At 38.7% G+C, this 115,343-nt stretch carries 97 protein-coding genes, 1 tRNA gene and 1 riboswitch (1 of these 99 running past the window's edge); of the genes, 54 read left to right on the top strand and 44 right to left on the bottom strand.

Annotated elements, in window-relative coordinates; translation table 11 throughout:
- From nadA to thiL, 3 genes are all read left to right on the top strand, one after another.
- Nucleotides 1–22, top strand: the 3' portion of a protein-coding gene (gene nadA, locus QZ738_RS08635; RefSeq protein WP_293786614.1) for a quinolinate synthase NadA. It extends 977 nt beyond the left edge of the window; the window shows 22 of its 999 coding nt (coding positions 978–999); its start codon lies off the left edge, out of view; the stop codon is at nucleotides 20–22.
- 52 nt (nucleotides 23–74) lie between these two features.
- On the top strand, nucleotides 75–1,313 hold the full coding sequence (locus QZ738_RS08630; RefSeq protein WP_293786612.1) for a dicarboxylate/amino acid:cation symporter: 1,239 nt from the start codon (nucleotides 75–77) through the stop codon (nucleotides 1,311–1,313).
- 122 nt (nucleotides 1,314–1,435) lie between these two features.
- Nucleotides 1,436–2,476, top strand: coding sequence for a thiamine-phosphate kinase (gene thiL / locus QZ738_RS08625; RefSeq protein WP_293786610.1), 1,041 nt, complete (start codon nucleotides 1,436–1,438; stop codon nucleotides 2,474–2,476).
- A gap of 201 nt (nucleotides 2,477–2,677) precedes the next feature.
- Here thiL and QZ738_RS08620 read toward each other — a convergent pair whose 3' ends face one another.
- The gene (locus QZ738_RS08620) at nucleotides 2,678–4,048 is read right to left on the bottom strand and encodes a DNA recombination protein RmuC (protein WP_293786608.1); all 1,371 of its coding nucleotides are present in this window, start codon (nucleotides 4,046–4,048) and stop codon (nucleotides 2,678–2,680) included.
- A gap of 118 nt (nucleotides 4,049–4,166) precedes the next feature.
- Between QZ738_RS08620 and purU the strand changes: the two genes are divergently transcribed.
- The 3 genes from purU (at nucleotide 4,167) to QZ738_RS08605 (ending at nucleotide 6,607) form a co-directional block, all read left to right on the top strand.
- Complete coding sequence (gene purU / locus QZ738_RS08615; RefSeq protein ID WP_293786606.1) at nucleotides 4,167–5,006, top strand: formyltetrahydrofolate deformylase; 840 nt, start codon at nucleotides 4,167–4,169, stop codon at nucleotides 5,004–5,006.
- A 156-nt stretch (nucleotides 5,007–5,162) separates the two neighbouring features.
- Nucleotides 5,163–6,173, top strand: a complete 1,011-nt coding sequence (locus QZ738_RS08610) for a DNA-binding protein (protein WP_293786604.1) — start codon at nucleotides 5,163–5,165, stop codon at nucleotides 6,171–6,173.
- Nucleotides 6,173–6,607 (top strand): type II toxin-antitoxin system death-on-curing family toxin, encoded by a 435-nt coding sequence (locus QZ738_RS08605; RefSeq protein WP_293786602.1) that lies wholly within the window; start codon nucleotides 6,173–6,175, stop codon nucleotides 6,605–6,607. Before QZ738_RS08610 ends, QZ738_RS08605 begins: the two co-directional genes overlap by 1 nt.
- A 205-nt stretch (nucleotides 6,608–6,812) precedes the next feature.
- On the opposite strand, the gene QZ738_RS08600 is transcribed toward QZ738_RS08605, so the two are convergent.
- Nucleotides 6,813–7,106 carry an FAD-dependent oxidoreductase gene (locus QZ738_RS08600; RefSeq protein ID WP_293786648.1) on the bottom strand — a complete coding sequence of 98 codons (294 nt, stop codon included), beginning with the start codon at nucleotides 7,104–7,106 and terminating at the stop codon, nucleotides 6,813–6,815.
- Between the two features lie 607 nt (nucleotides 7,107–7,713).
- Between QZ738_RS08600 and QZ738_RS08595 the strand changes: the two genes are divergently transcribed.
- Nucleotides 7,714–8,409 carry a zinc metallopeptidase gene (locus tag QZ738_RS08595; protein ID WP_293786647.1) on the top strand — a complete coding sequence of 232 codons (696 nt, stop codon included), beginning with the start codon at nucleotides 7,714–7,716 and terminating at the stop codon, nucleotides 8,407–8,409.
- Nucleotides 8,410–8,915: 506 nt separating this feature from the next.
- Here QZ738_RS08595 and apaG read toward each other — a convergent pair.
- Both apaG and dusB read right to left on the bottom strand, forming a co-directional pair.
- Nucleotides 8,916–9,302: a Co2+/Mg2+ efflux protein ApaG gene (gene apaG / locus QZ738_RS08590; RefSeq protein WP_293786600.1), complete on the bottom strand. Its 387-nt coding sequence runs from the start codon at nucleotides 9,300–9,302 to the stop codon at nucleotides 8,916–8,918.
- 34 nt (nucleotides 9,303–9,336) lie between these two features.
- The gene (gene dusB / locus QZ738_RS08585) at nucleotides 9,337–10,344 is read right to left on the bottom strand and encodes a tRNA dihydrouridine synthase DusB (protein ID WP_293786598.1); all 1,008 of its coding nucleotides are present in this window, start codon (nucleotides 10,342–10,344) and stop codon (nucleotides 9,337–9,339) included.
- Between the two features lie 43 nt (nucleotides 10,345–10,387).
- Here dusB and QZ738_RS08580 point away from each other — a divergent pair, with 43 nt between their 5' ends.
- From QZ738_RS08580 to QZ738_RS08570, 3 genes are read left to right on the top strand one after another with little or no spacing between them, the layout of a single operon-like run.
- Nucleotides 10,388–11,314 (top strand): CPBP family intramembrane glutamic endopeptidase, encoded by a 927-nt coding sequence (locus tag QZ738_RS08580; protein WP_293786596.1) that lies wholly within the window; start codon nucleotides 10,388–10,390, stop codon nucleotides 11,312–11,314.
- Nucleotides 11,295–11,501 (top strand): DUF2007 domain-containing protein, encoded by a 207-nt coding sequence (locus tag QZ738_RS08575; RefSeq protein ID WP_134204437.1) that lies wholly within the window; start codon nucleotides 11,295–11,297, stop codon nucleotides 11,499–11,501. Before QZ738_RS08580 ends, QZ738_RS08575 begins: the two co-directional genes overlap by 20 nt.
- A 43-nt stretch (nucleotides 11,502–11,544) precedes the next feature.
- Nucleotides 11,545–12,354, top strand: coding sequence for a phosphatidate cytidylyltransferase (locus tag QZ738_RS08570; protein ID WP_293786594.1), 810 nt, complete (start codon nucleotides 11,545–11,547; stop codon nucleotides 12,352–12,354).
- Nucleotides 12,355–12,405: 51 nt separating this feature from the next.
- Here the strand turns inward: QZ738_RS08570 and QZ738_RS08565 are convergent, their stop codons facing one another.
- The 3 genes from QZ738_RS08565 to metE form a co-directional block, all read right to left on the bottom strand.
- Complete coding sequence (locus QZ738_RS08565; RefSeq protein WP_293786645.1) at nucleotides 12,406–13,068, bottom strand: class I SAM-dependent methyltransferase; 663 nt, start codon at nucleotides 13,066–13,068, stop codon at nucleotides 12,406–12,408.
- A 61-nt stretch (nucleotides 13,069–13,129) separates the two neighbouring features.
- A complete protein-coding gene (locus tag QZ738_RS08560; protein ID WP_090497417.1) occupies nucleotides 13,130–13,516 on the bottom strand; it encodes an acyl-CoA thioesterase in 387 nt (128 codons plus the stop codon).
- 171 nt (nucleotides 13,517–13,687) lie between these two features.
- The gene (metE, locus tag QZ738_RS08555) at nucleotides 13,688–16,021 is read right to left on the bottom strand and encodes a 5-methyltetrahydropteroyltriglutamate--homocysteine S-methyltransferase (protein WP_293786592.1); all 2,334 of its coding nucleotides are present in this window, start codon (nucleotides 16,019–16,021) and stop codon (nucleotides 13,688–13,690) included.
- Nucleotides 16,022–16,217: 196 nt separating this feature from the next.
- A riboswitch (cobalamin riboswitch) is annotated at nucleotides 16,218–16,425 on the bottom strand.
- Between the two features lie 262 nt (nucleotides 16,426–16,687).
- On the opposite strand from metE, the gene QZ738_RS08550 reads away from it, so the two are divergent.
- Both QZ738_RS08550 and QZ738_RS08545 read left to right on the top strand, forming a co-directional pair.
- On the top strand, nucleotides 16,688–19,384 hold the full coding sequence (locus QZ738_RS08550) for a M14 metallopeptidase family protein (protein WP_293786590.1): 2,697 nt from the start codon (nucleotides 16,688–16,690) through the stop codon (nucleotides 19,382–19,384).
- A gap of 83 nt (nucleotides 19,385–19,467) precedes the next feature.
- Nucleotides 19,468–20,184 carry a DsbA family oxidoreductase gene (locus tag QZ738_RS08545; RefSeq protein ID WP_293786588.1) on the top strand — a complete coding sequence of 239 codons (717 nt, stop codon included), beginning with the start codon at nucleotides 19,468–19,470 and terminating at the stop codon, nucleotides 20,182–20,184.
- 216 nt (nucleotides 20,185–20,400) lie between these two features.
- On the opposite strand, the gene QZ738_RS08540 is transcribed toward QZ738_RS08545, so the two are convergent.
- The 3 genes from QZ738_RS08540 to mfd form a co-directional block, all read right to left on the bottom strand.
- The gene (locus QZ738_RS08540; RefSeq protein ID WP_293786586.1) at nucleotides 20,401–20,619 is read right to left on the bottom strand and encodes a DUF3820 family protein; all 219 of its coding nucleotides are present in this window, start codon (nucleotides 20,617–20,619) and stop codon (nucleotides 20,401–20,403) included.
- The gene (locus QZ738_RS08535; protein WP_293786584.1) at nucleotides 20,620–21,756 is read right to left on the bottom strand and encodes an ATP-binding protein; all 1,137 of its coding nucleotides are present in this window, start codon (nucleotides 21,754–21,756) and stop codon (nucleotides 20,620–20,622) included.
- 93 nt (nucleotides 21,757–21,849) lie between these two features.
- Nucleotides 21,850–25,188: a transcription-repair coupling factor gene (gene mfd / locus QZ738_RS08530; RefSeq protein ID WP_293786582.1), complete on the bottom strand. Its 3,339-nt coding sequence runs from the start codon at nucleotides 25,186–25,188 to the stop codon at nucleotides 21,850–21,852.
- A 229-nt stretch (nucleotides 25,189–25,417) separates the two neighbouring features.
- Between mfd and QZ738_RS08525 the strand changes: the two genes are divergently transcribed.
- The 5 genes from QZ738_RS08525 to QZ738_RS08505 all read left to right on the top strand — a co-directional run bounded on the left by QZ738_RS08525 (nucleotide 25,418) and on the right by QZ738_RS08505 (nucleotide 29,723).
- Nucleotides 25,418–25,720 (top strand): DUF2752 domain-containing protein, encoded by a 303-nt coding sequence (locus QZ738_RS08525; RefSeq protein WP_293786580.1) that lies wholly within the window; start codon nucleotides 25,418–25,420, stop codon nucleotides 25,718–25,720.
- Between the two features lie 4 nt (nucleotides 25,721–25,724).
- Complete coding sequence (locus QZ738_RS08520; RefSeq protein WP_293786578.1) at nucleotides 25,725–26,111, top strand: TM2 domain-containing protein; 387 nt, start codon at nucleotides 25,725–25,727, stop codon at nucleotides 26,109–26,111.
- Between the two features lie 112 nt (nucleotides 26,112–26,223).
- Nucleotides 26,224–27,321 carry a Nif3-like dinuclear metal center hexameric protein gene (locus QZ738_RS08515; RefSeq protein WP_293786576.1) on the top strand — a complete coding sequence of 366 codons (1,098 nt, stop codon included), beginning with the start codon at nucleotides 26,224–26,226 and terminating at the stop codon, nucleotides 27,319–27,321.
- On the top strand, nucleotides 27,321–28,064 hold the full coding sequence (locus QZ738_RS08510) for a C4-type zinc ribbon domain-containing protein (RefSeq protein ID WP_293786574.1): 744 nt from the start codon (nucleotides 27,321–27,323) through the stop codon (nucleotides 28,062–28,064). Before QZ738_RS08515 ends, QZ738_RS08510 begins: the two co-directional genes overlap by 1 nt.
- 171 nt (nucleotides 28,065–28,235) lie before the next feature.
- Nucleotides 28,236–29,723, top strand: a complete 1,488-nt coding sequence (locus tag QZ738_RS08505) for a tetratricopeptide repeat protein (RefSeq protein WP_293786572.1) — start codon at nucleotides 28,236–28,238, stop codon at nucleotides 29,721–29,723.
- On the opposite strand, the gene QZ738_RS08500 is transcribed toward QZ738_RS08505, so the two are convergent.
- The 4 genes from QZ738_RS08500 to rsfS all read right to left on the bottom strand — a co-directional run bounded on the left by QZ738_RS08500 (nucleotide 29,720) and on the right by rsfS (nucleotide 34,181).
- Nucleotides 29,720–30,796: a 3-oxoacyl-ACP synthase III family protein gene (locus QZ738_RS08500; protein ID WP_293786570.1), complete on the bottom strand. Its 1,077-nt coding sequence runs from the start codon at nucleotides 30,794–30,796 to the stop codon at nucleotides 29,720–29,722. The genes QZ738_RS08505 and QZ738_RS08500 overlap by 4 nt on opposite strands.
- A gap of 254 nt (nucleotides 30,797–31,050) precedes the next feature.
- Nucleotides 31,051–31,695, bottom strand: coding sequence for an LUD domain-containing protein (locus QZ738_RS08495; RefSeq protein ID WP_293786568.1), 645 nt, complete (start codon nucleotides 31,693–31,695; stop codon nucleotides 31,051–31,053).
- A 64-nt stretch (nucleotides 31,696–31,759) separates the two neighbouring features.
- On the bottom strand, nucleotides 31,760–33,778 hold the full coding sequence (ftsH, locus tag QZ738_RS08490) for an ATP-dependent zinc metalloprotease FtsH (RefSeq protein WP_293786567.1): 2,019 nt from the start codon (nucleotides 33,776–33,778) through the stop codon (nucleotides 31,760–31,762).
- Nucleotides 33,779–33,806: 28 nt separating this feature from the next.
- A complete protein-coding gene (gene rsfS, locus QZ738_RS08485) occupies nucleotides 33,807–34,181 on the bottom strand; it encodes a ribosome silencing factor (protein WP_293786566.1) in 375 nt (124 codons plus the stop codon).
- A gap of 44 nt (nucleotides 34,182–34,225) precedes the next feature.
- Between rsfS and QZ738_RS08480 the strand changes: the two genes are divergently transcribed.
- The 4 genes from QZ738_RS08480 (at nucleotide 34,226) to pfkA (ending at nucleotide 38,267) form a co-directional block, all read left to right on the top strand.
- A complete protein-coding gene (locus tag QZ738_RS08480) occupies nucleotides 34,226–35,002 on the top strand; it encodes a biotin--[acetyl-CoA-carboxylase] ligase (protein ID WP_293786565.1) in 777 nt (258 codons plus the stop codon).
- A 7-nt stretch (nucleotides 35,003–35,009) separates the two neighbouring features.
- Nucleotides 35,010–35,459, top strand: a complete 450-nt coding sequence (locus QZ738_RS08475; protein ID WP_293786564.1) for a protein-disulfide reductase DsbD domain-containing protein — start codon at nucleotides 35,010–35,012, stop codon at nucleotides 35,457–35,459.
- A gap of 137 nt (nucleotides 35,460–35,596) precedes the next feature.
- On the top strand, nucleotides 35,597–37,279 hold the full coding sequence (locus QZ738_RS08470) for a protein-disulfide reductase DsbD (protein WP_293786562.1): 1,683 nt from the start codon (nucleotides 35,597–35,599) through the stop codon (nucleotides 37,277–37,279).
- A 4-nt stretch (nucleotides 37,280–37,283) separates the two neighbouring features.
- Nucleotides 37,284–38,267 carry a 6-phosphofructokinase gene (gene pfkA, locus QZ738_RS08465; protein WP_293786560.1) on the top strand — a complete coding sequence of 328 codons (984 nt, stop codon included), beginning with the start codon at nucleotides 37,284–37,286 and terminating at the stop codon, nucleotides 38,265–38,267.
- An 86-nt stretch (nucleotides 38,268–38,353) separates the two neighbouring features.
- On the opposite strand, the gene QZ738_RS08460 is transcribed toward pfkA, so the two are convergent.
- Both QZ738_RS08460 and QZ738_RS08455 read right to left on the bottom strand, forming a co-directional pair.
- Nucleotides 38,354–38,677, bottom strand: coding sequence for a heavy metal-binding domain-containing protein (locus tag QZ738_RS08460; protein ID WP_090497467.1), 324 nt, complete (start codon nucleotides 38,675–38,677; stop codon nucleotides 38,354–38,356).
- 193 nt (nucleotides 38,678–38,870) lie between these two features.
- Nucleotides 38,871–39,392 (bottom strand): 5'(3')-deoxyribonucleotidase, encoded by a 522-nt coding sequence (locus QZ738_RS08455; protein ID WP_293786558.1) that lies wholly within the window; start codon nucleotides 39,390–39,392, stop codon nucleotides 38,871–38,873.
- Nucleotides 39,393–39,535: 143 nt separating this feature from the next.
- Between QZ738_RS08455 and QZ738_RS08450 the strand changes: the two genes are divergently transcribed.
- The 6 genes from QZ738_RS08450 to QZ738_RS08425 all read left to right on the top strand — a co-directional run bounded on the left by QZ738_RS08450 (nucleotide 39,536) and on the right by QZ738_RS08425 (nucleotide 43,928).
- Nucleotides 39,536–40,081 carry a 30S ribosomal protein S16 gene (locus tag QZ738_RS08450; RefSeq protein ID WP_293786556.1) on the top strand — a complete coding sequence of 182 codons (546 nt, stop codon included), beginning with the start codon at nucleotides 39,536–39,538 and terminating at the stop codon, nucleotides 40,079–40,081.
- Nucleotides 40,082–40,200: 119 nt separating this feature from the next.
- Complete coding sequence (gene rimM, locus QZ738_RS08445) at nucleotides 40,201–40,728, top strand: ribosome maturation factor RimM (RefSeq protein ID WP_293786554.1); 528 nt, start codon at nucleotides 40,201–40,203, stop codon at nucleotides 40,726–40,728.
- A gap of 208 nt (nucleotides 40,729–40,936) precedes the next feature.
- Nucleotides 40,937–41,395, top strand: a complete 459-nt coding sequence (locus QZ738_RS08440) for a hypothetical protein (RefSeq protein ID WP_293786552.1) — start codon at nucleotides 40,937–40,939, stop codon at nucleotides 41,393–41,395.
- Nucleotides 41,396–41,521: 126 nt separating this feature from the next.
- Nucleotides 41,522–42,196 carry a tRNA (guanosine(37)-N1)-methyltransferase TrmD gene (gene trmD, locus QZ738_RS08435; RefSeq protein ID WP_293786550.1) on the top strand — a complete coding sequence of 225 codons (675 nt, stop codon included), beginning with the start codon at nucleotides 41,522–41,524 and terminating at the stop codon, nucleotides 42,194–42,196.
- A 138-nt stretch (nucleotides 42,197–42,334) separates the two neighbouring features.
- Nucleotides 42,335–42,682 (top strand): 50S ribosomal protein L19, encoded by a 348-nt coding sequence (gene rplS / locus QZ738_RS08430; protein WP_057930964.1) that lies wholly within the window; start codon nucleotides 42,335–42,337, stop codon nucleotides 42,680–42,682.
- 70 nt (nucleotides 42,683–42,752) lie between these two features.
- Nucleotides 42,753–43,928 carry a mechanosensitive ion channel family protein gene (locus QZ738_RS08425; RefSeq protein ID WP_293786548.1) on the top strand — a complete coding sequence of 392 codons (1,176 nt, stop codon included), beginning with the start codon at nucleotides 42,753–42,755 and terminating at the stop codon, nucleotides 43,926–43,928.
- Between the two features lie 327 nt (nucleotides 43,929–44,255).
- On the opposite strand, the gene QZ738_RS08420 is transcribed toward QZ738_RS08425, so the two are convergent.
- The 3 genes from QZ738_RS08420 to QZ738_RS08410 form a co-directional block, all read right to left on the bottom strand.
- Entirely contained in the window at nucleotides 44,256–44,915 is a 660-nt protein-coding gene (locus QZ738_RS08420) for a phosphatidylserine decarboxylase family protein (RefSeq protein ID WP_293786546.1), read from the bottom strand.
- Nucleotides 44,916–44,970: 55 nt separating this feature from the next.
- A complete protein-coding gene (hpt, locus tag QZ738_RS08415) occupies nucleotides 44,971–45,513 on the bottom strand; it encodes a hypoxanthine phosphoribosyltransferase (protein WP_293786544.1) in 543 nt (180 codons plus the stop codon).
- Nucleotides 45,514–45,735: 222 nt separating this feature from the next.
- Nucleotides 45,736–47,901, bottom strand: a complete 2,166-nt coding sequence (locus tag QZ738_RS08410) for a transglycosylase domain-containing protein (protein WP_293786542.1) — start codon at nucleotides 47,899–47,901, stop codon at nucleotides 45,736–45,738.
- Nucleotides 47,902–48,032: 131 nt separating this feature from the next.
- Between QZ738_RS08410 and QZ738_RS08405 the strand changes: the two genes are divergently transcribed.
- The 3 genes from QZ738_RS08405 to QZ738_RS08395 are packed head-to-tail and all read left to right on the top strand — an operon-like array spanning nucleotide 48,033 to nucleotide 50,078.
- Nucleotides 48,033–49,109 carry an Mrp/NBP35 family ATP-binding protein gene (locus tag QZ738_RS08405; RefSeq protein ID WP_293786540.1) on the top strand — a complete coding sequence of 359 codons (1,077 nt, stop codon included), beginning with the start codon at nucleotides 48,033–48,035 and terminating at the stop codon, nucleotides 49,107–49,109.
- 34 nt (nucleotides 49,110–49,143) lie between these two features.
- Nucleotides 49,144–49,389 (top strand): NifU family protein, encoded by a 246-nt coding sequence (locus QZ738_RS08400; protein WP_090497495.1) that lies wholly within the window; start codon nucleotides 49,144–49,146, stop codon nucleotides 49,387–49,389.
- Between the two features lie 53 nt (nucleotides 49,390–49,442).
- On the top strand, nucleotides 49,443–50,078 hold the full coding sequence (locus tag QZ738_RS08395) for a hypothetical protein (RefSeq protein ID WP_293786536.1): 636 nt from the start codon (nucleotides 49,443–49,445) through the stop codon (nucleotides 50,076–50,078).
- Nucleotides 50,079–50,344: 266 nt separating this feature from the next.
- On the opposite strand, the gene def is transcribed toward QZ738_RS08395, so the two are convergent.
- The 4 genes from def to QZ738_RS08375 form a co-directional block, all read right to left on the bottom strand.
- A complete protein-coding gene (gene def / locus QZ738_RS08390) occupies nucleotides 50,345–50,905 on the bottom strand; it encodes a peptide deformylase (protein WP_293786534.1) in 561 nt (186 codons plus the stop codon).
- Between the two features lie 191 nt (nucleotides 50,906–51,096).
- On the bottom strand, nucleotides 51,097–52,329 hold the full coding sequence (locus tag QZ738_RS08385) for a pitrilysin family protein (protein WP_293786532.1): 1,233 nt from the start codon (nucleotides 52,327–52,329) through the stop codon (nucleotides 51,097–51,099).
- A gap of 26 nt (nucleotides 52,330–52,355) precedes the next feature.
- Nucleotides 52,356–52,808, bottom strand: a complete 453-nt coding sequence (locus QZ738_RS08380) for a hypothetical protein (protein WP_293786530.1) — start codon at nucleotides 52,806–52,808, stop codon at nucleotides 52,356–52,358.
- A 108-nt stretch (nucleotides 52,809–52,916) separates the two neighbouring features.
- The gene (locus tag QZ738_RS08375; protein ID WP_293786528.1) at nucleotides 52,917–55,067 is read right to left on the bottom strand and encodes a S9 family peptidase; all 2,151 of its coding nucleotides are present in this window, start codon (nucleotides 55,065–55,067) and stop codon (nucleotides 52,917–52,919) included.
- A 227-nt stretch (nucleotides 55,068–55,294) separates the two neighbouring features.
- Here QZ738_RS08375 and proB point away from each other — a divergent pair, with 227 nt between their 5' ends.
- Both proB and QZ738_RS08365 read left to right on the top strand, forming a co-directional pair.
- Entirely contained in the window at nucleotides 55,295–56,374 is a 1,080-nt protein-coding gene (gene proB, locus QZ738_RS08370; protein WP_293786526.1) for a glutamate 5-kinase, read from the top strand.
- A gap of 84 nt (nucleotides 56,375–56,458) precedes the next feature.
- Nucleotides 56,459–57,733: a glutamate-5-semialdehyde dehydrogenase gene (locus tag QZ738_RS08365; protein ID WP_367268574.1), complete on the top strand. Its 1,275-nt coding sequence runs from the start codon at nucleotides 56,459–56,461 to the stop codon at nucleotides 57,731–57,733.
- A 285-nt stretch (nucleotides 57,734–58,018) separates the two neighbouring features.
- On the opposite strand, the gene QZ738_RS08360 is transcribed toward QZ738_RS08365, so the two are convergent.
- Together QZ738_RS08360 and QZ738_RS08355 are read right to left on the bottom strand one after the other, a co-directional pair.
- Nucleotides 58,019–59,401 (bottom strand): MBL fold metallo-hydrolase RNA specificity domain-containing protein, encoded by a 1,383-nt coding sequence (locus tag QZ738_RS08360; protein ID WP_293786522.1) that lies wholly within the window; start codon nucleotides 59,399–59,401, stop codon nucleotides 58,019–58,021.
- 192 nt (nucleotides 59,402–59,593) lie between these two features.
- Nucleotides 59,594–59,944 (bottom strand): hypothetical protein, encoded by a 351-nt coding sequence (locus QZ738_RS08355; protein WP_293745019.1) that lies wholly within the window; start codon nucleotides 59,942–59,944, stop codon nucleotides 59,594–59,596.
- A 40-nt stretch (nucleotides 59,945–59,984) separates the two neighbouring features.
- On the opposite strand from QZ738_RS08355, the gene QZ738_RS08350 reads away from it, so the two are divergent.
- A complete protein-coding gene (locus tag QZ738_RS08350) occupies nucleotides 59,985–60,293 on the top strand; it encodes a hypothetical protein (protein WP_293786520.1) in 309 nt (102 codons plus the stop codon).
- A 53-nt stretch (nucleotides 60,294–60,346) separates the two neighbouring features.
- On the opposite strand, the gene QZ738_RS08345 is transcribed toward QZ738_RS08350, so the two are convergent.
- From QZ738_RS08345 to QZ738_RS08315, 7 genes are all read right to left on the bottom strand, one after another.
- Complete coding sequence (locus tag QZ738_RS08345) at nucleotides 60,347–61,027, bottom strand: type 1 glutamine amidotransferase domain-containing protein (RefSeq protein WP_293786518.1); 681 nt, start codon at nucleotides 61,025–61,027, stop codon at nucleotides 60,347–60,349.
- Between the two features lie 85 nt (nucleotides 61,028–61,112).
- Nucleotides 61,113–61,682, bottom strand: a complete 570-nt coding sequence (locus QZ738_RS08340) for a Crp/Fnr family transcriptional regulator (protein ID WP_293786516.1) — start codon at nucleotides 61,680–61,682, stop codon at nucleotides 61,113–61,115.
- Nucleotides 61,683–61,792: 110 nt separating this feature from the next.
- Nucleotides 61,793–62,167 carry a hypothetical protein gene (locus tag QZ738_RS08335; protein WP_293786514.1) on the bottom strand — a complete coding sequence of 125 codons (375 nt, stop codon included), beginning with the start codon at nucleotides 62,165–62,167 and terminating at the stop codon, nucleotides 61,793–61,795.
- A gap of 452 nt (nucleotides 62,168–62,619) precedes the next feature.
- Nucleotides 62,620–63,339, bottom strand: coding sequence for a hypothetical protein (locus QZ738_RS08330; RefSeq protein ID WP_293786512.1), 720 nt, complete (start codon nucleotides 63,337–63,339; stop codon nucleotides 62,620–62,622).
- Between the two features lie 127 nt (nucleotides 63,340–63,466).
- Nucleotides 63,467–65,005, bottom strand: a complete 1,539-nt coding sequence (locus QZ738_RS08325; RefSeq protein ID WP_293786510.1) for a YifB family Mg chelatase-like AAA ATPase — start codon at nucleotides 65,003–65,005, stop codon at nucleotides 63,467–63,469.
- Between the two features lie 365 nt (nucleotides 65,006–65,370).
- On the bottom strand, nucleotides 65,371–66,708 hold the full coding sequence (gene ffh / locus QZ738_RS08320) for a signal recognition particle protein (protein ID WP_293786508.1): 1,338 nt from the start codon (nucleotides 66,706–66,708) through the stop codon (nucleotides 65,371–65,373).
- A gap of 224 nt (nucleotides 66,709–66,932) precedes the next feature.
- Nucleotides 66,933–67,922, bottom strand: coding sequence for an AraC family transcriptional regulator (locus tag QZ738_RS08315; RefSeq protein WP_293786506.1), 990 nt, complete (start codon nucleotides 67,920–67,922; stop codon nucleotides 66,933–66,935).
- A gap of 96 nt (nucleotides 67,923–68,018) precedes the next feature.
- Between QZ738_RS08315 and QZ738_RS08310 the strand changes: the two genes are divergently transcribed.
- Entirely contained in the window at nucleotides 68,019–68,750 is a 732-nt protein-coding gene (locus QZ738_RS08310; RefSeq protein WP_293786504.1) for a hypothetical protein, read from the top strand.
- Between the two features lie 2 nt (nucleotides 68,751–68,752).
- Here the strand turns inward: QZ738_RS08310 and QZ738_RS08305 are convergent, their stop codons facing one another.
- The 7 genes from QZ738_RS08305 to ruvX all read right to left on the bottom strand — a co-directional run bounded on the left by QZ738_RS08305 (nucleotide 68,753) and on the right by ruvX (nucleotide 73,758).
- Nucleotides 68,753–69,778 (bottom strand): DUF3078 domain-containing protein, encoded by a 1,026-nt coding sequence (locus tag QZ738_RS08305; RefSeq protein ID WP_293786502.1) that lies wholly within the window; start codon nucleotides 69,776–69,778, stop codon nucleotides 68,753–68,755.
- A 94-nt stretch (nucleotides 69,779–69,872) separates the two neighbouring features.
- A complete protein-coding gene (locus QZ738_RS08300; protein WP_293786500.1) occupies nucleotides 69,873–70,196 on the bottom strand; it encodes a hypothetical protein in 324 nt (107 codons plus the stop codon).
- The gene (locus QZ738_RS08295; protein WP_293786498.1) at nucleotides 70,193–70,945 is read right to left on the bottom strand and encodes a hypothetical protein; all 753 of its coding nucleotides are present in this window, start codon (nucleotides 70,943–70,945) and stop codon (nucleotides 70,193–70,195) included. The genes QZ738_RS08300 and QZ738_RS08295 overlap by 4 nt, the downstream gene beginning before the upstream one ends.
- A 48-nt stretch (nucleotides 70,946–70,993) precedes the next feature.
- On the bottom strand, nucleotides 70,994–71,836 hold the full coding sequence (locus tag QZ738_RS08290; RefSeq protein WP_293786496.1) for a glucosaminidase domain-containing protein: 843 nt from the start codon (nucleotides 71,834–71,836) through the stop codon (nucleotides 70,994–70,996).
- A gap of 103 nt (nucleotides 71,837–71,939) precedes the next feature.
- Nucleotides 71,940–72,617: a glucosaminidase domain-containing protein gene (locus tag QZ738_RS08285; protein ID WP_293786494.1), complete on the bottom strand. Its 678-nt coding sequence runs from the start codon at nucleotides 72,615–72,617 to the stop codon at nucleotides 71,940–71,942.
- 78 nt (nucleotides 72,618–72,695) lie between these two features.
- Entirely contained in the window at nucleotides 72,696–73,334 is a 639-nt protein-coding gene (locus QZ738_RS08280) for an O-methyltransferase (RefSeq protein WP_293786492.1), read from the bottom strand.
- Between the two features lie 7 nt (nucleotides 73,335–73,341).
- The gene (gene ruvX, locus QZ738_RS08275) at nucleotides 73,342–73,758 is read right to left on the bottom strand and encodes a Holliday junction resolvase RuvX (protein ID WP_293786644.1); all 417 of its coding nucleotides are present in this window, start codon (nucleotides 73,756–73,758) and stop codon (nucleotides 73,342–73,344) included.
- Nucleotides 73,759–74,362: 604 nt separating this feature from the next.
- On the opposite strand from ruvX, the gene QZ738_RS08270 reads away from it, so the two are divergent.
- The 3 genes from QZ738_RS08270 to QZ738_RS08260 are packed head-to-tail and all read left to right on the top strand — an operon-like array spanning nucleotide 74,363 to nucleotide 77,493.
- Nucleotides 74,363–75,511, top strand: coding sequence for a hypothetical protein (locus QZ738_RS08270; protein WP_293786490.1), 1,149 nt, complete (start codon nucleotides 74,363–74,365; stop codon nucleotides 75,509–75,511).
- A gap of 1 nt (nucleotide 75,512) precedes the next feature.
- Complete coding sequence (gene ricT, locus QZ738_RS08265) at nucleotides 75,513–77,042, top strand: regulatory iron-sulfur-containing complex subunit RicT (protein WP_293786488.1); 1,530 nt, start codon at nucleotides 75,513–75,515, stop codon at nucleotides 77,040–77,042.
- On the top strand, nucleotides 77,011–77,493 hold the full coding sequence (locus QZ738_RS08260) for a gliding motility lipoprotein GldH (RefSeq protein WP_293786486.1): 483 nt from the start codon (nucleotides 77,011–77,013) through the stop codon (nucleotides 77,491–77,493). Before ricT ends, QZ738_RS08260 begins: the two co-directional genes overlap by 32 nt.
- 27 nt (nucleotides 77,494–77,520) lie before the next feature.
- Here QZ738_RS08260 and murF read toward each other — a convergent pair whose 3' ends face one another.
- Entirely contained in the window at nucleotides 77,521–78,822 is a 1,302-nt protein-coding gene (gene murF / locus QZ738_RS08255; RefSeq protein ID WP_293786484.1) for a UDP-N-acetylmuramoyl-tripeptide--D-alanyl-D-alanine ligase, read from the bottom strand.
- Between the two features lie 175 nt (nucleotides 78,823–78,997).
- Here murF and QZ738_RS08250 point away from each other — a divergent pair, with 175 nt between their 5' ends.
- The 12 genes from QZ738_RS08250 to QZ738_RS08195 all read left to right on the top strand — a co-directional run bounded on the left by QZ738_RS08250 (nucleotide 78,998) and on the right by QZ738_RS08195 (nucleotide 107,823).
- A complete protein-coding gene (locus tag QZ738_RS08250) occupies nucleotides 78,998–82,045 on the top strand; it encodes a SusC/RagA family TonB-linked outer membrane protein (protein ID WP_293786482.1) in 3,048 nt (1,015 codons plus the stop codon).
- 11 nt (nucleotides 82,046–82,056) lie between these two features.
- A complete protein-coding gene (locus QZ738_RS08245) occupies nucleotides 82,057–83,472 on the top strand; it encodes a SusD/RagB family nutrient-binding outer membrane lipoprotein (RefSeq protein WP_293786480.1) in 1,416 nt (471 codons plus the stop codon).
- Nucleotides 83,473–83,647: 175 nt separating this feature from the next.
- A complete protein-coding gene (locus tag QZ738_RS08240) occupies nucleotides 83,648–86,137 on the top strand; it encodes a M14 metallopeptidase family protein (protein ID WP_293786478.1) in 2,490 nt (829 codons plus the stop codon).
- A 485-nt stretch (nucleotides 86,138–86,622) separates the two neighbouring features.
- Nucleotides 86,623–89,763 carry a SusC/RagA family TonB-linked outer membrane protein gene (locus QZ738_RS08235; protein ID WP_293786476.1) on the top strand — a complete coding sequence of 1,047 codons (3,141 nt, stop codon included), beginning with the start codon at nucleotides 86,623–86,625 and terminating at the stop codon, nucleotides 89,761–89,763.
- A gap of 22 nt (nucleotides 89,764–89,785) precedes the next feature.
- The gene (locus tag QZ738_RS08230; RefSeq protein ID WP_293786474.1) at nucleotides 89,786–91,240 is read left to right on the top strand and encodes a SusD/RagB family nutrient-binding outer membrane lipoprotein; all 1,455 of its coding nucleotides are present in this window, start codon (nucleotides 89,786–89,788) and stop codon (nucleotides 91,238–91,240) included.
- 991 nt (nucleotides 91,241–92,231) lie between these two features.
- Nucleotides 92,232–95,375 (top strand): SusC/RagA family TonB-linked outer membrane protein, encoded by a 3,144-nt coding sequence (locus QZ738_RS08225; RefSeq protein WP_293786472.1) that lies wholly within the window; start codon nucleotides 92,232–92,234, stop codon nucleotides 95,373–95,375.
- 21 nt (nucleotides 95,376–95,396) lie between these two features.
- Complete coding sequence (locus QZ738_RS08220) at nucleotides 95,397–96,950, top strand: SusD/RagB family nutrient-binding outer membrane lipoprotein (protein ID WP_293786470.1); 1,554 nt, start codon at nucleotides 95,397–95,399, stop codon at nucleotides 96,948–96,950.
- A gap of 632 nt (nucleotides 96,951–97,582) precedes the next feature.
- Nucleotides 97,583–100,786 (top strand): TonB-dependent receptor, encoded by a 3,204-nt coding sequence (locus QZ738_RS08215; protein WP_293786468.1) that lies wholly within the window; start codon nucleotides 97,583–97,585, stop codon nucleotides 100,784–100,786.
- A gap of 13 nt (nucleotides 100,787–100,799) precedes the next feature.
- Nucleotides 100,800–102,317: a RagB/SusD family nutrient uptake outer membrane protein gene (locus QZ738_RS08210; RefSeq protein WP_293786466.1), complete on the top strand. Its 1,518-nt coding sequence runs from the start codon at nucleotides 100,800–100,802 to the stop codon at nucleotides 102,315–102,317.
- A gap of 422 nt (nucleotides 102,318–102,739) precedes the next feature.
- A complete protein-coding gene (locus tag QZ738_RS08205; RefSeq protein WP_293786465.1) occupies nucleotides 102,740–105,868 on the top strand; it encodes a SusC/RagA family TonB-linked outer membrane protein in 3,129 nt (1,042 codons plus the stop codon).
- Nucleotides 105,869–105,888: 20 nt separating this feature from the next.
- The gene (locus tag QZ738_RS08200) at nucleotides 105,889–107,364 is read left to right on the top strand and encodes a SusD/RagB family nutrient-binding outer membrane lipoprotein (protein WP_293786463.1); all 1,476 of its coding nucleotides are present in this window, start codon (nucleotides 105,889–105,891) and stop codon (nucleotides 107,362–107,364) included.
- A 9-nt stretch (nucleotides 107,365–107,373) separates the two neighbouring features.
- Entirely contained in the window at nucleotides 107,374–107,823 is a 450-nt protein-coding gene (locus tag QZ738_RS08195; RefSeq protein WP_293786461.1) for a hypothetical protein, read from the top strand.
- Between the two features lie 63 nt (nucleotides 107,824–107,886).
- Here QZ738_RS08195 and QZ738_RS08190 read toward each other — a convergent pair whose 3' ends face one another.
- Both QZ738_RS08190 and QZ738_RS08185 read right to left on the bottom strand, forming a co-directional pair.
- The gene (locus QZ738_RS08190) at nucleotides 107,887–108,294 is read right to left on the bottom strand and encodes a DoxX family protein (protein ID WP_293786459.1); all 408 of its coding nucleotides are present in this window, start codon (nucleotides 108,292–108,294) and stop codon (nucleotides 107,887–107,889) included.
- A 1-nt stretch (nucleotide 108,295) separates the two neighbouring features.
- Nucleotides 108,296–109,195: an LD-carboxypeptidase gene (locus QZ738_RS08185; protein WP_293786457.1), complete on the bottom strand. Its 900-nt coding sequence runs from the start codon at nucleotides 109,193–109,195 to the stop codon at nucleotides 108,296–108,298.
- Nucleotides 109,196–109,235: 40 nt separating this feature from the next.
- On the opposite strand from QZ738_RS08185, the gene metG reads away from it, so the two are divergent.
- The gene (gene metG, locus QZ738_RS08180; RefSeq protein WP_293786455.1) at nucleotides 109,236–111,344 is read left to right on the top strand and encodes a methionine--tRNA ligase; all 2,109 of its coding nucleotides are present in this window, start codon (nucleotides 109,236–109,238) and stop codon (nucleotides 111,342–111,344) included.
- An 89-nt stretch (nucleotides 111,345–111,433) separates the two neighbouring features.
- Here metG and QZ738_RS08175 read toward each other — a convergent pair whose 3' ends face one another.
- Nucleotides 111,434–112,156 carry an SDR family oxidoreductase gene (locus QZ738_RS08175; protein ID WP_293786453.1) on the bottom strand — a complete coding sequence of 241 codons (723 nt, stop codon included), beginning with the start codon at nucleotides 112,154–112,156 and terminating at the stop codon, nucleotides 111,434–111,436.
- A gap of 289 nt (nucleotides 112,157–112,445) precedes the next feature.
- On the opposite strand from QZ738_RS08175, the gene QZ738_RS08170 reads away from it, so the two are divergent.
- The 3 genes from QZ738_RS08170 to QZ738_RS08160 all read left to right on the top strand — a co-directional run bounded on the left by QZ738_RS08170 (nucleotide 112,446) and on the right by QZ738_RS08160 (nucleotide 114,028).
- Entirely contained in the window at nucleotides 112,446–112,691 is a 246-nt protein-coding gene (locus QZ738_RS08170) for a GIY-YIG nuclease family protein (RefSeq protein WP_293786451.1), read from the top strand.
- A tRNA-Arg gene (locus QZ738_RS08165) sits at nucleotides 112,682–112,753 on the top strand. The genes QZ738_RS08170 and QZ738_RS08165 overlap by 10 nt, the downstream gene beginning before the upstream one ends.
- 294 nt (nucleotides 112,754–113,047) lie before the next feature.
- Nucleotides 113,048–114,028 carry a S41 family peptidase gene (locus tag QZ738_RS08160; RefSeq protein ID WP_293786449.1) on the top strand — a complete coding sequence of 327 codons (981 nt, stop codon included), beginning with the start codon at nucleotides 113,048–113,050 and terminating at the stop codon, nucleotides 114,026–114,028.
- Between the two features lie 96 nt (nucleotides 114,029–114,124).
- Here the strand turns inward: QZ738_RS08160 and QZ738_RS08155 are convergent, their stop codons facing one another.
- Nucleotides 114,125–114,406 carry a helix-turn-helix transcriptional regulator gene (locus tag QZ738_RS08155; RefSeq protein ID WP_293786447.1) on the bottom strand — a complete coding sequence of 94 codons (282 nt, stop codon included), beginning with the start codon at nucleotides 114,404–114,406 and terminating at the stop codon, nucleotides 114,125–114,127.
- 363 nt (nucleotides 114,407–114,769) lie between these two features.
- Here QZ738_RS08155 and QZ738_RS08150 point away from each other — a divergent pair.
- On the top strand, nucleotides 114,770–115,343 hold a 574-nt coding region (locus QZ738_RS08150), incomplete at its 3' end, for a DUF2807 domain-containing protein (RefSeq protein ID WP_293786446.1).

Below are 115,343 nucleotides of genomic sequence, written 5' to 3'. Positions count from 1 at the left end.
TTCAGTAGAATTGGGATTGTAAATCTAACAAACCTATCAGATTTTAAAACCCGATAGGTTTATTGAAATTATTTATGCAAAAAAACAACATCCTAAAAAATTATTCAGGCTTACTATGGCTTTTGGCGGGTATCACTGCCGGAAGCATTGTGGGCTTAATTTTTGGGAAGAGTGTTGAAAGTATTAAACCATTAGGAGATATATTTTTAAACCTGTTGTTTACAGCGGTTATTCCATTGGTATTTTTTGCGGTTTCTTCCGCTATTGCAAATATAGATAGGACAAAAAAATTAGGAAAATTATTAACCATTATAGTTTTGGTATTCCTTTCCACCATACTTATTTCCGCGGTTTTAACCCTGATTGCTACATGGATTTTTCCTATCCATCAGCAATTGGGAAGTGCTACCTTGCCAGCTGAACCTGAATCAATGCAGTCGTTTGGCGAACAGATGACCCAACTTTTAACCGTTGGTGAGTTTTTTGAAATCGGAAGCAGAAAAAATATGCTGGCGCTAATTATTTTTTCTGTATTGGTTGGTTTTTCAACCTTGTATGCCGAAAAAGAAGGGGAAGGATTTAAAAAATTCCTTGTTTCAGGGAACGAAGTGATGAAAAAACTCATCATTTTGATTATGAAATTAGGTCCCGTTGGTTTAGGTGCTTATTTTGCTTACCAGGTTGGGGTATTCGGCCCTCAGCTTTTTGGAACCTATGCGAAAGCTCTTGGTTTGTATTATGGGGTTGGTGCGTTTTATTTTATTGTTTTTTTCACTCTTTACGCTTTTCTTGCGGGTGGATTTAAGGCGATAAAATTATTTTGGAAAAACAATATTGTACCTTCTTTAACGGCTATCGGAACCTGTAGCAGCATTGCTACCATTCCTGCTAATCTGGAAGGAACCACTAGAATGGGCGTATCGCCATATATTACCAATGTAACGATTCCTTTGGGATCAACTTTGCATAAAGATGGATCAAGCATCAGTTCCATTATAAAAATTGCCGTTGTTTTTGCCATATTTGGTAAAGATTTGGCGCATGTGGATACGATTATTTTGGCACTTGGCATTACTGTGTTAGTCAGTATTGTTGAAGGTGGGATACCAAATGGCGGTTATATAGGCGAATTATTGATGATTTCGGCTTACCAGTTGCCGCCGGAAGCCTTACCGCCAGCGATGATCATTGGCACTTTGGTCGATCCCATGGCTACTTTGTTAAATGCCACGGGTGATAATGTAGCAGCCATGTTAATTGCCAGGTTTACCGAAGGGAAAAACTGGATGAAGAAGGAGAATCTGTCATCCTGACGAAGGAAGGATCTGCTGCTATGAAGCCATTGCTTTCAGACAAAGATTCTTCGCTGCACTCAGCATGACATGACAGTTAAATTTTTAAAAATAAAATAAGGCTTTGCCTCTAAATATAACTTATGTTTGAAAATAAAGAACGTACAGATATCAGCGAATTAGGTGAATTTGGGTTAATTAAACACCTGACGACTAATTTTAAAGTTAAAAATGACTATTCGGTAAAAGGTGTGGGCGATGATGCTGCAGTGCTGGATGCCAAAGGCAAACAGACTTTAATTTCAACCGATTTGTTATTGGAAGGAATCCACTTTGATCTGGCTTATGTGCCGTTAATGCACCTGGGTTACAAAGCTGTACAAGTAAACCTGAGTGATATTTATGCCATGAACGGAAAGGCAAGTCAGATTACCGTTTCACTGGGTTTGTCGAGCAAATTTCCGTTAGAAGCGGTGGAAGAAATTTATAAAGGCATTGAACTGGCCTGTAATAAATACAATATCGATTTAATCGGGGGTGATACTTCATCAAGTAAGCAAGGTTTGGTGATCAGTATTACCAGTATTGGTTATGCTGATGCTGATAAAGTGGTGTACAGAAATGGTGCGCAGGAGCATGATTTGTTATGCGTTTCCGGCGATTTGGGCGGCGCTTATTTAGGTCTGCAGATTTTGGAAAGGGAGAAATTGATCTATCTGGAAAATCCACAGATCCAACCAGACTTAGAAGGTAAAGATTATATCATCGAACGGCAATTGAAACCGGAAGCCAGGATGGATATTGTAGCATTATTGGAAGAAATGGATATTAAACCCACTTCTATGATCGATGTTTCGGATGGCCTGGCCTCAGAGATTTTGCATCTGGCCGAACAATCAGATAAAGGAATGACCATTTACGAGGAGAAAATTCCTTTGGATCCGATGACTTATGAAACCGCACGTGAACTGGGAATTGATCCAACGGTTTGTGCACTAAGTGGTGGCGAAGATTATGAGTTGCTGTTTACCATTAGCCAGGATGATTATAAAAAACTCAAACATGACGTAGATATCACGGTAATCGGTCATGTAACGGATAAAAATTCAGGTTGTAAAATGGTTTCCAAGTCAAATAATGTACACGAGCTTAAAGCTCAGGGCTGGAATGCTTTTAAGAAATAGATTTTTATAAAAAATCGATCGTCGTCTCGACTGTAGTGTAGCGAAATGCGCGCCTATGCCTGCCCGTTCAGGTGGGTAGAGGTCTGTTTGTGCAGATTTCTCGACTCGTTGCACTTCGTTCGAAATGACGATTTTTTTAAGAGGTATCTAGCCATAAATTGCATTTTTCTATCGGTTGGTGTCTCACCAACCGAAATTAACTTATTCCATATCCAAATATTTCAAGTCAATTTGCTTGGTTGTTTTAGCACCCAATTTTTTTATCTTTTCTGAAGTGTTTGTTAAATTTCCCGCGCCGGCTGATAATTTGTTAATGGCTTTATCATAAGCATCCTGTCCATTTTTAATATGTTTTCCAATATTCTCCATATCAGCTATAAAACCTACAAACTTGTCGTACATGCTGCCACTTAAACGGGCAATTTCCATCACGTTGCGGTTTTGGCGTTCCTGTTTCCATATACTGGCTATGGTGCGCAAAGTAGCTAACAGAGTAGACGGACTTACGATTACGACTCTCCTGTCCCATGCAAAATTGAAGAGTTCGGCATCTTTTTGTATGGCGATACTAAAAGAAGATTCAATGGGTACAAATAATAAAACAAAATCAGGAGAATTGATTTTATATAAATCATGATAGTTTTTTGATGACAGTTCCTGGATGTGGTTCTTAATTGAGGCCAGGTGTTGCTTTACATAGCTTTCACGCTCTTCATCTGTATCTGCAGATACAGAACGCTCGTAAGCAACTAAACTTACCTTAGCATCAACAATGAGGTGTTTATCATCAGGCAGATCTATTACCACATCTGGCTGGTAACGGCTACCCTCAGCTGAAGTATGAGAGGCCTGGATACGATATTCCTGACCTCGAACTAAACCGGATCGCTCCAAAACCTTTTCCAAGATGATTTCTCCCCAGTTCCCCTGTTTTTTATTGTCGCCTTTTAAAGCCCTGGTTAAATTATGGGCATCTTCCTGAATAAGTTTACTTTGAATCTGTAATTCTGAAATGACCCCTTTTAGTATATTTCTTTCATCTGACTCTGCTTTGTAAACCTTTTCTACTTTATCTTCAAAAGCCTTAATATTTTCTTTCAGCGGATTGAGAATGATATCCAGGTTGGTACGGTTCTGCTCTATAAATTTAGTGGATTTTTCTTCGAGAATCTTATTGGCAATGAGTTCGAAATCTTTGTTCAACTTTTGTTGAGACTGCTCATAACTTAATTTTTGTTCTGCCAATTTTTCTTTTTCAGCCAGGTAAAATGACCTCGTACTTTCCAGCTCACGGTTGGCATCAGCAAGCCGGTCGCGCTCAGCCTGTAATTCATCAATTAAGCGTTGTTGTTCTTCTTTAAGTAAAATAGTAATGTGTTCTTTTTCAGCAGATAAATTAGAAACGCGTTCTTCGGCTTTGGCTAGACTGATTTTTAAAAGCTCATTTTCACTTTTTATACGTTCAAAATCTTCTAAAGAAATGATAGAAGGCTGAGCTTTAGGTTTCTTTAGCAATAAAATAAACAGAACGATTAAAATAACAATTAGTAAAGCAATGCCGATGTTTTCCATAATGATAAAAATTTTAGTAAAAGTGAAGATTTAAAATAGATATACCAAAAAAAATTAGTCAGTTTGAGCCAGATAAAACCGTAAAAATTAGTTATAATTGGATATTAGTATTTTAAAAATGAACGCTTTAACCGTCCTTATTTCTTGTCCCGATCAAGTTGGTTTAGTTACCCATATTACCCGCGTGCTGGCTGCACATCATTTGAATATTGTTGCCATGCGCGAGTTTGTAGATGAAGCTAATAGAGCATTTTTTACCAGGATTGCCTGTACCGGAAACGTTGAATATTCAGAAAAATTAAAGGATAAACTGTTAGAGAACTTACCAAACGCGGCAAAGGTAAATTTAATTACCAAACAGGAAAAGCAGGTTGCTGTCCTGGTCACGAAAGAGTATCATTGTTTGGCAGAAATACTGATTAAAAACCATTTTAAAACTTTAGGGGCAAATGTTCAATGTGTTATTGGTAATTATGAAAGTTTGAGGGATTTTACCGAGAAACTAGGTATTCCTTATTTTTACGTCGATCATAACAATAAAGATAAGAGTGTATTCGAGGATGAAGTAAAAAACATCATTAATCAATTCGAAGTAGATTACCTGGTATTAGCCAAGTTTATGCGCATTCTTTCAGCTGATTTTGTGAAGGATTATGCTGGTAAAATCATTAACATCCATCATTCTTTCTTACCAGCTTTTATAGGTGCTAACCCTTATCGCCAGGCTTTTGAGCGTGGGGTAAAAATTATTGGGGCTACCGCACATTTTGTTACCGATAATTTAGATGAAGGGCCTATTATTACCCAACATACCAACCATGTGGACCATAACTTTGGCGTGAAAGAAATGGTACGTGCCGGTAAGGAAATAGAGAAAAAAGTTTTATTGGAAGCATTAGAACTCATTTTTGAAGACCGGGTTTTTGTTAGCGGAAATAAAACGGTGGTGTTTAAGTAAGACAATAAAAACTATATTTGTTTAGTAATTAAATAAATGTTAATATTATTTAAAAATATTTTAACACATCATAAAACTCATTAAATCAATTACTTATGTTATGTTTACCTTATTCATAAGGGGAACATTTAAAAGTTTTCAACAATTTTTGTAAAAATGAAAGATTTAACAGTATCAGCAATTGATAGGCAAAATATTCTTAATAATCAAAATGCCATAGAAAATATAAAAAATTATTTAGGGATCATAGGTATGATGTTCGAAGGTGAATATAGATTTACACGGCAACAAGTAGCAGAATTTTATGGCATAGATAATTCAACTATAGATAGATACCTTTCACAAAATGAAAATGAATTAAAACATAATGGATATATAAATCTAAAAGGAAAAGCACTTAAAGAATTTAAAGATCAATTTAAATGGATGCTACAAGAGGGGGCGAAGGCTCCTCAATTGGCTGTTTTCAATTTTAGAGCTTTTCTCAATTTAGGGATGCTATTGACTGAAAGTGAAAAAGCTAAAGCATTAAGAAGCACAATATTAGATATAGTTATAGATACTTTAAATGATAAACTTGGTGGGTCTACTAAGTATATAAATCAGAGAGACGAAGAGTTTTTAGTTGCTATTTCTAGAGAGCCAGCTTATAGAAAAGAATTTACAACTGCATTAAGCAATTTTTTGGAAATGGGGAATTACAAATATGCTGTATATACAGATTCAATTTATAAAGTGATTTTTAAAGAGGATGCCAAAGAATATAGACAAATTTTGCAATTAGAAGAAAAGGAAAATCCTAGAGATACTATGTATTCTGAAGTATTAAAACTAATAGCTTCATTTGAGATAGGAATTGCAGATGAAATGAAAAGAACATATGAAAAACTCAATAGAAAATTAAAGCCGATAGAATTAGATGAATTAATTGTCAAGTTCTCTCAGCAAAGATTTTGGATACCGCAGATTGAAGATGCTCGAAATAAAATGGCGAGTAGAGACTATGGCCTAAGGAACATTACCCATAAAAGATTAATTCCTTATATATCTTCATTAGGTTTAAATGATTATGAACGTTTTTTAGACAATAAGAGTAAAGATTTATTAAATAGAATTATTGATAATCCAGAGTTATTGGATGTTTTTAAAAGACTTAAAGATAGATAATGTCATTCTCATACTTTGATACACATCATGCAATTTTAGTTCACGATGAAATTATTAATAATTCAGGTGGTATTTTAGGAATTTTAAATATAGGTCTTTTAGAAAGTACATTGGAACATATAAAGAATGACTTTTATTACCCAAGAATTGAAGATAAAATTACTCATCTTTTTTTCTCTATTAATAAGAACCATAGTTTTAATGATGGTAATAAAAGGGCATCAATTGCTTTATCTGCATATTTTCTTATTATTAATGATTGTGGTCTGAAAGTTCAAAAATTCATTAAGGAAATGGAAAATGTAGCTGTAGACGTAGCTGACAATAGAATAAACAAAGTTCTATTACAAGAAATTATTACCTCCATTATTTATGAAGATGATTTTAGTGAGGAAATTAAACTTAAGGTTATTTATGCAAAAGGCTTGTTATAATTTTTTTAATATAAGTTTCGCCACATCTTCTTCGATTTGCGAACCAATAGCAACTCCCATACCGTTGCACCTGGTTGCACAAAATACATTCGGACGGATTTCTTCAATAAGTGGTTCAAGTGTTTTACCAAAGGCCATAATCCCACTCCAACGATAATCAATTTCATATTTAGCGGTTGGTAAGATGACTTCTTTTAGTAGCTGCTCAAGCGTAACCTTTATCGTAATGGAAAGTGCCCTTTATCTTCAAATTTTTGATGGGTTTGGTTATCAAAACCTGACCGCGTCCGGGATTGATATCCACATCAGGATATAAATCTTTAATAAAGGCATTTGTAGTAACCATCAATCTTTTACATAAAAAATTTCCATTTTGGGTAATCAGGCGAAAACCTTTTGATTCTTCTTTAATCTGGTCTACATTGCAATTGTTAAAAATGCCTATGCCGACTTGTTGTGCATACTGAATTAAAGCATACATCATTTTACCACTATCAATCTGGGCCTCATATTGATTTCTGACTAAAACAATCTACACTATCGAAACCAAAGAGACTGATTTTTTTATTGTTTAAACAAAAAGCATTGAATCCGGCAATGTCATTAACCAAAAAGTTAAAATGTTCAATTTTGGATACACCCTGTTCGGTTGAAAAACTGTCTTCTTTTTTAAATAGTTCATATCCTCCGAGGCATTGATAATCAATGGTATTATCGCTCAGCAATTAGCGTAGTTTGAGCAGACCTTTCCACCGTTTTTCGATAAGTATTGTAAGGGAATCGCTACCGGTCATTTCCTCTTGTTCAATGAGTTCAGAAATGCTTCCAAAACAAGCAAAACCTGCATTTTTTGTACCTACGCCTGTAGGTAAAAAACCTTTTCGAGTATGACTGGCTTTAAGGAAGAAGCTGTTTTTTTAAGGTGGATAGTAGCGTTTAACCCTATTATTCCGCTGCTAATCAAAATCGCATCATAATTAAAAAAGATAATTCTTTTTCCTAGTATGAGTGTTTGGTTGGCATCGTATAAATGTACTGTTTTTTAAACTTTAAATAATATGGGAACGCTTTTTGATATAGGCTAAATGAAAAACATACAAAAGAAAATGGGAGTTTATTTAATATTAATCATCCCGGTATTATTGCTGAGCATGTTTGTACAATGGCGGTTTAGAAACAAGTTTTCCAAGTATGCCGAAATGCAATTAAGCTCTGGTTTATCGGGCAAAGAGGTAGCAGAAAGAATGCTGCATGATAATGGAATATACGATGTGAAGGTGATGAGTACCGAAGGACAATTAACAGATCATTACAATCCATCCGATAAAACCGTGAATTTGAGTACAGATGTATACTACAGCCGAAGCGTAGCGGCGGCGGCAGTAGCGGCTCATGAGTGTGGCCATGCGGTGCAACAGGCAAAATCATATCACTGGTTACAGTTAAGAAGCAGCATGGTTCCTGTGGTGAGCATATCATCTAATCTTTTGCAATGGGTTTTATTAATTGGTGTTTTGTTAATAGGTTTTACCGGAAACCCTATTGTTTTGGCGATTGGTGTAGTGGGTTTAGCACTGGTAACCATATTTAGTATCATTACCCTACCAGTAGAATTTGATGCCAGTAACCGTGCATTGGCCTGGCTAAAAAACAACAATGGAGTGATGCAAACACAGGAAGAAAATGCGCAGGCTAAAGATGCGCTTTGGTGGGCAGCCATGACTTACGTGGTTGCGGCTGTGGGTGCATTAGCCAATTTATTATATTATGCATCGATGCTTTTTGGACGAAGCAGGGATTAGAGAATATCCATTATGAAATACAACGCGGCCGGGAAAATCATCCTGGCCGTTTCTGGTTATTACCGGATCATCAGCTGATCCGATAGCTGCCCCGAATTCATATCATCTTTTCCAACAAGATAGACCCTGAAACAAATTCATGGACTTATTTAAAATATCTGTTTGGAAGGCAGTTTGATGACAGGAGGAAAATTTCGGTCCCCGTATATGCTTCTAATAATGAAAATATCGGCATCCAGCTACAATCGTCCGCTTAATATGTGTTAAATGGTATGTTGTACTATTTGGGATCAGATTAGAAGAGCTTACACGCCACGCTGTTCAACCTTTAAAATTGGCAGAAACACTGCAATTTAAACCTGATTGGCGTGAAAAGCCCGCAGCGCTGCGAGGACTTGAAACAAAAGCAGGACTAACACTTAAAATAAAAAACTGAAATTGCTTTTCTAAAAACTGAATATTGGTTTTGCGCTTCTACTACGATTAAGATGAAAAATAAGGAAAGATTAATTTAATTTATAAGGGGCTATTAATTGAAACTCAGGAATATCAACATCGAATTCTGAACCATCCATATCACGTCTCATCAAATAGGTACCTTTCATGCTACCCATATCGGTTTTGAGGTTACAACCCGAAACATATACATGTGTTTCTCCCGGTTGTATTATTGGCTGTAAACCAACCACACCCTCACCCTCTACCTCTCTTTTGCTGCTGTTCGAATCGAATATCAACCATTGGCGGCGCATCAATTGGACAGCGTAATCAGAAAGATTGGAAATTTCCACACGATAGGCAAACATATAATGTTCGTTCGCCGGATTTGAATATTCTGGCTGGTACACCGTTTCTACTGAAACCTTAACACCGTCTGTAATTGCTGTAACCATGATAATAACGAATTTAAGAAAAAACTTTCAAAAATCAAGCCAGTACACTGGTGGCGTCATAGTTGGCAAATTTTTCTGCCACTTCTTCTAAAATGCTATAAATGTTGTTGATTTCTGATTCAGCAACTAATCGCATCCGATACGGTTTAAAATCTGGCAGACCTTTGAAATAGTTGGCATAATGCCGGCGCATTTCGAAAATACCGGTTTTAGGACCTTTCCATTCCAGTGATTTATCTAAATGTGTACGGCAAACTTCAATTCTTTCGTCTATGGTTGGTCCGGCTAAGTGTTTTCCAGTTTTGAAGAAATGTTTTACTTCTCGAAAAATCCATGGATAACCAATTGCAGCACGGCCGATCATGATACCATCTACCTCGTATTCCATACGCCAATTGGCTGCTTTTTCAGGGCTATCTACATCACCATTGCCAAAAATTGGGATTTTTATGCGGGGATTACGTTTAATTTCACGGATTAAACTCCAATCTGCCTCTCCTTTGTATAATTGTGCCCTTGTTCTGCCATGAATGGTCAATGCCTGGATCCCTACATCCTGAAGTCGCTCGGCAACTTCATAAACATTTTTAGTATGATCATCCCAGCCCAGGCGGGTTTTTACGGTAACAGGCAAATGCGAAGCTTTAACAACAGCATCAGTCATTTTTACCATTTTATCGATATCCTGAAGCAAACTAGAACCTGCACCTTTGCAAACCACATTTTTTACCGGACATCCGTAATTAATATCAACCAGATCAGGGCCTGCAGCAGAAGCAATTGCTGAAGCTTCGCGCATGTGTTCGATATCACCACCAAAAATCTGGATGCCGATCGGTCTTTCATATTCGAAAATATCAAGTTTTTGCAAACTTTTTGCGGCATCGCGGATCAAGCCTTCCGAAGAAATAAATTCGGTATACATCATGTCTGCCCCGTTTTTCTTACATACGTAACGGAACGGTGGATCACTTACATCCTCCATTGGAGCCAGTAATAACGGGAACTCACCTAAATCTATATTTCCTATCTTTACAGACATTTTCTATCTTCAACGATTAATAAAACATACAAAGGTACAAATAATGAATTTTGTAACACCTAAACACGAGGAAATCAATCCTTTCTTGCAATTACTTTTACTTTTATTTTACGCAGTTGCGGGGGCCTTTGTATTCGGTATCATCGGACTCGTAATCTGTATGGCCATGTATGGAATGGGTTTAGTGAGTAATTTTGACCTACTCTTATCAGGTAATGCCAGGTATGTTTCTGGTTTTAAGGTTATACAGATCTTAAGTTCAATAGGTACATTTATTTTACCATCACTTGCCCTCGCTTTAACAGAAAGAATAAAAATAACAAGGTTTTATAACTTTAAACAACCCAAGATTTCACTGCTTTTGCTGGTGGTCGTGATTATGATCGTGAGTATGCCGTTTATGGAGTGGACAGTAATCTGGAATCAAAAAATGGCTTTGCCCAACTTTTTGAAAGGAATTGAGGCGTGGATGAAGGAAAAAGAAGAACTGGCAGCAAAAATGACCATTCAACTGATCACGGTACGCAGCAATTTCGATTTTGTGGTCAATCTGGTCATGATTGCAATTTTACCTGCCATTGGTGAAGAGTTGATGTTCAGAGGTGGTGTACAGCGTTCATTGGCACGCGCCTTTGGAAATCCGCACCTGGCGATCTGGCTTTCGGCCATCATTTTTAGTACCATCCATGTCCAATTTTATGGTTTTGTACCTAGGTTGTTACTGGGAGCCGGTTTTGGCTATCTGTATTACTTTAGTGGCAGTATCTGGTATGCTATGTTTGCGCACTTTTTGAATAATGCCTACGCGGTTTGTGCGGCTTTTTATATGCAAAAACACCATATGCCACTTGATAAAGCTGATGAACCGATCGGTTTTCCTTGGTATGGCTATTTAATTAGTGCAATAATTACCATAGCTTTGTTTAAATTTTTTAAAGATAGCGCATCAAGTGAGCGAAAATTGGGTTAAAGTATACACCACCAGCAATGCCTTTGCGGCAGAAGTGTTAAAGCAGGGGTTAACAGAAGCTGGTATCCCGGCAGTAACGATCAACAAACAACTCTCTGCATATAATATTGGCGAAATAAATGTTTTGGTGAGTAAGTTAGATTTCAATAAAGCCATAGAATACATCGTTGAGAACGAAATTGAATAGTGATCATGACCTTAAACCTTACACCTTTTACCTCTTACCTTAAATGAAAACCAGGGCAATAACCGCTTTCTTTTTTACCATCGTCATGCTTGGCTCTATCTTTTTGGGGAGTTATGCATTTACAATTTTCTATCTTATTCTGAGTGTTTTATCCTTATTCGAATTTTATAAGCTGATTAAAAATGCCGGCATCAGGCCGCATCGGAATATTGGTCTGGTGGCAGGGTTTTTAATCTTTCTAATGGCTGCAGGCTTACATTACTTGGAATATGATGTCAAGTATCTGTTGCTTTGTATCCCGCTAATTTTCTCGGTTTTTATTACCGAGTTGTATAAAAAAAACAAAATACCTTTTGCCAATATCTCCTATACATTTGTTGGCTTTGTTTATGTAACCATTCCGTTCTGTTTTTTCCACGCCCTCGGCTTTTTAAAAAACTGGAATGAATATAATTTTCATTTACCGCTGGCATTTCTGTTAATGCTCTGGGCGAATGATACCGGTGCCTATCTTTTTGGCGTAAAATACGGTAAGCGAAAATTGTTCGAACGTCATTCACCAAAGAAAAGCTGGGAAGGTTTTTTCGGAGGGATGTTCACCAGTATATTGGTCGCATTTGGTTTATCTTTTTTATTTACTGAAAGCCCGGCATGGGTTTGGGTTGGCATGGCCATATTAATTGCAAGCTTTGGTACGCTGGGCGACCTGGTAGAATCGATGCTCAAACGCAGTTTGGATACTAAAGACAGTGGAGGTTTACTACCAGGGCATGGTGGTTTATTAGATCGTTTTGATGGATTGTTACTGGCCGCTCCTGTGGTTTATGCCTATTTATATCTGATTTTGTATTAAATATTTATCTATCATCCTCGTTGCAAACGAGGACGATGACTTTCTATTGGTTTATTTAATGGAAGCAACCACAACATGAAATTTCCGTTCTACCTGTTCGCCTGTTTTGCTTTTGATCTGTTCGGTTTTACTTCGAATATTTTCAACTGTAAATCCTGAGTTTTTTAATAGTTCTTTTACCTCTTCTCCGTCGTAAAGTTTAAAACCATAGTTCGTAAAAGGAAGATTTTGCATAAAGGTTTTGTCGGCAAAACAGATTACCAAATTGCCGTTAAGTTTTAAGGTCCTTTTAATTTCGGCGAGATATTCGCCTGGATTTTTCCAAAAGTATATCGTATTGACGGTAAAAATTTTATCGAACCGATTTTCATCAAAGGGCAATGTAATTCCATCTGTTAGTTTAAAATGAACTTTTCCTTCTGGAATTAAATCCTGATTAATCTTTTCAGCCTCGGCAATAATGGTAGCGGAAATATCGGCACCAAAATAGTTGAGGTTTTCGGCTTGTGATAAGAGTTGAGCGATGTGCCCGCCGTTGCCATGGCCGATTTCTAAAACAGTTTGATTGTTTTGGAGATCTAATGCATCAATTGCAGAAGTAGTCATTCCGATGTTGCTCGCATGCATCATCTCCCCTGTTTTAATACCATGTTCGCCTTCAGGACAGCCCAATTGGCTCGTAATATTTTTTAACTCTTCTTCCGAATGCTCCATGTTCAAATCTAAAGATATAAACCTGATCTTTTTTATATCACTTTAGCAAAATTTTATAAGATTATTTGATTACCTGAACGGGCTTTTTGTTTTCATCGATGGCAACAAAAGTAAAGTCGCCATGTACGGCCAGTTCTCTTCCTTCGGCATACATCTGCTCAATATAAATTTCCACGTTAACTTTTAAGCTGGTATTACCCACGTGGTTTACCTTGCCAATAAGCTCTACAATGGTACCTGCAGGAATCGGTTTTTTAAAATCGATCCTGTCACTGCTTACCGTCACCATAATCTGGCGGCTAAAGCGGGTTGCGGTAATAAAAGCAACTTCGTCCATCAAATGCATCGCTGTGCCGCCAAAAAGCGTATCATAATGATTGGTTGTATTGGGGAAAACGGCTTTAAAGATACTGGTTTTTGAGTTTTCTATTCTTTCTGCTAAGGTCATGGGGTAAATATAGGGTGAGTAAAAATCTTTGACAACTTTCCGATCAGAAAGTTGTCAAAGTTGAGATCAGGATGAAAAAATGTCATCCTGAGCATTTCGCAATACAGTTTACTTCAGTTATTGAAGGTTAAGGGTCTTCGACAGGCTCAGACTGACAATGAGTAAATAAGACTAATTCACCTGAACATCTTCCGGAAGAACTTCTTCAGTTTTGCGCATCTCCTTCGCGGCTTCAACCATTTCTATCAGTGCTTTTTTGGTTTCTTCCCATCCCCGGGTTTTTAAGCCACAATCCGGGTTTACCCACAACTGTTTCGAAGGAATAACTGCTTTAGCTTTGTTGAGTAACTGAACCATTTCTTCACGTTTTGGAACCCTCGGAGAGTGAATATCATAAACGCCCGGCCCAATCTCATTTGGATATTTAAAATCGGCAAATGCATCTAATAATTCCATCTGCGAACGTGAGGTTTCGATGGTGATTACATCTGCGTCCATATCGGCAATGTTTTGGATGATATCGTTAAATTCCGAATAGCACATATGGGTGTGGATCTGTGTATCATCTTTCACGCCACTCGCGGAAATTTTAAAGGCTTTTACTGCCCAGTTCAGGTAGCCTTGCCAATCAGCCTTACGCAAAGGCAGACCTTCTCTAATGGCTGGCTCATCAATCTGAATGATTTTAATCCCTGCATTTTCCAGGTCGCATACCTCGTCGCGGATAGCCAGGGCAATCTGTGTACAAGTTTCTGATCGTGGCTGGTCATTTCTTACGAACGACCACTGTAAAATGGTTACCGGACCTGTCAACATGCCTTTCATATATTTCGAGGTAAGCGACTGCGCGTAGGCTGTCCACTTTACCGTCATGGGTTTCGGGCGCGAAACATCACCAAAAATAATTGGTGGTTTTACACAGCGTGATCCATAACTCTGTACCCAGCCATTTTTTGAGAAAGCAAAACCGTCTAATTGCTCACCAAAATATTCAACCATATCATTGCGTTCAAACTCACCGTGAACCAAAACATCCAGATCGATTTCTTCCTGCCATTTTACTGCTTTTTCAGTTTCTTTTGCAATGAGATCATCATATTCCTCAACAGTGAACATGCCATTTTTCAGTTTTGCCCTCCAGCTTCTTACCTCTGTGGTTTGGGGAAACGATCCGATGGTGGTAGTGGCATAAATGGGCAGATTAAGTTTCTGTTGCTTGATTTTTCTGCTCGAAAATGGGTTCAAACGTTCTGCATCCTGTTCTTTTAAGGTCAAAACCCTTTGTTTAATTGCAGGATTATGGATGATTTTAGAAACTTTACGGTTGGCAACTGCAATTTTGTTTTCTTCGAATTTTTGCAGGGTAGATGCAGGGCTTTCGTTGGTGATCAGTTTTTTTAAGGTGGCTAGTTCTGCAATTTTTTGCTTTGCATAGGCCAGCCATTGTTTAATTTCTGCCGATAAATTGTTTTCGTCGGTTTCATTATCCAGATCAACCGGCGAATGAATCAATGAACAGGATGGAGCAATCCACACTTTATCATGGCCTCTTCTTTCTAAAACCTGATTGATGATCGAAAGAGATTTCTCGAAATCATTTTTCCAGATGTTTCTTCCATCTACTAAGCCTAATGAAAGGATGGTTTCTTCCTTCAAAGAAGCTAAAACATCATTTAACTGATCTTCTGCGCGTACCAGGTCGATATGTAAAACATTTACAGGTAAGGAGGTCGTTAACGCCAGGTTATTGCCTAGTCCTTCAAAATAAGTAGCTAAAACAATTTTTAACCTTGGAAAAGCTTTCCTGATTTCTTTGTAGGCATATTCATAAGCTTTTTTATCTTTATCAGTAAGATCCAAAGTTAAAAATGGCTCATCAAACTGGACATACTTTACATCCAGCGCGTCTAAGCGAGATAAAATCTCTATATAAACCGGAAGGAGGTTTTTAATCAGGTCTATTTTTTCGAAACCGGCTTCTTTTTCCTTACCCAACAAAAGATAGGAAACCGGACCAATTAGTACAGGTTTAGTATCAATTCCTAATTGCTTTGCCTCATAAAACTCATCGATAATTTTGGTAGAGAAAAGTTTAAAAGGTTGGTTTTTGTAAAATTCGGGCACAATGTAGTGGTAATTGGTATCGAACCATTTGGTCATTTCCATTGCGACCACGTCCAGTCCTTCTTTTTGGTAGCCCCTGGCCATGGCGAAATAAAGATCAAGTTCCTCATTTCCTTTTTTCAGTATCACCTCGTTGTATCTTTTGGGTATCGCCCCAAAGGTTAAGGAATGATCGAGGACATGATCATAAAAAGAAAAATCGTTTGATGGAATCACATCAATACCGGTTTCTTTTTGAAGTTTCCAATTTTCGTGGCGAATGTTTTTGCCCACCTGCAGTACATTTTTGTACCCAGTTTTATCTGCCCAATAATTTTCGCAGATTTTCTTTAATTCCCTTTGACTACCTATTCGCGGATAGCCTAGATTTTGCGTTAGCATCTCTCTTAAAGATTAAGTAAATAAATCGTTTAAAAGCTCCCAAAGCAATATTTTATAATACTCTTTTATTAAAAATTAAAGGAAAGGTTAAAGCACAGCCTGCCCACTTATCAGCAAGAAGCTTAAAGCAAGCCTATAAAATTTTGATTTTTATGGTGTACAATCAGACCTGACCAATTACTTTATAACGCGAAAGCACCGTCAATTCAATATAGGCAGGTCTCCTGACTTATTCCCGATCCTATCGCCTTCCCATGCTGTTAAAGGCACAGTGGCATAAATGATAAGACCGTTGTCTTTTTGCTAAAAAACAGAATTTACAGTTGCGCGACAGCTCGTGATTTGCACACGATTCCCTATTAATCCCGGATGTAATTCCGGGAACCTGTATCGGTTGATGAAAAATAAAGTTAAGAACTTACATCAGCACAAATGTATGGATTAGGATTTAAAGATTAAGGTATTTTCTTAAGCAGTGGATTTCGACTGCTTTCAATTCATGGTATTTAATTTTTTTAGCCATGGATATATGCAGACAGTATGGTTTTTTGCGATGTTTAACATATTATGCTCAGAACATATTATCACTTGTAACAAATTTACAGCAAGCGGTTTATGATGCCCATTCTCTATTATATTTGGCTACCCAAACTTAAATCCTTATTTATGATCAAAAACTACTTTAAAGGGCTTTGCATTGCTTTTTTAATGGTAAACAGCTATGCATTGCCGGCGCAGGAGGTACCCACGCCAAAATCTCATTTCGGTTTTGATATCGGAGACGATTATCAGTTAGCCAATTACACCCAAACAGCAGACTATTTTAAAAAACTGGCTGCAAGTTCTAACCGGATTAAACTAGTGGATATCGGTAAAACCGAAGAAGGTAGAAGTCAATATATGCTGATTGTTTCTTCGCCGGAAAACCTGAAGAAATTAGACCGTTATAAAGAAATTTCACAACAGCTGGCCCATGCCGAAATTACTCCCGAACAGGCAAAAACATTGGCACAGGAAGGTAAAGCAGTAGTGTGGATAGATGGTGGCCTGCATGCAAATGAGGTGGTTGGTACCCATCAGCTGATCCAGACGATTTATGAATTTGCCTCCAGAAACGATCCAGAAACTTTACGTATCCTGGATCATGTAATCATCTTATTTACCCATGCCAATCCTGACGGACAGGAGTTGATCAGCAATTGGTACATGAGGAATAAAGATCCTAAGAAAAGAACAACATCAGGATTGCCTGTGCTTTACGAGAAGTATGCAGGGCATGATAATAATCGCGATTTCTTTATGCTAAATCTTAAAGAAACGCAGAATATCGGCCGTCAGCTTTTTATAGAGTGGATCCCGCAGATTATGTATAACCATCATCAGGCTGGTCCGGCGGGAACAGTTGTAGCAGGTCCACCCTATCGGGATCCTTTTAATTATGTATTCGACCCAACCATTTTAACCAGTTTGGATGCGGTAGGCGCGGCGATGCATAACAGGATGAACGTAGAAAATAAGCCCGGCTATACCCAACGTGGCGGATCTGTTTATTCTACCTGGTACAACGGAGGATTGAGGACGACCACCTATTTTCATAATATGATTGGACTGCTGACCGAAATTATCGGCAATCCTACTCCATCCGAAATTCCATTGGTTCCATCGCGTTTACTGCCGAGTGGCGATTCGCCAAACCCCATCACCCCAAGAAAATGGTATTTTAAGAACTCGATCGATTATTCCGTATCGTTAAACTATGCCGTTTTGGATTACGCAACGCGTTACCACGATGAGTTACTGTACAATATTTATCAGATGGGTAGAAATTCAATTGAAAGAGGTAAAAAAGACACGTGGTCTTTCTCTCCAAAGAAAATTGAAGCCATTAACAGTGCTGCAAAAGGCGAAAAGGGCGCAGTAATTTCTGGAGGTGATGCAGATTTTGGATCCCGACGCCAGATGAGCATAAAAGCTTTTGATACCGTGATGAAAGCTCCTGCGAACCGTGATCCACGGGGTTATATTCTTTCGGCAGATCAGCCTGATTTTAACACCGCAATTAAATTTTTAAATGCACTGATCAGAACGGGTATTTTGGTACAAAAGGCCACGGCTTCATTTACGGTTGCCGGTAAAACTTATCCTGCCGGAAGTTATGTGGTTAAAACCGATCAGGCTTTCCGTCCACATGTGTTGGATATGTTCGAGCCACAGGATCATCCAAATGATTTTAAATATGAAGGTGGTGCACCCATTCCGCCGTATGATGCCGCCGGATGGACTTTAGCTTATTTAATGGATGTAAAATTCGACCGTATTCTGGATGATTTTTCGGGGCCTTTTGAGAAAAATCCTTATGGCAACTTATTAAAACCTAAGCATAAATTGCCAAATGGATCAGGTTATGTGTTAAGTGCTGCACAAAACGATTCTTATACAGTGGTTAACGATTTATTGAAAAACAAAATTGAAGTTTACCGTTCGGTAGAAAACGGTGATTTCTATGTTTCCTCAGCAGGAAAATCAATATTGGGAAAAGCCAATGTCAAAATAAAAAGTGCAGCAGCACCTAAGAACAAGGTTAAAGTCTCACCGGCAAGAGTTGCCCTCTGGGATACTTATGGAGGCTCCATGGCATCCGGTTGGGTACGTTTTTTAATGGAACAGTACCACTATAATGCCACGGTAATTTATCCGGAGGATATTGATGCCGGCAATTTAAAATCCAAATATGATGTGATCGTTTTTGTGGGTGGAGCTATACCTTCTGTTCAGGGTGGAGGCTTTGGAAACAGATCTTTCGGACCAAGGGCAGAAGATGTTCCACAGGAATTCAGAAACCGTTTAGGCCGGATTAACATAGACAAATCTATTCCTGAATTAAAGAAATTTTTAGAAGCAGGGGGCAATATTGTAACCATTGGTAGCAGTACGAACCTGGCTTATCACTTAAATCTTCCCGTAAGAAATGCGATGGTCGAAATTATAAATGGTGAAGAAAAGAAATTGCCTGCCGAAAAATATTATATTCCCGGAAGTGTATTAAATGTTCGTATAGATACTACTTTGCCAACGAATTGGGGGATGGAAAAAGAAGCAGACATATATTTTGATAACAGCCCTGTTTTTAAACTCAGTGGCGATGCCATTGCTTCAGGTAAAATCAAACCTTTGATGTGGTTTGAAAATGCCACTCCTTTGCGTAGCGGCTGGGCCTGGGGGCAGGCTTACCTGCAAGATGGGATAACCGCTTTCGAAGCCAGGGTTGGGAAAGGTAAATTGCTTGCTTTCGGTCCCGAAATTACCTTTAGGGCACAAACGCATGGCACTTTTAAGCTGATATTTAATCAGTTATATAAATAATTTTAAAAGCTACTATCCCAAACGATAGTGGCTTTTTACTTTCGCCTTACTATAGCCAATTATAATCCGCTTAATTTTGTGTGATGAAAGTAGAAATCTGGTCGGATGTAATGTGTCCGTTTTGCTATATTGGGAAAAGACATTTTGAGCAGGCAATTGAAAAATTGCCTTTCAAAAATGAAATCGAAATAGATTGGAAGAGTTTTCAGCTCAATCCGGAGTATCATAATACCAATAATGAAACGGTGTACGATTATTTATCAAGAAGTAAGGGAATGCCCATCGAGCAGGCCAAACAAATGACCAAACAGGTGGTTGATATGGCTGCAAATGCCGGTTTGAGCATTAATTTTGATACCAACATACCAGCCAATACATTTAATGCGCATCGTCTGATCCATTTGGCAGCAAAACATAATCTTCAGGATTTAGCTGAAGAAAAACTATTTGAAGCTCATTTTGTAAATAGTAAAAATATTGGCGAAACAGCTGTTTTAGTTGATCTTGCTGTAGAAATCGGACTGGATAAGGCTGAAGCTGTGGCCGTTTTAAATAGCGATGAGTTTGCTGAGGCTGTTCGTTATGATATTTATGAAAGCCAGAATTTAGGTATCAGAGGCGTTCCTTATTTTGTAATGGACCGTAAATATGGTGTTTCAGGTGCCCAGCCTGTTCAGGCTTTTACCGATGCACTTACCCAAAGTTTTACCGAGTGGAAAGCCGCTCAGCCTAAAACTGCAATTACTTCATTAAATAAAAATAATGATGCGGTTTGTGATGAGAATGGTTGTGAGATATAGATTAATTCCCTGTAGATTGCGCTGACTGCCCCGGATTTTTTCACCGAAAATTAATAGAAAATCGTCAATTCGACTGGAGCGCAGCGCAATGGAGAAATCTTTCTATATAGATTAGCTTCGCTGAGCACTTACGTGGTTCTCGGATTCGTTGCACCCGATAACCATCGGGTTCGCTCAAAATGATGTTGTTTAGAGGTCATCTTCATTAGCGATCCGTCAACGCTGATTCTTCAACGGCGTCAATAAATACTCCAAACCATTCACCCTTATTTCGAACATCGTAGCCATTAAATCGCCCAGTTTTCCTTTCGGGAAGCCTTTATCTTTATACCAAAGTAAATAACTTTCCGGCAGGTTACAGATCAGGGATCCCTTATACTTTCCGTAAGGCATCTGCATTTTCACTAAATCGAGTAACAGGGAGGGATCAAACATCTATAATATAAAATCTAAATAATTTTCTTTGTTAATTACAGAGAAGCTGGCTTGAGGATAGTTTTTGGCAAAAAAAACCGGAATCTTCTTCTTTTGGTTTCCCCATTTAAAATCAGCAGCTAAAATTTCTCCGTTATTAACTTCAATAAGATCTATTTCCTGCTGATCATAAGTTCTCCAAAAGTAATAACTGGCATTTTGCTGTTCATACCCCATTTTTTTGATGCGTTCGCTAAAACAGTAATTTTCCCATAAAATACCCTCATCATTACGCAATGCCAGCAGTCTGAAATCATTTACAATTGCATTCCGGATACCGTTGTCGTAAAAATACCATTTGGATGATTTTGTAACCTCTTTCCGTAAATTATTACTGTAACCACCAACTTTATAGATGATAAAAACCTTTGAGAGTAGATCAAGATAACGGTCTACCGTATTTTTGCTGATACCCAAAGTACGGGAAATTTCATCAATCGAAACTTCCGATCCAACCTGGTAAGCAATCAGTTTTAATAATTCGAGGAGTTTAGCACTATTTTGAATGTTCTCATACATCAAAATATCTTTTAACAGATATGATTTAACCAACTCTGTTAAATATTGTGCTTTTTCAGCCAATGAATTCAGGTGGAATAATTCAGGATAAGACCCAAAAATTAATCTTTCTTCCAGGTTTTGGGCAGTTTGTAAAGCATTTTCCTGTTTATCCAGTTCAACCTGTGCTATGGGATAGAGGTGATAGGTTAAACTTCTTCCGGTTAAGGGCTCTCCTGTTTGGTTCGACAAGTCGAAAGTAGATGAACCGCTTGCAATAATGGTGAGGTCTTTAAAAGTATCGATCAGGAACTTCAATATTTTTCCGATTTCAGGTATCACCTGGGCTTCATCGATAATGAGCAGTTTGGCGTCACCCAAAACCCTTTTATAATTGGCCGCTGTTCGGGTTGAAAGTAATAATAGTACATCCTGATCTTCGCCGTTTAAGGAAAGATGGCTGACGTTAGCATCTTTGATAATGCTTTCTATCAACCAGGTTTTACCTACCCTCCTGGTTCCAAAAATTAAGATAACCTTATTTTTCCCAATTTTATGGAGGATAACAGGTTTTAAAGATCTGGCAATTTGGCTTTTCATGTAAGTCCAAATATAACTAAAAAACGTTAATTCAGTCAATAGACTGACTCAATTAACGTTAATTCAGTCAATAGACTGACTCAATTAACGTTTTTAGTCAATCAGTTCCAGCGTTTCAATGGCTTCTTCAACAGTTTTTACATTATCGAAAGCAATTCTGAGCGTATTCTTTACTTCTTTTAAATTGCACATCCGAGGATGGTTCTGTGCAAAAGTTAAAATTTTGGTAAAAGTGTTGGAGTCGAAATAAGCCGATTGTTTATCGCTTAGGAAATATCCGCGTAAACTGTTTTTCTTAAAACTGATTTTTTCAAAACCCAATTTCTTGCCTAACCATTGTAACCGTACCACGCTGAGCATAGTTTTCACCTGTGGTGGTACCGGCCCGAAACGGTCGGCCAGATGTTTTTCGAAAATGGCAAGTTCAGCTTCATTTTCGAGTTTAGAAAGCTCGGTGTATAAATTGTAACGCTCAGTAATGTTGGTAATGTAGGCATCCGGAATATACAATTCAAGATCGGTATCTACCTGCGTAAAGCCAACAAACGGACGGGCAGGTTCATTTTCGAACAGCCCTTTAAATTCGGCATCTTTAAGTTCCTGAATGGCTTCATCTAATATTTTGTGGTACATTTCGAAACCGATTTCGGCGATAAAACCACTTTGCTCGGCACCCAATAAATTTCCGCTTCCACGGATATCTAAATCGCGCATGGCTACATTAAAACCGCTGCCCAAATCAGAAAACTCTTCAATAGCACTTAAACGCTTCCTGGCTTCGGAAGTTAAGGTGGATAAAGGCGGTGAAAGTAAATAACAAAAGGCTTTTTTATTGCTCCGGCCTACGCGGCCACGCATTTGATGCAGATCGCTTAAACCAAACATATGTGCATGATTAATGATGATGGTATTGGCATTAGGGATATCTAGACCTGCCTCTATGATCGTCGTTGCCACCAAGACATCTTTTTCTCCGTTAATGAAATCGAGCATCACATCTTCCAGTGCATCGCCATCCAGCTGGCCGTGTGCAATTCCAATTCTTGCCTTTGGAACCAGTTTCTGGATTAGGCCACCCAATTGCATCAGATCATTTACCCGGTTATGGATAAAAAATACCTGACCTCCACGGTCTAATTCAAATTGAACAGCCTCCTGAATCAGTTTATCATTAAAAACATGTAATTCGGTACTTACCGGCTGCCGGTTTGGCGGTGGAGTACTGATAATGGATAAATCTCTGGCCCCCATCAAAGAGAAATGCAATGTTCTCGGAATTGGAGTAGCCGTTAGCGTCAGCGTATCCACATTTACCCGGATCGCTTTCAGTCTTTCTTTAGCAGTAACACCAAATTTTTGCTCTTCATCAATAATCATGATGCCGAGATCTTTAAACTTAACATCCTTACTGAGCAAACGGTGTGTCCCAATCAAAATATCCACTTTACCTGCCGCAGCCTCGGCCAGGGTATCTTTAATCTGCTTATTGGTTTTAAAACGATTAATATAATCGACCGTAACCGGGAAATCTTTTAATCGGGAAGAAAAAGTTTTAAAATGTTGTAAAGCCAAAATTGTGGTAGGCACTAAAACAGCGGCTTGTTTGCCCTCTGCTACGGCTTTAAATGCCGCACGAACGGCGATCTCCGTTTTTCCAAAGCCTACATCGCCACACACCAAACGGTCCATTGGATGTGGCGATTCCATATCCTTTTTCACGTCCTGGGTCGCTTTTAGCTGATCAGGTGTATCTTCATAAATAAAAGAAGCCTCTAATTCAGTCTGTAAATAACTATCCGGAGAAAATGCTGTTCCAGCCTGTGTTTTGCGCAAAGCATAAAGCTTGATCAAATCACGGGCGATATCTTTAACTTTTTTTTTAGTGGTTTTTTTTAGCTTGTCCCATGCATCGGTACCCAGTTTATTCATCTTGGGTACACCGCTCTCCTTGCCACTGTATTTGGCAATTCGGTTTAGCGAGTTGATGTTGACGTAAAGCAGGTCATTATCGGCATAAACCAAACGGATCATTTCCTGGGTTTTGCCATTCACCTCAACCTTTTCTAGTCCGGCATATTTACCAATCCCATGATCGATGTGGGTAACATAATCGCCGGATTTTAGTTCTCTTAAATCTTTCAGGGTAATGGCCTGACTTTTCTGATAGCCTTTCTTGAGTTTGTATTTATAGTAACGGTCGAAAATTTGGTGATCAGTATAAAATGCTGTCTGAATCTGCGGATCAACAAAACCTTCGCGCAACATGCTGTTGATAGGCGTAAATTTGGCCGTTTTATCAATATCCTCTAAAATGGCATATAAACGCTCAATCTGCTTTGGCGAATCAGTAAAAATAAAGTTAACGATTCCAGCTTTTTCATTTTCTTTAAGATTATGAATCAGTAAGTTGAAATCTTTATTAAACGATGGCTGTGGTTTAGTTTCAAACTCAAAACGATGGTCGGTTTTATAGAAAAACTGTTTACCAAATTCTACCAATGGAAAATCCTGAAGATGATCGCCCAATAATTTTTCGTCGGTAAATGCAAACTTAGGATCAATCCACTCCGGGTTTTGACTTTTATCAGCTGCCGGCAAAGCTTTCCAGAGTTCAACAGCCTTTTTAAAACCGGCTTTAACAATATCGAGGGTAAACTCTACGTCTTTAAACCAGAGTTGCGTATCCTGATCAATGTAATCGAGAATGCTGATATTGCTTTCTGTTAAAAACTTTGCCTGGACATTTGGAACAATGGTTAGCGATTTAACATCTGCAACCGATAACTGACTCTCAATTTCAAAACTTCTGATACTTTCCACCTCATCGCCAAAAAACTCAATGCGATAGGGAAGATCGGATGAGAACGAAAAGATATCTACAATCCCGCCACGGATGGAAAATTGTCCGGGTTCGTAAACAAAATCTCTCCTGTCGAAATCGTAGTCAATTAGAAATTCATTGATAAAATCAATGCCCAGTTTAGCACCCAAACTAATTTCTAAAGTGTTTTTTTCAAGTGCCGAGCGATCGATCACCTTTTCTGCAATCGCTTCAGGATAAGAAACCACAATCTTGCCATATTCCGAATTATGGTTCAGCTCGTTCAATACCTCTGCACGGGCTAAGACATTGGCAGTATCTACCTGGGTAAAATCAAAAGATTTGCGGTAAGAGGAAGGAAATAACAAAACCTGCTTATCCAATACACTTTCGAGGTCTGATTGAAAATAAGCAGCCTCTTCCCTGTCTGGCAAAACAAACAGTATGGGTTTGTGTAACAGGAAGTAAGAAGAAAGTGCAACAATAGCATCAGCCGAACCCACCAATCCCTTTAATTGTATCTTTGGGTTTTTGCTGCTGTTCAACGTTTGGGTAAATTGGGTAACCCTGTCGTCTGTTTTGTATCTGTTTATTAAATCGCGAATGTTCAAGGCACAAAAATAAGCTTATCTTTTAATATTAACCCGCAATTCGTGTAAAGGTTTTTTTAACTATTTTTGACTGGGGCTGGCTATATAAATCAGATAAATTAAAAATGATCGGTTATTGTTAGATGATATCATGCATTTGGTCGAAATATATCCCCCTTTCGTCGATTAAGGGCAAATTGATGTAACAAAGGGGGTGTTAAAACCTCTAAATTATATAAAAAGTGAAACAATGAAGTACATTAAAAGCTTTCCACTGGAACTTTTTTTCTGGGTAACAGCTTTAGTATTAATGGCGACAGCGAATAGCCATAAGCATCATTTTACACTTTGTCCTTTAGCCAACTTAGGCTTTGAGGATTGGTGTCCGGGCTGTGGTATAGGCAGGTCGATCAGTCATATTTTACATGGCGAGTTTACCGAAAGCTTTTCCGAACATTGGTTTGGGTTTCCGGCACTTTTAATCATCGTTTATAGAATTTATACATTGATACAAAATAAAAATAAGTTTAAAATTTCAACCACAAATACATAAAGCCATGGATATATTTCAATCACCTCTAATGTCGTTACCAGGTATAACACCAGAGGAATACTCATATTTACAACAAGCAACAACCGGTTTAACTGAAGAGCAATTGCGTAATTTTCTGATGGTTTACAGCAGTAAAAGAAAGAATCCATCTGACATGCTGATTTTCTGTTTAATCGGGCTGTTTGCCGTTCCAGGTTTACAGCGGTTTATTATTGGCCAGATTGGCATGGGTATTTTATACCTTTTAACTGCTGGTTTATGCTTTATCGGATCGATCATCGACGTGGTAAACCACAAAACACTTGCTTTTGAACACAACCAGAAAATGGTTTTCGAAAGTTTACAGATGATCAGAATGGGCGGTGGATTCCAACAAGCCGGAAAATTCTAGGATAAATAAATCTTAATATTAAAATCCGCATCCAATTTGAATGCGAATTTTTTCTGTTAAATAGACTGGCAGAAAAAGAAAACCCGATCAATGAAATTTCTATATTTATCGAATGAAATTAGCTGAAATTACCAATTATTTGGAAAGCATTGCGCCACTTAATTATCAGGAGGATTATGATAATGCTGGCTTAATAGTGGGCGATCCGAATATGGAGGTGCGCGCTGCTTTGGTTGCTTTAGATTGTGTAGAGAAAATTGTGGATGAAGCCATTTCTACAGGATGCAATCTGATTATTACCCACCATCCGATCGTTTTTAAAGGACTAAAAAAGCTTAACGGTAAAAATTACGTGGAACGTGTGGTATTAAAGGCTATTAAAAACAACATTGCACTTTATGCCATTCATACCAATTTAGATAGTATTCATACCGGTGTAAATGCAAGAATCTGCGAACGTTTGGGTTTAACCGGTACTAAAGTGCTTTCTCCAAAAGCAGGTCTGTTAAAAAAGCTGGTTACTTATTGCCCACAGGCCCAGGCCGAGCAGTTGAGATCAGCATTATTTTATGCCGGAGCGGGGAACATTGGCAACTATAGCGAATGTAGTTTTAATGCTGATGGTTTTGGCACTTTTAAAGGAAATGAAGATTCCGACCCTTTTGTGGGTGAGAAAGGGATCCGCCACCGAGAGGCTGAAGTTCGGATCGAAATGGTCTACCCTACACAGGCCGAGCGAAAAATTCTGATTGCTCTGTTTGAGAACCATCCCTATGAAGAGGTAGCTTACGATATCTACAAACTCGAAAACAAACATCAACTGGTAGGCTCGGGTATGATAGGCTGGCTGGAATACGATATGGATGCTTACGATTTTCTACATTTGGTAAAAGATAGCATGCAGGCTAAAGTAGTGAGGCATACAGAAGTTACCGGTAAAAGGATCAAAAAAGTTGCGGTTTGCGGGGGGGCGGGAAGCTTTTTGTTAAAAGAAGCCATTGCTGCGGGGGCTGATGCATTTATAACCGCAGATTTTAAATATCACGAGTTTTTTGATGCGGATGAAAAATTGATCATTGCCGACATCGGACACTTTGAAACTGAACAATTTACCTCAAATTTATTGCTTGAAATTATTCAGAAAAAATTTACTAACTTTGCAATCCGTTTAACGGAGCAAAATACAAACCCCATAAATTACTTGTTTTAATGGAACAAACCGTAGAACAAAAGCTAAAGGCTTTATACGAATTACAAAATATCCACACCAAAATTGATAAGATCCGTCAAGTACGTGGCGAATTACCAATGGAAGTTGCCGATCTTGAGGATGACGTTTTAGGATTAGAAACCAGAATTGCAAAAATCAAAGGAGAGCTTGATGATCTTGAAGATTCGATCGTAACACGTAAAAATACAATTAAAGATGCGCAAGCTGCCATCAAAAGATACGATTCTCAATTAAAAGAAGTTAAGAATAACCGTGAATATGATGCTTTAACCAAAGAAATTGAGATTCAAGGTTTAGATATTCAGGTTTCTGAAAAAAAGATTAAAGAACACGGTTTCGAAATCGCTTCTAAAACAGAAATCTATGAAGCTGCTAAAGCCGAGCTAGATGGCAGAAAAAAAGATTTGGAAGCTAAAAAAGCAGAACTCGACGTAATTACTGCCGAAACTGAAAAAGAGGAGCAGGATTTGCAAAAGAAAGCGGACAAAGCTGAACCTCAAATCGAAGAGCGTTTATTGGTTGCATACAAACGTTTACGCAAAAATGCCGTAAATGGTTTAGCTGTGGTAACTATTGATCGTGATTCATGTTCAGGTTGTTTTAACCAGATTCCGCCTCAACGTCAGTTAGATATCCGTCAGCGTAAAAAAATAATCGTTTGCGAACATTGCGGTCGTATTTTGGTTGATGAAGCGCTTACACACGAAGTAGCAGAAGCTTAAGCTAAATTACAAAACTATTTGGACGTCCCGATTTAATCGGGACGTTTTTGGTTTAAGCCCTGTTTTCTTGGACTTACTCAAAACAAGAGTATGATTTTGGCGTTTAATGTATATTTGTTCAAATGTGAAGCTCTTGTAGCAGCGTAGAACCAAACCGAAATAGAATCCCTGATGAATAAAAGCTTCCGTTTTTTTATAACGTCTCTCCTGCTCTTCTCTCCTTTGTTTTCACTTGCAAATTTCGACTTTAATAATAACTGCTTAAATGCTTATAAAAGCATATTCGAGCTTAAGTTGGGCAATGCGCGGGCTTATATCTCAACAGAGAAGAAACAGCACCCCAATAATTCCATTATTCCGCTTCTTGAAAATTATGTTGATTATTTTACCGTACTCACTTCAGAAAGCAAAGCTGACTTTGACCGTTTGAAAGGAAATAAATCTAAACGTTTGGACCAAATAAGCGATGACGATAAAAATTCGCCATACTATCTTTATGCCCAGGCGGAGATCAATTTACAATGGGCACTCATACGCGGACGCTTTGGAGAGTATTTTAATGCAGCTATGGAAGTTAAAAGAGCCAACAGTCTTTTGCAGGATAACCATAAAAAATTCCCAAATTTTCACCTGAACTTAAAAGGTTTGGGATTGATCAATGCTGTATTGGGAAACCTTCCCGATGGCACTTTGAAAACGGCACTTTCAACCTTCGGCATTAAGGGAAACCTGCAGAGCGGTTTGGCTGTGTTCGAAAAATTAGCGGATAACTTACCAAAATCAGCTTATGAACCTTTTTACGAAGAAGTGGTATTTTATTATGCCTATGTTTTAACAGATGTGGCCCATAGTCCGCAGGCATATGCCAAAACCATGAAGTATACCGATCGGATAGCCGATACCAGTTTGTTGAAAAGTTATTTGCAGAGTTATGTGTGCATTAAAAACGGGCATAGTGAAGAAGCCATTTCGATTTTGGCCAGGCGGCCACAGGGAGGTGTTTACCAGCCGTTCCCTTATCTTGATTATTTGGAAGGAATTGCGCATTTAAATAAACTAGATCTCAATGCCGGCACGTATTTTAGCCGGTTTTTGCAGGCCACTAAGGGCGTAAATTTTGTAAAGGATGCTTACCTTCATTTGGGTTGGATCGCGCTTCTTAAAGGAGATAAAGCAGCATATACGGCATTTGCGGGCAAAGCTGTTAACAATGGTTATACTTATATGGAAAAAGATAAGCAGGCCAAGGCAGAAGCATCGGCAGTAGTACCAAACATTGATCTCTTAAAAGCCAGGCTATTGTTTGATGGTGGTTATTTAAGCAGGGCCCTGCAAATAATTGACAACAAAAAGGCAGCAGACTATACTAACGACAAAGACAGGACTGAACTAAGCTACCGTTTAGGTAGAATTTATGATGATCTGGGGAAAGATGATCAGGCATTAACCGCCTATCAGGAAACGATTGAGAGAGGGAGAAACCTGAGATATTATTTTGCTGCAAATGCTGCAGTGCAGATGGGCAAGATTTATGAAAGAAGGAAAAACATAGCGAAAGCGAAAGAGGCTTTCAATACGGCTATTGCCATGAAAAATCATGAGTTTGAAAGCAGTATTGAAAGCCAGGCCAGGGCGGGGTTAAAGCGCTTAGCCAATTAAAAACGATGTATAAAAGCATTAATGTGCATGCCTGCCCCTACTGAGGCAAATACCGCTACATCGCCAGGATTAACATTATAGCCTTGCACTTCTCCTTTTAAGACCAGGTCTAACAAAGTTGGTACCGTGGCAACGGAACTGTTTCCTAACCACGAAATGGTCATTGGAACTAATTTTTCCGGCACGGTATCTTTACCATAAAGTTTGAACAGACGTTTCATGATCGCCGTATCCATTTTGCCATTGGCCTGATGTACGAATACGATGCTGATATCGTCAACACTTAAACCTGCTTTGTCTATGGCTTTTTTAATAACCTGTGGCACCTGAATTACCGCAAATTCATAGAGTTTACGTCCGTTCATTTTCAGGTAAAAGTTTCCACTGTTTTCATCTGGATTAGATCCTTTGCCCATGGTTAATAAATGACCATAATTCACGGCATGGGTTTCTGTTTTATGGGCAAGTATCCCTCGTTTTTCTGCGGCTTCTTCTGCTTCGAAAATTACCGCTCCGGCACCATCCGAAAAGATCATACTGTCACGGTCATGCGGATCAATAATACGGCTTAAAGTTTCTGCACCAATAACCATAACCCGCTTGGCATCTCCGCTTTTGATATAATAATCGGCCTGTATTGCGCCTTGAACCCATCCGGGGCAACCAAAAATGATATCATAGGCAACGCAGTCTGGATTTATAATTCCCAGCTGCTGTTTCACTTTAGCGGCTAATGAAGGTAATACATCGGTGCGGTTGCTTCCGGTAGGAATGTCGCCGAAGTTATGACAGAAGATAATGTAATCTAGAGTTTCTTTATCTATTCCGGCATCTTCAATCGCCTTAGCCGCAGCTTTTGCGCCGATGTGGTTATTTAGTTGGTCTGGACAAGCATATCTGCGCTCAACAATTTCGGTAATTTCTGAAAATTTACTAATGATTTCTGCATTTTCTCTATCAATACGATTACCATTTTCGAAAAACGTAGATTCTAAAAACTTCTCGCCGGAAACGATATTGTCCGGAATGTAACTACCGGTTCCTGAAATTATTGTATTGGTTACCTTGCTCATAATTATAATACCGCATACTAAAACGGTATGTAGTATAAAAATACCAATAATATTCGGTAGTCGCAAATATATTGCAATTCAGCGTAGCTTATTTTCAAGCGTAAAGTTTAATAATCCTGCTTTCTTCCATCACATTTACTTTGTAACCTATTTTTACGATGGATATCAAAAGTGTTAAAAGCGATCAATAGTTTTTGGGTAATCTGCAGAAGAACCGAACCTGCTTATAAATTTTAAAATAAAAACAGCAATAGTTAACTGAAATCGTCAATCAGGAATACAAAAAGCTCTTTAGGGCCATGAGCGCCTAAAACCAGTGTTTTTTCGATATCTGCTGTTCTGCTCGGACCTGTAATATTACTGATCATAGATGGAAGCTGGTTGCCATATTTGTTTTTCAATAACAGAAAGGCATCTTTAAGATCTAAAACCAACTGACTGGTTTTGGCGATCACGATATGGTGATGTGGGAAAATACTTAATCTCCTGCCAGCGGCACTGCTGTTGCTAACCATTACGCTTCCATTTCGGGCAATTAAGGCTTCGCATAAGGTAATACCTACTTCAGCCTGATCAAAATCCTTGTCGGTTTGGTAAAAAGGAAACTCATATTTGCTTAGAAACTGTTGTAGCTCGGGTTCCCAGCAATATATTTTCCGCCATTTAAACTTATCGGCCAGCTGCAACATATTCTCAAAAAAATCGATCCCGTCTTCGCAGAAGATAAAATTGCCGGATATAGCCGTAAGCTGTTCAGCAAATAATATTTCCAGCTCATCGGTATTTTTTTTATACAATGGACTTTCTTCTAAATTAGGATAGGGATTTTCGCGCTTTTCTAATAGAGCCTTCCTTATCTTTTTCAGTATTTGTTCTTTCGCTGTCGTATTATCCTTCATTATAAAAAAAAGCTACCCTAATGATTAGACCAGGGTAGCAAATGTAATAATAGAATTTATTTATTTAGGCCTCAACTGGCTTAATGTGTCCGGGATTTCCACTTTCACCTTGATTTTCGAATAATCTCTTACCAAAAATTAGTTCTAAATCATCTTTAAATAAAACTTCTTTTTCGATCAGGATGTCGGCTAACTGGATCAGTTTATCCTTATTTTCTTCCAATAATTGAATGGCCCTTTGGTATTGACCCTCAATTAATGCTGAAATTTCTTTATCAATCGTTAAAGCGGTGTCCTCAGAATATGGTTTTGAGAAGTTATATTCATTCTGACCAGATGAATCATAATAAGTAATATTTCCTAATTTATCATTTAAACCATAAATGGTAACCATTGCCCTGGCTTGTTTATTTACCTTCTCCAAATCGCTAAGTGCACCGGTAGAAATGGTATCGAACATTACTTTTTCAGCCGCTCTACCCCCCATTGTTGCACACATTTCGTCGAGCATTTGGTGAGGGCGAACAATTAAACGCTCTTCCGGCAGGTACCAGGCTGCCCCTAAGCTTTGTCCACGTGGCACAATGGTAACCTTAACCAAAGGCGCAGCGTGTTCCAACAACCAGCTTACAGTAGCGTGACCAGCCTCGTGAATCGCAATGGCACGTTTTTCTGCAGGTGTGATGATTTTATTTTTCTTTTCTAAACCACCTACAATTCTGTCTACAGCATCTAAGAAATCTTGCTTATCAACAGATGATTTGTTTTTACGCGCTGCAATTAATGCCGCTTCGTTACAAACGTTTGCAATATCTGCACCAGAGAATCCTGGCGTTTGTTTAGCTAAAAATTCGGTATCAAGCTCTTCTGATTTTTTAAGTGGAGCAATGTGTACTTCAAAAATCTGCTTACGTTCTATAACGTCCGGTAAATCAACGTAAATCTGTCTGTCGAACCTTCCAGCTCTTAATAATGCTTTATCTAAAACATCAGCACGGTTCGTAGCAGCAAGAATGATCACATGTGTATTGGTGCCAAAACCATCCATTTCAACCAAAAGCTGGTTTAAGGTGTTTTCACGTTCATCATTCCCACCCATTACGCCATTTTTACCACGGGCACGGCCGATAGCATCAATCTCATCAATAAAGATGATACAAGGAGATTTATCTTTTGCCTGTTTAAATAAGTCGCGCACACGGGATGCACCAACTCCAACAAACATTTCTACAAAATCAGAACCTGATAGCGAAAAGAAAGGAACCTGAGCCTCGCCAGCAACGGCTTTGGCCAATAAGGTTTTTCCTGTACCTGGCGAACCTACCAATAAAGCTCCTTTAGGTATTTTTCCACCCAGATCAGTATACTTTTTAGGGTTTTTAAGGAAATCTACAATTTCCATTACCTCTGTTTTAGCCTCTTCTAAACCTGCAACATCGTTAAAAGTGATGTTTACCTGGCTTTCTTTGTCAAACAGCGTCGCTTTAGATTTTCCTATACTGAAAATCTGGCCGCCACCGCCGGCACCACCACCCATCCTGCGCATCATAAAAATCCAGAAACCGATTAAAAGCAGTACAGGTAAAATGATGCTTAAGAACCAGCTTGCCAACGGATTGCTGCGGCTGGTTTTTTCTGCCAATATCCTTGGTTGGTTAGCTGGAAGGTCTTTTTGCGAATCGGCAAGTTGTTTATCCAGTCCATCCATTGTTCCGGCATTGAAAAATACAACAGGACTTGCGGCATTGTTTACGTTAAAAGTACTTTTGCTCTTGTATGCATCGTATAGTTTCTTTTTATCTAAACTATCTTTTTTAATATAAACTTCTACACGAACCAAATCGTCGGATTTATAAGCAACTACCTTCTGTACGTCACCTTTCAGCAACATCTGTTGTTCAAATGTTTGATAGGTTACCTCCTTACCCCCATCGCTGGTAAATAAAAACTGTGCAGCAATAATGGCTATAATAATGGCTGCATATACCCAGAAAATATTAAATTTTGATCCTTTTTGTGGTTTTTTAGGAATGTTTGGAACTCTTCTTCCCTGTCTTTCGTTATTATTTTGATTGTCGTTCATTTTTTTTTGTCAAAATGGTTCTATTAGGTTATGCGCTTTGAAAATTTGTGCTTTCTGCATCCCCCCAAAGTTCTTCAATGCCATAAAAGTGGCGCTTTTCAGTTTTAAAGATGTGCACAACCACATCGAAATAATCAAGAATGATCCAATCTGCTGATTCGAAACCTTCCTTATGTCTCGGGTCGGCCTGAGTGGCCTTACATATTTCTTTTTCTACACTATCGGCAATAGCTTTTACCTGGGTAGCAGAGTTGGCACTCGCTATAATAAAGTAATCAGCTACTGAAGTATGAATATTTCTAAGATCTAACCGCACAATATCTTCTCCTTTTTTCTCTTGTATGCCGTGAACGGCCAATTCAGAAAGGTATGTAGAAAGGGCTACTATTTTCTTTTTTACCATTAAAATGCTTTAATTTTGGAATTACAATATTATAAATTCAACACTTGCAAAATAACACTTTTTCAACACTATTTGTTGGTCAAAATTTAATCAAATTAAAAGAAGTTGATTCTACTAATAACTTTTTGAAAAATCTGGTGTCAAAATCCGAGCCATTAGCTGAAGGGACTGTAATTATGGCAGACCATCAATTTGCCGGAAGAGGGCAGCAAGAAAGTGTGTGGCAAACACAAGAAGGAAAAAATATTAGTACAAGTATATATTTGAAGCCTTCTTTTTTGCCGCTCGACAGGCAGTTTTCTTTAAATATGGCGGTTAGCTTAGCCGTTAGCGACACTTTATCTTGTTTTATACCGGAGGGGATAATGGTAAAATGGCCTAACGATATCTATTACCTTGATAAGAAGCTGGGCGGCATATTAATTGAAAATACACTGACAGGTAGTGTTTTTAAGTCATCGGTAATTGGCATCGGCTTAAATGTGAATCAATTGGAATTTTCAGAAAACATCAGTGACCGAGCCACTTCCCTCGTTCAAATTTTACAAAAAGAGGTGCCTTTAATGGATATTATGCAGAAAATATTCATGTTTATGGAAAAATACTACTTAATTTTGAGGGCAGGAAAATACAGTATTTTACAAAATGATTACCTTGCAAAGCTGTACAATTACCAGGTTAAAGCGTTATATAGGCACAACGGAGAGATTTTTGAAGGAGCAATTGAGGGAGTTGAAGATAACGGCAGGTTAAAAGTTAATACAAAAAATGGGTTAAAAATTTTTAACTTTAAAGAAATTGAATTTATACACACAAAATAAAACACAAATGAAAAAAATCACCCTGATCCTTTCAATGGTACTTTTTACCATTGCTGGTGCATTTGCTCAGATCGAAAAACCGGTAACCTGGGCATACTCTGCAAAGAAAGTTAGTAAAACCGAAGCTATAATTTATTTAAAGGCTACAATTGACGATAGATGGCACATTTATTCTCAAAATGTAAAAGACGGAGGACCTGTAAAAACCACTTTTACTTTTGCTCCATCTAAAGATTTTAGTCTTGTAGGGAAAACAATCGAGCCAAAAGCTATCGTGAAATATGAAAGTACATTTAAAATGAATGTAAGCTACTTTGAAAAATCAGTGATATTTCAGCAAAAAATTAAGCTGAACAAGGCAACAACTGTAGTTAAAGGTGTGGTAGAGTTTATGGTTTGTAATGATAAACAATGCCTTCCGCCGGAAGAAGTAGAGTTTAGTGTCCCGGTTAAATAATTGACATCAAAATATTTACAGACAGTCCCGAATTTTTGGGACTGTTTCTTTTTAAAGTAAAATCTGCCAGGTGTTGTAGTTTAAACAAAAATCGTTTCTAAATTATTCTTAATTTCACGGTTTTAAAATACACACAAATGAAAAAGGTTTTATTATTGTTATTAATGGCTGCAATGTTTATTGCATGGCCAGCCGTTAAGAGTTACGCCCAGGTAACACAAGATACCACAGCAACAGCCACTCCAGACGATATCGTTTTTACCGAGGTAGGTTCGGCACAAGATAGTGCTGCCAATAAACAGGCTAAAGTGGAAAAAGATACCCTTAAAAACGATACGCTTAAAATAGAAAAAGCTACGGTAGCTGGTAAAGTTGTTCCAAAACAATCGCTTTGGGTAACTTTTGGTTTAGGCCTCTTAGCCGGTATCGCTGCCTTTTTCCTTCCATGTATTTTTCCTATGGTTCCGCTTACTGTTGGTTTTTTTACCAAAAGGGCCGAAAGCAGGGCAAAAGGAATCAGAAGTGCCATTATTTATGGTTTATCAATTATCGTAATTTATGTAGGATTGGGTGTGATTATCACCCTGATCTGGGGCGCCAGTGCATTAAATGAAATATCAACCGATGGTTTTTTTAATATTTTTATCTTTCTGATATTGATTGTTTTCGGCATATCATTTTTAGGCGCTTTTGAAATTACCCTGCCAAGCTCGTTTGTAAATAAGCTTGATGCAAAATCGGATGCCAAAGGTTTAAGCGGAATCTTTTTTATGGCAGCAACATTAGCGGTTGTTTCCTTTTCCTGTACAGGTCCTTTAATTGGTACCTCTCTGGTGGCCATTAATACAGATCTGCTTACACCTGTTGTGGTGATGTTTGGCTTTTCGCTATCCCTGGCATTAATTTTTACCATGTTCGCTATTTTCCCAAGTTTAATGACGGGGCTGCCGAAATCAGGCGGCTGGTTAAACTCAATTAAAGTTTTTTTAGGGTTTTTAGAATTGGGTTTATCTCTGAAATTCCTTTCAACAGCGGATTTGGCCTACCACTGGGGCATATTAGACCGTGAGATATTCCTGGCAATCTGGATTGTACTCGCCTTAATTTTGGGTGTTTACTTATTAGGAAAAATTAAGTTCTCTCATGACAGCGACCTTCCTTATGTTTCGGTACCCAGGTTATTTATTGCTACAGCAACCTTCGTTTTTGCTATTTATCTTATTCCAGGCTTGTGGGGAGCCCCTTTAAAAGCCGTAAGTGCACTGGTACCTCCGCTTTCTACTCAGGATTTTGTAATCGGACAAGACAATGTCGGCGGATCTAACCAGACTGCAGCAACCAGCCACGCTAAACGTAAATATGCTGACTTCCTGCATATTCCACACAATATTGATGGTTTTTTTGATTATGAGGAGGCCTTGGCTTATGCCAAGGAAGTAAAAAAACCGTTATTTCTCGATTTCACCGGACATGGTTGCGTAAATTGCCGCGAAATGGAAGCCAGGGTTTGGTCTGATCCAAGAGTGCTTAAGAAATTAAAAGAAGATTATGTTGTGGTGTCACTTTACACAGATGATAAAACCAGTTTGCCAGAAGCAGAACAGTTTGAGTCTAAAATTTTAGGCACAAAAGTGAATACCGTTGGTAAAAAATTCAAACATTTGCAGGCGGAGAAATTTAATACCATTTCGCAACCATATTATGTACTTTTGGGTACTGATGAAAAAGAATTAGTTTCACCTCCTATCGGGGTAGAATTTGATATAGATAAATATTTGCAGTATCTGGATAATGGATTATCAGGATTTGCCAAGAAATAAACAAATGAATAAGATTAAGAATATTGGCGTTTTAACCTCTGGTGGAGATTCGCCAGGCATGAACGCTGCAATTAGAGCTGTAGTTAGAGGCTCTATTTATTATGATATCGAAGTAACGGGATTCATCCGTGGATATGAAGGGCTAATCAACAACGATTTTATTCCAATGGACCGTAAATCTGTAGCCAATATTATTCAGCGTGGCGGAACCATTTTGAAAACAGCTCGTAGTGAAGCATTTAAAACAAAAGAAGGCAGGCAAAAAGCATATGAAAATCTCAAAGCCAATGAAATTGATGCCCTGGTGGTAATCGGTGGAGATGGAACGTTTACCGGAGCCAATGTTTTTTCCAGAGAATACGATTTCCCTATTGTTGGCCTGCCCGGTACTATTGATAATGATTTGGTGGGTACCGATTTCACTATTGGATATGACTCTGCTATCAATACCGTTGTTGATGCGGTAGATAGGATCAGAGATACGGCAGAATCACATGACAGGTTATTTATTGTAGAGGTAATGGGCCGCGACTCTGGCTTAATCGCTTTAAGAAGTGGTATCGGCGTTGGCGCTGAAGCCATCATGATTCCCGAAGCGAACATGAACGCGGATGATATTTTGCACAAGCTGGAGCATAGCCGTAAAGATAAAGCGTCGAAAATTATTATTGTTGCCGAAGGCGATGATACCGGTGGCGCATTTAAGGTTGGCGAAATTTTGCAGGAAAAATATCCCCACTATGATACCAAAGTTTCGGTTTTGGGACATATTCAACGCGGGGGCAAGCCAACCTGTATGGATCGTGTGCTGGCCAGCCGCTTGGGTGTAGTTGCGGTTGAAGGTTTAATTCAGGGCGAGAGTGGCGTAATGGTGGGTCAGATTAACCGCGAAATCGTTTTCACGCCTTTTGATCACGCAATCAAACATATTAATGCAGAGAAAGTAAGTTCTAAATGGCTGAAGCTAATAGATATTCTTTCATTCTAAACAAAAGTAAATTATAAAAGAAAAGTCTTTCCCGCACCGGAAAGACTTTCTTGTTTTTTGCTTAGTTTTCGCGATAAGCAAATTTCTTAGTCTGCCAAAATCACCGCAGTGCCATTGGCACTTACCATGAGCATGCTTCCGCCACTACCTACGGTTTCGTAATCTAAGTCGACACCAACAATGGCATTTGCACCAAGCGCTGCGGCATATTGTTGCATTTCGTTAACTGCAGTATCTTTCCCCTCTCTCAAAACACGTTCGTAAGAACTTGATCTGCCTCCTACAATATCTGTTATTCCTGCAAATAAATCTTTGAAAATATTTGCGCCAATAATGGTTTCTCCGGTTACCAAACCGATATATTTGATAATTTTTCTGCCCTCAACTGTTGGCGTTGTGGTTACTAACATAGTTTTAGTTTTTTTATAATTAGAGCAAATTTTTTAAAAAATGTTACATTTTCCCAAAATGTAAAGGTTGATGATTAGAAAGCTGAGGGCCAGATCATATTATGGCCAAAGTGTACCAGGATGGGAAGTTCCATAAATGATCTTAATTATTAGACTTCCCTACTGTGATTTACAACAACTGCCTAAACACAAATTATAGCAGTAGATTTGCTATTTCTTCCCAGTTATTTACGCGTTCGTATTCTGTAACCAGCAAATTGTGGGGAGAGGTGTATAATAATGGTCTGCCACTAAAATTTATAAAATTTTTAATGCGGTCATCTATGATAATATCAACATTCACAATTTTATTTCCGCAGAACATGATGTGTTGCCAATCAATAAAAGGGAAATGTTCGGCCAGCCAATCGTATTTATCAACCAATGAGTTACGGAACTCCATTGCCGCAGAAACAATATAAACATCGTATTTCTCCTGTAAAGCCTGGATTACGCGCTGGCTATCCGGTATCACATCAAGATCTCGAAAAAAACCAGGTTCATTGATATACTCGAACCATTTTTGATTCACATCTTCCGGAACATGGTGATAGATTTCATTTCCAGCATCAATTTTCAAGTCTAAAGGAACGTTAAAATCCCGGTTATAAAGTTTTATAAATTTTCCTACGGCATCGGCGATCACCTCGTCCATATCAATTGCAATTCGTTTCATTTGTATCAGCAGATATTTAGGCGTAAATATCCTGAAAACAAAGAAATTAAACTATGTTTTTAATTTCCAGTATTTTAGTTATCTTTGCAGCCCCGCAGCATGAAGCTCCGGGAACTATGTTGAATACATAAATACAATAGAAAATGGCAACTAAAATCAGATTGCAAAGATTTGGTAAAAAAGGAAAACCTTTTTTCCACGTTGTGGTAGCAGATTCGCGCTCTCCACGTGATGGTAAATTTATTGAGCGTTTAGGTTCTTACAACCCAAATACCAATCCTGCTACCATCGAAATTAACTTCGAAAAAACTTTGGCCTGGGTTAACAGTGGTGCACAACCTACTGATACTGCTCGTGCTATCCTTTCTTACAAAGGTGTTTTATACAAAAAACACTTAGAAGGTGGTGTTAAAAAAGGCGCTTTAACCCAGGAACAGGCAGATGAAAAATTTGCTGCTTGGTTAGATGCTAAAGCAGGTAAAATTTCTGGTAAAGCAGAAGGCTTAGCTAATTCTAAAGCAGATGCGCGTAAAGCAGCGTTAGCAGCAGAAGCTAAAAAGAAAGAAGATAGAGCAGCGGCTATCGCAGCTAAAAATGCACCAGTTGCAGAGGAAGTTGTTGAAGAAGAAGCTCCGGCTGTTGAGGCTGAAGCAACTGAAGAAGCTCCTAAAGAAGAAGGCGCAGAATAGTTTTTAATTATTTTGTCTGATAAAATAGCGTTCCGATCTCCGGAACGCTATTTTTATTAATACCCCTTGCCCCTAAAGGGGGGTATTAATAAATCCCTTTCAGGGGATTTAGGGTAAGTATGAAACACGAAGAAGCATTTTATATAGGTTATGTAACCAAAACGAGGGGTTTAAAAGGAGAAGTTCAGGTATTTTTTGAATTTGATGAATACGAAGAACTTGAATTTGATGTGGTATTTGCCGATATGAATGGCAAACTGGTTCCCTATTTTGTAGCTTCTGCAAAGCTACAGTCTAATAAAACAGGCTACTTTAACTTTGATGATGCGGATCATATCGACAAAGTACAGCCACTATTAAAAAAGAAATTGTACCTGCCCCTTTCGCAAATGCCCGAACGCGAAGAAGGAGAATTTTTTTATACCGATTTCAAAGGGTATCTGGCCATAGATGAAACTTTGGGCGAACTGGGCGAAATTCTGGAAGTGAATGAATATCCACAGCAGTTTGTGGCTACGGTGATGTACAAAGAAACGGAAGTCCTGTTTCCGTTAAATGAAGATTTTATAGTAGAATACGATGAGGATGAAAAAATTCTCACCCTCAGTTTGCCTGAAGGTTTGCTGGACGTGTATCTGGAAAAATAAATTGCCCGGTATCATAAAATAATTAATGTGATGTACATCTAAATCTTTATATTGGCTGTATCTAATTAATTCTTTTATGTTTAAGAAACGATCTAAAGCTACTGCGCTACTGGTAATGGCGGCTTCATTTCGAGCCTGTGCAACAAAAATTATCCTTAGAAGCCAGCAAACCTTTAATTTAGCGCTACAGTAAAATCTTAAAACCGATATGAGGAAAGTCTTTTTTATTTCTGCTCTTTTTTTCTTCATCTGCAATTGTATTATTGCGCAGGAGAAAGCCACGTTATTATCTGATTTTGTTGGGGCATGGGAGTTTGTAAAGCCATCTGGGCAGGCTAATGCTCCAAAGCTTCCATTTTTGTCAACCCTAAAGATATTTGATGCCACGGGCAACTGCCTACAGTTAAAAATAACTGAACAAGGAACGGTGGTGTGGCAAACCGCTACAATTGAAGTAGAAAATGAAAGTTTTATAAAAGAGCGTGTTAGTTATTCTATCAGTGCGCCGTTAAACAATACGGTCTCCAGTTTGAAATTTAAGTTTTTTGATTGGCCTGACGGTAACAGGTACCTTGGCATAATGGGTGGTGCAAAACAGGTTGATGGAAAAGAAACTTACGAATGGCAGGAATTATGGCGAAAAGTAGATAAGATTAAAAAAGGATAATATTTGCCTTAATTGTTGTAAATGTAGGGCTAAATATTAGTTGGTTGATTTGCCGGGAGAAATACAAAGGTATTTGATCGAAGTCTGATTTTTAAATTTGACGGTCAAAAGCCTTACCTTTGCCAAATGCGTTTCGATATTATTACCGTGTTACCCGCTTTGTTAGAAAGCCCTTTTGCCCATTCTATTTTGCATCGTGCACAAAAAAAGGGCATTGCCGAAATTGTAGTGCATAACCTGAGAGATTATGCCACTAACAAGCAAAAAAGTGTAGATGATTACCAATACGGCGGTGGTAGTGGTATGGTAATGAGCATCGAACCTTTTGCAGCCTGTATCGAAAAACTTCAGGCAGAAAGGGAATATGATGAGGTTATATTCATGAGTCCGGATGGGGTAACGTTAAACCAGAGTATGGCCAATGAGCTATCAATTAAAAAGAACATTATTATTTTGTGTGGCCACTACAAAGGCATAGATCAGCGGATACGTGATATTTTTGTAACAAGAGAGATATCTGTAGGCGATTATGTTTTAAGTGGAGGAGAGCTACCTGCGGCCATTGTGGTAGATGCAGTGGTGCGTTTAATCCCCGGCGTTTTAAATGATGAGACTTCAGCCCTATCTGACAGTTTTCAGGGCGAGCTATTGGATGCACCGGTTTATACCCGCCCTGCAGATTGGCGTGGACATAAAGTGCCCGATGTTTTATTGAGCGGCCACGAGGCAAAGGTAAACGAATGGAGGCATGAAAAGGCTTTGGAACGGACCAAAACCCGTCGTCCTGATCTTTTGGAATAGAAGCAATTAGCGCAATCGAATGTGGAATTCATTAAGAATGTGGAAAAAATTAAAATAGGTTTTTTTTTATCGAAAATAATCCCTAATATTGCAATCCGATTTTCACGGGATGAAATATCGATTTAATAGCTTAAAATCATGGATTTAGTAAAATTTGTTGAAGAGCAGGCCATCGCGAAAAAAGATTTTCCTGCGTTCAAGTCTGGCGATACAGTGAGCGTACACTATAAAATTCGCGAAGGTAATAAAGAACGTGTTCAAATTTACCAAGGTGTTGTAATACAACGTAACAGTGCAGGTGCTAACGAAACTTTTACTGTTCGTAAAATGAGCAATGGCGTTGGTGTAGAACGTATTTTCCCTTTTAGTTCTCCAAACATCGAGAAAGTTGAAGTGAATAGCTATGGTAAAGTTCGTAGAGCGAAATTGTTCTATTTACGTGCTTTAACCGGTAAAGCTGCTCGTATCAAATCTTTGAGAAAATAATATTCTTTATTATAAGATATAGCCTTCACGATTAATTTCGTGGAGGTTTTTTTGTTTATATCTTTGTCAAATGTTAAAAGCTGCTTTTTTCGATCAGGTTTTTTGGGGCAATACCATAAAGGCTTATTTCCTTTTCGGAGGAATACTTCTTTTTGGCCTGGTTTTCAAAAATATCGTCTCTAAGCTGTTAAGCAAGTTGCTTTTTAAGCTTTTCAGGAACTTTTCTAACCAATCACATGATGATGCTTTTGTGGCCCTACTGGTAAAGCCCATTGAAGTTTTTATTCTATTATCCACACTTTACCTCTCGATCAACCAATTGAAACATCCTTTAGAGGTGACTGTATTCCATTACAGCAAGTTAATTGGTAAGGTTAAAGAATCTATACCCGTTACGATTGGCGACTGTATAGACCGAATATTTTTGTTTGGAATTATCCTTTCGTTTTTTTGGATTATACTGAGGATAATTGATTTCATTACACACGTTTTGTTATTTAAGGCATCGCTTACGGAGAATAAGGCAGACGATCAATTGGTCCCTTTTTTAAAAGAATTACTTAAAACGACTGTAATTTTTATCGGGTTTTTCACCCTGTTGGGTTTTGTTTTCGAAGTTAATGTGTTAACACTGATTACAGGATTGGGCATTGGTGGTATTGCCATTGCTTTAGCTGCAAAAGAGAGTTTAGAGAACTTAATAGGTTCATTTACCATCTTTTTGGATAAGCCCTTTGTGGTTGGCGATCTGGTAAAGGTTGACGGCGTAGAAGGCACTGTAGAAAAGGTTGGTTTTAGAAGTACCAGGATCAGAACTTCAGAAAAAACCATGGCCACCCTACCTAACAGGGGGATGATTGACGGGGTTTTGGAGAACCTTTCCTTGCGAAATTCACGTAAAGTATCATTTGTAATCGGACTTACATACGAAACGAGTTCAGATTCACTGAGAAAAATTATTTCCGAAATTCAGGATTATATCAACAGCCATGAAGGAACCAGTGATGATGGAAATGCCTCTTTTAAAAGCTTTGGCGATTCAAGCCTTAATGTAGAAGTTAACTATTTTGTAACCGTGCTTAATTATGCCGAATTCCTTAAAATCAGGCAGGAAATCAACCTCGAAATTATGGATATCGTGGTTCGGAATAAATCAGACTTTGCTTATCCGACACAACGTTTAATCAGCGACAAGCCATCGGCTTCTGGCGTTAAGGAAGAAGTAGGTAATGATGCTACCGATTAGTTCTGGTCCCATGGTTGTATTTCCATAAACCGCTGCATGGATTAAAGAAATTACCACTCGAAAGGCGTAATAGATTAGGAAAAAGTTGCTTTTTAGGAAAGCAAAGCCTGTGACAATGATTAAAGTTTGTTCCTGCTATCTACTACAAGTCCTCTCCGGATGAAAAATCAGGATCTGGGCTTTCCGTTGCTATCAGGTTTGGGTGGATTCTTTAGTGTTAAAAATCCCTTTAAGCTGCCGTGATCTGTGTCCTCATAGCACATCGTGTAATAACAAAAAAGCCGATTTAGCGTTAACTAAACCGGCTTCTTCTTAGATTATATATGCTTAACTTAAAGTCGCCAGGGTAGTGATCCCTCCTTTTACAACCTGGTTAAGTTCTACGTTAACTTTGGTGCCTAACGGAAGAAATATATCTACCCTCGATCCGAATTTGATAAAGCCGAATTGCTCGGTTTGTACCACCTGATCGCCTTCTTTAACGTACCATACAATTCTGCGGGCCAAAGCACCTGCAATTTGACGGAACAATACGGGCGTACCATTTTTATGTTCAACAACGGTGGTCGTACGCTCATTTTCGGTAGAAGATTTTGGATTCCAGGCAGCAAGGTATTTTCCCGGATGGTATTTGAAGAATTTCACTACGCCTGAAATAGGGTTACGGTTTATGTGCACATTAACAGGCGACATGAAAATCGAAACCTGTAAACGTTTATCTTTAAAATATTCACCCTCTTCGGTTTCTTCGATTACCACAACTTTACCATCTGCCGGACAGATTACCAGGTTATCTCCTGAAGAAAAACTGCGGCTCGGGTTTCGGAAAAACTGCAGTACAATAATGAATAATGCCGCCGAAAAGATATAGATGAACCAGCGCAACCAGGTAATGTCATGGTATTTATAATCAACTATGGCATTGATTACAAAGATAAACAAGATGCTTAAGGCAATAGTGGTGTAGCCTTCTTTATGTATGGTCATTGTTGTAGAAATTATTGGGCAAAGGTGCGAAAAATAAATTAATCCAATCTAAAAATTATGTGCCTGTTGCTCTGTAAATATCAGTTAGGTTTCTGCCAAGTCCATTATAATCCAGGCCATAACCTACCACAAACTCATTAGGTATTTCAAAGCCAACGTATTCTAATGCTTTAATTTCATGTTTTAAAGCACTGGGTTTGAGTAAAAGAGAAGCTACTTTAACTGAAGCTGGATTTTTTTCTTTGATCGTTTTCAAAATATGCGTTAGGGTTAAACCTGTATCAACAATATCTTCCACAATAACAATATCCCGACCTTCCAGATTGTCAGGCAAGCCGATCAGTTCTTTTACATTTCCCGAACTTGCTGTTCCCTCGTAAGAAGCTACACGCATAAAAGCAACCTCGCAAGGTACATGGATTTCTTTGATCAGATCAGCCATAAACAGGAAGCTACCATTTAGCACGCCTATAAATAAGGGGCATTTATCCTCATAATCTACATTCATTTGGATACCCAATAAACGGACCCTTTTGTTTAAGGTATCATTTTCTAAAAAAATCTCGAACTCTTTATCCTCTACTTTTATTTTGTGCATTTTAATGTTAAATAGTTTAAACGTTGGAAAGTTGTAATGCTATTATTAGTCGTTATTTTATTGTTGAGGCAGTGGATTACTTTAATCGGCATGTTAACCAGGCACGGTAAACTGCCAATTAAAAATTGATTTAGGTTTAATTGTTAAGTTAACCAAAAACTGTAAACCGCTAATTACAAACTAAGAACTGAAGACCGCCAATTTCAAACTGAAAACGGGCTACTATTGCTCCTGGTTTTTCTCCATTTCCTTCTGGCGTCTCCGTTCTTCTCTTCGCTCCTGCCTTAATTGCTTTTTGGTTTTGGTAGTATCTGTTGGCGCGGTCATCTGTTTGTTGGTTGTCGTATCTTTTTTCGAACTGCCACCGAAAAGGCGTTCGAAGAAGCTTTTATTTTTGTCGTGTACGATTACAACCGGTAATCCATCTCCATCATCGTCAAACGCAGAGGTATCAACCACGGCCGTGTCTGGAGCTAAATAACGACGTAGCCCTTCCCGGAGGCGAACATTATAAAAGCCATAACCTGAGGTATCGCCAGGGGTTAAACCTTTTCTGGCCATAATATTGCCCATAAACCTGAAATAATTGAACATGTAAGGTTTCAGGCTGCCATCGGCCATAAATTTATACATGGAGGCTTTTGGTTTAGGTACAATGCTGGCGAGAAATAGTCCTTCCCCAATGGTTAAATCTGAGGGTTGTTTTCCAAAATAGTATCTTGAAGCTTCCCCTATTCCATAAATGTTTTGTCCCAGTTCCATAATGTTGAAGTATACCTCCAACATCCGCTGTTTACTGATGAGGTGATTATGCTCGATTAGCCAAACAATCAAAATTTCTTCGGCTTTACGAGCCAGAGTTTTCTGCCGGCTTAAATACACATTTTTGACCAGCTGCATGCTGATGGTACTGCCACCGCGCTTAAATTTCTTTTCCTTAAAATTTACAGCAATGGATTTGCGGATCGATTCTTCTACAAAACCATTGTGGGTAAAAAAAGAAGGATCTTCTGCCGTTAAAACAGCATTGATAAAATTCTTTGAAATGGCCGATAAGGGTGTAAAATTCGGATTCGACGGACCAATAGTAATATCGCGCATCGGTTTGCCATATTCATAGGGCGTATAAACAAAGGTATTGTTAATTTTTTGCAGGTTGGTTTTGCCCCACTGTAAAATTTTGAAATTGACCGGTGTGAGGGTGGAGTTGAAGCGTACACTATCGGGTACCTTGGTATCCAGGTAAAAGTTAAGGCTGTATTTAACCTTGCCTTGTACTTTCAATCCTTCCAGCGATTCAAACAAGCCTTGTGGAAATGCATCCAAAACGGCCTGTGCGTCCTGTTCTTCGGCATTGAGCTTTAATTCATATATTTTATTTTTTCCTAAAGTATATTTAACAAACGGGTGGATCTCTGCATTTTTCAAATAGGCTGTAGAGGTGCTGTCCAAGGCAATATAGTTCGGGCCGACTAAGATATCAGCGTCCAGTTTTGCACTTTGTACAATAATATCATTTGATGCAATACGAGGCTGGTTGATCAACATGTTTTTAACCGACCAGGAGCCGGATATCTTATAATCATCGCCACTGTACTTGGCATTTTTTAATTCGGTTTGCAAGGTATCGAAACTAAGCCTGGCGTGTAATTTATTGTTGAGATAAGGCAATTCCAGCTTTTTCCCATCAGCATAGGCTAAAAAGTTTAACTTTTTACTCCCCGGATCAACATAACCGTTAATATGCCAGGTAGATTCGTTATTGTTCACATCAATGGTTGATTTCAGATCTCCTCCGTCAATTGTGGCAGTGGTTGCAAAACTTAGTTTGGCCGTATCATGATCATTTAGCTTAAAAACCATATTCTTCACATCCATATCATCAGGGATTTTGTATAATACCTGATTTAGAATGTTGCTGGCGATCTCTGATAAGTTTGCTTTTTGATTGGTCTGAATGCTGTCTTTTTTCTTCCGTTTTAAGATAAAATCAATATTGGTGGTCGAATCTTTTAGCACGACACTTACATATCCTTCTTTAAGTTTTATTTCCGAAAGTTTTACATTACCAAATATTAAAGGCAACAGTTTAACACTAACACTCAATTCATTAATGTTTGAAAGGGTATCACGTTCCTTAGGAACAACAGAAATATGAGTCATTTTAACGGTGCTGAACCCGGCAAAATCTGCTGATCCGATTTTAACTTCCAAATTGTAATCCTTATCGGCCTTGGCGATTGCTTTGGCCACCATCTTTTTAAGAAGCGCTTCCCTTTTGCTGTAGGCTACGGCACCAAAAGCAATACAAACAACAAAAAATACACCGAAAAACCAGGCACCGATTTTTAAATATTTTTTGGGGATCTTAATTTTTGGTATTTGCATATGGTCGTTAAAATGGTTAATTGCTTAAACGTAACAATTAAATGTTTATTTCGTGTTAAAATTACAGTTAAAAAGCCTAAATAAAAGTATTTGTGGCTATGTTTTGTTAATTTTGAATTTAAATTAATACCATGCAGATTAGCCCGCAACAAGTTTTAGATGCGCTTAAAAATGTTGAAGATCCCGATCTTAAGAAAGACCTGGTGACTTTAAACATGATTAAAGATTTACAGATAACAGATAACCAGGTCAATTTTACATTAGAGCTTACCACCCCGGCATGTCCGATGAAGGAAATGCTGAAAAATGCCTGTACCAATGCCATCAAGCATTTTGTGTCGGCCACAGCAGAGGTAATGATCAATGTAACGTCGAGGGTTACTCAGCCCAGCAATTCATCATCGTTAGATAACATCAAAAACATTATTTTGGTTTCATCTGGCAAAGGAGGAGTTGGTAAATCTACAGTAGCGAGCAATCTGGCGGTTGTATTGGCTAAAGATGGTGCTAAAGTTGGTCTTATTGATGCTGATATTTACGGTCCGTCGGTACCAACCATGTTTGATCTTGTCGATGCGAAACCGGGTGCTGAAGAGACAGCTGATGGAAAGACCAAAATTTTACCGATCGAAAAGTATGGCATTAAATTATTGTCTTTAGGTTTTTTTGCAGATCCCGGCCAACCTGTACCCTGGCGTGGGCCGATGGCATCGAATGCCGTAAAACAGTTGTTTAACGATACCAGCTGGGGAGAACTGGATTACCTGATTGTGGATCTTCCACCGGGAACGGGCGATATTCATATTACCATTACGCAAAGTTTCCCCATTTCGGGAGCGGTTGTGGTTACTACACCGCAACAGGTTGCACTGGCTGATACGCACAAAGGTTTGGCGATGTTCAGAATGCCGGGAATGAATATCCCGATTTTGGGTGTTATAGAGAACATGTCGTATTTTACGCCTGCCGAATTGCCAGACAATAAATACTATATCTTTGGAAAAGGTGGCGGTACCGAACTTGCAGCACGCTTTGATGTGCCGTTTTTGGGTGAGATTCCTATTATCCAAAGTATTGCCGAAGCTGGTGACAAAGGGAAACCCGTAGCCTTAAATCAAAACCCGCTATTGGATGTTGTATTTGGAGATATTGCCAGTAAAATTGCCCAGCAGATATCCATTAACAATGCACAAGTGGTGAATTGCTAAAAAATTACTATTTTTATAAATTAAAGTATATATAATGAATTTAACAGAAGAAGTAGAACAGGCATTGGAAACTATCAGGCCTTATTTAAAGGCTGATGGAGGTGATGTTTCTGTTGAAGAAATTACTGCCGAAGGAACAGTAAAACTTAAGCTTTTAGGTAACTGCGGTTCCTGCCCGATGAGTTTTATGACGATGAAGTCTGGTATCGAACAGGCTATTATGAAAGCTGTTCCTCAGATTACCTCCGTGGTTGCTGTTAACATGGCCGAACAAGAATAAGCTTTAACACTATTTAACAAGGAAGTTTTATTAATAAAATTACTTTTGTATTAATGAGATATTGTGTTATTCTGATTTGCCTTATTTTTTCTTTAACCGCTTCTGCACAACAAAAGCCGGCTCAGGATAAACTGATCCAATTTTCCGGGATTATTACCGATATAGACAGTTCAAACGTAATCCCTTATGTTACCATCACCAACCTTTCGGCCAGGAGCAAAAGAGTTGGTGCCGATTACAGAGGATATTTTACTTTTATTGTTAACCCTGGCGATACCATACTATTTACTGCCATAGGTTATAAAAAATTCTCAACCATAATACCTCAGAGTACACCTGATAGCAAATACACCATCATGGTTAAATTGAAAGCCAATGTGATCGATTTACCTTCGGTTCGTGTTTTCCCCTGGGCAACCACTGAAGAATTTACCCGTGAGTTTTTATCGATGAAACTGGCGGATGATGATATGGCCATTGCCAAAAAGAACCTTTCGCGTTCATCAATTGATGGTTTGATCCAAACGCTGCCGCGCGACGGACAGGAAATCGGCAGCCAGAACTACCGCTACAATTTTGACAGGATGATCAATAAGAACATGGTGCAAACCAATCCACTGCTCAATCCTTTCGCCTGGGGCAAGCTGATGCAGCAGATCTTTGATGGGGATAAGAGCAGGACGAATTAGTTTTTTAGTCCAGAGTTCTTAGTCGGAAGTCTTTAGTCTTGGGTGTATTACTCCGCACAATCGTCATACTTGATCCGATAACCATTGGATTAAACGCAATGAAATGGTCGTCATTGCGAGGAACGAAGCAATCTTTCAAGGCTAACGTCTTAAATAATTGTCGTGGCAAAAAAGATCCTGAAACAAGTTCAGGACGACGAATGCAAAGAAATTGATAAGGGAAAGCAGGGACAAAAAAGGAAAACGTTTCCATTTTCCCTCAAAATCTATCTTTTCTTGCTCTTGTTCGGAAATTTCATTTTGTAATCTGTTTTGATATTTCCTTTCGAGATGGCATCCAATTTACTTTTAAGCATGGTTTTACGCAAAACACTTACTTTATCGGTAAACAATTTGCCTTCAATATGATCGTATTCGTGCTGAATTACACGTGCGGGCATTCCATCAACATCATCGGTATGTTCTACCCAGTTTTCGTCGAAATAGGTAATTTTGACATTGGGTTTACGCATGATGTTTTCGCGGATATCGGGGATACTTAAACAGCCTTCATTAAAGCTCCAGGCTTCGCCTGTTTCTTCCAAAATTTCGGCATTGATAAATACTTTTTTATAGCCAGGATCTCCGTCTTCATCTTCACCGGTATCTACAATAAATAAGCGGATCGGCAAACCAATCTGCGGCGCAGCAAGGCCCACACCATTGGCATAATACATGGTGTCGAACATATCGCTGATTAATTTTTCTAATTCTGGATAATCTTTATCAATATCGGTGCAAACCTTTTTTAAAACCGGATCGCCGTAAGCTACTATTGGTAATTTCATTATATTGTATTTTTTTCAGATCTGGGTCTGAGCTCATTAATAGTATGCAAGTTTGTCATTCTGAATGCAATGAAGAATCTCTAACATTGCTGTTATGGCCAAACAAGTTGCTACTGTGTTTATTGTAACTGCTTATCGGGATGAGATACTTCGTGCCTCAGTATGACAGCAATTTTTTACAAAACTAACAATTATTCCGCTATTGGGCAGAAAGTAAAGATACTCAGTTGATCAATATTTAAAATCTCATGGGTAACTTCAATCATTTGCTTCGTTGTAACGGCATTTATTTTCTCAAAAACGGTCTCCAGTGAGTCTATTTTGTTGTGATCGATTAAACTTTTTGCCATTGAAATAATTAAACCGATCCTGTTCTCTTCACCCAAAGCAATCTGTCCGATAAACTTGTTTTTGGCTTTCTGGAGCTGCAGATCATTTAACGGACGATCTCTGAGCTTTTTGATTTCCTTAAAAATTAAAGACAGTGCTTTAGCTTGTTTTTCCTTATCTGTTCCGAAATAAATGGAAAAAATACCGGTATCGCTTAAAGGCGAAAAATTGGATTCGATGGTGTAGGCAATCCCGTATTTCTCCCTGATCTGCAGATTTAATACCGAACTCATTCCGTTGCCACCAAAGTAATTATTCAACAGCATTAAAGGCACTTTTTGCGATTGGTGTGTGGAATATGCCTGTGTGCCCAAAATACAATGTGCCTGCATAATGGGTTTGTAAATGGTGGTATGGCTTGGAGGATGGATAGTTGGTTTAATCCTCTCTTTTTCGGGATTATTCTCTTTTACATCGGCAAAATATCTGCTTCCTTTTTTCACGATATGATTTAAAGTATAGTTACCTAAAACGGCCACCACAATTTCATTTGTGCGATAGTTGGCCTTTCTGAAGTTGATTACATCCGCTCTGGTAAAGTGCTGAACGGATTCGGCTGTGCCCAGAATATTATTGCCTAAGGCATGACCCGCAAAAAGCATATCTTCAAAGTCGTCATTAATCGCTTCTTCCGGTTGATCAAGATAAGAGGAAATTTCATCCAGAATGACACTTTTCTCTTTGTCCATTTCCTCTTCAGGAAAAGTAGAATGGAAGAGTATGTCATTGAAAAGATCTAAGGTTCTATCTAAATAGGGATTTAAAAAAGAAGCGTGTACGCAGGTATATTCTTTTGTGGTGTAGGCGTTTAAGTCTGCCCCAACACTTTCTAAAAGATTTAAAATCTGGTTGGTGCTCCGTTTTTCGGTACGCTTAAAAATTAAATGCTCAATAAAGTGCGCTAAACCTGCTTTGCCTTCGGGTTCGTCGCGTGATCCTGTATTAACGATAATGCATGCGTGAGATATGGCCGAGGCTGCAGGTACGTGCAATAAGCGAATGCCATTTGGCAAAGTGTGAACATTGTATTCCATTGAGGGGCAAAGATAAGGCTAATTGCTTATAAAGACCCCGAATTTGGATGTTGCAATTGTAAAGTGGAAATCAATTTATTTTTTGTTGGTCGTTTCAATACCAAAAATATAAAATTGGCTGCCCCAAATATCAAAAAGAATGAATTACGTGTCATAAAGAAGCCAACAATATTGAAAAGTGCTCCGCCTTCCAGTAAAGCTGAGCTCATGATAAATGCACTCTGATACATATTGATTTTGACATCATCAGCGGCTGTTTTATCGATTTTAGCAATCAAATTTCGGTAAAACATGATACTTGCAGAGAGGGTGATTAATCCCATAACCGGAAATATAGGGTTAAAAGGCGCAGTGGTTTTAGGATCGGCATCAAAAAACATGACTTCGCGGTTCAGAAATATGGTTACCACTGCAAAAAGTAATACGCCTGAGCATAATGCAAGATGAATGGTCTGAAGTGTTTTTAGTTTGCTGTTCATTTTGGTTTTAAGATATCAAGGTTTAAAATAGATTGTCACGTTGAGCCTGCCGAAACAGCATCAGAATATTCTTCGACAAGCTCAGAATGACAAAAAATAAGGAAAAAATTATTTCGTTATCCCTTCCAAAGAGAACAAAAATGCCCAGCGCAATGCCACATCTTTCAGATAGTCAAACCGGCCCGATGCCCCACCGTGACCAAATTCCATGTTGGTTTTGAGCAACAAAACATTTTTGTCGGTTTTCGTTGCCCTTAGTTTAGCTACCCATTTTGCAGGTTCAAAATACTGCACCTGGCTATCATGTAAGCCTGTAGTAACTAACATATTCGGGTAAGCTTTTTTCTCGATATTCTCATAAGGAGAATAGCTTTTCATATAGTCGTAAGCTGCTTTTTGTTTCGGATTGCCCCATTCGTCAAATTCATTTGTGGTAAGCGGAATGCTTTCATCCAACATGGTATTAACAACATCAACAAAAGGAACATCGGCGATCAGACCGTTCCATAAATTTGGGGCCATGTTGGCTACGGCACCCATTAATAAACCACCCGCACTGCCGCCATGGCCATATAAATGGCCTTTTGAGGTATATTTTTGTTCAATCAAATACTCGCCTGCTGCAATAAAATCAGTAAAGGTATTTTTCTTTTTCATCAGTTTTCCATCTTCATACCATTGGCGGCCCATCTCCTGTCCACCCCGAATATTGGCGATGGCAAAAACAAAGCCTCGATCCAACAGGCTTAAGCGCGGTGAAGAGAAATATACATCCGAGTTTGAACCATAAGAACCATAACCATAAAGCAACAATGGCGATTCGCCATTCTTTTCGAAGCCCTTTTTATAAACCAAAGCAATTGGTACTTTGGTGCCATCTTTAGCGGTTGCAAAAACACGTTCAGTAACATAATCTTTTGGATTATAGCCCCCCAAAACCTCTTGTTGTTTCATGAGTTTCTGATCTTTTTTATTGAGATCGTAATCGTAAACCGAATTGGGTGTGGTTAATGAAGTATAGTTATAACGCAAGGTAGTGCTGTTGTACTCTGGATTTGCACCAACGCCGGCATCATACACAGGTTCCTCAAATTTGATGTAATAATCACTTTTATCTTTTTTTAGTACACGTAATTCGGTTAATCCGTTTTTACGTTCAGATAGAACAGTAAAATCTTTAAATTCTTCAACACTTTCCAGTAAAACGTCTGCACGGTGCGGAATCACTTCTTTCCAGTTTTCTTTTTCCGTTTTATCCAGTGGACATTCCATCAGGCGGAAATTTTTAGCATTCCAGTTGGTTAAGATCAAAAACTTATCGTCAACCGGCATTACATCATATAGCACATCTTTCGAGCGGGCCGCAAACACTTTAAAGGGGCTTTCAGGGTGGTCGGCATCAATCATTTTGTATTCAGCAGTTAGCGTTCCCTGTGAAGCAATGAAGATATATCTGCCATTTTTCGATTTGCCTACCCCAATATAGTTGGTATTATCTTTCTCATCGTAAACCACTGCATCGGTTTTGGCGTCTGTACCGAGTACGTGTTTTTTTATTTTTTCACTCAACAGGGTAACCGGATTTTTAGAAGTATAAAAGAACGTTTTATTATCATTGGCCCAGGCCACTCCACCTTCCGTATTGGTAATGGCATCTTTTAAAAGTTCTCCGGTTTCTAAATTTTTAATGTTAATGGTATACTGCCTGCGCGAAACCCGATCGACTCCAAAAGCTAAAAGTTTATTATCAGGACTCACACTAAATCCGGTAGCGCTGTAATAGGAATGGCCTTTTGCCAGTTGATCTACATCCAGCAAAATTTCTTCTGTAGCCGATAAACTTCCTTTTTTACGGCAATATTTAAAATATTGCTGCCCGTCTTCTGTACGCGAATAGTAATAGTAGCCATTTCTGAAAACCGGCACCGATTCATCTTTTTCTTTAATCCGGCCTTTCATTTCCTTAAACAGATCGGACTGAAACTTTTCGGTACTTTTCATCATGGTATCCAGGTAAGCGTTTTCTGCTTTCAGGTAATTCACAACTTTGGTACTGTCCGGACCTTTTTTAAAATAATCGATCATCCAATAGTAGTTATCTACCACGGTATCTCCATGTATAACTCTTTTGTGCGGAATAATTTCTGCTACCGGGGCTTTGGCATCAGGCCACTTTATTGCTTTCATTTCTTTCTTTTGAGGGTGATTACAGGCCATAATTGCACTAAGCAATATCAGGCCGGGTAAGATACGTTTCATAGCGGTTTGATTTAGGATCAATTGCAATTTAATGAAATAGTTTATTAGTTCAATAGTCATTAGTTTATTAGTGGGTAACTGGTTATTCGGTTAATCAGCCCCAAACGCTTAGCGCTAAACGCAAAACCCGATTATCATTTTCGTAAAAATCCATCAAGCCTATAGATGATCATCCGAATTAGAAAAATTGATGTTAAATTGCCACATCAAATTGCTTTAAAATAATAATGAAATTAGGGTACAAGAAGATCGTCGTTAAAGTTGGTTCGAATGTTATTACGCAGGCGAATGGTTTGCCTGATGAAGCGCGGATTAATCACCTCGTAAATCAACTGGCAGATGTTAAAAAGCAGGGCATTGAAGTAATTTTAGTGTCTTCAGGTGCGGTAGCATCAGGCAGAAGTTTAATCAAAGTATCCGAAAAACAAGATGCCGTAACTACCAGGCAACTATTGGCCGCCATTGGCCAGGTGAAACTGATCAATATCTATGCTAATTTCTTTGCCACGCACCACATACAGTGTGCGCAGGTTTTGGTTACCAAGGAAGATTTCCGCGACCGAGCCCATTACCTGAACATGAAAAACTGCCTGCAGATTTTGTTGCAGAACGATGTAATACCTGTAGTGAACGAAAATGATGTGGTATCGGTTACTGAGCTGATGTTTACCGATAACGATGAACTGGCCGGACTGATTGCCTCTATGTTAAATGCCGATGCATTAATTATTTTGTCAAATGTGAACGGCATTTATAATGGCGATCCGAAAGTTGAGGGCTCAGCTGTTATTGAGGAAATTAATGGTTCGGTTGCTAATCTGGCTTCTTTTATTCAGACAGGTAAATCGCAGTTTGGCCGGGGTGGAATGATTACCAAATCGACAATGGCACAAAAAGTGGCTAAACTAGGCATAGCGGTCCATATTGCCAATGGAACAAAAGATGAGGTGCTGACTTTGCTATTAAACAATGAGTTGGTACACACTCGATTTGTTCCGGAGAAAAGCAAATCTGGTAAGAAAAAATGGATTGCCCATTCTGAAACTGCCGCAACTGGCGTGGTGAAATTAAATGATGGAGCAAAAATGGTATTGACATCAGGCAAAGCAACCAGTTTATTGCCCATAGGAATTATTGAAATACAGACAGACTTTTTAAAAGGCGATATTATTAAGATTATCGATGAGCAGCATAATCTGATCGGATTGGGGATTGCAGAATACGGATCTGACAAGGCAAGAGAGAGAATAGGGCAAAAGAAACAGAAAGCCTTGGTGCATTACGATTATTTTTATTCAGCTATTTAGTTAGGTTAACCACAGAGCCCACAGAGGAAAAATCACAGCGTGGCACAGATTTGATAAATCTCTCTTCTTCTCTGTGAAAACTCGGTGCTTTCTGTGGTAAAAAAGAAAAAAATGGATTACAAACAATACTTCGAAGAGGCCAAACAGGCAAGTTGTACCTTAATTAGCCTGGGGAAAGAAAAAACAGATGCTGTTTTAGAGGATCTTGCAGAGGCTTTAATAGCCAATGCAGACGAAATTCTTACTGAAAACGCTAAGGATATAGCTAAAATGGCCATCGAAGACCCTAAATATGACAGGCTAAAATTAAGTGCAGCACGTATTGCTGATATTGCCAACGATCTTAGAAATGTGGCAAGCTTAAACAGCCCTTTGGGTAAAATTCTCTCTGATAAAATATTGGATAACCAGCTGCATATACAAAAAGTTAGTGTGCCACTCGGTGTAGTAGGTGTCGTTTATGAAGCCCGCCCAAATGTTACTGCTGATGTATTTTCGCTATGTTTTAAAACCGGAAATGTTGCACTGCTCAAAGGTGGTAGCGACGCTGAATTTTCTAATATAGCCATTGCAAAGGTAATACATGAGGTATTGGATAGACATCAAATCAATCGTGATGTTTTGACTTTATTGCCAGCAGAAAGGGCTGCAACTGAAGCCCTGTTAAATGCGCGGGGTTTTGTAGATGTCTTAATTCCGAGGGGAAGCCAGTCATTGATTAATTATGTTCGCGAAAACAGTAAAATCCCGGTTATTGAAACCGGAGCAGGAATAGTACATACTTATTTTGACGAAACAGGTGATTTAGAGAAAGGCAAAGCGATTATTTTTAATGCTAAAACCAGGCGGGTAAGCGTTTGTAACTCATTAGACTGTGTATTGATTAGCGAAAATAGATTGAATGATCTGCCCGCACTTTTATTTCCGCTGGCAAATGGAAATGTAGCATTATTCGCAGATGAAAAAAGCTATGAAGTATTAAAGTCTTCCTATCCAAAAAATTTATTAAGTAAAGCTAAGCCTGAACATTTCGGAACAGAATTTTTATCGTTAAAACTGGCTGTTAAAGTAGTAGCGGATTTGGATGAAGCATTGAACCACATTGCGGCTTACAGCTCTAAACATAGTGAGGCCATTATTGCTGAAGATGCTAATACTATTGCGCGGTTTTTAAATGAAGCAGATGCTGCTGCGGTATATGCCAATGCGTCTACAGGTTTTACCGATGGTGCACAGTTTGGCCTTGGTGCCGAAATCGGGATCAGCACTCAAAAACTTCATGCGCGCGGGCCAATGGGGTTAGAGGAACTAACCAGTTATAAGTGGGTAGTAAGAGGTAATGGACAAGTGAGGAAGTGATGGAAGATGTAAGAGGGATGATGATGTTTGCAATCCATAGCAATATTGTCATTCTGAGGAATAATTTTTCGCTGTGCTATCATTGATAAAATCCAATAGTGTGGTCGTCATTCTCGCACATGCGGGAATCTTAAGGCGCTTGTATATAGCGGCATTCATGAGAACTTCATCGTTCCCAATCAAGTTGGGAATGACGATTACTATAGGAATATTATCTATTAAAATTCTTGGTACTCAGATTGATTTTTATAATATAAATGATCCCCTCAGCATGACAGCGTAGTATTAAAGTTCAAACGCTTCTCCCCTCTCAGGTATCACCACGTTAAAACCATCTTCATGTAAGGCCAACGATAAACTTTGCAGGCTTTTATCTTCCCCGTGAACCAGAAACACCTTTTTGGGTTGGCCTGTTTGTTTAATTGTTTTTATTAGATCGTTATGATCCCCATGTCCACTCAATAAATCTGTTTGGCGGATAGTAGCGTAAACCATCATTTCGCGGTCTTTAATACGCACGATGGGTGCTCCACTTAATAACTTATATCCAAGCGTTCCTTTTGCGCAGTAACCAATAAAAAGAATGGTGCAATAATAGTTCTGAATGTTGTAATATAAGTGATCCTGAATTCTTCCACCTTCCAGCATGCCTGCTGAAGAAATAATGATGCAGGGATCGAAATAATTGGAAACATCTTTACTTTCTTTCATGGTTTGAACGTAGGCCAGGTGCTCAAACTCGAACTCATCACCCATCGTTTGGTAAAAATCTTTCGCCTCCTGGTTCACCAGGTTATGGTGTTTACGATAAACCTCCGTAGCCTGAATCGCCATCGGACTATCTACAAAAATCTGAATCGGCGGTAAGAGTTTTTTGGTAAATATCTGGTTTAAGGCAAATACCAGCGATTGTGTACGGCCAATACTAAATGCCGGAATAATCAATCGGCCAGGACTTTTGATACAGGCTTCGGTAATTTCCTGAACCAGGCGTTCTTCGAGTGTTTGGTCTTTAGTGTGCATTCTGCCTCCGTAGGTGGCTTCGCTTACTACATAGTCTACCTCTGGCAAAGGCTCCGGATTAACCAACACCGGGTAGTTCTCTCTACCGATATCACCTGTAAAAGCAATTTTCTTTTCTACGCCATGATCGTTGATCGTTAAAACAGCTGCTGCAGCACCCAGTAAGTGGCCAACAGGCACAAACGTTAAGCTAATATCGCCATTAATTTTAAAAGGTTTGTTAAAAGCAATGGTTACAAAACGATCGATGGTATCCATCACATGTTTATGCAGGTAAAGCGGTTTTGGTCCGCTGAAGTTGCCACGTTTAGTTCTGGGTTTTCGGCCTGCCTTTCTTAAAAAAAGTTCAACGGAATCGAATAATAATATCGAGGTAAGATCGGCAGTTGGTGGTGTACAAAGTACCTGGCCCTCAAAGCCCATTCTAACCAATGTTGGTAAATTACCAGAATGATCGATGTGGGCATGGGTTAGAATGACCAGGTTTATAATGGCCGGATCAAAGGGGAATTGTTGGTTTTCTTCCTGATAGGTTTCTTTCTCATAATCTAATCCACAATCTATCAGTATTTTATAATGCTCGATTTCGAGCAGGTGCATACTACCGGTTACCTGTTGCGCTGCTCCCCAAAACGTTAACTTCATCTTCTTATCTATCGCGTAAAATCTTTAGCCGTAAAGTAGTACAAATGATGAGATTTTTAAACAATCATGCGTAATTTTTTAATTTCATTAGCACAGAGGTTGCGGAGAAAAGCCGTAGTGCATACTAAATTAATCATAATTTCTTTACAACGTAAAATCAGGGCACTCTGCCTTTCCTGGATTTGAAATTATTTATAATTGATTAACTTCTCTGAATTTGAGGCTCTTTGATATTTCACCTTTTGCCTCTTCTGAAAAATCTCCCAAGTCATCTGCCGTGATGATTTTTTCTACAAGCAGCGCAGTTATAGTGCCTAAAAACCATGAATTTCTAAGTCCATCGTACCTTCTGGCGATGTGCTTGTCGAAATCTTTTACAGCAGTAAAAATTTTATAATAATCGTCTCTGTTGTCTTCAGGCTGTTGTGTTTTCCATTGGTCTAAAATTTCGGAGAATAGCTGCATTTCCTTTTTTAGTTCCCGTTGTAAAGCGACTTCGAATAATTTTCGGGCAACTTTGTTATCTGCTTTTGAAAAATCCATAGTTAACATTTATTAGGGTAAAGATAGTAAAGTCTGGCGTATGGCTAAGTTACCTCAACAAAAAGATTTTTATCTTTGTAAGAAAATATCCGCTATGCAAGAACCTTTTGATATAGAAATAGGGCCAATTAATTATTCCGTTTTTCCGGAAGGAAATGATTCTTATACCATTTTTAAAGAGGGAAAAGAATACATACAGATCCAAAAGGACACTTCATCTATCTGGTTAAAAATGGACTATAAAACCGAACTTCCAATTTTTGAGGAAGACGAAGAGGTTAATGCAATTGGGCAGGCCATTGAAAATTATATACCTGAACCTGAAGACGAGGAAGAAGACGGGTTATAATAAGGAATCCTCAACAGGGACGGGAAAAACCAATATCTGTTGAGGATTTAAATTTAAGCAAGAAGCTTTAATAATTCTTCTGCAACTTTTTCTGATGAGGCAGGGTTTTGGCCGGTAACCAATAAGCCATCAACTACAGCATAAGGGTTCCAGTCGGCTATCTTACTATAATTTCCACCATTTTTTATTAACATATCCTCTACCAGGAAAGGCACTACGTTTGTTAATTGTACAGCTTCTTCTTCGCTATTGGTAAACCCGGTTACATTTTTTCCTTTTACCAGGTATTCGCCATTTACCTTTACATCCTTAAGCACTCCGGGCGCATGACATACAAAAGCAACAGGTTTGCCAGCAGAATAGAATTCGGTAATGAGCTGTTGTGAAGTTTTACTTTCTGCCAAATCCCACAGCGGTCCGTGACCACCAGGATAAAAAACGGCATCATAATCATCCATCCTGATATCAGCCAATGGAGTGGTATTCTTCAATTTGTCTAAGAAGACGGTGTCTTTGTCCATTCTTTTCGTTGTTTCGGTTTGAAAAGAAGGATCCTCACTTTTAGGGTCGATTGGTGGCTGACCACCTTTTGGAGAGGCCAGTACAATATCAATGCCTTTATCGGCTAAAGCATAATATGGCGCTGCCAATTCTTCTGACCAAAAACCTGTTTTTAAACCTGTATTTCCTAATTCGTCGTGGCTTGTAAGCACGAATAAAACTTTCTTATTCATATGTTTTATGTTAAGTGTATTTCAAAGTTAAAGCTGTTGGGTTTGGTAGCAAAGGACTTCAATCACAGATTTATTGTGCGCGAAATCACGTTTTTGCGGAAAGTCTGCTTAAGGTTTCTCTTGATATGCCTAAGTATGCAGCTATTATTGTTTTAGAAACTCTCTGCATCAATTGCGGATACTGGTGAGCAAGTTGTTCAAAGCGCTCTTTTGGACTTGTGGTTAAAAGGGATAAAATTCTTTGCTGTAATGCTACATATCCTAGACTGTTTTTTACCCTGAAAAAATGTTCCATTTTATGGCTTTCGCGGCATGACAGATCCAGGTTTTCTTTGGTGATGGAGAGTAATTCGGAATTTTCCAGGCAGCTGATATTGGTAATCGATTTAACATTTCCATAAAAAGCCCTGAAATCAGAAAGCCACCAGTTTTCCATCGCAAACTGTATAATATATTCTTTACCATTGGTATCAGTAAAAGTGGCCTTTAATAAACCTTTAACAACAAAATAAATGTGATTGACAAATTCGTCTTCCTGGATGAGATACTGGTGTTTCTTAAGCGTTTTAGGTTTGAAATGTACGGCGATATGCTCAAACTCCTGATCCGTTAGGGAAATAATTTCTTCGAGGTGTGTTTTTAATTCAAAACTCATGCTATAAATTTAGCGAAATTAAGCCTGAAAGTTGTTTTTTGCGTGTAGATCGAAATAAGCAGAAAAAATTAAGGCCCGATTATAAATCGAGCCTCAAATTAAATTCGTTATTATCTGGTACAATCTGCAGTCCAGGTTTGCCCGTCTTTTGAAACCAAAATTTTAAGCGTGCTGGCATCAATACTGATACCTGTTACGCCCGAACCCACACTCACATAGCTATTATCGCCTTTCTTTTCAAATTTCACACCGGTAATATCCGGAATGTTGTTGCCAAAATAAAAACTATAAGTTTCCCCAACTTTACTTACGGTTACTTTTCCATCGCTGCTGGTAATTGTGTTTTGGCCACTGCGGTATGATACTGAACCTTTGTACGTACCTACAAAGAAATCGCGATCTGCCGGATCGGTATCTTTTTTACACGATACTATTACGGTCAATGCTATTAAAAGCATGCTGAAAATCTGAACTGTCTTTTTCATCTCTTTCACTTTTTTAATTTTAAATAGGTTATAATGTAACGGTGTGGTGACAATGACTATGCCAAAGAAAATATCTGATCTGCAGATTAGACGTATCTTTATAACTGAGTGTTCATTAAATTTGCTGGTTAAAATTCTTAATTTCAGCGACTTATTAACATATGCGGTTCCGGTGATTCAAGCTGTTTAAATGGATTTTATTTCAGCAGCATTCTTTTTTGGTTTGACCATAAACTGTTCAGTTTAAAAGAACTAGTTTTAGAAGTAAGCGCAATGGCTAATTTTTTCGAAAGAAATAGCGTTATAACCAAATGATAAAGGGCAAACATACTGCCATGCGCCTTTTACATCAGGCTGATGAAATATTCTTTTGTGCAATTGAATGACCCGAAATAAATATAAAGCATAGAAAAAATATCCTCGTCACGTTTGGCATCTTGCATAGATTTATGTTATATTTCTGCAAGTTTCTTGGAAACTTCTTCCGTCATTTCATCGAGTGTAAACAATCTGCCCCAATTAAACTTCTTCAATACTATTTTTGGTTTATTGGTTTTGTCGCTAAACATACTGCCGCCGGAGGTTTCACTTTTTTTCTTAGTAGAAAAATTAATGCTGGCAGCGGTTTGTTCTCCGGAAGATCGGCTATAATTCTCGGAATCAAAGCCAATCAGTTCCATTTTTTGATTTTGGAACCGGAATGTATAATCAACATTATTCACCCAGTAGGAGCCACAGCTGAGCCAATATTGATAACTTAAAATGAGTGTGCCGTTTTTTATGTTGATGGCGCCAGTTTCCTCTAAAGGATCAGCTAGGCAAGTGTTTTCTTCATTATTTTCAGTTGGGATGAAACTGGTGTTTTGAGCCTTTAAGCTGTAATTGCCGGATGTTTTAAAAAGAACCAAAAGCATACGGGGATTCACATTCAGTTGATCACTGCCCAAACCGTCGTTTTTGATGATATTTTTTGGATTAGTATTCTGAATCATGATCGCTTCATCAGGTAAACGATCTTTATTTAAATCACCTTTGGCCCGATAAATGATTTTCCATCCTTTTGGAACAAAAGCATTTATATTTGTTCCTGTTTTAGGGATTTGGGGATGATCGTTTTGGGCAAATAACTGAACAGATATTAATAATAACAATATGCCTATAATATTTCTCATATAAAGTAAATTGTGAATGAGCCCAATAATAAGTAGATAAATTTCATTATATATGTTATCTGCTGATTATTAAACTTAATCTTTATCAAGATAAGGAACAAGTTAAACCGCTTTTTGTGTTCAAGAATTACCCCGCCCAGCCATCCCTATCCAAACTCCTGTAATTGATTGATTCGGCTAAATGTTCAAGCTCTATATTTTCACTGTCGGCTAAATCGGCAATGGTTCTGGCCACTTTTAAAATCCTGTCGTAGGCACGTGCCGATAATCCTAACCTTTCCATTGCAGTTTTTAATAGATTAGTTCCGGCTTCGCTGATCTGGCACACTTTGCGTACCATTTTCGGACTCATTTGAGCATTACAGTGTAATTCGTCTCGATCTGCAAAACGGAGGTCCTGAATTTCTCTTGCTTTAATTACACGATCCCTGATGAGATTACTTCTTTCCGTTTCCGTAGCAGAGGCTAATTCTGTAAAATCAACAGGGGTAACTTCTACATGCAGATCGATCCGGTCTAACAGCGGTCCGGATATTTTACTCAGGTATTTTTGAACTACGCCGGGTGCGCATACACAATCTTTTTCCGGGTGATTATAAAAACCACAGGGGCATGGATTCATGGAGGCCACCAGCATAAAGCTGGCCGGATATTCTACCGAAAACCTTGCCCTTGAAATGGCCACTTTACGGTCTTCCAAGGGCTGGCGCATAACTTCTAAAACGGTTCGTTTAAATTCTGGCAGTTCATCTAAGAACAGAACGCCATTGTGGGCAAGCGATATTTCTCCGGGCTGTGGATTCATTCCGCCGCCTACCAAAGCAACATCGCTGATGGTATGGTGTGGAGAACGATAGGGACGGCTTGTCATTAATGCATCGCTTGCAGACAGTTTTCCGGCTACAGAATGAATTTTTGTGGTTTCTAAGGCCTCATTTAAGTTTAAGGGAGGCAATATGGTAGGCAGGCGCTTGGCCAGCATGGTTTTACCTGCCCCTGGCGGACCGATTAAAATAACATTATGACCACCTGCTGCTGCGATTTCCAACGCTCTTTTAATATTTTCCTGTCCTTTAACATCTGCAAAATCATGTTCGTAATTGTTGATGTTTTTTAAGAATTCTTCTCTGGTATTTACTTTAACCTGTTCCAGCACTTCGCTTTTGTTAAAGAAGGCGACCACCTGAGCCAGGTTTTCCACACCATATGCGATTAAATCGTTTACAATGGCTGCTTCGCGAACGTTTTGTTTTGGTAAGATAAATCCTTTAAAGCCATCCTGTTGTGCTTGTATGGCAATCGGTAAAGCACCCTTTATGGGCTGTATACTTCCATCCAAAGACAGTTCGCCCATTATAAAGTAGTCTTCCAGTTCTTCGGCCGGGATTTGTCCAGAAGCCGCCAGAATGCCAATAGCAATGGGCAGATCGTAAGATGAGCCTTCTTTTTTGATATCGGCAGGCGCCAGGTTTACCACTATCTTCTGTTTAGGCATGCGGAAACCTGAAACATTGATGGCACTTGCCACCCTTTGCAAACTCTCTTTTACAGCATTATCTGGCAGGCCTACCATATAGTATCTGGTACCTGCGCTAATATTCACTTCGATGGTTATGGTTAGTGCATTTACGCCATAAACAGCACTCCCGTATGTTTTTACAAGCATTGATTTTAATTAAAATAAATTCGGATGTAAATTATTCGGGATGAATATTGATTCTAATATACAGAATATTTAAAAAAAGATCAAACTTCGGTATCTGTTGGCGGATCGATTTACCAGTCTTTATTCAGTAAACCTGATTGGACGAATGCCGATTTCTTCTATCGGCAGCAGGGAAAGCAGGGCTGAAACCATCTATGAAACACCGACATTCATTTCCAAAACGTATAAAACAAAAAAATCCTGACCATTACTGATCGGGATTTGTATTATTTTAAAAGATGCTGAAACAAATCCGATCGCTATCGGATCAGCATGACGAAACTACCAGCCTTACGCCCTAAGCCCTTTACCCCAAACCTTTTAATCTATCTGCCAAATGGCATTTTAGGCATACCTTTCATCATGGCTGCTGCGGCTGCAGGGTTTGAAAACTGCTTCATCATTTTGCGCATGTCTTCAAACTGTTTAATAAGTTTGGTTACTTCCTCCACCTTACTTCCTGAACCTTTGGCGATACGTAAACGGCGACTCTGCTGAATAGCATCCGGGTTTTCTTTCTCAAAAGGCGTCATTGAATTGATGATGGCTTCGATTGATTTGAATGCATCATCCTGGATATCTACATTCTTCATCATTTTACCCACACCCGGGATCATGCCCATCAGATCTTTCATGTTACCCATTTTCTTGATCTGCTGAATCTGGTTGTAGAAATCGTTGAAATCGAATTTGTTTTTACGGATTTTCTTCTGCAATTCTGCAGCTTCTTTCTCATCGAACTGCATTTGTGCACGCTCAACAAGTGAAACCACATCACCCATCCCCAGAATACGTGAAGCCATACGATCTGGATAGAAAACATCTAATGCTTCCATCTTCTCGCCGGTACCGATAAATTTAATAGGCTTGTTTACTACTGATTTAATGGAGAGGGCCGCACCACCGCGTGTATCGCCATCCAGTTTGGTTAATACAACACCTGTAAAATCTAAACGATCGTTAAATACTTTGGCTGTATTTACCGCATCCTGACCAGTCATCGCATCCACTACGAATAAAATCTCGTGCGGTTGGGTTTTGGCTTTAACTTCAGATATTTCGTTCATTAATGATTCGTCGATCGCCAAACGACCGGCCGTATCGATAATGATGATGTTATTTCCGTTTTGTTTACCGTGTGCGATACCTTCTAAAGCAATGCCAACAGGATCGTTTGATGCACGGTTTGCATAAACAGACACCCCAACTGAAGTTCCTAAAACCTCTAATTGATCTACAGCCGCCGGGCGGTACATATCGCCGGCTACCAATAAAGGCTTTTTGCCTTTACCTTTCAAATGTAAGGCTAGTTTACCAGCAAAGGTGGTTTTACCGGCACCATTTAACCCGGCAATTAAAATAATGGTAGGGTTTGCTTTGGTATTTAACTCTGTAACTTCGCCACCCATTAAGGCAGCTAGTTCATCATTCATTATTTTGGTGAGCAATTGTCCAGGAGAAACGGCGGTAAGCACGTTTTGTCCCAAAGCTTTTTGCCTCACCTCATCGGTAAAGGCTTTTGCTGTTTTATAGTTAACATCGGCATCAAGCAATGCTTTACGGATTTCTTTCATGGTTTCTGCCACGTTGATTTCCGTAATACTGCCCTGTCCTTTTAATACCTTAAACGCTCTGTCTAGCTTGTCCTGTAAATTATCAAACATCTTTTTTTAAGCTAAAAGCCTTATGCCAAATGGCAAAAAGCTACTTGTTTTTAATAAAAGGCAAATGTATCAAATTTTGCTTGTAAATCGCTGCCCCTCAAAGCCAAAAATCTTTTTTTGAAAATGGGCCGTTTATTTTCGTAGACGCCTTCATTCAGCCATTCGTTTTAATCTTGTTTTTTAGCCTTAGCTAAAAATGGGCGGATCCAAACTGCCTGTGGATGTCACCTCGCTTTGGCAGGGCTGATACCGAACTTTTTACTGAAAGCGCTGCTGAAATGCTGCACAGAAGAATAACCCAGTTCATCAGAAATTTGCTTGATATTTTTGCTGGTATCTGTTAAAAGTTCTTTCGCCCGCATCAGTTTATAATCGCTTAGATAGCCGAAAACAGTATTTTGAAACACCTCTTTAAAGCCATGTTTCAGCTTAAATTCATTTATACCAGCGGTTTTGGCGAGTTCGGTTAAAGAGGGAGGATGGTTGGCGTTGGCCAGCAGGTGTTCACGAGCATAATAAATCCTTTCTTTATCATAAGCCGATTTGAGTATTGGTCTTTCTGTTTTTTTTGCTGCCTGCTCAAATGCCTGTGCCTGTAGTGCGAGCAGTTCCAGACATTTAGATTGAAGAAACAATAATTTTAACCCGCCGGTAAACTGGCAGTTCATCATATCATTTATACAACTGTGCATGGCCAGGCTGATGGGAAGGTTTTCTGAAGAAAGCTCTACGGAATGGTTATTCACGATTTTGTCAGCGAAGGTTCTCAATAGAGTACTACTTTCACTGGTTAAATCAATAAAACGTCCTCTTTCGAAATGTACCTCAAAAAATTTATGCGGGCCATTTGTAGGGAATTCTGCCATTCCGTCAAAATCCGGATTATAAATAATATTATGCTGATTTGCTTTAATATTAAGCCGCTTATTAGTAAGGTAATTTTCCATGATCCCCCCGCCTGTAAGCGAAAAATGTAATTCGACCAATTCAGGTTCATCGAAAGTTTTAATGCGTAAACGGCTCTGTTTTATAAACATATCGCCATAAACAATATAAATGCCCGAAAAAGCAATTTGTACTATTTCTGCGTCACCAAAAGGGAAGCTGTACCTATCGCGCCTTTCGGTAACCAAGGCAGATTGAAGTTCAGCATTATGGAACATGGTGCCAACGGTATAATGCTTATTATCGCTATCGTAAATCTTTAAGGCCATAAAATCCTTTTGGTATAAACATTAATCCTTTTGGTATAAAAAGGTGCATTTGTTAGACAACTACTTTTGGTCAAAGTTACTAAACAAAAGAATACGATGACAAAATTACCATCCTGGCTGGCCAATACCATGGAAAAAGTAATCAGCAATAAAATATATCAGGTAGAGGTTGTAGAAACTAAAATGTTAAGCAGCAACTTAAAATGTGTTACCTTTAAAGGTGGTTTTTGCGAAGCTGAACTTATTCCGGGAACGGAAGTGCTGTTTAGGGTTAATGCAAACGAATACCGTCATTATACGCTGTCTGCCTTTGATAAAACGAAAGAAACCTGTGAAGTGATCTTTTATTTAAACAAGCAAGGACCAGGGCACCATCTGGCCGTAAATATCCAAAAAGGAGACCGTTTAAAATTAATTGTTGATCGGGCAAAGGTAAAATACAATGAATCATCCAACCAGCATTTCTTTTTTGGTGATGAAACCAGCCTCGGTTTATATGAATCGCTGGGTAAAAAAGCGGTTGATGAAGATGTAGAGTATTTTGGGATTCTGGAACTTCAGGAAGAAAACCTGAATTCAGTAAAACACCTTAAATTATTGATAGATACGGTGCAGTCTGACCTGAACGCCCCAGCAAAAAATGCCATCAGCTGGATGGAAAACATGCACCCGCTCTGTTGGGAAATGTGGCAAAATGCTACGTTCTATTTAACAGGCCGGGCAAAATCAGTACAGCAGTTTAAACGGTACCTAAAACAAAGGGGCGTAGGCTTTAGGCAGATTATTACCATGCCGTACTGGGAACTGGGTAAAGTTGGCGGTGGATAAAACTACCTTGGAAAGGTAAAGCCAAAACCCAGTGCTAAAGTCTGGTTTGCCTGTATTTTGTTCGTGCCGGTATCTTTATCAAAGAGGAGTACACCAGTTAAGCTCGTGTTCATGAAGCGATTGATTTTTGCCGTTAAGGCAACATCTAAGCGGTGATCAATATTGCTCATTTTAAAATCCTGATACGGAATGAACATCTGATAACGTGCTTTAAGATTTGTATTGGTAAATATATCTTTATCAATTGCACTTACAATCTGAAAAGCCAGCTCATTACGTATTTTTTTGCCGTACTCAACACCAAAAACAGTTACTTTTGGCGGTTTGGTGTTATCAACAGGATCAAGAAAAAGCTTTTCATCCAAAACAAAAGTTTGGCGTGCGGTACCGGTACCTATACGGGTAGAGAAATATTTAACCGGTTTATATTCAAAACCTATAGATTCTGTAATATAACCAGGGCCCATAAATTTTGAAATCAGCGTGGCGGTTTCCTGGCCATTTACCATACTGTAAGAATAACCGTTATCAAACTGAGATTCAAAACTTAGCGACCCAAAGAAAAACCAGCTCTTCGACAATTGAAACGAGGCTTTGTTATCCCAGAAAATACGGTCGTTGGTTTTCTTTTGCAGCTGATCTTTATTTTTGATCTTGCCATACTGCAAAACCAGCTCACTTACATAACTATAACTGTCTTTGTTGTATTCTGCCTTCCAGTTTAAAAGTCCTCCAACCGCTACAGAGTTGGTTCCCCCGCCTTTCCAGTTGTTACTGAACTGAGCCTGGTTAATGTTGATGCCGATATTGGTTCTTGTTTTCCAGTAATTAATTTTGGCGTTTACCACCAGTGGCTTAATTTTTACAGGTTCAAAGTTTAACGGTCCCTGTCTGCTTGGCAGCGGACTGCGCTTTAACTTGATATTCAAGTCTTTCGTGTTGATCGGAATAGTATCAATTTCCTGAGCATATATTTTTGTACAGCAGAAACTTAGAATCAGGATGATGGCAGCTAAACAGTTCTTCATTACCTACAAAGAAAAAGAAAAATTTTAGAGATAAAAAGCATTTAACAAAATGATTACCAGAACAGCTATTCGGATAAAAGTAGAGGAAATAGTTTCACCTTATCTTGATCCAGCCATACCAGTTACCATTTTTGAGATAATCCAAATCAGTTTCATAATGATAAGCTTCTTTTTCAAAAACAATATTCCGGTAAGCCAGACCGTGTTTTTTATATATAACAAGATTGATCAGGTAATTAAGCAGATACAAGATATAAAATGGGAATATCAGTAATTCCAGCTGTTGCCGCAAGTGGATTTTCTCATGATTAATGATCTCGCGATCGTTTCTAAGTCCTGCCGATTTTAACAGGATAAATGGAAAGATGGCCATACCTGCTGCAGGTAATTTTTTAACAATCAGGATTGGCGCATTCACAACTTATCAATGGTTATTTTGGGCAATGCAGGCAATTGCAAGGCCTTAGGGTTTAACCGGTAACTTTTATAGGCATTCCTGATAAAAAGATTAAAAGCATAATCTGTAGCATCCAATACAAATTGATAAGTTGGGCGGTATTGCTGCATAAAATCAGTCAGTTCGGCATCTTTTATGCCCAGTACCTGGCTAACCAGATTTGCGTTGAAACGATAATCGATCAGGTCTTCACGATAATCTTTTTCCAATACTTTTTGCAGGTGACGGGCATTTCTGCCCTGCCTGCTCAACAGGTTGTAGATGGCATCGATACCTAAACCTACGCCACCATTGCCTAAATTCAACAAATCTTTACTACTCCCTTTCATGGTTTGGTATCGGTATTCCTGAACATTTTTTTCGTACTGCTGCTGCGGGGTCAATCTTTTTTGTTGAATAACCACATCACGTAGCCTGATACCTAGTGATCTGAGTTGAAAATATGCAGCAGTTTGACCCTTAAAAACAATAGTGTCTACACCGTACCCGGATAAGGCTGCTACCAAGGTATCGCCAGGAAGAGCAAAAGTGCTGAATTCGCCTTTTGTATTGTTATATAAACCATCACCTGTACGGATGTTATAGATATAAACTTTTGCCAGACGCTGCTTGGTTTCTTTATCAATAACAATACCCTGCACAGGTTTATTTTGTGCATAGAGCCACGTAGAGAAGCCAAAAACAAGTATAAAGGGAATAAAAAATTTCATTCAGTTACAAAACTACAAATATCTTGCTGGCTATGTTTGCACTTAACATTATTTAACCTTAAGTGTCTGACCGAGCTTAATAGCGTCGGTTGTCATTTCGTTCAGGGTTTTTAGCTGATCAACCGTCAAATTAAAGCGCTTTGCGATATTATATAGGGTATCTCCTTTCACAACAGTATAAGTGCCGTCTGCAAGAATGGGTTTGGCACCCGCAGGTGGCGTTTCTACGGGTGTAAATTTTACCTTTTCCTTGGGGATATTTTGATTGATTTCTGAAAAGACACGGTCTTCGCGCGCAATCTTTTGCTTTTCGGTTTCCGGTTGATCATATTGGTAAAGCTGGTATTTTTCGATGGTGTTGATCAACAAATCCGGATACCTTGGATTGGTTGCATATCCTGCAGTTTTCAATCCCTGCGCCCAGCTCTTATAATCGTTTTTGTCCAGTTGGAAAAGGAAACTATAGCGCTTACGCTTTAAAAACTCAGAATGGTCTCTGAAAGATTCGCGGGCATCTTTATATACCCTAAAACAGTCGTTTTTCTGGTCATCATCACGAAAATAGTTTTTCCCTTTCCAATCTGACGTACATTTAATGCCAAAATGGTTGTTGGCATACTTGGCCAAATCGCTGTTTCCACTACCCGATTCCAGAATCCCCTGCGCCAAAGTAATACTTGCAGGAATACCGGCCGAATTCATCTCCTCTATCGCCACTCCTTTAAATTCGTCAATATAACTTAAAGTATTGTAACTTTTGTAATTGTTGTTATTCGCTTTATTGGCCGCTTTTTCGATCTGTTTATTGTTTTTAGAAAATTTCCGGGTGCCGCATGAGCTCAAAAAAATAAGGATTGCCGCTAATAAGATGAAGTGGTTAGTTGAACGCATTGTATGGTGATGTTTAATCGGTTTAATTGATTAACTGTGTACTGCAAACCGGATAAATTGTTAAATCGGTTAACTGTTTAATTGTGAACTCATGGCTCCCAACTCAAAACTTAATCCGCTGTCCTGGTTTTAAGCTTGCCTTTTTCATGCCGTTTTTTTGCATAAGGGCCTTAACCGTTGTACCTTTCTTTTTGGCAATGATACTGAGGTTATCGCCGGATTGTACGGTATATAACTTTTGTATTCTTCTGGTTTTCGTCCGGCGATGAACAGGAGATGCATACTCAGGTTCTTTATATCCTTCCGGCCGCTCGTCGTATTGATAGAGTTCGTATTTTTTAATTAAGCCGATGACCTGACTGGCCCAGCTCCTGCTATGGGCGTAACCACAGCGGCGGATGCCATAAGTCCAGCCTTTGTAATCGTATTGGTCATATTTTTCAAAAAGATTGTTAAAAGGCTCCCGGGTTTCCATAATCTCCACGAAATGGCTGTAAGATTCGTCGGCATTTAAATAATCGCGGTATGAGGAGCGTATTTCTGCATTGTTGTTAGGCCCCTTTACACCAAAATGGTTATTAAGGTGCTGAGCAATTTTACTGTTTCCGGCGGCAGATTCGTGTATGGCAACAGCTAAGATAACACTGGCCGGAATTTTATAATCATGCATCAAACCTTGTGCATATGCTACATGTTCGGCAATATAATCGTCGGTATCTTGTGCTTTCGCAATCATTCCGGTTAAAAGGAACAAACAAAAAGTAAGAATTTTATTAGTCATGGTTAACTGTACAAATTGTTTAATTGGTTAACTGTACGATTAACCGATTAAAGCAATTAATCGATTAACCATAATATATTAAGCTTTCTTCCTAATCACAAATAAACCATCCCGTACCGGTAAAATCAGTTTCTCAACACGTTCATCTGCAGCTATTTTATCATTAAAACTAGTAATATTTTTGGTGTCTTTATCCTGTTTTTCCTGAAGTACTTTTCCACTCCATAATACATTATCAACAATGATCATCCCGCCAGGTCGGACACGATCAAAAATGAGATCATAGTATGTGCCATTGTTTTTCTTATCTGCATCGATAAAAACAATATCAAAAACCTCGTCTAAACCGTTTATCGTGGTTTTGGCATCACCAAGGATATACCTGATCTGATCATTGTAGGCAGATTTGCCAAAGTTACGGCGAACCATGTCTTCCAGCTCCTCATTAATATCCAGCGTATATAACAGGCCATCTTTTGTTAATCCCTCGGCGAGGCATAAAGTGGCATAACCGGTAAAAGTGCCGATTTCCAATATTCTTTTTGGGGAAACCATTTTGCTAAGCATACTCAATACCCGTCCTTGATAGTGGCCAGAGAGCATGCGGGGCATTAAAACTTTAAGGTTGGTTTCACGGTCTATGTGTTGAAGCAATTCGCTTTCGGGCTCGCAATAGGCAATCAGCAAATCCTGTAAATTGTCGTTTATTAGGCTCATTTGTTGGTTATAAACGGTTACTTTCCATAAAATATTGTAAAATAATGGTTGCGGCAATGGTGTCTACCCGGTCCTTGTCTCTTCTGTCGGTTTTTTTTAGCCCGCTCTGCATAATGGCCTGTTGTGCCATTTTAGAAGTAAAACGCTCATCAACCCAATGCCTTGGGATATCGGGAAAAGATTTTTTAAGCAATGTTGCAAAACCTTTTACATGTTGGGCCGAATCAGACGGAGAACCGTCCATTTGTTTGGGATCACCAAGAACAAAAGCTTCAACCTGCTCGGTAAGCAGGTATTTTTTGATGTATTCGATCACATCTTTAGGATGCACCGTATCCAGGCCTGTTGCAATGATCTGCAACGGATCGGTTACAGCGATGCCGATGCGTTTTGTTCCATAATCAAATGCGAGGATCCTTGCCATAAAAAAGTTAAGCGTTAGGGGTTTGGCGTAAAGCGCTGACCCATCTTTTAATTTTAAAATGTTCAAAGGTAAGGTTTTTGAAATAATAGGTAAGATGGTGTATCATAAAGACGATTTGATCTTAGATACTGTCATGCTCGGATTTTAAAAAATCTCCGTCATTTTGGACTGAAGCGCAGTCCCGAACCTTCGGGAGAGAAATCATTTGAACTGGAATAAACCATCTGCTATATACTCTAGTTCTCATGTTTCCGGGCTGGCGCTTTCATCAGGTTTAGTCTGGTTAAAGTTGCGACGTACGTTATTTGATGTTTCCGAAGCATTACTGATTTTGTTAAAATAAACCCCCGCTTGCAACGGGCAAGTGATAGAACGAAAAGCCCGGAGCGCAGCGAGGACTTGAAGGGATAGCAGGACTGCGTTTGCCATTGGAACAGAACCAGTCATTTCCAAAAAAAATAATGAAACTTCGCTATATGAAGGGCAGGCAAGCCCTTAAATCTTGAAAACTTAAGGTACTGCTACCTGCCAAAATATGTACGCTGAACGTAAGAACATGATCACTTATGTGTGAATCTCATATCTATTTCTTATTTTGCACCAAATGCAGTTTAAAGAAATCATCGGACAGGAAAGAGTGAAGCAACAATTGGTGCAAACGGTTAAGGAAAACCGCGTTAGCCATGCGCAACTATTTTTGTCGCCTGCTGGTTCTGGGGCTGTACCCTTGGCTGTAGCCTACGCTCAATATATCAATTGCTTTAACAAAAGTGACAATGATAGCTGTGGGGAATGTTCGAGCTGTAGAAAATACGAACGTTTAATTCATCCTGATCTGCATTTTTCCTATCCTTTTTTCGCCTCGGCAAGTGTAAAAACAGCTGTGGATGTGCTGGATGAATGGCGGGGGATGTTATTGCAGGATCCTTATTTTGACATGGATATCTGGCGTTCCAAATTAGATGCATCCAATAAACAGGCTAATATCAACATTGCAGAATGCCACGATATTATTAAAAAACTAAGCTATAAGGCATTCGAAGCCGAAACCAAGGTTTTAATTATGTGGCTGCCCGAATATCTTGATAAAGCCGGAAATGCCTTGTTAAAATTAATTGAAGAACCGCCCGCAAATACTTTATTTATTTTAATTGCCCAAAGCCAGGACCAGATTTTAACTACTATCTTGTCCAGAACGCAGATTGTAAAGATTCCAAAACTTTCTGCAGAGGAGGTGACCGGATATTTGTTAAATGCCAGCGGATTAACAGAACATCAGGCTATTGACTATTCTTTTTTGGCCGATGGAAATTTAATTGAAGCGAAAGCGCTTGCTGCAGATACGCAAAGCGACAGTTCGGGTACTTTTACGGCATGGCTAAGAATGGGCTTCGGCAATAAAGTGCCAGATTTGATTGAGTTTACGGATGTGGCCGCAAAATGGGGAAGAGAAAACCAGAAGAATTTTTTAAAATATGGCGTAAATTATTTACGCGAATGCTGTTTAATTTTAAGTGGTGCCGAAGAACTGGTAAAATTACCTCCCCTAACCTTTGAAACCGCTAAAAAACTCAGTACACACGTGCTTACCCTACCCATGGCAGAGGCTATTATCAGTGAACTGGAAAAGGCACACTACCACATTGAAAGAAACGCAAACCCGAAAATTCTGTTTTTAGATGTATCTTTACAATTGGTAAAAATTATCAAGTTTAAAACGCTCCCTGCGGGGACTCAATATATATACAATTAATATGGGATGTGGAAGTTGTTCAACAGGTGGTGGTTGCACCCCTAATGGATGCAAAAGTAATGGCTCATGTGGCACCGGTGGTTGCCAAACAATGGAAGTGCACGATTGGCTGTCTAATCTGGACATGCCTTCTAATTATAAACCTTTTCAGGTTACAGAGATTAAATTTAAAGGCTCGCGTAAAGAGTTTTTCCTTAACAGCGATAACATTTACCTCGAAATTGGAGAACTCGTTGCCGTTGAAGGGCCGACGGGCGGTTTTGATGTAGGGCATGTTTCGCTTACCGGAGAGTTGGTGCGGATCCAGATGAAACGCCGCAAAACCACAATCGATCAGGTAACCAAAAAAATCTACCGTAAGGCAACCGAAGCTGATGTAGAAAAATGGAATACCGCCAAGGGGATGGAATGGGAAACCATGCATAAGGCACGTAAACTGGCATTGGATCTGCGTTTGCAGATGAAAATCAGCGATGTGGATTATCAGGCCGACAAAACAAAAGCTACTTTCTTTTATACTGCTGACGGCCGTGTGGATTTCCGCGAGCTGATTAAAAAGATGGCAGAAAGTTTCCGTATCCGGATTGAAATGCGTCAGATTGGGATGCGCCAGGAAGCTGGCCGTTTGGGTGGAATTGGTTCTTGTGGTCGTGAACTTTGCTGCTCTACCTGGTTAACCAATTTCAAAACCGTATCTACAGCTGCGGCCCGATATCAAAATTTATCGTTAAATACGTTAAAACTTGCCGGACAGTGCGGTAAATTAAAGTGCTGCCTGAACTATGAACTGGATACTTATTTGGATGCCTTAAAAGATATTCCTGATAGAATTGAAAACCTGGATACTGATGCTGGTTACGCCCGTCACCAGAAAACCGATATTTTCAAAAAAATCATGTGGTTCAGTTATCAGGGTGATGAAAACTGGATTCCGGTTAAAGCTGCACGCGTAAAAGAGATTATGGCGATGAACAAAGCGGGTAAAAAAGCGCCTAACTTAAAAGAAGAAGCTGTTCAGATTGCTGCGCCGGTTGTGGTAGAAAAATCATTTGATTATGAAAATGTTGTGGGGCAGGACAGTTTAACCCGCCTTGATGAACGTTCGCGTGGTAAAAATAATCAGAGCAGGAACAATCAGAAAAATAACCGCAACAATAATCAGAATAAGAGAGAAAGAGTTGCTGCCGGAGCGAAAAGTTCAAATAACCGACCTCAGCAGCCACAACAAGGTGCACATAAAGGGCAACAAAGCGGAAAACAACAGCCTAACGGAGCAAAACTGCAACAAAATTCTGGTCAAAAACCTCAACAAACGGTACCGAAGCCTCAACATGTTAATGGACCAAAGCCTCAGAGTCATAAACCGAAGCAACCACAAGTGCCGAAGCCTGTAGCTAAAGCTGAAGGAAACGTTGCGGTGGATGGCACCAGGCCGGAACAGAGCAAAAATAAAAACAGAAATAACCGTAGGAAAAACAATAACCGCCGAAACAATAATAATGGCTCCGAAAATAAACCTGCTGCTGAATAAAAGGCAAATCATTTTACTTGCCTTTTTATGGATGGTGACACTATTTATGGGCTGTACAGACAGTGTAGTTGATAGCAATGTAGAAATTGCCGACCGAAGGTGGCCTTACCGTAACCATATTTCTGCAACATTTAATATTAAAGACAATACCAAAGCTTATAATATTTATTTTAAGTTAAGGCATACTGCCAACTACAAATACGCCAATATTTTTATTCTGGCTCATTTTAAAAATGGTAAAAAGGTAGTAACCAAACGTTATCAGTATAAACTGGCTAAAAATGATGGAGAATGGTTGGGTAGCGGTTCAGGAAATATATTTAGCTATACCCTTCCGATGTTGACCAACCATCATTTTCCAAGAAATGGCAAGTTTGAGATTGAAATTGAGCAGAATATGCGGGACAATCCGCTTTTGGAAATAAGTGATGTTGGGCTGTTGGTAGAATAGTAAGGCGTATCAGCCTATGCCAATACCCTACAAGTATTGCAACAAGCTTTCCAGTTTCATCCCCCTTGAACCTTTTAGCAATACCAATTGATCATGTACCTGGTTTTCTGCTAAAAAGGTTGCGGCCTCTGCAGGTGTTTCGAAAAATATGCCTGTAAAACTGTCTTTAAATGTATAGAAATCCTTTCCGATAAAAATAATCTGATCTAAATTACTTTCATTGGCTTGTTTTACTATAAGTTGGTGTTGATCATGAGATTCAGGGCCTAATTCGAACATATCGCCCAGAATGGCCAATTTTTTATCGGCTGATATTACGGAAAGATTTTTCAAAGCCGCTGCCATACTGCTTGGATTGGCATTATAGAAATCGCAGATTACCGTATTTTTCTCCGTTTTGTTGAGTTGTGAACGGTTATTTTTCGGCTGATAATTGGATAAGCCAGAATTGATTTCTTCAGGCGACATGTCGAAAAAATCTCCTATACAGATTGCAGCCAGGATATTTTCGAAATTATAACTGCCGGTTAAATTGGTTTTTACGGTTGATGAAACTTCGTGATTGGTCCAGTTTACTGCTATAAAAGGATCACTGCTTTTTAGTTCTCCTTTAATGGTATTCCCATTTTCAGTTCCATAATAAATAAGTTTGTCTAAACCCGCCGCCATGCTCATTTCAAGCAAGTTCGGATTGTCTCTGTTGATAAAAGTATAACCATTTGTTTGCTTTAAATAGGCATAAAGCTCGGCCTTACCTTTTTTTACACCTTCAAACCCACCAAAGCCATCTAAATGCGCCATGCCTACATTAGTAATAATGCCGTGGGTGGGTTGTGCTATGGTAGAAAGTAATTCTATTTCTTTCTGGTGGTTGGCACCCATTTCAATTACCGCAACCTGCACATCATTGGTAATGGATAATATAGATAGCGGAACACCAATATGGTTGTTTAAGTTACCAAAGGTTGCAAAGGTTTTATACCGTTCGGATAAAACTGCGTTTATCAATTCTTTGCTTGTGGTTTTTCCGTTGCTTCCGGTTAAACCGATCACCGGGATGTTCAGTTGTTTGCGGTGATAACGGGCCAGGTCTTGTAAGCTGCCGAGCACATCCTCAGCCAACAAAAACCTTTCGTTTTGTGCATATTTTTCTTCATCAATTACCGCAAATGCGGCTCCTTTTTCTATGGCCTGGGCGGCAAAATGGTTCGCATTAAAATGATCTCCTTTCAGGGCAAAAAAGATACAACCAGGTGTAATGTTTCTGGTATCGGTAGAAATAATGGGGAACTGTAAGTATTGCTGGTAAAGGGTTTCTGTATTTGTCATTTCAAATGAATTACTTGGGTAAAATTACGAATCGCCTCCAAATAAAACACTCTTTTTCCAATCTTCACCATTTCTTCATCAACTTCCTTTCAAAAGGCGGTAAATTTATTATTATAACCGTTATGCGCCAGTTTTTATATCGCTTTCGGATCATTATCAACTAAACTAATTTATCATGAAGAAACTACTACAAAGTTTGTTCGTCGTATTGCTATTTGCATCTGTCGCAATGGCACAAGAAAGAATCATCACGGGTACAGTTACAGGCAAGGAAGACGGCATGCCAATTCCCGGGGTAAGCATTAAAGTGACAGGTACTAATATCGGTGTGTCAACCGGAGCAGATGGAAAGTTTTCAATTAAAATTTCATCAGGGGCAAAGAGCTTACAATTTTCATCCATCGGATTTTCAACACAAACCGTAAACATTGCCACTGCTAATGTAATTAATGTGGTATTGGTTACCGACTCCAAGGTTTTGGGTGAAGTTGTTGTTACGGCTTTAGGTATAAAAAGAGAAAAGCGTACACTCACTTATTCTACACAAGAAGTTAGTGGGAGTGCTTTGGTAGATGCAAAAGAAAACAACCTGGTTAACGCCTTAGCCGGTAAAGTTGCCGGTGTGCAGATTACTAATTCCAGTGGGGCAGCAGGAGGGTCTTCAAAAATTGTAATTCGGGGCAATACGTCCTTAACGGGCGAAAATGGTGCCCTTTTTATTTTAGATGGTGTGCCGATCGATAACTCTGAAGCAGGTAATCCTGATGGTGCGTTAAGTGCCGGCGGAACATCCAACCGAGCCATTGATATCGATCCTAACATTATTGAGAGCGTAACCATATTGAAAGGAGCCGCCGCGAGCGCATTATATGGAGCCGCCGCGGCAAGAGGTGTGGTTATTATCACCACAAAAACGGGAAAAGGAAAACCATCAGTAACCTTGAGTTCTGGGGTAACTTTTGATAATCCGATTTTACCAGAATTTCAGGATAAATATGCTCAGGGTAGTAATGGTATTTATGTGGATGGCAACAATGGTAAGTTAAGTTCATCTTCTTGGGGGCCGCTTATCGATGGCCTGATGATAAATGGACAGCCTGTGCAGAAGCATGACCCAAGAAAAGAATTTTTCAAAACAGGTTTTACCACCGATAATACCTTAGCGGTAAATGGATCGACTGATAATTCAACTTATCTGGTTTCCTATTCTTATCTGAAAACAAATGGAACTGTGCCTTCTACAGATTTTGGCCGACATTCGTTATTTACAAAATTTTCTAATAAGGTTACCAAAGACATTACGCTTACCGGTCAATTTAATTACGTTAACTCTGTAAATAATCGTTTGGCCGAGGGTAATGGACTAGCCAGCCCATATTGGACTGTATATGCGGCGCCTATCTCGTGGAATCCTTTTCCAACAACGAATCCTGACGGTTCTCAGCGGGTGTATCGAGCGGCTAGAAATAATCCATACTGGTTGGTAGATAATACCAAGTTTGTTTCGGCGGTTAATCGGTTTTTACCAGTGCTTACGGTGAGTTATAATCCTTTGCCATGGTTAACTATAACCGAACGTGGCGGTGCCGACATTTACAATGATAATAGCAACTACCATGAAGCACCAGGCATAATAGGTGGAGAATCTGCAGATGGCAAAATGTACAATCGCGAAATCATTTACAAACAGTTTAACAATGATATTATTGTAGAGGCTAAAAAGAATTTTAATGAAGATTGGTTTGGTAGCATACTGCTTGGCAACAACATTTTAAGCAACGATCAGCGGATTGTGTTTGATAAGGGAGTCGGTTTATCAGCTGCTGATTTTTACAACATTAACAATGCGTCTACTCAGATATCCTCCATAAATAATTATACCAAAAGAAAGGTTGGTTATTATGCACAGTTGACAACTGAATATAAAAGAATGATATCCTTGTCTTTAACAGGTAGATACGATGGAACTTCGGTTTTGAGTCAAGATAAAAATTACTATCCTTATGGTTCCGCATCGGCTGCTTTTATCTTTACAGAGCCGCTACATCTTGAAGATAATAGCATATTAAATTTTGGTAAAATTAGGTTGTCATATTCTTATGTTGGAAACGATAATGTTGGTCCTTATGCGCTAAGCACTACATATGTACACCCGGTAATTTCAAACATAGAATTTCCTTATCAAGGCCAGAATGGATTCTTACTTACTAACACCTATGGCGATCCGAATCTAAAAAATGAAGGATTAAAAGAGTTTGAAACCGGGATCGAATTAAAGATGTTCAGAAGCAGATTGAATTTGGAAGCTACCTACTTTGATAAGAAAAGTGTTGATTTAATTACGACAACTCCGATTACGCCATCATCAGGATTTAATGCAGCAACCATTAATGCGGCAAGCATGTATAACAAAGGTGTGGAGTTAATCTTAAATGGTACGCCTATTAAAACCAAGAATATTACGTGGAATATCGGACTCAATTTCTCCAAAATTAAAAATGAGGTTACCGAAATTGGTCAGGGCCTAGAGAATATACAATTTGCAGGTTTTACCAACCCAGGTATTTTTGCCTATAAAAACCAACCTTATGGGGTGATATACGGTTCGAGGTATAAAAGAAATGGAGATGGCAAATTGTTGATTGATGATGATGGATACCCCATTATTGATGATCAACTTGGTGTAATCGGAAACACCACTCCGAAATGGAACGCGGGCTTAACCACCAGTTTTTCATATAAGGGCTTTAGCTTATCAGCTGTGTTTGATGTGAGGTACGGTGGAAATGTATATAATTTAGATGGCCATTATTTAGATTTTTACGGTACCACCAAAAAAACAGAAAACAGAACGGCGACTAAAGTATTTGATGGGATAAGAGAAAGTGATGGTACGGTCAATACCACTGTGGTTAAGCTTGATCAGAAATATTATCAAAACAATGAGAGTGTGGTGGATGAAACAGGCGTCGAAGATGGTACCTATTATAAGTTGAGGCAGGTAACACTTTCTTATAGTTTTAATTCCTCACTTCTAAAAAGGACTCCGTTCAAAGGATTAAGTATCGCGGCTACGGGCAGAAACTTACGGATTTATGCCCCACATTACACGGGGTCGGATCCGGAGGTGAGTTTGTATGGAACAGGTAACGGTGCCAGTTTTACCAATTTTGTTACCCCAACAAACAGGAGTTATAATTTTGCAATAAAAGCAACCTTTTAATCTAGAAGAACATGAAAATTATATATTATTCAATAGCCACTTTATTACTGCTTTCTTTTGGTAGCTGTAAGAAATTTCTTGACGTTAATCAAGATCCTAATAATCCTACGAAGGTTCAGGAATCATTGATTTTATCTCCTGTTGAACTTTACACTACAACTCAGATCGCCGCTGGTTATCCAGCGGTTACAACTGCGTATTGGACACAGCAATTGGCACTTAACCAAGAACCTCCCAATATCGATACTTACCGGATTACGCCTACTGATGTAAACAATACCTGGAGTTTTGACCTGTATCCCGCTATTTTTTACAATTTACGTACCATGATCAATAATGCAGATCAGAAAGGCAGCACGTCTTATTCTGGCGTTGGCAAAGTATTATTGGCCTATAATTTAGCTGTTTGTACCGATTTATGGGGTGATATTCCATATTCGCAGGCATTTCAGGCGCTAAATGGAACAAAACCAGCGTATGATTCGCAAGAAAGTATTTATAAGGTTATTCAAAGCACACTAGACGACGCCATCGCTAAGCTATCCACTTCATCAGCCGGGAAAGCTATTGGCTCTGATGACTTGATATACGGTGGAAATTTAGCCGCCTGGAAAAAGTTTGCTTACACGCTTAAGGCCCGATATTACCTGCGTTTAAGCAGGGCAGCAGGTTATAATGCAGCAACCCAGGCTGATCTGGCACTAACAGCACTTCAAAATGGCTTTACCTCCAATGCAGATAATGCTTCTATCACTTATGCAGGGACGGCAAAAGCAGAAAATCCCTGGTATCAAAACACTTTACCCGGTGCTGGTGGGGTAGTTTTATCTTCTACTTTGGTTAACATTTTAAAAGCTAATAATGATCCAAGACTACCAATTTTGGCTAATCCAGGTTCCGGCAATGACTATGTAGGAAGAATGAGTGGGACAGCGGCTGCCACAGACCCAAGTGTGTATGCTACTGTAGGAACATTTTATGGCGGATATGATGATAATGGGAGCGGATCGGCAGCTCCAGTATTCTTGGCTACCTATGCGGAGGCCTTGTTTCTTAAGGCAGAGGCTACATTATATAAACTTGGCGCCGCCGCCGCAACACCAATATATAACAATGCCATTGCCGCGCACATGGATATGTTGAAGGTGGCTGCTGCAGATAAGGCGACTTATCTTGCTGCTCATGCAACACTTGATCCATCAGTTCCCTTAAAAACTATAATCGGAGAAAAATACATCGCCGATTTTTTATCACTGGAAGTATATAACGATTGGCGCAGAACGGGCTATCCTGCCTTATCCGTGGTTCAGAATGCCTTTAAGCCTTATATACCGCAACGTTTTCCTTATCCTTCGCAAGAAATCACCTCAAACCCACAGCCACAGCAGAATATTGCTACTTCAACCAAGGTTTGGTGGGCTAACTAGTTAGCTTCACACATTGGCTAAATATAATTTTTTACGGTATGATAGGATTTAGTAAAGCTCCCAGATTTGGGGGCTTTATTTTTATTCAATCATTGGGTATTTTACCACAAATGATATGGAGTGCATGTTCAAATCATATTTATTTTATGTATTATTGAATAAACAATTATTTTTCATGAGATACGTTCTGTTTTCCATTGCTTTATTCATCAATCTAAGTGTTTATGGACAAGTACAAAGCCCAGATGATTTTTTGGGCTACGAGTTAGGTTCGCACTTTACCCCTCACCATAAGGTGGCCGATTATTTTAGACAGACCGCTTCTACTGCTGCTAAGAATATGAAGCTGATTGAATATGGTAAAACCAATGAAGGCAGGCCATTAATGGTAGCCATGATTTCTTCGCCAGACAACATAACCAAACTAGAGCAAATCAGGAGCAATAATTTAGTTTTGGCAACTGGCACCAATAATACGATCGATCTAAACAATCAGCCTGCTATACTTTGGCTAAGCTATAATGTACACGGCAATGAGGCTAACTCTACTGAAACGGCAATGAAAATGCTTTATACTTTAGTTTCGGGAAATAACAAGCCTGCTAACGAGTGGTTAAAAAATACTATTGTAGTCATCGATCCCTGTTTAAATCCTGATGGAAGAGACCGTTACGTAAATTATTTTAACAGTGTGGTTGGGAAAACACCTAATGCTGATCCCTCGTCAAGAGAACACATTGAACCTTGGCCAGGTGGCAGACCGAATCATTATTATTTCGATTTAAACCGTGACTGGGCCTGGCAAACCCAGATTGAGAGCCAGCAGCGGCTGGCTTTATATAACCAGTGGATGCCCCAGGTACATGTCGATTTTCATGAGCAGAGTTATAATGAACCCTATTATTTTGCACCAGCAGCAGAACCTGTTCACCAGGATATTACGCCATGGCAAAAAAGTTTTCAGGTGGTGGTGGGTAAAAACAATGCCAAATACTTCGATGCAGAAGGCTGGCCATATTTTACCAAAGAGCGTTTTGATCTGCTTTACCCTTCCTATGGTGATACTTACCCCTTGTATAACGGGTCAATCGGGATGACTTACGAGCAAGGTGGTATCAGGGCCGGATTATCGGTGGTAACCAATGATGGTGATACCTTAACTTTAAAAGATCGTATTGCACACCACTTTACCACAGGAATGTCTACCTTAGAAGTAACTTCCTTAAACCATCAGAAATTATTAACTGAGTATAAAAAATATTTCCAGCAGGAATTGGCCAATAGCCCGGGCATTTACAAAAGTTACATTATAAAAGCAACCAATTTATCACGCTTAAAAAAACTGGCCCAACTGTTAACCAGAAATAAGATCGAATTTGCCTTTGGTGGCGATAAAACCGGAAGGGCTTATGATTACGATACGCAAAAGGAAGAAAATTTTAGCATCTCGCGCAACGATTTGATTGTTAACATGCAGCAGCCAAGGGCAGTTCTGGCCAATGTTTTATTGGAGCCACAAACCTTTGTAACTGATTCTAATACTTATGATATTACGGCCTGGGCCCTACCCTATGTGTACGGATTAAAGGGTTACGCCAGTAAAGAGAGTATAAAGGGCAAATTCCCGGCAATTGAAGAACCAAAAATTATCAATACTGAAGTGGAGAAACCCCTGGCCTGGCTGTTTAGCTGGGGAACTGGCGAAGATGTTCGGGTTTTAACGGCATTGCAAAAAGAAAACATAAAAGTGAGGCAGGCCGATCAGCCATTCTCGGTGAACGGCAAAGATTATCCTGCCGGAACACTGATCGTATTAAGGGTAGAAAATGAAAAAACAATAAAGGGAATAAAAGATAAAATTTCCGCTATTGCTAAAATGCAGGATAAATCCGTTCAGGCGATAAGCAGTGGCTTTGTAGAGAAAGGTAAAGACTTTGGATCTAATGTTTATCCACTGTTAAAACAGCCTAAAATTGCCCTTGTTTCTGGTATGGAAGTTTCTTCTCTGGCTTTTGGCGAAGCCTGGTTTTTTCTTGAACATGACTTAAATCTTTCTCCTATTATCATAAATGCCAAAGATCTGAATAGCTTGGATATCAATAAGGTAAATACATTGATTTTGCCCGATGGAAGTTATGGCGCCTTTGTTGGCGATGGTCTGACAGCCTGGCTAAATAAAGGAGGAAAACTGATTTTAATGGAAGATGCCATCGAAAGTGTAGTGGATAAAAAGGGTTTTGATATTAAAAAGAAGGAAGCGGCGGTAAAAAAAGATGAAAAACCGGAGGCAAACAAACTTCTTTTTAAAGATAAGAACAAAGATGATTTCGAAACGACTATTCCTGGTGCAATATATAAGATCAATCTTGATTCCAGTCACCCGTTTTCTTACGGCCTGGGCAAAACCTATTATAGTTTAAAAACAGACCGCAAAATATATGAGCCATTTGTTCAAGGGTGGAATGTGGGTTTAGTTAACGAAAAAAGTTTAATGGCTGGTGTGGTAGGCAAAAAAGCAAGAGAAGAGTTGAAAAGTGGACTACTTATCGGTGTACAGGATTTTGGTCGAGGCCAGGTGGTTTATCTGGCTAATGATCCGCTTTTTAGAAACTTCTGGGAGGGCGGGAAAACTTTGTTCTCTAATATAATATTTTGCGGTTATTAAAAAAAGCGATATAAGTTCGGTTAAATTATTAATCTCACATCTGGTACTATGTTAAACTCAGCCAAGTAAGTATTTTGAAGAGGCTGTTTTACCCCAAAAGCTTTGAAATTCAAAATATTGGGAAAAGTATTAACATACTGGAATAACAAAGAATCTTGTCATTGAACGTAAAGCTATTTATCACTTGGCAGATTATTTTCTGTCGTAAAATCAGACATATCTAATTTTTGGCATTATTTTTTTTCGAATTAGGATTAATCATTTTGACTTATTTTGAGCAAGATACTGTTTATTAGCGTTAAAATCTGAGGGATTTATCGGATATTTGTATCGTAAAAAAAGGATAGCCGTCTTATTAATAATGCATTTTGTTTGTCATTATTATGTCATTATACCTGTGTTTTTAGTTAAAATTTGTTAAATCTTGCTTAATCTCTATTATATTTAGCGATTCAAATAATTAATCATTTACAAACTTAAATTTCATGAAAAAACTTTTACAAAGTTTGTTCGTACTTTTGTTTTTTGCATCTACCGCAATAGCTCAAGATAGGACAATTACTGGTACGGTAACATCTTCAGATGATAAGCTGCCGATTCCTGGAGTAAGCGTAAGGGTAACAGGAACACAAATTGGAACTGTTACAGACGCTAATGGTAAATATTCAGTTAAAATCCCTTCGGGTTCAAACACCTTAGATTTTTCTTTTATCGGTTATTTAACACAAAGCAAGAGTGTCGGGTCTGCGTCGCTTATTAATGTTGTGATGATGTCGGATTCAAAAGTATTAGGTGAAGTTGTTGTGACCGCACTGGGAATTTCCAGAGAAGCGAAGTCCTTAGGGTACAGCGCGTCTGTAATTAAAAGCGATCAATTGACTGATGCAAGATCGACAAATGTTTTGAACTCTTTAGCTGGTAAAGCTCCCGGTGTGAGAATAAATTCTCAATCAGGTACTCTAGGTGGCTCAACAAAAATTGTAATTAGGGGTGTAAACTCTCTTGGTGTAAACTCTCCGTTATTTGTAATAGATGGGGTACCAGTTACGGACGGCACATCAGCTGGAGGTACTGCGGCAAATAATGTTGACTTTGGAAATAGAATTGGTGATTTAAGTTCCGATGATATTGAGTCAATGACAATTTTAAAGGGAGCTGCGGCTACCGCTCTTTATGGTTCAAGGGCAAAAGATGGTGCTATAATTATAACTTCTAAAAGAGGGGCAAGTAGCTCAAGGACTTCTATTAGTGTAAACTCATCAGCGCGTTTTGAGAACCCTTTGGTGCTACCTGAATTTCAAAATGAATATGCTCAGGGTATCTATAACACAACAACAAAAACTTATGATTACGGCTTAAAGTATTCAAACGGATGGGGTCCAAAAATCGCTGATGTTCAAAATCAAAAATTTCAGGATTTCTTAGGACGTCAGGTTACTTTACAGGCTTATCCAAACAATGTGAAAGACTTTTTTAATACTGGAGCATCATACACTAACAACATTTCAATTGCTGGTGGTGGCGATAACTCAGACTATAGATTAAGTTTTACCAGTGTAAATGAAAAAGGTATTATTCCTGAATCAAAGCTAGGTAAATATAATTTTTCGGTTAACGCAGGTAGAAAATTTAGTGATAAGTTATCATCTAGATTTGTTGCTAGTTACACAAGGATAAATGCTGATGGTCGTCCATCACAAAGTTCAAATAACACTAACGTTATTACATCAGCAATATACGGATTGCCTCGTGTGGTTGACATTAATGATGTGAGAGATAATGTAATTGATGCAAACGGAAAACAAATTTTCTTAACTACAGATAGAACTGGTAATAATCCATATTGGATTATGAACTATAATAGAACCTCTAATACGGTAGATAGATTTTTAGGGTCATACACTTTTGAGTATAAGCCATTTTCTTGGATGACTGTTAGTAATGTTCTTGGTGGTGATATCTATACTGAAAAAAGAGGTAGTGTAACACGTAAAGGTACTGCTGGAATAAATAATGGAGCATTCACAAATACTGATATCTTTCAGAGACAAATCAATGATGATCTCCTGGTGTCAATGGAGCAAAATAATTTAATAAAAGACTTTAAATTTAAATTGGTAGTTGGTGGTAACATCAATGAGCGTTCAAGTCAAAGTACTGTTGTTAACGCTACAGATCTAACTATTGATCAATTGTACAATTATTCCAATGCCGTTAAAGCAGTTCCAACTCTAGGATATAGTAAAAGACGTTTAATGGGCTTGTACGGATCATTAAGTGCAAGTTATAAAGATTTTCTATACCTGGATGTAACAGGAAGAAACGATTGGACTTCTACGTTGCCTGTTAATAACCGCTCCTATTTCTACCCATCTGTAAGTGGTAGTTTCATATTTACTGAATTATTGAAAGACCAAAATTTAGATTGGCTTTCATATGGTAAATTACGTGCGAGCTGGGCTTCTGTGGGAAGTGATTTATTACCTTATAAATTGGATTTTCAATATGATCCAGTTACGACCATCTTTTTGCAATACGTAGGTGCGCAGACCGCAATTTTTCCTATTGGAAATATTTCTACGGCATTTTCCGGACCTAGAATTCTTCCTAATGCTGCGCTTGTACCAGAGAAACAGAATTCATATGAGTTTGGTACAGAATTGAAATTTTTGAAAAACAGAATTGGTCTTGATTTCTCTTATTATAACACACGTACAAAAAATCAACTGATTGATATTGATGTTGCAATATCTACAGGTTATTTTGCAAAAACGGTAAACGTAGGTGCGATTAGAAATAGGGGAATTGAGGTTGCTTTAAACTTAGTACCGCTTAAAGCTAGAGATTTTTCTTGGGATATAACGGCAAATTTCTCAAAGAACAAACAAGTTGTTGAGGCATTGGCTCCTGGGTTAAATCAGTATAGTTTATCAAGTGGATGGAGTGGTTTACAAATCAAAGCAGAAGTAGATCAAAGTTTTGGTCTTTATGGTTTGGATTGGCAAAAAGATCCAAATGGAAATATTGTTATTGATGCTGCAAGTGGATTGAAAATACCTTCAGCAACAGCGCAGCGTTTAGGCAATATTTATCCAGATTGGATGCTGGGCTTAAACAATCAGTTTAGATATAAAAACTTTAGCTTAAGTGGATTAATTGATTTCAGACAAGGAGGTGTATTCTATTCGGGAACTGTTGCAAACTTGAGAACTAGTGGCTTGGCTATTGAAACAGGTGGAGATAGAACACCTATTGTTGATAAAGGTGTTAATCTGGTAAATGGTCAATATGTAACTAATAAAACTGCAGTTAGAAGCATGCAAGACTATTGGGGAAATGAAGCCGCGGTAGCAAATACTATAGGTAATATTTTTGATGCTTCTTATGTTAAATTAAGAGAAGTGAGGTTTTCATACGCATTTCCTGCCAATTTGCTTAAGAAGACAGTGTTTAAATCAGCAGAAATAGGTATAGAAGGAAGAAACTTATGGTTGATTAAAAGTCACGTACCTCACGTAGATCCAGAAATGAACTTTTTTGGAGCAGGTGTTGTAGGTGAAGGCGTGGAATTCAACAGCATCCCTTCAACGAGGTCATTTGGTTTCAATTTAAGATTTGGACTGTAATCAATTTAAAAAAAGAAATATCATGAAAATGAAACATAAAATTATATTATTTTTACTCCTTGTCGCGATTGGTGGGGTTTCATGTAAAAAGTATCTAAATATAAATAGTAATCCGTTAAGTTCCTTAACTGTAGAACCAAAACTACTTTTTGGCTATGCTATTACTGCTTGGGATGCCAATAAAAATAGTGGTGATGCCTGGATTCCAATAGGTCTTTTTAGTCAGACATTAGCCAGCGGTGGCGACTATGGCTGGGGAAAGGATAATGTATATAATATCAGTTCCTTTGCTCTTGGTAATACATGGAAAGTATATTATAGTACAGCAGGAAATAATTTGAAATTGGCTATTAAAAATGCCGAAAGTGCGAGTCCTGTTGATAATAATACAGCGGCGCAGTGCAAAATCATATTGGCGCAGATCATGTACGAGGCAACTACCTTATATGGTGATGTTCCATACACTCAGGCCTTTGATCCAGATAAATTTCCTTATCCACAATATGATAGTCAAAAAAGTGTTTTAGAGGCAGTTATTGCTTTGTTAGATGAAGCAAATGCACAAATTAATGTGGCAAATGCTTTAAAACTTACAGATTATGATGTGTTTTATGCTGGTGATCTTAATAAGTGGAAAAAACTAGCTAATTCAATTAAGTTTAAAACCTTAATGGTAATGGTTGATAAGGATCCTTCAAAAGCTGCCGCTATTGGTCAGTTATTAGCTAATCCTTCTTCAATGATTTCAGCAGCAAACGAGAGTCAACTAAGACCATATTATAGTACAACTAATAATGAGAATCCGAAATATCGATTGTTTAATCGGTATACAAATGGAGAGAACCAATGGTTTTTCGCTAATTCAAATGTGTTTGATTACATGTTTCCTAACGCTACAGTTAGCGATCCTAGAATTCCAAGGTATTTTGACAAGGGAACTAATGCAAGTTATAAAGCTATAGGTTCTGAGGTAACGGCTGATGAAACGGTATCCTTAATCAGCGCATACCTTTACAGAAAAGATGCACCTTCAGTTATTTTCTCTTATCAAGAATTATTGCTTTTAAAAGCAGAAGCCTATGCACGAGGTCTTGGAGTTTCTCAAAATTTGGCAACTGCTCAAGGCCTTTACAAAGAAGGTGTTATTCAGTCTTGTTTATTTTACGGTGCATCAAGTACAGATGCGAACAACTTTGCAAACACTACACTTCCGAGTTTAACAACTGCGAGTGATCCACTTAGACAGATTCATCTTCAACAATGGGTTGATTTAATGGATAGACCAATGGAAGCTTTTGTACAATGGAGAAGATCTGGGCCAGAAGGTAGTGAAGTGCCGGCCTTAACTTTGCCTATTGGCGCAACCTCAGGAGCATTAATTAGAAGATATACTTTGTCATTAGATGAAGTTGCTGCTAATCCCAATATTCCTAATCCACAACCAAGATATTTCGACAAAATGTGGTTTGATTTGTAAATTGATAAATTTAATATAGATAGGGCAATTCATCTGTGAATTGCCCTATTTTTTTACCTTAAACGCACTTTAATCTGATTTGTTTGAGTATCGATAACCAACTAGCTTGGATTTATCAATTTGTCATTGTGCTACGGCTTCTTCGCGAAAGAACAAACATGCTGCTATTGCGTGGAGATTATTTAATAGGAAGTTTCCTGACATGATCCGGTAAAATGTTTATTGCGGCTTGAAGTCCTTTTCAAGTCCATCGTTTATATATTCTATTTTCATTCCTTTAGTAGGCATAAGCTATAACTTAGGTTAACATTTTTCATATGTATAGGCTCGGGTCACCATCTGAATTTCTTTTGCCCAAAAAATATCATCCGGGGTTTTTCGTGTACAAGTGTTGTACCCGCAATCAATTTACCGAGGGCCTATCTGTTTCATGAAAATACTTCTAGTCCCTATTTTTATCCTTTGCTGTATTAGCTGAGTGTACATAATTCGCTGTAGGATCTCGGTTTTGATTGTTTTAAGCTATCTACCCTACAGTACGGTGATTAAGTGAAAGATTCTGTAGTTCATCTGGATTCTTTTCTGTTAAGATATGCAGCGGGTTTGATTTAAGCCAAGCTTTCTCCGTAAATTTGGTAGCAGTGGTAAATGCATAAAGATTCGCATCGTTAATCTATAAATTCTAAAATCTCAGGGTATAAAAATGGGACTGTTTTGATCTGCTTTGAGTTATTTTTCAAAGAACTATTCTAATAGGTTTTAAACACAATTCAAGTCTAGCCAATTTAATCAGTTAAAATTTCAACTAAAAAGACAGTTTTTCTGTGCGCCGTCCTGTTTTTTTTAAGCGTAGGCGGTTTTTTTGCCATATATTATATTTTTTTTTGAAAAGAGATAAAATATTGTTAAAAATTGTTAAAAAATATTTGGTGTTATACATAACTAACTATACATTAGCGATAATTATCATTAACTAATCTATTTCTTAATCATGAAAAAACTTCTACAAAGTTTGTTCATATTGATGTTTTTTGCTACAACAGCAATGGCACAAGATCGAACAATCACTGGTACAGTTACGTCTTCGGAAGATAATCTTCCGATACCAGGTGTAACAGTAAAAATTAAAGGTGCTACAGGGGGAACAAGTACAAACGCGAGTGGTAAATATTCCATCTCTGTTCCGTCTTCCGCAAGCACTTTAGAATTTAGCTCATTAGGCTTTATTTCCCAAGATAAGCTAATCGGCTCATCTACCGTAATCAATGTTGCGTTATCAACAGATGCAAAAGTGCTTAACGAAGTCGTTGTAACGGCTGTGGGCATAGAAAAGAGCAAAGCTTCTTTAGGTTATTCTGCGGATAATATTAAAAGTGCTGATTTAACAAACGGTAGGCAAACCAACTTAATCAATGGTTTAACAGGTAAAACTCCTGGTGTACAGATCGGTCGCTCTAGTGGTGGTGTTAATACCGCAACCCGTATTACCATGAGGGGTACCAGATCTTTACAAGGTGAAGGTCAACCATTATTTGTTATAGACGGTGTTCCGATTGATAACTCTTCCACACAGCCTTCATCATCTTCTGCAAATCAAGTTGACGTGGGTAACCGTGTTGGCGATATCAACCCTGATGATATTGAGTCTGTTACTGTTTTGAAAGGTCCTAATGCTGCTGCATTATATGGGTCGCAAGGTAGAAATGGTGCGATTATCATTACCACGAAAACCGGTAAAGATGCAGCCAATAGAAACAGGAAAATGGAAATCAACGTGGTTTCGTCTTTTAACTTTGATAATGTTCAAAAGTTGCCTGAATTACAAAATGAATATGGATCAGGTTATGAAAATGGAACAGGTAATCCTCCGGTTTACGATGAAATTGAAAATACTAACTGGGGACCTAAATTCGACGGTTCAATTGTTCAATCAGGTCCGACATTAGCTAATGGCCACAAATTAATGATTCCTTATAGTGCAGTTCCTGACAATGCCAAGAACTTTTTTAATACAGGATCTAACATTCAAAACTCGGTTTCATTTTCAGGTGGCAATGAAAAAGGCTCATTTTATGCCTCATTATCGGATAATGAGGTAAAAGGTGTCGTTCCTATGGATAAATTCAGAAGAAATACATTCAAGTTATCTGGGTCAACCAAACTGGCAAATAATGTAAATGTGAGCGCTAATATCAGTTACAACAAGAACCTAACCAATACATCTTTTAGTGGTACAGGTAATGCGACTGTTATTAACGACGTATTAAACGTAAGCCGCCAGATTGACCTGCAGAACTTTAAAGACTGGCGAAACTATGAATTTGCAACTACTCAAGGGTTCTTTAATGGTTATCAGCCGAACCCTTATTATGCGTTAGAAAATAACCGATTTAATAGTAACCTCGACAGGTTTTTAGGTAGTTTCCAAGTTACATATGATCCAGTAAAATGGTTAAATGTTACGTATCGTTTAGGTACAGATTATGCCTCTGACAGAAGAAAACAAACTTTTGAGAAAACAACTTTTGGTACAGGTCAACGTCCAACTGCAACTCCGGGCAGTATAATTGAGGATGCATTTTCAAACAGGATTATCAACTCAGATTTATTGCTGACTTTCAAAAAGGATATCAATGAAGATTTCAACACAACTTTGATTTTGTTGAATAACTTTCGTCAAAATGACAGCCGTAATTTAACTGCTTCGGCAAGTGCAATTTCAACCCCGGGATTCTTTAATTTATCAAACCGTGTTGGTGAACTTGGTGGAGGTGAAACTTCATTTAAAAACCGTATTATTGGTTTCGCTGGTGATTTAACCATAGGGTATAAAAACTATATCTACTTAAATGGAACATTGAGGAACGACATTTCATCAACTCTTCCGAAAGATAATAATTCTTATTTCTATCCTTCAGCCAGTTTAAGTTTTATAGCAACAGAAGCTATCGATGCGTTAAAAAATAATGATATACTTTCTTATGCTAAATTCAGGGCAAGTTACTCTAAAGTTGGTTCCGATGCTGCTCCTTACTATTTAGCTCCAACTTTTGGTGCTGCGTCTGGTTTCCCTTTCGGTTCTATTGCAGCTTTTACATTATCTAACACAACACCTAATCCAAACTTAAAACCGGAATTTACTACTTCATATGAGTTCGGTACTGAATTATCTTTCATTAAAGATAAATTAGGTTTAGATGTAACATATTACAGAACATCTACAGATGGTCAAATTGTTAATGTCGGAATCCCGTCTTCTACAGGTTTTACTGCAGCTACAGTAAATTCAGGTGTTGTTACAAATAAAGGTATTGAGATCGCCTTGAGAGGTAATCCGTTCAGGAACCGTGATGGTTTTTCTTGGAACTTTGGTTTTAGCTACACCTATAACAAAAACATTGTTGAATCCTTATTTACACCACAGCTATCCTTAGGTTCAGGCGATCCGGTTCCAACAGCCATAGTTGGCCAACCGATCTCTTTAGTGGGTTCGGCTTATTTAAGGGATTCTGAAGGTAGGGTTGTTGTAGATGCTACATCTGGTTATATCAGATTAGACCCAAAATTGAAGAACCTGGGCCAAGTGAGTCCAAAATATATTTTAGGTTTTAATAATACTTTATCATATAAAGGTTTTTCTTTGTCGACTACTTTAGATTTCAGATCAGGAAATGTGATCTACTCTGGAACTAAGAGTACATTAACGTTTACAGGTTCAACAACAGAAACAACTCAATATAACAGAGAAAGATTTATCTGGCCAAATTCTGTAATTGAAACCTCACCAGGTGTATTTACTCCAAATACTTCTGTTAAAACAAGAAGTGGTAACTTCGATTTCTGGTATGGTAACTTCAATAGTTTTGCAGAATCTAACATCGTTGATGCAGCGTTTTTAAAATTGAGAGATGTTTCATTCGGATATCAGATACCGGCTAAATATTTAACAAAAACTCCTTTTGGCAAAGCCAGTTTATCAGTTACTGGTGCTAACATTTTATTATGGACGCCAAAATCTAATAAATATATTGATCCAGAGGCAAGTATTTTTGGGACGAATAACTCTCAGGGAAGAGAATTTACCAGTATCCCATCTACCAGGACGTTTGGTGTAACTTTAAATGCTACATTCTAGTATTTATAAATAATCAGAAATATGAAAATCAAAAATATCATAAAAGGAATTGCAATAGTATCGCTTGCATTTGCGGTAACAGGGTGTGAGAAGAATTTTTTGGATATCAATAATAATCCAAATACCCCAACAACTACAACTCCTGAGCTTGTTTTACCCGCGGCACTATCAAACACCGGCGCAAATGTTAATAACAACTTAAATATTTTAGGTAATTTATTAACAGGTAACTGGGGGCAGTCACCCGATTTCTTGTTTTATCAGCCGCAAGAAACGTATCAGTTAACCCCAAATACATATGATGCTGTTTGGACATCATTGTACGCAGGTGGTTTAAATGACTATAAATATGTAGAGCAGCAGGCATCTGCTGCAGGCAAGAAAAATGCGTTGGCGATAGCTAAAATCATGCAGGCATATAATTTCCAGTTATTGGTGGATACATGGGGAGATGTCCCTTTTAGTGATGCACTTAAAGGAACGGCAGTTAGTAATCCAAAATTCGATAAAGCAGAAGATGTATATGATGGTATATTAAACCTGATTAACGATGGAATTGCAAGCATTAATGTTACCGCTACAGGTGATAACCCATCTACCTCAAGCGACATTGTTTTTGGTAGCGGGTCTACTACCTCCTCTCCGGCGGTATCCATGAATAAATGGCTGAGATTTGCGAATACCTTGAAACTTCGTGTTTTATTAAGGCAATCATTAATTCCTTCTCGGGCAGCAAAGGTTAGTGCAGGATTTGCATCATTAGCCGGTGCAACATTTTTAGCTGCAGGTGAAAATGCAGGGGTTAATCCTGGTTATATGAACCAGTCAGGTAAATTTAGCCCCCTATACGGTGCAATAGGTTTTAATGTGTCGGGTGCGGAAACTTCAAACTATCAAGCTACCAGAGCAAATAAGTATGCCATTGATTTTTTAATTAATGCTGCAGATCCAAGAATTGGTTTGATTTATAGGCCTGCGGTCACCCCAAATCCTTCAACTCAAACCTATACAGGTGTTTACCCGGGAACTACGGCTACGCCGACAACTAAAAAAGATAACTATTCTGCAGTTGGAGCAGGTGTTTTACCATCAAGTGCGAACAATGGTTTTGCTAAGCCTGCCTATTTATTAACAGCTTCCGAAGGATTTTTCTTACAGGCGGAGGCTATTTTTAAAGGTTTTCTTCCTGGAGGTATAACCGCAGCACAAACTGCTTATCAAACAGGTATTGAGGAATCATTTAAACTACTTGGTTCTACATCCACAGCCGCAAATACGTATTACACTACGTCTACTTCACCTTTGGTTAACTGGGCGTTAGCGACAGCGGCTGGCCGTCAATTCGAAGCCATTATCACGCAGAAATGGGTGGCAAATAATGGTTTTAACGGCATTGAAGCTTGGGCTGAATACCGTAGAACAGGATTTCCTGCCAATATTCCCGTAGGATTAAACAATGTTAGTGGTGGTAAATTGCCATTACGATTGCCATATCCGCAGAATGAAATCGCTAATAATAATGCTAATGTTCCTGTAATTAATATTTTTAATGATAAAATCTTCTGGGAGAAATAGCTTTTATTTTTAAACACTAATCTTTAATAACAGATATCATTTAGATTAGTAGAGTCAATTACAAATAAATTGATAAATAACAAGAGCTAAATTTGCTGGTTAAATCAATTATTATTTAAAGCCCTGTAACGATAAGTTACGGGGTTTTTTTATAAAAGATAATTAAGTGCAATGATGAACGGAATATTTTTCGGTTTTGATCATGTAGTTATAACCTCGTATTAATTGAATTGCTGGCATGCAACAATTTGAATAAATGACGGTTTTTGGAACGATGAACTTCTTGTCATTTCTTTCGGTCTATTGAGCAAAATCCCACATGGGATGGTGTTTGTAACTCCTTTGATTAATTTCATCATACTTCTGGCATAGTTTTATGGAATTAACCCCTGAAGTTACCTATAGCTTCTGAATTGAGTTTAATTCAGCTTTAAGCGCCATTGTAGTTAAAAGTTGCTCATAATATCGTACATTTTAGATGGAAAACGATTGGAATGTATGTTTTATGATACACTTAAATTGTCATAATAAAGCCATTATAACGCTGTTATTGTTAAAGTTTGTTAAACTATTAATGAACTGGTTTATATTTAGAAATTCAAATAACTATATCATTAACTAACTTAATTTTCATGAAAAAACTTTTACAAAGTTTGTTCGTGCTTATGCTATTTGCTTTTAATGCAATAGCTCAAGACCGAACAATTACGGGTTCTGTTATCTCGTCTGATGAAAAACTACCGCTTCCAGGAGTGAGCATCAGAAGTTTAGGATCACAATCTTCAACAACTACCGGAAGTGACGGCAAATTTACAATCAGGGTTTCATCCGGAACAAAAAGCCTTCAATTCTCTTTTATTGGGTACTCAACCAAAACAATTAATCTTGGGGCTGCAAATAGTTTGAATATCACCTTAGAAGCTGATGCGAGAACTTTGCAGGATGTTGTAATTACCCAGGCGTACGGTACAACAACTAAGGGTAAGAACACAGGATCTATTTCTACTGTTGGTGCTGCTGACATTGCTAATAGACCGATTACTAATTTGAATAGTGCTCTTGCCGGAGCAGCTCCCGGAGTTCAAGTTAATGCTGGTAGTGGTCAGCCTGGTTCGGGTCCTACTATCCGTGTGCGAGGTTTTGGATCAATTTCTGCATCCAACGATCCGTTATATATTGTTGACGGCATTCAGTATTCTGGCAGTATTAGCAATATTAATGTAGATGATATTGAAAGCATCTCACTATTAAAAGATGCAGCGTCTTCAGCCTTGTATGGCTCAAGTGCAGGAAATGGTGTAATTTTAATTACAACAAAAAAGGGCCGACAAGGTAAAGAACAACTGGATTTCAGAATTATCCAGGGCCTTACATCAAGAGGTATTCCTGAATATGAAACTGTAGATGCATATCAATACTATCCCCTAGCCTGGCAAGCTTATCGCAATAGTTTAGTATACCCTGCTACAGGTACAGGTATTTCTTTAGCTGCTGCAAATACAGCCGCATCAAATGGAATCAGTGGCTTATTACTGAATAATCCTTTTAATGTTCCTAATAGTTCAATTGTTGGTACTGACGGAAAGTTAAATCCTAATGCAACCCTGTTATATCCGGACGATTTAAATTGGAGAAAACCATTGGAAAGGACAGGACAAAGAAGTGATTATGCAATGTCTTACAGCGGCGCTACAGAAAAATCCGATTACTATGCGTCGTTAGGTTATTTAAGCGAAAAAGGATATATTATCAGATCTGATTTCAATAGAATTAATGGTCGTTTGAATATCAATACCAAGCCATTATCCTGGTTTAAAACAGGGCTGAATATCAATGCCAATATTACGAAATCAAATCAAGCTGATGCGGATGGAAGCGGAAGTATCGTAAATCCTTTCAACTTTTCACGTTACATTGGCCCAATTTATCCACTTTATGCACACAATCAAACTACAGGCGATTTCTTATTGGATGCTAATGGTAACAAGATCTATGATACCGGTAACTTACAAGGAACGTTAGGCATTCCGAACCGCCCGTCTGGTGCATATGCAGGTCGACATATTTTAGAGGAAACTTTACTTAATTCAACCCTTATCAAAAGAAATGCATTGAGTGCAAGAACTTATGGAGAAATTACTTTCTTAAAAGATTTTAAATTCACTCAAAACTTAGGTGTGGATATTAATAATTATTCTTTCGGTGATTATCAAAATAAGCTTGTTGGCGACGGAGCACCGGGCGGCAGGGCTAGAAATACATCTACAACCACAACAACTTATACTATTGAGCAGTTGTTAAACTATAATAAGAAATTAGGTGATCATACCATATCAGTATTAGTTGGACATAATAATTACGATTACGCTTATAAGTATTTAACGGGAGCACGTAATACACAAATTTTGGATGGCAATACGGAGTTAATAAATTTTGCCACCACTACTGATTTAACTTCTTACCTGCAAGATTATAGAAAAGAAGCCTTATTCACCAGATTAAACTACGACTACAAATCAAAATATTTTTTGTCAGGGTCTTATCGTCGTGATGGATCATCTAAGTGGGGGCCCGGACAACGTTGGGGCAATTTCTATTCGGCCAGTTTGGGTTGGTTGATTAGTGAAGAAAGTTTCTTAAAAGATGCAAGTTGGTTGAATTATTTGAAGCTTAGATCATCTTACGGCTCATTGGGTAATGATGATTTATTAACCTCAACCGGTGCTAGAAGATATAATCTCGACAGATCATTATATAGTCTTGATTATAATAATGCTGCTGAACCGGGTATATTATTCCAAAGTTTGGCAAATCCAAACATTACCTGGGAAACACAAACTCAAGTTGATGCAGCATTAGAATTCGGTTTATTTAAAAACAGGTTACGTGGAAGTTTTGAGGTATTTAGCAAACAATCTTCTGACTTGTTATTCAATGTACCTCTGCCATTATCAACAGGTCTGGGTATCGGTAGCGGCACAGGTACTTTCGCTAAAAACATTGGAAAAATGTGGAATAGAGGTATTGAGGTTAACTTAGCTGGTGATATTGTCAAAACACGTGATTTCAAATGGGATATGAACATCAACTGGTCATTAATTAGAAATAGAATTACTAAAATGCCAGATGAAACGCCAACAATCATTGATGGAACTAAACAATTGGCTGTTGGTCAATCAAGATATCAATATTGGTTACGCCAGTGGGCCGGTGTAGATGCTAATGATGGATCATCATTGTACCTGATAAATCCACTTAGTCCTGGTTCAGCAGCCGATACGAGAACAATTAATGGGCAGAGTTATACGATAAATCCCAATAATGCACTCTATGCTTATTCCGGATCTGCTATTCCTAACTTTTTTGGAAGTGTAACAAATACGTTTACTTACAAAGCATTCACATTATCTGTAATCATGAACTATCAGTTAGGTGGTAAATCATATGATGCTACATACCAATCATTAATGTCATATGCAGGTTATGGAGGTTCATTACATATTGATGCTTTAAATTCTTGGCAGCAGGTTGGAGATCAATCATCTACTCCTAGGCTTGATGTTGGAAGATCTTCTTTCAATAATGCAACTTCTTCGAGATTTCTGATTGATGCATCTTATCTGAATATGAGATCAGCAACTTTAGGATACAATCTGCCAGCTACATTTATTAAAAAAGTAGGCTTGAGTAAAGTTAATGTATACGCTTCGGGTGAAAACCTTTTTATGCTTTCGAAACGTAAAGGTTTGGATCCTTCAGAAAGCTTTACTGGTGTTAATTCAAACAACTATACCCCAACCCGTATAGTTAGTTTAGGCTTAAATGCATCATTTTAAATAAGAGGAAATTATGAAAAAAATAAATAAAATTATTTTCCCGTTAATAGCGTTAACGTTAATAATGGGGGCTTGTAAAAAAGACTATCTATTAACTAATCCTACTGATTCGGTTGATAAGAATGCAGTATTTACAACAACAACTAATGCGCTAGCTGCGCTGAACGGAATTCATAGATCATTATATATCCAATATTCTAGACAAGAAGAAGGTGGTCAGGGTGCTGTTAATTTGAATATTGACTATATGGGTGATGATATCGTAAATACTGTAAGTACAACAACATTTGGTGTTCATAAATGGGTAACGCACAGAAGTGCATCTAATGGGAACAATTCCTTTATATATACCTTTTATTACAGAATTATTGCCAACGCTAACTTAATTATTGATAATATAGATAATGCAGAAGGAAGCTTGGCAGATAAAAAAATGATCAAGGCTGAAGCATTGACTTATAGAGCTTGGGCGCATTTTGTTTTGGTACAGGTTTTTGGAAAGCGTTACGATGCTGCCGGAAATAACACTCAACCTGGTGTGCCAATCATGAATTCTTCTGTAGTTGATGGAACTCCTGGCAAGCCTAGGGCTTCTGTTGAAGATGTATATGGTCAAATTAATGCTGATCTGGATTTAGCAATTACAACTTTCGCAGGTGCATCTGCCAGGCCAAATAAATCACACTTTAATATTAATGTAACGAAAGGTATAAAAGCAAGGGTAGCACTTACACAAGGAAAATGGGCTGTAGCAGCTCAGAACGCGCTTGAAGCCAGAACCGGACTTACGTTAATGACCAATGCTGAATATTTAGGGGGCTTTAACAATTACGATAACCAGGAGTGGATGTGGGGCAGTAGGCAACAGGAAGACCAAACAACATATTTTTATTCCTTCTTTGCATATTTAGGAACTTTCAACTCAACCGCAAACAGGACTGTTCCAAAAAGAATGAACTCTTCGCTTTACAACCAAATTCAGGCGTCGGATGTCCGTAAAGCACTTTGGGATCCTGCGGGAAACTCTACAACGTTTATTGCTTATAACCAGCCTGCCGGTGTTGTTTCTAGTGCTGCTGCAAGCTATAAGCAGGGTAAATTCAGAAATGCTGGATCTACTAGTGTGGGCGACGTGGTTAATATGCGTGTTGGAGAAATGTTTTTGATTGAGGCTGAGGCAAGGGCACGTTTAGGTATTGCTGGTTCGGCTACGGAGACGGCGTTAGCACAGTCGGTATTATTTACATTTGCGAAAAATCGTAATCCAAACTATGTGCTTACAACTAACGTTGGAACAGCATTGTTAAATGAAATTCTAATTCAGCGAAGAATTGATTTATGGGGAGAAGGGTTTAGGTTCTTTGACTTAAAACGTCAAAATCTACCTTTGGATAGAACAGGAAGTAATCATACTGTTGCACTGTCAGGCGTGTTATCTGTTCCTGCAGGCGGGCCAGAATGGCAATGGGCAATACCTCAGTCGGAGATCGATGCAAACCCTGCTATCGGTCCTGGCGGGCAAAATCCGTAATTCTGATTTATCATTAAAAAAGAGAGGGACAAAATTTTGCTCCCTCTTTTTTTTTACGTACAGGTTTTATTTTAAAAAAAGAATAATAAGTTTCGATTTAGTAATATTTCTAATCCGATTTTAATGTATTTGTATCTTTTTCGATAAATTATAGCTTGTTTACGGCTTAATTATTAAGTGTTTATGGTTTTTATGCCCTTTTCTAGCATGGTTTGCGGTTATTTTTGTCTATCTCTCTGATATTTAATCAATACCAATCAGAATTGCTTCGGCGTTAGTATTCCCAATACATTACTTATTCCTGACATTCAGTATACAAAGTGTCACCTATTTTATTGAAGTGAGAAATTTATTTTTGTAAAATTTGTATTACGAAATACTAAATCTTATATTGTATTATTATTAACTAAACTAAACTTTTTATGAAAAAACTTCTACAAAGTTTGTTCATCTCGTTGTTTATTACCACGTCGGCAATAGCACAAGATAGGACAATCACAGGAACAGTTAAGGCCAGTGAAGACGGTTTACCTCTCCCTGGTGTAAGTGTAAGGATTAAAGACATGTCGAATGCCGGCGTTTCTACGAATGCAGCGGGTAAATTCTCAATTAAAGTTAATGCGGGAGCAAAAACTTTGATTTTTTCTTCTGTTGGTTATTCTACTCAGGAGGTCGCTATACGGGGTAGCGTAATTAATATTTCAATGGAGTCAGATTCCAGGTCTTTATCAGAGGTGGTAGTAACAGCATTAGGCCAGAAGCGAGAAGCTAAATCATTAGGTTATGCAGCCACCACAATTGATGCTTCAAAATTAACTGCTGGCCGGTCAACCAATGTGGTAAATGCATTAGCCGGCAAAGTTGCGGGGGTTAAAATTCTATCAACAGGTGGTGCAACGGGTGCTTCAGCAAATATCAATATCAGGCAGGCCACTACCTTTACCGGATCGAACCAACCGCTATGGGTATTGGATGGTATTCCGATCGATAATGGCGGGGGTGCCCAATCTGTAAATACCGGAAGTACAAATTCGAACAGGGGTATTGATTTAAACCAGGATGATATTGAGTCAGTAACGATATTGAAGGGGCCTGCTGCGGCAGTACTTTATGGTTCCAGGGCCGTTGCCGGGGCTGTAATTGTAACCACTAAAAAAGGCAGCAAAGGACAGGCCGGAAGAGTGGAGTTAAGCAGTAATTATAATTACATAGAAGTTAATCGTTTACCAGATTACCAAAATCAATATTCTCAGGGAACCAACGGACTATACGATTCTTTTTCGCAGATGTCATGGGGTGCTAAAATAACCGGACAAACCGTTACGAATTACCTTGGCAATCCGGAAACCCTCACCGCTTATCCGGATAACGTTAAGGATATCTTTAAAGGGGGCTATAACCTGCAGAATAACGTTACGTTCTCTGGTGGTACCGAAAAAACAACATACTACTTCAATTATGGAAATTTTAAAGAGAGTGGCTATATTGATAATAACACTTTAGCGAAAAATAACTTTACTGTTAATGCAAGTACGCAGCTGAATAAAAACTTAACCATTAGTTCTTCAATTCAGTACATTCATAATAACGCTGTTGGTACACCTACAGGTAATGCGAGATCCAATCCGCTATTCGATGGTATGACATTGCCCAGAACCTATAACCTGGCAAATTATCCTTTCGAAACCCCTGCAGGGTTAAATAACATTCCTACAAGCCGTGTTAATAATGCAGGTTATACTTACTATAATATTTTAGGTTCAGATAACCCGCTATGGTCCATTAAATATGTGTTGTATAAACAAAAGATAGATCGTGCTATTGGTAACGTTGGTTTAGATTATAAAATTGCCGACTGGTTAAGTGCGAATTATAAAATCGGTATTGATCAATATACCAACGTATCCAAAACAATCAACGAAAAATCGGCAAATAATAACCAATCGGCGAGCAGAACCGGCTCTATCATTGATAACACAACAAACCGGCGGGAGGTAAGTTCGTATTTCAATTTGGTGGCTAACCAAAGGTTCTGGAAAGATTTTGGCGCCAGATTTTTATTGGGTAATGAGATTAATTACAGAAGATTAGATCAGTTACAGGTTACGGGCAATGGTATACAGGCGGCCCATAATTATAATATCTCCAATACCCTAACCTACGTTCCTTTTCAGTCCATAACGGAACAAAGCCTGGTAGGGGTATATGCCGATATTAGTTTAGACTATAAATCTTTTGCATACCTGTCATTTACAGGGCGTAGAGACGTTTCTTCAACCTTTGCACCTGATAAAAGAAGTTATTTCTATCCTAAATTAGACGCCAGTTTTATCGCAACAGAAGCTTTTCCGGAGTTAAAGCGAAACGACATTCTAACCTACCTGAAAATTAGGGCTAATTATGCCAAAGTAGGTAGAGAAGCACCTGTTTATAGTACAGGAACGTATTATGGAACTGCAGGTCCTTCTGATGGTTTTGGACCGAATCTCATTTTCCCTTTCAATGGAGTTAATGGCCAGACTTATTCTGATGCGGCGGGTAATATCAATATTAAGCCAGAATTTACAGCTTCAAGGGAAATTGGATTGGAAGCTAAGCTTTTTAAAGACCGGTTGAGTTTTGATGTTGCGTACTACAGCACCAAAAGTACCGACATTATATTTTCTGTACCTAGTGCACCGTCTTCTGGTTTTACCAGTACGCTGTTAAATGCCGGGACCTTAAAAGCTCATGGTATCGAGCTACTGATCAGTGGAACACCGGTAAAAAGTACCAACTTTAACTGGGATCTATCCGTAAACTTCACTAAAGGGAGAAATGAAGTAGTCGAATTAGCACCTGGTGTTCCTTTTATAGGTAATGGTGGCTTCACCAATCCGCAAGGTCGCATCGTTACCGGATATCAATACGGCACCCTATTTGGCCAGGTATTTAAGAAACTTAATGGCAAAGATGTTGTGGATGCGAATGGTAGATTAAGTTCTGGCCAGATCAACACGGCAGAACTACAGCCAATAGGAGATCCAAATCCAAAGTGGACTGGAGGTGTGAATACCACTTTCTCTTATAAAGGCTTATCATTGAGTTTATTTGCAGACGTACGTTATGGTGGTGATATTTATTCGAGAACCATTACCGATTTAAGAAGGTACGGTGTTGCAGCCGAAACCGGTAACCGGGATCGTTTATATGTCCACAATGCAGTGTATGCAGATGGAACACCGAATAATACCTTAATAACAGCGGAGCAATATTACAGTGATTTATATTCTTCGGCTGCCCAGCAGTATGCCGTATTTGATGGTTCCTGGATCAGGTTACGTGAAGCAACACTGTCTTATCGGATTCCAAGCAAATTATTAAACAAACTAAGCTTTATAAAAGGAATCAATGTGGGGTTAACCGGAAGAAACCTGTTGATGTATGCGCCTAATTTTCCTCACTTAGATCCAGAAAACAATCTTTTGGGGGTTAGCAATGGCCAGGGTATTGAGTATAACGGTCAGCCTCAAACAAGAACCTATGGTGGATTTTTAAAATTATCATTTTAGTATTATAGGAGAGTTTAAATATGAAAATTAATATAAAGAAAATTGTGTTTGGATTGGTATTAGCCATAACAGGACTCAGCTCGTGTAAGAAATTTGTAGACATTAATGATGATCCCACCCGATTGAAAGATCCGGATGCAAGTTTGGTTTTACCGGCAGCACAAGGTAGACTGGGCTTTACAATGGGCTCCGATATACATCGTTTTACTTCGTTATGGGTTCAACAGTTTGCTGCACAAGGCGGGGGTTCTGCTCAGCCAACACAGTATGATAAATATGCAATAGGTGAAAGCGATGTCAATAACACATGGGCTGCTACTTTTGCAGGTACATTGGCAGATTTGCAAAAAGTGATTGAGAAGACTAAGGCAACAAGCCCTAAATATGCTGGTGTTGCAGAACTCGTAAAGGCTTATGTTTACCAAACACATGTGGATGCTTTTGGAGATCTTCCATACTCAGAAGCTATTGGTTATGAAGCGAACCTAAAACCTAAATTTGATGGCTCTTCTACTATTTACGATAATTTATTTAGCTTAATTGACGAAGGTATTGCCGATATTAAAAAAGCATCTTTGCTGGCACCAACAACCGATGATCTATTCTATGGTGGTGATATGGATAAATGGGAGCGTTTTGGAAATGCACTGAAATTAAGAATGTATATTCATTATTTCTCTGTAAATGGAACAGCTGCTGATGCAAGCAAGGCCAAAACAGGAATATTAGCTATTCTGGCTAACAACAAGCTGTTAAGAACAAATGCCGATAATTTTCAGATGCGTTTTTTAACTTCAGCCAATCAGACGAATCCTATACATCAATTTGAAGGCTCAAGGCCAAATCAATTTTTTCCAAGTAAAACATTGGTGGATATGATGAATGCCAAAAACGATAGCCGAAGAAATTCATTTTTTACCTTACAGGGAGCCACGTATGTTGGCGCCGTAAATGGAAATGGTGATGTTGTAGTCAGTACAGCTTTTTCACGCATGAGTACTTATCTTAGAGGGAAGCTATCAGCGGGAGTATACTCTGGTGAAGCACCAATCAGAATGCTAACTTTTGCCGAACAAAACCAGATTTTAGCAGAATATTATGCCAGAAACAATGGAGGAAACGATTTGGTAACAGCAGATACTTACTATAAAGCGGGTATAACAGCTTCATTTGGCAGCGCAACAGAATTTTCAGATGCCACAGAGGCTTCTGCTGTAAACAGTGGTTTAGCTACGTATCTGGCTTCAACAAATGGAACTTTACTTACGGGTAATGCCCTACAAAAAATTATTGAAGAAAAATTTGTATCTAATTTCGGCGTTGCCATTGAGCCCTGGACAGATTGGCGAAGAACTGGTTTCCCATTATTAACCCCGGTAACTCCGGCAACCGCTGTTCCGCGTATATTGCCATATTCATTTAACGAAAGAAGTTATAATCCTAACACTCCTTCCCGGCCTTCAGTATTTGTAAAATCTGTATTCTGGGATAAATAGACAATAACCATGAAAAGAATTTTAATCATATTACTTGCATCAGCTCTAGGTTTAGCCTCATGCAAAAAAGATCCGAAACAACCAGAAACACTTGATGCGCCTGCTACTATTGTTTTTGAAGGGAATACGAGTACGGTTATGGGTACTTACTCCAGTTATGCTGCTGCTACGCCAACCGTTAAGGGAACCGGAACGGTGAACATTCTAATTACCTATAGTGGAGATGTAAGAACACTTTCATTCACTACATCAACAGGTACAGTTATCAATAACCTGGGCACGGCAACAGTAAGCGGTGGTTCTTATACCTTTACTAAATTGGTAAAAGATTTACGTGGTACGGCTGATGCACCGCTTCCAACGTCTGGTACAAGCGGATCGGTTGTTTTAACGGTTACGGCAACACTTGGAAATGGCCAAACGGTAAAGCGCTTTTTCACCATTAACGTTACCGGATAGTTTATAAAAAAAGAAAGGCTTGAAATTTTTCAAGCCTTTCTTTAAACTTTTACGCAGGTAAGCCTACTTCTTATCTACGCTGTATTTTCCGGGCCCAATAAAAATCAACCCGATAAATACAATGCCTAATTCGATGGCATGGCTCGCACCTTGTAAACCATCTCCCTGGCCAAAATGAACTAAGGCAGCAATAAGCATCGTAAAGATCAGTAAGATTAATGCCGGACGGAAAAACAACCCTACGATCAAAAGGAAACCGCCAAATGTTTCTGTAGCTGCTGCCATAAAGCCCCAGAATATCGGTATGAAATCTATACCTATTACTTTCATACTTTTGCCTAATTCAGTCCAGCCACCCGGACCCCCAGCAAGTTTAGGGAAACCGTGAATGATAAACATGATACCTAAACCCATACGGATCAGCAATAAACCTGTATTGCGGTATTTTCCTAAATTGTCTAAAATTGCCATTTTATAAATATTTAAATTGAACGTTATTTGCCTCCACTTTTAGATTTATCTCAGCGCCTAAAACCATACTGAGGTTATGGTTGATATGCCCTGTTGGGAAGTTAAAGCAGACCGGGAAGCCGTAATCTTTAACAATATCCCAGATCACCTCATCAGCAGTTTGCCCGAAAGAAATCTTTTCTTCTTCGATTTCAGTGAAGGCACCAATAACTAAGCCCTTTAGGGTTTTTAGTTTGCCTGCCCTTTTCAGCATACGCAACATGCGGTCAATACCATATTCCTGTTCGCCTACATCTTCCAAAAAAAGTATTTTATCGGTAAAATCCATTTCCGAAACCGAACCCTGTACCATGGTGAGCAAACTTAAATTGCCTCCGATTAAAACCCCGCTTGCCTCTCCTGCCCTGTTCTTAAACACGCTTTGATAGGAATAGGCCTGCTTTTCACCAAATAAAGTCTTCCGTAACGACAGTAATGCCTCAGGTGTTGATTCATCAAAGGTGTAAGGCATTTGTGCATGTATACATTGGCAATTACATTGCGCAATCAAATGAGATAGCAAAACCGTAATATCGCTGAAACCTACAAACCATTTTGGTTTTTTGTTAAACTCCGTAAAATCAAGGTCATCAATAATCCGGATGGTACCGTAACCTCCACGGCCCGAAATGATTGCTTTTATCGATGGATCGTCTAAAAAACGCTGAATATCTCTGGTTCTTAAAGCATCGGTTCCCGCAAATTGGTGGTGGCTGGCGTATACACTATCACCAATCACAACCTCTAAACCCCAACTTTCCAATAGCGCTATGGCCTGATCTATAGGTTTGGGTAATTTCTTTGCCGGGCATACCAGCGCAATCTTATCTCCTTTTTTTAAATACGGGGGCTGCTTAATCATCTTCAAAACACTTATCTTTGCCAAATTAATAAAAATTGTTTTGGATAATAGTAAAATAAAAAGATATACCGTAACTGCAGCGCTTCCGTATACAAACGGACCGGTTCATATTGGGCACCTTGCAGGTGTTTATATCCCTGCAGATATTTATGCCCGTTATTTACGATCGAATAAACGTGATGTAAAATTTATCTGTGGATCTGATGAAAATGGTGTACCCATTACTTTAAAAGCAAAAAGAGAGGGAATTACGCCCCAGGAAGTGGTAGATAAATATCATAAAATTATTGGCGATTCATTTAAAGAGTTTGGTGTATCTTTCGATATCTATCACCGTACTTCATCGCTTACCCATCACCAAACGGCTGCTGATTTCTTCGAAACCCTTTATAATAAAGGTGTTTTTACCGAAGAGGTTACCGAGCAATATTACGATCCCACTGCGAAACAGTTTTTGGCCGATCGCTACATCACCGGTACCTGTCCGAAATGTGGTAACGAAAATGCCTATGGCGATCAATGCGAAAACTGCGGTTCTACACTCAATGCAACCGATCTGATCAATCCAAAATCTACCTTATCTGGCGATAAACCTATCTTAAAAGAGACCAAAAACTGGTTTCTGCCGCTGGATAAATATGAAGATCGTTTACGAACCTATATCGAAAGCCATAAAGAATGGCGTCCAAATGTGTACGGCCAATGCCAAAGCTGGTTAAGTGCAGGTTTACAGCCAAGGGCAATGACCAGAGATTTGGATTGGGGAGTACGTGTTCCGCTCCGCGATGCTGAAGGTAAAGTACTTTATGTATGGTTTGATGCCCCTATCGGATATATTTCTGCAACCAAAGAACTGTGTAACTACGCCAAGCTTGATGTGTGGAATCCTAAAGCAGAAGAATATTACATCAGTAGCTACGAAAATGATAAATGTGGTTGGGAAGAATACTGGAAAAGTGACGAAACCAAGTTAGTCCACTTTATTGGTAAAGATAATATCGTTTTCCATTGCATTATTTTCCCGGCGATGTTGATGGCACATGGTGGATATACCTTGGCTGATAATGTGCCTGCGAATGAATTCTTAAATCTGGAAGGACAAAAAATATCGACTTCTAAAAATTGGGCCGTTTGGTTAAACGAGTATTTAAGAGAGTTTGAAGGAAAACAGGATGTATTGCGGTATGTATTAACAGCAACTGCTCCTGAGACTAAAGACAATGATTTTACCTGGAAAGATTTTCAGGCGAGAAATAATAATGAGCTGGTTGCTATACTTGGGAATTTTGTAAACCGGGTGGTGGTGCTTACGCATAAATACTTTGGAGGCGCTGTACCCACCTGTATGGAAATTACTGAAGTAGACCAGGCGGTTATTGATGAGTTAGCGGGTTACCCTGCTAAAATTTCTGCATCGATCGAAAACTATCGTTTTAGAGAGGCATTGTCTGAAGTGATGAATGTTGCCCGTTTAGGCAATAAATATCTGGCTGAAACCGAACCCTGGAAGCTGATTAAAACGGATGAAGACCGCGTAAGGACAATCCTGCATATTGCACTTCAAATTGCCGCCAATATTCAGATTTTGATTGAGCCTTTCATGCCTTTCACGGCAGAAAAGTTGATGAAAATGCTTAAAAACGGTGGTCATGATTGGAATGATGCCGGTACGGTTAACCTTTTAAAGCGCGGTCACGATATTGGAGAGGCAGTACTCTTATTTGATAAAATTGAAGATGCGGAGATCGACTTCCAGATCGAGAAATTGAATCAAAGCAAAGCTAGTAATGCCGCTAACAACGTTGTTGCTATCCCGGCAAAAGAAAATATCCAGTTCGACGATTTTTCGGCAATAGACATCCGGGTAGCCACCATTGTAGCTGCAGAAAAGGTAGAGAAAACCAAAAAGTTGTTGAGGTTAACAGTTAACACAGGTATAGATGAAAGAACCGTCGTTTCCGGCATCGCCGAGTATTATAAACCCGAAGATATTGTAGGTAAACAGGTTAGTATGATCGTCAACCTGGCACCTAGGGAGATTAAAGGTATTTTATCGCAAGGCATGATTTTAATGGCCGAGAATGCGGAAGGCAAACTCACTTTTGTGGCGCCTGCAGAAAAATTCCAGGAAGGTAGTATAATCAGGTAGTATTTAGCTATGTTAAAAAGATCAGGCCATTCGGGGTCATCCGAATGGCTTTTTTATTGATTTATTTCAACGTAAGCTGATTTCTGATATTAAGGATTCATCCGGTTAAAATAGGCAGCTATGGTCTCATTGTTAGCGGCTGCCCTATCTGTACTGGTGCCAAAAGTTAATTCCGTTTTGCCTTCTCCCATCTGCTTAAATACCGATTCCACAAAGTCGCTTACCGATGGATATTCATCATGTAGCCCCTTACCGCCCAAATCGGTATTTAATGCTGGTGGAATCATTTCAATAACTTCAATACCCGAAGCCTTAAGACTATGGCGTAGCGAGAGTGTAAAAGATCGCATAAATGCTTTAGTTCCGCAATAAACAGGCACTGTTGCTAAAGGTACAAATGCCAATCCCGATGTTACATTAATAATGGTAGCTAACGAATTGAGCCGACAGAACAATGTTGTTAAATGGAGTGGCGCTACAATATTCGTAGTAATTTCCGCACCTGCCTTTTCGGAAAAGTCGTTGTCGTTGATATTCATCCAGTTTTGGATACCCGCATTATTAACCAATACGTTTAAATCGCCATGATGTTCAGCAATCCAGTTATACAGTTCAATCCGGTCTGCTTCAACTGCCAAATCGCATACTTTGGTGATAACTGAGGGTAGTTTTTCTTCGGCTTCCTTTAAAGCTGATGCCCTTCGTCCGCAGATAATTACGGTATTATTTTCCTGGATAAACCTTTCAGCCAATCCAAAACCGATTCCGGTTGCACCTCCTGTAATCAGGATTTTATTTTTTGTTAGTTTCATGTCCTTAATCAATTTGATCAGACAAAGATGAAGTTATTGAAATGATTTATTATGGTGAGTAGTACAGTTTTTATTAATGTGTCTAAATGCGTAATAATTTGGATAGATGAGCTTCATAGTTAATTCTTTAACTGTTTAAATGCAATTCATTGGGGTAAACCCTTATGAAATGAATTCTCTTGAGACGAAACTTTTACTATATTTGCGCAACAAATGGTCCCGTAGTTCAACGGATACCCACCTGAACGACGTAGTCGGGCAGGGAATAGAAGTTTTCTAAACTTTAGAAATGAGTTACTTTGCCTATGTAATTAAAAGTTTACGCTTTGATTATTTTTATAAAGGACATTGCGAAGATTTAGACAAACGATTAAAAGAACACAACGCTGGTAAGACGAAGTCAAATAAGGCTTATCTCCCCTTCATAATTTTTTATTATGAAGAATTTCCAACGAGGAATGAGGCAATTAAAAGAGAAAAATATTTTAAATCTGCCTCAGGAAGGCGATATTTGAAAAATAAAATGGTCCCGTAGTTCAACGGATAGAATAGAAGTTTCCTAAACTTTAGATATGAGTTCGATTCTCGTCGGGACCACTGCTATAAGCCCCTTTAAATTTCATTTAAAGGGGCTTTTTGCTGATATTACCTTTACGCTACAGAAGATTTTAATGTTTAGAGGCGATATCGAAATGCACAACTTATCCTTAGCGATCGAAGAACCTGAAATTTTTGTTTTCAGTTATACGCCCTTTAGATTGGTAACTCTCAGGTGCCAATGACCTGTCAAACCTTTTTACACACCTCCTTTGCAACCTTCTTCTTTAACTTCGCGTCTTCAATATGTGCAATACTTAAAGTTCTAAAAAATTTAAATTTAAATAGAAACTGATGAAAATCCATGCCTATCTATTGATCATCTTATGCGTTATACTTCAGATTCCCGGTTATAGCCAAAGCAACTTACCGAGCCGTACTACAGTAAAATTGAATAAAGAGATTTTCAACATACTGAAAAATAATTCGATGTTTAGCGACAAATTGGATTGGCGGAACATACAGGAGGAAAGCAAAATATTATCTTTAACCACCAACGACTCTACCAATAAGCAGGTTCTGTATAATTTCTATACAGGTAAGCTAAGAGCAGCCGGTGATAAACACTCTTTTTTTATTTCCGGAAAAAGGATGAAACAGATTGCCGAGGCACCAGTAGCAGAACAACCACAGGGAGACTATCTGGGAGCTGGAGTGGCCTGGGTTAAGGTACCAAGGTGTTTGAGCTTTAATGAAGCGAAAGACGCTCATTTTGCCGACACCATCCGTCGGATCATTCAAAAATTAGATACCGAAAACGCCGTTGAAGGATGGATCGTAGATCTGCGTCATAATACAGGCGGTAACATGTGGCCTATGCTGGCCGGGCTGAATGCCCTCGTTGCTGATGGTACCGCAGGTTATTTTGTATCATCTGAAAGCATGGAAAATAAGCGGCCCTGGCCAAATGAAAACGGTAAAATTTCGGGCAAGCCAGCGGACATTTCTACATATAAAATTAAAAATAATTCCGCAAAAATCGCTGTTTTGCTCGATGCCCGAACCGGGAGTAGTGGCGAAATGGCAGCAGTTTCGCTACTGGGACTGCCCAATGTTAAATCTTTTGGACAAACTTCTGCCGGCTATACCACAGCTAATTATACCTTTAACCTTTCCAACGGCGACCAGCTGCAATTGGCCAGAACCTATGTAGCCGACCGAACAGGTAAAGGCTATCCGGAAAATATTAAACCCGATGTTTTTATTGATGACCTATCTAATACCAAAAATGACCGCGTAATTGCTGCTGCAAAAACATGGTTGTTAGAAAAGTAGTGCTAACATAGGGGCTAATCCTTTTTGGTTTTCAAGAAATGGCATGCGATAAACCACGGACGCTACATGCATGAAAATTGTACCTGTTTATCTGTTTCAGGAGTGAATAAAATCACCTGGTGCCAATCCAAATTTCTTTTTAAAGGCATGCGAGAAATGCGAAAGGCTTTCGAAACCTAAATCCAGGTAGATGGATGAAGGTTTTTGATGTTTATGTTCAATTAAAAATTTTGCCGTATCAAGCCGTTTGGAGAGCAGCCACTGGCGAGGTGGAAGACTGAATGTTTTTTGAAAATCGCGCTTGAACCCTGCCAGACTACGGCCTGTGAGTTGGGCGGATTTTTCTATGGAGATATTAAACCGGAAATTATTAACCATGAACTTTTCCAGATCTATTTTATGGGCTCTGAATAATCAAATAAAAAGCTTCATAATACCGGCATTGCCGGAAGCAATAATTTAATACCCTCTTTTACTTTTTAGATGCCCATTTGTTCCGTCACGGAAGCACCTGAATTTCTGGCATACGATGGAATGAAAATAACCCTACAAAAATTCGTTGGGGAATCATCAGCATTAAGCACGATCGTGGTAAAATTTAAGGAGCGTTCGTCTAGAAATTACGGGCGTTGGTCTATTGGTTGCCTACAATGGTATAATACCAGCTTTTCGCTTGCAACGTTTACGGCTCAACTGCGTCTTAATAACAAAACAATAACAAGAACTTAAAATATTAAAGATATGAAAACCTTGACAAAAACCTTCTTCGCAGTAGCATTAACAGCAGCAGTATTCACTTCATCAGCCATGGCCACTTTTGCCGCTGAGCCTGTTAAAGCAGAAACAAAAACTTCTTCCTTATCTACATTCAACCGGATCTGGGTAAGTGGCAATGTAAAACTGATCTTAACACAAGGTGATAAACAAAATGTAGCAGGCGCAAGCGACTACGATGCTGCAAAAACTTCGGTAACCACTGATGGAAAAACCTTGTTTATCAATTCGATGGAAACCAGCCAGGTAACGCTTAATATTACCGTACAAGATTTGGAAAGGATTGAAGCTTATGGTCAATCGGTAGTGATCACCAGCAATAACTTTGATGTAAAAAATCTTCAGTTATTTTTAAGCCAGAGCGCCACTGCGAAAATTAAAACAACAGCAGGCAGTTTGTATACCATCGTTAAGGAGGATGCGGTATTAAAATTAAATGGTACTGCCGATCAAAGTACAATGATTGCCAGTAATATGAAGAATGTAAAATTAGCTGATTTTGCCAGTCTTAAATCAGAATCATACGCTTCTGAGGCTATTA

It is taken from the genome of uncultured Pedobacter sp., from assembly GCF_913776295.1.
GTDB lineage: Bacteria > Bacteroidota > Bacteroidia > Sphingobacteriales > Sphingobacteriaceae > Pedobacter.
Note: the sequence above shows the minus strand (reverse complement) of the source record. Positions and strands in the feature narration are given on the sequence as shown.

Bases quoted from the DNA above. Each gene is read 5' to 3' on its own strand.
- QZ738_RS08560 (WP_090497417.1), bottom strand. From the start codon at position 13,516: ATGACCTTAGCAGAAAGAATAGAAAACTCAAAAACCAGTATCTTTAAA.
- QZ738_RS08500 (WP_293786570.1), bottom strand. From the start codon at position 30,796: ATGAGCAAGGTAACCAATACAATAATTTCAGGAACCGGTAGTTACATT.
- QZ738_RS08340 (WP_293786516.1), bottom strand. From the start codon at position 61,682: ATGAGTTTTGAATTAAAAACACACCTCGAAGAAATTATTTCCCTAACG.
- def (WP_293786534.1), bottom strand. From the start codon at position 50,905: ATGAAATTACCAATAGTAGCTTACGGCGATCCGGTTTTAAAAAAGGTT.
- QZ738_RS08215 (WP_293786468.1), top strand. From the start codon at position 97,583: ATGAAAAAACTTTTACAAAGTTTGTTCGTGCTTATGCTATTTGCTTTT.
- ftsH (WP_293786567.1), bottom strand. From the start codon at position 33,778: ATGAACGACAATCAAAATAATAACGAAAGACAGGGAAGAAGAGTTCCA.
- rimM (WP_293786554.1), top strand. From the start codon at position 40,201: ATGAAACACGAAGAAGCATTTTATATAGGTTATGTAACCAAAACGAGG.
- QZ738_RS08245 (WP_293786480.1), top strand. From the start codon at position 82,057: ATGAAAATTATATATTATTCAATAGCCACTTTATTACTGCTTTCTTTT.
- QZ738_RS08605 (WP_293786602.1), top strand. From the start codon at position 6,173: ATGTCATTCTCATACTTTGATACACATCATGCAATTTTAGTTCACGAT.
- QZ738_RS08540 (WP_293786586.1), bottom strand. From the start codon at position 20,619: ATGTTTGATCCCTCCCTGTTACTCGATTTAGTGAAAATGCAGATGCCT.
- QZ738_RS08520 (WP_293786578.1), top strand. From the start codon at position 25,725: ATGGATATATTTCAATCACCTCTAATGTCGTTACCAGGTATAACACCA.
- QZ738_RS08505 (WP_293786572.1), top strand. From the start codon at position 28,236: ATGAATAAAAGCTTCCGTTTTTTTATAACGTCTCTCCTGCTCTTCTCT.
- QZ738_RS08385 (WP_293786532.1), bottom strand. From the start codon at position 52,329: ATGGAATACAATGTTCACACTTTGCCAAATGGCATTCGCTTATTGCAC.
- QZ738_RS08450 (WP_293786556.1), top strand. From the start codon at position 39,536: ATGGCAACTAAAATCAGATTGCAAAGATTTGGTAAAAAAGGAAAACCT.
- QZ738_RS08350 (WP_293786520.1), top strand. From the start codon at position 59,985: ATGGCTAAGTTACCTCAACAAAAAGATTTTTATCTTTGTAAGAAAATA.
- thiL (WP_293786610.1), top strand. From the start codon at position 1,436: ATGTTTGAAAATAAAGAACGTACAGATATCAGCGAATTAGGTGAATTT.
- QZ738_RS08400 (WP_090497495.1), top strand. From the start codon at position 49,144: ATGAATTTAACAGAAGAAGTAGAACAGGCATTGGAAACTATCAGGCCT.
- hpt (WP_293786544.1), bottom strand. From the start codon at position 45,513: ATGCACAAAATAAAAGTAGAGGATAAAGAGTTCGAGATTTTTTTAGAA.
- QZ738_RS08495 (WP_293786568.1), bottom strand. From the start codon at position 31,695: ATGAAGGATAATACGACAGCGAAAGAACAAATACTGAAAAAGATAAGG.
- QZ738_RS08420 (WP_293786546.1), bottom strand. From the start codon at position 44,915: ATGACCATACATAAAGAAGGCTACACCACTATTGCCTTAAGCATCTTG.
- QZ738_RS08155 (WP_293786447.1), bottom strand. From the start codon at position 114,406: ATGGTTAATAATTTCCGGTTTAATATCTCCATAGAAAAATCCGCCCAA.
- proB (WP_293786526.1), top strand. From the start codon at position 55,295: ATGAAATTAGGGTACAAGAAGATCGTCGTTAAAGTTGGTTCGAATGTT.
- QZ738_RS08195 (WP_293786461.1), top strand. From the start codon at position 107,374: ATGAAAAGAATTTTAATCATATTACTTGCATCAGCTCTAGGTTTAGCC.
- dusB (WP_293786598.1), bottom strand. From the start codon at position 10,344: ATGTCTGTAAAGATAGGAAATATAGATTTAGGTGAGTTCCCGTTATTA.
- QZ738_RS08250 (WP_293786482.1), top strand. From the start codon at position 78,998: ATGAAGAAACTACTACAAAGTTTGTTCGTCGTATTGCTATTTGCATCT.
- QZ738_RS08630 (WP_293786612.1), top strand. From the start codon at position 75: ATGCAAAAAAACAACATCCTAAAAAATTATTCAGGCTTACTATGGCTT.
- rsfS (WP_293786566.1), bottom strand. From the start codon at position 34,181: ATGGTAAAAAAGAAAATAGTAGCCCTTTCTACATACCTTTCTGAATTG.
- murF (WP_293786484.1), bottom strand. From the start codon at position 78,822: ATGACAAATACAGAAACCCTTTACCAGCAATACTTACAGTTCCCCATT.
- QZ738_RS08325 (WP_293786510.1), bottom strand. From the start codon at position 65,005: ATGCTTGTAAAAACATACGGGAGTGCTGTTTATGGCGTAAATGCACTA.
- QZ738_RS08360 (WP_293786522.1), bottom strand. From the start codon at position 59,401: ATGAAGTTAACGTTTTGGGGAGCAGCGCAACAGGTAACCGGTAGTATG.
- QZ738_RS08610 (WP_293786604.1), top strand. From the start codon at position 5,163: ATGAAAGATTTAACAGTATCAGCAATTGATAGGCAAAATATTCTTAAT.
- QZ738_RS08510 (WP_293786574.1), top strand. From the start codon at position 27,321: ATGGAACAAACCGTAGAACAAAAGCTAAAGGCTTTATACGAATTACAA.
- QZ738_RS08525 (WP_293786580.1), top strand. From the start codon at position 25,418: ATGAAGTACATTAAAAGCTTTCCACTGGAACTTTTTTTCTGGGTAACA.
- QZ738_RS08570 (WP_293786594.1), top strand. From the start codon at position 11,545: ATGAAAACCAGGGCAATAACCGCTTTCTTTTTTACCATCGTCATGCTT.
- apaG (WP_293786600.1), bottom strand. From the start codon at position 9,302: ATGGTTACAGCAATTACAGACGGTGTTAAGGTTTCAGTAGAAACGGTG.
- QZ738_RS08210 (WP_293786466.1), top strand. From the start codon at position 100,800: ATGAAAAAAATAAATAAAATTATTTTCCCGTTAATAGCGTTAACGTTA.
- QZ738_RS08345 (WP_293786518.1), bottom strand. From the start codon at position 61,027: ATGAATAAGAAAGTTTTATTCGTGCTTACAAGCCACGACGAATTAGGA.
- ricT (WP_293786488.1), top strand. From the start codon at position 75,513: ATGGGATGTGGAAGTTGTTCAACAGGTGGTGGTTGCACCCCTAATGGA.
- QZ738_RS08595 (WP_293786647.1), top strand. From the start codon at position 7,714: ATGGGAGTTTATTTAATATTAATCATCCCGGTATTATTGCTGAGCATG.
- QZ738_RS08425 (WP_293786548.1), top strand. From the start codon at position 42,753: ATGTTAAAAGCTGCTTTTTTCGATCAGGTTTTTTGGGGCAATACCATA.
- trmD (WP_293786550.1), top strand. From the start codon at position 41,522: ATGCGTTTCGATATTATTACCGTGTTACCCGCTTTGTTAGAAAGCCCT.
- QZ738_RS08190 (WP_293786459.1), bottom strand. From the start codon at position 108,294: ATGGCAATTTTAGACAATTTAGGAAAATACCGCAATACAGGTTTATTG.
- QZ738_RS08230 (WP_293786474.1), top strand. From the start codon at position 89,786: ATGAAAATGAAACATAAAATTATATTATTTTTACTCCTTGTCGCGATT.
- QZ738_RS08545 (WP_293786588.1), top strand. From the start codon at position 19,468: ATGAAAGTAGAAATCTGGTCGGATGTAATGTGTCCGTTTTGCTATATT.
- QZ738_RS08235 (WP_293786476.1), top strand. From the start codon at position 86,623: ATGAAAAAACTTTTACAAAGTTTGTTCGTACTTTTGTTTTTTGCATCT.
- QZ738_RS08620 (WP_293786608.1), bottom strand. From the start codon at position 4,048: ATGGAAAACATCGGCATTGCTTTACTAATTGTTATTTTAATCGTTCTG.
- QZ738_RS08225 (WP_293786472.1), top strand. From the start codon at position 92,232: ATGAAAAAACTTCTACAAAGTTTGTTCATATTGATGTTTTTTGCTACA.
- QZ738_RS08515 (WP_293786576.1), top strand. From the start codon at position 26,224: ATGAAATTAGCTGAAATTACCAATTATTTGGAAAGCATTGCGCCACTT.
- QZ738_RS08410 (WP_293786542.1), bottom strand. From the start codon at position 47,901: ATGCAAATACCAAAAATTAAGATCCCCAAAAAATATTTAAAAATCGGT.
- QZ738_RS08335 (WP_293786514.1), bottom strand. From the start codon at position 62,167: ATGAAAAAGACAGTTCAGATTTTCAGCATGCTTTTAATAGCATTGACC.
- QZ738_RS08395 (WP_293786536.1), top strand. From the start codon at position 49,443: ATGAGATATTGTGTTATTCTGATTTGCCTTATTTTTTCTTTAACCGCT.
- QZ738_RS08315 (WP_293786506.1), bottom strand. From the start codon at position 67,922: ATGGCCTTAAAGATTTACGATAGCGATAATAAGCATTATACCGTTGGC.
- QZ738_RS08550 (WP_293786590.1), top strand. From the start codon at position 16,688: ATGATCAAAAACTACTTTAAAGGGCTTTGCATTGCTTTTTTAATGGTA.
- QZ738_RS08375 (WP_293786528.1), bottom strand. From the start codon at position 55,067: ATGAAACGTATCTTACCCGGCCTGATATTGCTTAGTGCAATTATGGCC.
- QZ738_RS08460 (WP_090497467.1), bottom strand. From the start codon at position 38,677: ATGTTAGTAACCACAACGCCAACAGTTGAGGGCAGAAAAATTATCAAA.
- metE (WP_293786592.1), bottom strand. From the start codon at position 16,021: ATGCTAACGCAAAATCTAGGCTATCCGCGAATAGGTAGTCAAAGGGAA.
- QZ738_RS08580 (WP_293786596.1), top strand. From the start codon at position 10,388: ATGAATTTTGTAACACCTAAACACGAGGAAATCAATCCTTTCTTGCAA.
- QZ738_RS08295 (WP_293786498.1), bottom strand. From the start codon at position 70,945: ATGAAATTTTTTATTCCCTTTATACTTGTTTTTGGCTTCTCTACGTGG.
- QZ738_RS08270 (WP_293786490.1), top strand. From the start codon at position 74,363: ATGCAGTTTAAAGAAATCATCGGACAGGAAAGAGTGAAGCAACAATTG.
- pfkA (WP_293786560.1), top strand. From the start codon at position 37,284: ATGAATAAGATTAAGAATATTGGCGTTTTAACCTCTGGTGGAGATTCG.
- ruvX (WP_293786644.1), bottom strand. From the start codon at position 73,758: ATGGCAAGGATCCTCGCATTTGATTATGGAACAAAACGCATCGGCATC.
- QZ738_RS08470 (WP_293786562.1), top strand. From the start codon at position 35,597: ATGAAAAAGGTTTTATTATTGTTATTAATGGCTGCAATGTTTATTGCA.
- QZ738_RS08405 (WP_293786540.1), top strand. From the start codon at position 48,033: ATGCAGATTAGCCCGCAACAAGTTTTAGATGCGCTTAAAAATGTTGAA.
- rplS (WP_057930964.1), top strand. From the start codon at position 42,335: ATGGATTTAGTAAAATTTGTTGAAGAGCAGGCCATCGCGAAAAAAGAT.
- QZ738_RS08200 (WP_293786463.1), top strand. From the start codon at position 105,889: ATGAAAATTAATATAAAGAAAATTGTGTTTGGATTGGTATTAGCCATA.
- QZ738_RS08440 (WP_293786552.1), top strand. From the start codon at position 40,937: ATGAGGAAAGTCTTTTTTATTTCTGCTCTTTTTTTCTTCATCTGCAAT.
- QZ738_RS08535 (WP_293786584.1), bottom strand. From the start codon at position 21,756: ATGAAAAGCCAAATTGCCAGATCTTTAAAACCTGTTATCCTCCATAAA.
- QZ738_RS08240 (WP_293786478.1), top strand. From the start codon at position 83,648: ATGAGATACGTTCTGTTTTCCATTGCTTTATTCATCAATCTAAGTGTT.
- QZ738_RS08160 (WP_293786449.1), top strand. From the start codon at position 113,048: ATGAAAATCCATGCCTATCTATTGATCATCTTATGCGTTATACTTCAG.
- QZ738_RS08285 (WP_293786494.1), bottom strand. From the start codon at position 72,617: ATGACTAATAAAATTCTTACTTTTTGTTTGTTCCTTTTAACCGGAATG.
- QZ738_RS08220 (WP_293786470.1), top strand. From the start codon at position 95,397: ATGAAAATCAAAAATATCATAAAAGGAATTGCAATAGTATCGCTTGCA.
- QZ738_RS08475 (WP_293786564.1), top strand. From the start codon at position 35,010: ATGAAAAAAATCACCCTGATCCTTTCAATGGTACTTTTTACCATTGCT.
- QZ738_RS08305 (WP_293786502.1), bottom strand. From the start codon at position 69,778: ATGAAGAACTGTTTAGCTGCCATCATCCTGATTCTAAGTTTCTGCTGT.
- QZ738_RS08205 (WP_293786465.1), top strand. From the start codon at position 102,740: ATGAAAAAACTTCTACAAAGTTTGTTCATCTCGTTGTTTATTACCACG.
- QZ738_RS08330 (WP_293786512.1), bottom strand. From the start codon at position 63,339: ATGAGAAATATTATAGGCATATTGTTATTATTAATATCTGTTCAGTTA.
- QZ738_RS08260 (WP_293786486.1), top strand. From the start codon at position 77,011: ATGGCTCCGAAAATAAACCTGCTGCTGAATAAAAGGCAAATCATTTTA.
- QZ738_RS08175 (WP_293786453.1), bottom strand. From the start codon at position 112,156: ATGAAACTAACAAAAAATAAAATCCTGATTACAGGAGGTGCAACCGGA.
- QZ738_RS08280 (WP_293786492.1), bottom strand. From the start codon at position 73,334: ATGAGCCTAATAAACGACAATTTACAGGATTTGCTGATTGCCTATTGC.
- QZ738_RS08565 (WP_293786645.1), bottom strand. From the start codon at position 13,068: ATGGAGCATTCGGAAGAAGAGTTAAAAAATATTACGAGCCAATTGGGC.
- QZ738_RS08380 (WP_293786530.1), bottom strand. From the start codon at position 52,808: ATGAACAGCAAACTAAAAACACTTCAGACCATTCATCTTGCATTATGC.
- QZ738_RS08290 (WP_293786496.1), bottom strand. From the start codon at position 71,836: ATGCGTTCAACTAACCACTTCATCTTATTAGCGGCAATCCTTATTTTT.
- QZ738_RS08310 (WP_293786504.1), top strand. From the start codon at position 68,019: ATGACAAAATTACCATCCTGGCTGGCCAATACCATGGAAAAAGTAATC.
- ffh (WP_293786508.1), bottom strand. From the start codon at position 66,708: ATGTTTGATAATTTACAGGACAAGCTAGACAGAGCGTTTAAGGTATTA.
- QZ738_RS08170 (WP_293786451.1), top strand. From the start codon at position 112,446: ATGAGTTACTTTGCCTATGTAATTAAAAGTTTACGCTTTGATTATTTT.
- purU (WP_293786606.1), top strand. From the start codon at position 4,167: ATGAACGCTTTAACCGTCCTTATTTCTTGTCCCGATCAAGTTGGTTTA.
- QZ738_RS08355 (WP_293745019.1), bottom strand. From the start codon at position 59,944: ATGGATTTTTCAAAAGCAGATAACAAAGTTGCCCGAAAATTATTCGAA.
- QZ738_RS08185 (WP_293786457.1), bottom strand. From the start codon at position 109,195: ATGATTAAGCAGCCCCCGTATTTAAAAAAAGGAGATAAGATTGCGCTG.
- QZ738_RS08455 (WP_293786558.1), bottom strand. From the start codon at position 39,392: ATGAAACGAATTGCAATTGATATGGACGAGGTGATCGCCGATGCCGTA.